The sequence below is a fragment of the Burkholderia theae genome, from assembly GCF_048565265.1.
Taxonomy (GTDB): Bacteria; Pseudomonadota; Gammaproteobacteria; order Burkholderiales; family Burkholderiaceae; genus Burkholderia; species Burkholderia theae.
The window spans coordinates 2615654-2727301 of sequence record NZ_CP183462.1 but is presented as its reverse complement, the minus strand read 5'-3'; the positions used below and the strand labels follow the sequence as shown (position 1 = coordinate 2727301).

The 111648-nt window shown below is 67.5% G+C and carries 115 protein-coding genes (2 of these 115 only partly in view); 47 read left to right on the top strand and 68 right to left on the bottom strand.

The genetic code is table 11. The features are described 5' to 3' along the window. The 4 genes in view from ACN22W_RS29880 to ACN22W_RS29865 are tightly spaced (at most 18 nt apart) and all read right to left on the bottom strand, a layout consistent with a single transcriptional unit that may run on beyond the window. A protein-coding gene (locus tag ACN22W_RS29880; RefSeq protein WP_412023452.1) for an SDR family NAD(P)-dependent oxidoreductase crosses the window boundary here: on the bottom strand, positions 1-264 show its 5' portion. The gene continues 459 nt to the left of window position 1, outside the view; 264 of the gene's 723 nt are visible here — the first part of the coding sequence; its start codon is at positions 262-264; the stop codon falls past the left edge of the window. Continuing rightward, a complete protein-coding gene (locus tag ACN22W_RS29875; protein ID WP_419688206.1) occupies positions 242-1363 on the bottom strand; it encodes a 2,3-butanediol dehydrogenase in 1122 nt (373 codons plus the stop codon). The genes ACN22W_RS29880 and ACN22W_RS29875 overlap by 23 nt, the downstream gene beginning before the upstream one ends. Position 1364: 1 nt before the next feature. Next, entirely contained in the window at positions 1365-2669 is a 1305-nt protein-coding gene (locus ACN22W_RS29870) for an MFS transporter (RefSeq protein WP_419688205.1), read from the bottom strand. Between the two features lie 18 nt (positions 2670-2687). Continuing rightward, positions 2688-3221: a 2,4'-dihydroxyacetophenone dioxygenase family protein gene (locus ACN22W_RS29865; protein WP_129516149.1), complete on the bottom strand. Its 534-nt coding sequence runs from the start codon at positions 3219-3221 to the stop codon at positions 2688-2690. Positions 3222-3397: 176 nt separating this feature from the next. On the opposite strand from ACN22W_RS29865, the gene ACN22W_RS29860 reads away from it, so the two are divergent. After that, positions 3398-4375, top strand: coding sequence for a helix-turn-helix domain-containing protein (locus tag ACN22W_RS29860; RefSeq protein ID WP_419688204.1), 978 nt, complete (start codon positions 3398-3400; stop codon positions 4373-4375). Between the two features lie 90 nt (positions 4376-4465). Here the strand turns inward: ACN22W_RS29860 and ACN22W_RS29855 are convergent, their stop codons facing one another. From ACN22W_RS29855 to ACN22W_RS29835, 5 genes are all read right to left on the bottom strand, one after another. Next, positions 4466-6031, bottom strand: a complete 1566-nt coding sequence (locus tag ACN22W_RS29855; protein ID WP_419688203.1) for a GMC family oxidoreductase — start codon at positions 6029-6031, stop codon at positions 4466-4468. 129 nt (positions 6032-6160) lie between these two features. Continuing rightward, the gene (locus ACN22W_RS29850) at positions 6161-7129 is read right to left on the bottom strand and encodes a helix-turn-helix domain-containing protein (protein ID WP_419688202.1); all 969 of its coding nucleotides are present in this window, start codon (positions 7127-7129) and stop codon (positions 6161-6163) included. Between the two features lie 234 nt (positions 7130-7363). Beyond that, positions 7364-8143, bottom strand: a complete 780-nt coding sequence (locus ACN22W_RS29845; RefSeq protein WP_419688201.1) for a hypothetical protein — start codon at positions 8141-8143, stop codon at positions 7364-7366. 218 nt (positions 8144-8361) lie between these two features. After that, a complete protein-coding gene (locus ACN22W_RS29840) occupies positions 8362-9309 on the bottom strand; it encodes an aldo/keto reductase (RefSeq protein WP_193101959.1) in 948 nt (315 codons plus the stop codon). A gap of 353 nt (positions 9310-9662) precedes the next feature. Then, complete coding sequence (locus ACN22W_RS29835; RefSeq protein ID WP_193101957.1) at positions 9663-10283, bottom strand: LysE/ArgO family amino acid transporter; 621 nt, start codon at positions 10281-10283, stop codon at positions 9663-9665. A 106-nt stretch (positions 10284-10389) separates the two neighbouring features. Here ACN22W_RS29835 and ACN22W_RS29830 point away from each other — a divergent pair, with 106 nt between their 5' ends. Then, positions 10390-11283, top strand: a complete 894-nt coding sequence (locus ACN22W_RS29830) for a LysR family transcriptional regulator ArgP (RefSeq protein WP_048250607.1) — start codon at positions 10390-10392, stop codon at positions 11281-11283. Positions 11284-11343: 60 nt separating this feature from the next. Here ACN22W_RS29830 and fnr read toward each other — a convergent pair whose 3' ends face one another. The 3 genes from fnr to ACN22W_RS29815 form a co-directional block, all read right to left on the bottom strand. Further along, entirely contained in the window at positions 11344-12090 is a 747-nt protein-coding gene (gene fnr / locus ACN22W_RS29825; protein WP_047902056.1) for a fumarate/nitrate reduction transcriptional regulator Fnr, read from the bottom strand. Between the two features lie 103 nt (positions 12091-12193). Beyond that, complete coding sequence (locus ACN22W_RS29820) at positions 12194-12661, bottom strand: universal stress protein (protein WP_412023444.1); 468 nt, start codon at positions 12659-12661, stop codon at positions 12194-12196. A gap of 585 nt (positions 12662-13246) precedes the next feature. Then, complete coding sequence (locus tag ACN22W_RS29815; RefSeq protein ID WP_419688200.1) at positions 13247-13657, bottom strand: DUF3005 domain-containing protein; 411 nt, start codon at positions 13655-13657, stop codon at positions 13247-13249. Positions 13658-13935: 278 nt separating this feature from the next. On the opposite strand from ACN22W_RS29815, the gene ACN22W_RS29810 reads away from it, so the two are divergent. Both ACN22W_RS29810 and epsC read left to right on the top strand, forming a co-directional pair. Continuing rightward, positions 13936-14169 carry a hypothetical protein gene (locus ACN22W_RS29810; RefSeq protein ID WP_048250603.1) on the top strand — a complete coding sequence of 78 codons (234 nt, stop codon included), beginning with the start codon at positions 13936-13938 and terminating at the stop codon, positions 14167-14169. Positions 14170-14321: 152 nt separating this feature from the next. Further along, the gene (gene epsC / locus ACN22W_RS29805; RefSeq protein ID WP_129516158.1) at positions 14322-15242 is read left to right on the top strand and encodes a serine O-acetyltransferase EpsC; all 921 of its coding nucleotides are present in this window, start codon (positions 14322-14324) and stop codon (positions 15240-15242) included. Positions 15243-15286: 44 nt separating this feature from the next. Here epsC and ACN22W_RS29800 read toward each other — a convergent pair whose 3' ends face one another. The 3 genes from ACN22W_RS29800 to ACN22W_RS29790 form a co-directional block, all read right to left on the bottom strand. Next, positions 15287-16090: an SDR family oxidoreductase gene (locus ACN22W_RS29800; RefSeq protein ID WP_419688199.1), complete on the bottom strand. Its 804-nt coding sequence runs from the start codon at positions 16088-16090 to the stop codon at positions 15287-15289. Next, positions 16090-16719 carry a GTP cyclohydrolase I FolE gene (folE, locus tag ACN22W_RS29795; protein ID WP_048250599.1) on the bottom strand — a complete coding sequence of 210 codons (630 nt, stop codon included), beginning with the start codon at positions 16717-16719 and terminating at the stop codon, positions 16090-16092. Before folE ends, ACN22W_RS29800 begins: the two co-directional genes overlap by 1 nt. A 103-nt stretch (positions 16720-16822) precedes the next feature. Continuing rightward, the gene (locus ACN22W_RS29790; protein ID WP_419688198.1) at positions 16823-17749 is read right to left on the bottom strand and encodes a LysR family transcriptional regulator; all 927 of its coding nucleotides are present in this window, start codon (positions 17747-17749) and stop codon (positions 16823-16825) included. A gap of 116 nt (positions 17750-17865) precedes the next feature. Between ACN22W_RS29790 and pobA the strand changes: the two genes are divergently transcribed. The 7 genes from pobA (at position 17866) to ACN22W_RS29755 (ending at position 24832) form a co-directional block, all read left to right on the top strand. Beyond that, on the top strand, positions 17866-19098 hold the full coding sequence (gene pobA / locus ACN22W_RS29785) for a 4-hydroxybenzoate 3-monooxygenase (protein WP_419688197.1): 1233 nt from the start codon (positions 17866-17868) through the stop codon (positions 19096-19098). Between the two features lie 143 nt (positions 19099-19241). Next, complete coding sequence (locus tag ACN22W_RS29780) at positions 19242-19961, top strand: 3-oxoacid CoA-transferase subunit A (protein WP_048250596.1); 720 nt, start codon at positions 19242-19244, stop codon at positions 19959-19961. Between the two features lie 12 nt (positions 19962-19973). Next, complete coding sequence (locus tag ACN22W_RS29775; protein ID WP_006482308.1) at positions 19974-20630, top strand: CoA transferase subunit B; 657 nt, start codon at positions 19974-19976, stop codon at positions 20628-20630. An 88-nt stretch (positions 20631-20718) separates the two neighbouring features. Next, positions 20719-22092, top strand: coding sequence for a 3-carboxy-cis,cis-muconate cycloisomerase (locus tag ACN22W_RS29770; protein WP_419688196.1), 1374 nt, complete (start codon positions 20719-20721; stop codon positions 22090-22092). Then, positions 22092-22877: a 3-oxoadipate enol-lactonase gene (pcaD, locus tag ACN22W_RS29765; protein WP_129516164.1), complete on the top strand. Its 786-nt coding sequence runs from the start codon at positions 22092-22094 to the stop codon at positions 22875-22877. Before ACN22W_RS29770 ends, pcaD begins: the two co-directional genes overlap by 1 nt. 10 nt (positions 22878-22887) lie before the next feature. Then, complete coding sequence (gene pcaC / locus ACN22W_RS29760; protein ID WP_419688195.1) at positions 22888-23274, top strand: 4-carboxymuconolactone decarboxylase; 387 nt, start codon at positions 22888-22890, stop codon at positions 23272-23274. 199 nt (positions 23275-23473) lie between these two features. Continuing rightward, the gene (locus ACN22W_RS29755; RefSeq protein WP_129516166.1) at positions 23474-24832 is read left to right on the top strand and encodes an MFS transporter; all 1359 of its coding nucleotides are present in this window, start codon (positions 23474-23476) and stop codon (positions 24830-24832) included. Positions 24833-24889: 57 nt separating this feature from the next. On the opposite strand, the gene ACN22W_RS29750 is transcribed toward ACN22W_RS29755, so the two are convergent. Both ACN22W_RS29750 and ACN22W_RS29745 read right to left on the bottom strand, forming a co-directional pair. Continuing rightward, positions 24890-25138 (bottom strand): hypothetical protein, encoded by a 249-nt coding sequence (locus ACN22W_RS29750; RefSeq protein ID WP_048250588.1) that lies wholly within the window; start codon positions 25136-25138, stop codon positions 24890-24892. A gap of 108 nt (positions 25139-25246) precedes the next feature. Next, positions 25247-25864: a LysE family translocator gene (locus ACN22W_RS29745; RefSeq protein WP_343491103.1), complete on the bottom strand. Its 618-nt coding sequence runs from the start codon at positions 25862-25864 to the stop codon at positions 25247-25249. 251 nt (positions 25865-26115) lie between these two features. Between ACN22W_RS29745 and ACN22W_RS29740 the strand changes: the two genes are divergently transcribed. From ACN22W_RS29740 to ACN22W_RS29720, 5 genes are all read left to right on the top strand, one after another. Next, positions 26116-26427, top strand: coding sequence for a DUF2282 domain-containing protein (locus ACN22W_RS29740; RefSeq protein WP_129516173.1), 312 nt, complete (start codon positions 26116-26118; stop codon positions 26425-26427). A gap of 33 nt (positions 26428-26460) precedes the next feature. Further along, the gene (locus tag ACN22W_RS29735; RefSeq protein WP_419688194.1) at positions 26461-27372 is read left to right on the top strand and encodes a DUF692 domain-containing protein; all 912 of its coding nucleotides are present in this window, start codon (positions 26461-26463) and stop codon (positions 27370-27372) included. After that, positions 27362-28141 carry a putative DNA-binding domain-containing protein gene (locus tag ACN22W_RS29730; RefSeq protein WP_419688193.1) on the top strand — a complete coding sequence of 260 codons (780 nt, stop codon included), beginning with the start codon at positions 27362-27364 and terminating at the stop codon, positions 28139-28141. Before ACN22W_RS29735 ends, ACN22W_RS29730 begins: the two co-directional genes overlap by 11 nt. Positions 28142-28146: 5 nt before the next feature. Further along, positions 28147-28650 carry a DoxX family protein gene (locus ACN22W_RS29725; protein WP_419688192.1) on the top strand — a complete coding sequence of 168 codons (504 nt, stop codon included), beginning with the start codon at positions 28147-28149 and terminating at the stop codon, positions 28648-28650. 88 nt (positions 28651-28738) lie between these two features. Next, positions 28739-29380, top strand: coding sequence for a DUF1109 domain-containing protein (locus tag ACN22W_RS29720; RefSeq protein ID WP_419689855.1), 642 nt, complete (start codon positions 28739-28741; stop codon positions 29378-29380). Positions 29381-29399: 19 nt separating this feature from the next. On the opposite strand, the gene ACN22W_RS29715 is transcribed toward ACN22W_RS29720, so the two are convergent. Both ACN22W_RS29715 and ACN22W_RS29710 read right to left on the bottom strand, forming a co-directional pair. Further along, entirely contained in the window at positions 29400-30041 is a 642-nt protein-coding gene (locus tag ACN22W_RS29715) for a DUF1109 domain-containing protein (protein WP_419688191.1), read from the bottom strand. Beyond that, the gene (locus ACN22W_RS29710) at positions 30038-30562 is read right to left on the bottom strand and encodes a sigma-70 family RNA polymerase sigma factor (protein ID WP_240674527.1); all 525 of its coding nucleotides are present in this window, start codon (positions 30560-30562) and stop codon (positions 30038-30040) included. The genes ACN22W_RS29715 and ACN22W_RS29710 overlap by 4 nt, the downstream gene beginning before the upstream one ends. Positions 30563-31018: 456 nt before the next feature. Here ACN22W_RS29710 and ACN22W_RS29705 point away from each other — a divergent pair, with 456 nt between their 5' ends. From ACN22W_RS29705 to ACN22W_RS29695, 3 genes are all read left to right on the top strand, one after another. Next, positions 31019-31612, top strand: a complete 594-nt coding sequence (locus ACN22W_RS29705) for a TetR/AcrR family transcriptional regulator (protein WP_129516179.1) — start codon at positions 31019-31021, stop codon at positions 31610-31612. Between the two features lie 154 nt (positions 31613-31766). Continuing rightward, positions 31767-32729, top strand: a complete 963-nt coding sequence (locus ACN22W_RS29700; protein ID WP_419688190.1) for a 2OG-Fe dioxygenase family protein — start codon at positions 31767-31769, stop codon at positions 32727-32729. 5 nt (positions 32730-32734) lie between these two features. After that, positions 32735-33970: an MFS transporter gene (locus tag ACN22W_RS29695; protein WP_419688189.1), complete on the top strand. Its 1236-nt coding sequence runs from the start codon at positions 32735-32737 to the stop codon at positions 33968-33970. A 102-nt stretch (positions 33971-34072) separates the two neighbouring features. Here the strand turns inward: ACN22W_RS29695 and ACN22W_RS29690 are convergent, their stop codons facing one another. Next, entirely contained in the window at positions 34073-34696 is a 624-nt protein-coding gene (locus ACN22W_RS29690; protein WP_129517350.1) for a trimeric intracellular cation channel family protein, read from the bottom strand. A 517-nt stretch (positions 34697-35213) separates the two neighbouring features. Between ACN22W_RS29690 and ACN22W_RS29685 the strand changes: the two genes are divergently transcribed. From ACN22W_RS29685 to ACN22W_RS29675, 3 genes are all read left to right on the top strand, one after another. Continuing rightward, entirely contained in the window at positions 35214-35366 is a 153-nt protein-coding gene (locus tag ACN22W_RS29685; protein ID WP_343491096.1) for a hypothetical protein, read from the top strand. Positions 35367-35898: 532 nt separating this feature from the next. Continuing rightward, a complete protein-coding gene (locus ACN22W_RS29680) occupies positions 35899-36084 on the top strand; it encodes a hypothetical protein (protein ID WP_193101924.1) in 186 nt (61 codons plus the stop codon). Beyond that, on the top strand, positions 36085-36351 hold the full coding sequence (locus ACN22W_RS29675) for a DUF1488 domain-containing protein (RefSeq protein ID WP_193101922.1): 267 nt from the start codon (positions 36085-36087) through the stop codon (positions 36349-36351). A 10-nt stretch (positions 36352-36361) separates the two neighbouring features. Here the strand turns inward: ACN22W_RS29675 and ACN22W_RS29670 are convergent, their stop codons facing one another. From ACN22W_RS29670 to ACN22W_RS29630, 9 genes are all read right to left on the bottom strand, one after another. Continuing rightward, positions 36362-36703: a hypothetical protein gene (locus ACN22W_RS29670; protein WP_412023423.1), complete on the bottom strand. Its 342-nt coding sequence runs from the start codon at positions 36701-36703 to the stop codon at positions 36362-36364. 47 nt (positions 36704-36750) lie between these two features. Then, complete coding sequence (locus ACN22W_RS29665) at positions 36751-36957, bottom strand: hypothetical protein (RefSeq protein ID WP_105391362.1); 207 nt, start codon at positions 36955-36957, stop codon at positions 36751-36753. A gap of 9 nt (positions 36958-36966) precedes the next feature. Next, positions 36967-37179 (bottom strand): 30S ribosomal protein S21, encoded by a 213-nt coding sequence (gene rpsU, locus ACN22W_RS29660; RefSeq protein WP_129516188.1) that lies wholly within the window; start codon positions 37177-37179, stop codon positions 36967-36969. A gap of 33 nt (positions 37180-37212) precedes the next feature. Continuing rightward, a complete protein-coding gene (locus ACN22W_RS29655; RefSeq protein WP_129516189.1) occupies positions 37213-37422 on the bottom strand; it encodes a hypothetical protein in 210 nt (69 codons plus the stop codon). 47 nt (positions 37423-37469) lie between these two features. Continuing rightward, complete coding sequence (locus ACN22W_RS29650; RefSeq protein ID WP_412025593.1) at positions 37470-37754, bottom strand: hypothetical protein; 285 nt, start codon at positions 37752-37754, stop codon at positions 37470-37472. A gap of 335 nt (positions 37755-38089) precedes the next feature. Next, the gene (gene infA, locus ACN22W_RS29645) at positions 38090-38356 is read right to left on the bottom strand and encodes a translation initiation factor IF-1 (protein ID WP_343491093.1); all 267 of its coding nucleotides are present in this window, start codon (positions 38354-38356) and stop codon (positions 38090-38092) included. A 135-nt stretch (positions 38357-38491) separates the two neighbouring features. Continuing rightward, a complete protein-coding gene (locus ACN22W_RS29640) occupies positions 38492-38644 on the bottom strand; it encodes a hypothetical protein (RefSeq protein WP_412025570.1) in 153 nt (50 codons plus the stop codon). Between the two features lie 250 nt (positions 38645-38894). Next, positions 38895-39098: a cold-shock protein gene (locus tag ACN22W_RS29635; protein ID WP_129516191.1), complete on the bottom strand. Its 204-nt coding sequence runs from the start codon at positions 39096-39098 to the stop codon at positions 38895-38897. A 341-nt stretch (positions 39099-39439) separates the two neighbouring features. Next, on the bottom strand, positions 39440-39724 hold the full coding sequence (locus tag ACN22W_RS29630; protein ID WP_129516192.1) for a hypothetical protein: 285 nt from the start codon (positions 39722-39724) through the stop codon (positions 39440-39442). A gap of 758 nt (positions 39725-40482) precedes the next feature. Here ACN22W_RS29630 and ACN22W_RS29625 point away from each other — a divergent pair. From ACN22W_RS29625 to ACN22W_RS29610, 4 genes are all read left to right on the top strand, one after another. After that, on the top strand, positions 40483-40698 hold the full coding sequence (locus ACN22W_RS29625) for a hypothetical protein (RefSeq protein ID WP_129516193.1): 216 nt from the start codon (positions 40483-40485) through the stop codon (positions 40696-40698). 213 nt (positions 40699-40911) lie between these two features. Continuing rightward, positions 40912-41184, top strand: a complete 273-nt coding sequence (locus ACN22W_RS29620) for a metal/formaldehyde-sensitive transcriptional repressor (RefSeq protein ID WP_072438025.1) — start codon at positions 40912-40914, stop codon at positions 41182-41184. Between the two features lie 12 nt (positions 41185-41196). Beyond that, positions 41197-42480: a CDF family Co(II)/Ni(II) efflux transporter DmeF gene (dmeF, locus tag ACN22W_RS29615; protein WP_419688188.1), complete on the top strand. Its 1284-nt coding sequence runs from the start codon at positions 41197-41199 to the stop codon at positions 42478-42480. 2 nt (positions 42481-42482) lie between these two features. Next, complete coding sequence (locus ACN22W_RS29610) at positions 42483-42668, top strand: DUF1289 domain-containing protein (RefSeq protein ID WP_412025568.1); 186 nt, start codon at positions 42483-42485, stop codon at positions 42666-42668. Positions 42669-42712: 44 nt separating this feature from the next. Here the strand turns inward: ACN22W_RS29610 and ACN22W_RS29605 are convergent, their stop codons facing one another. From ACN22W_RS29605 to ACN22W_RS29595, 3 genes are read right to left on the bottom strand one after another with little or no spacing between them, the layout of a single operon-like run. Further along, positions 42713-43447 carry a polysaccharide deacetylase family protein gene (locus ACN22W_RS29605; RefSeq protein WP_419688187.1) on the bottom strand — a complete coding sequence of 245 codons (735 nt, stop codon included), beginning with the start codon at positions 43445-43447 and terminating at the stop codon, positions 42713-42715. Positions 43448-43470: 23 nt separating this feature from the next. Beyond that, the gene (locus ACN22W_RS29600) at positions 43471-43977 is read right to left on the bottom strand and encodes a hypothetical protein (protein WP_343491090.1); all 507 of its coding nucleotides are present in this window, start codon (positions 43975-43977) and stop codon (positions 43471-43473) included. 59 nt (positions 43978-44036) lie between these two features. Further along, the gene (locus tag ACN22W_RS29595; RefSeq protein ID WP_419688186.1) at positions 44037-45182 is read right to left on the bottom strand and encodes a glycosyltransferase; all 1146 of its coding nucleotides are present in this window, start codon (positions 45180-45182) and stop codon (positions 44037-44039) included. A gap of 551 nt (positions 45183-45733) precedes the next feature. Here ACN22W_RS29595 and ACN22W_RS29590 point away from each other — a divergent pair. The 4 genes from ACN22W_RS29590 to ACN22W_RS29575 all read left to right on the top strand — a co-directional run bounded on the left by ACN22W_RS29590 (position 45734) and on the right by ACN22W_RS29575 (position 50597). Then, positions 45734-47035, top strand: coding sequence for a dicarboxylate/amino acid:cation symporter (locus ACN22W_RS29590; RefSeq protein WP_193101901.1), 1302 nt, complete (start codon positions 45734-45736; stop codon positions 47033-47035). A 40-nt stretch (positions 47036-47075) separates the two neighbouring features. Next, a complete protein-coding gene (locus ACN22W_RS29585; RefSeq protein ID WP_419688185.1) occupies positions 47076-47243 on the top strand; it encodes a hypothetical protein in 168 nt (55 codons plus the stop codon). A 270-nt stretch (positions 47244-47513) separates the two neighbouring features. Further along, complete coding sequence (locus ACN22W_RS29580; RefSeq protein ID WP_419688184.1) at positions 47514-49448, top strand: SMP-30/gluconolactonase/LRE family protein; 1935 nt, start codon at positions 47514-47516, stop codon at positions 49446-49448. A gap of 318 nt (positions 49449-49766) precedes the next feature. Further along, the gene (locus ACN22W_RS29575; RefSeq protein ID WP_419688183.1) at positions 49767-50597 is read left to right on the top strand and encodes a peptidyl-prolyl cis-trans isomerase; all 831 of its coding nucleotides are present in this window, start codon (positions 49767-49769) and stop codon (positions 50595-50597) included. Between the two features lie 31 nt (positions 50598-50628). Here ACN22W_RS29575 and ACN22W_RS29570 read toward each other — a convergent pair whose 3' ends face one another. After that, complete coding sequence (locus tag ACN22W_RS29570; protein WP_419688182.1) at positions 50629-51066, bottom strand: GNAT family N-acetyltransferase; 438 nt, start codon at positions 51064-51066, stop codon at positions 50629-50631. A gap of 149 nt (positions 51067-51215) precedes the next feature. Then, positions 51216-52094: a LysR substrate-binding domain-containing protein gene (locus ACN22W_RS29565; protein ID WP_419688181.1), complete on the bottom strand. Its 879-nt coding sequence runs from the start codon at positions 52092-52094 to the stop codon at positions 51216-51218. A gap of 161 nt (positions 52095-52255) precedes the next feature. Between ACN22W_RS29565 and ACN22W_RS29560 the strand changes: the two genes are divergently transcribed. The 3 genes from ACN22W_RS29560 (at position 52256) to ACN22W_RS29550 (ending at position 55022) form a co-directional block, all read left to right on the top strand. Further along, a complete protein-coding gene (locus tag ACN22W_RS29560) occupies positions 52256-52756 on the top strand; it encodes a lipocalin-like domain-containing protein (RefSeq protein ID WP_129516201.1) in 501 nt (166 codons plus the stop codon). A 144-nt stretch (positions 52757-52900) separates the two neighbouring features. After that, complete coding sequence (locus ACN22W_RS29555) at positions 52901-54193, top strand: MASE1 domain-containing protein (RefSeq protein WP_419688180.1); 1293 nt, start codon at positions 52901-52903, stop codon at positions 54191-54193. Positions 54194-54206: 13 nt separating this feature from the next. Further along, positions 54207-55022 (top strand): alpha/beta hydrolase, encoded by an 816-nt coding sequence (locus ACN22W_RS29550; protein ID WP_419688179.1) that lies wholly within the window; start codon positions 54207-54209, stop codon positions 55020-55022. 7 nt (positions 55023-55029) lie between these two features. Here the strand turns inward: ACN22W_RS29550 and ACN22W_RS29545 are convergent, their stop codons facing one another. The 14 genes from ACN22W_RS29545 to ACN22W_RS29480 form a co-directional block, all read right to left on the bottom strand. Next, positions 55030-56052 carry a MerR family transcriptional regulator gene (locus ACN22W_RS29545; protein ID WP_419688178.1) on the bottom strand — a complete coding sequence of 341 codons (1023 nt, stop codon included), beginning with the start codon at positions 56050-56052 and terminating at the stop codon, positions 55030-55032. A gap of 94 nt (positions 56053-56146) precedes the next feature. Beyond that, positions 56147-57613 carry a xylulokinase gene (gene xylB / locus ACN22W_RS29540; protein WP_419688177.1) on the bottom strand — a complete coding sequence of 489 codons (1467 nt, stop codon included), beginning with the start codon at positions 57611-57613 and terminating at the stop codon, positions 56147-56149. Next, positions 57610-58545, bottom strand: a complete 936-nt coding sequence (locus ACN22W_RS29535) for an AraC family transcriptional regulator (protein ID WP_419688176.1) — start codon at positions 58543-58545, stop codon at positions 57610-57612. Before ACN22W_RS29535 ends, xylB begins: the two co-directional genes overlap by 4 nt. A 29-nt stretch (positions 58546-58574) precedes the next feature. Then, a complete protein-coding gene (locus ACN22W_RS29530) occupies positions 58575-59768 on the bottom strand; it encodes an ABC transporter ATP-binding protein (RefSeq protein WP_419688175.1) in 1194 nt (397 codons plus the stop codon). A 292-nt stretch (positions 59769-60060) separates the two neighbouring features. Beyond that, entirely contained in the window at positions 60061-61095 is a 1035-nt protein-coding gene (locus tag ACN22W_RS29525; protein WP_419688174.1) for an NAD(P)-dependent alcohol dehydrogenase, read from the bottom strand. A gap of 10 nt (positions 61096-61105) precedes the next feature. After that, complete coding sequence (locus ACN22W_RS29520; RefSeq protein WP_419688173.1) at positions 61106-61936, bottom strand: carbohydrate ABC transporter permease; 831 nt, start codon at positions 61934-61936, stop codon at positions 61106-61108. Next, positions 61924-62883: a carbohydrate ABC transporter permease gene (locus ACN22W_RS29515; RefSeq protein ID WP_419688172.1), complete on the bottom strand. Its 960-nt coding sequence runs from the start codon at positions 62881-62883 to the stop codon at positions 61924-61926. The genes ACN22W_RS29520 and ACN22W_RS29515 overlap by 13 nt, the downstream gene beginning before the upstream one ends. Continuing rightward, positions 62867-64132 (bottom strand): ABC transporter substrate-binding protein, encoded by a 1266-nt coding sequence (locus ACN22W_RS29510; RefSeq protein ID WP_419689854.1) that lies wholly within the window; start codon positions 64130-64132, stop codon positions 62867-62869. Before ACN22W_RS29510 ends, ACN22W_RS29515 begins: the two co-directional genes overlap by 17 nt. Before the next feature lie 211 nt (positions 64133-64343). Further along, positions 64344-65318: an amidohydrolase family protein gene (locus tag ACN22W_RS29505; RefSeq protein ID WP_419688171.1), complete on the bottom strand. Its 975-nt coding sequence runs from the start codon at positions 65316-65318 to the stop codon at positions 64344-64346. Position 65319: 1 nt separating this feature from the next. Further along, on the bottom strand, positions 65320-66267 hold the full coding sequence (locus ACN22W_RS29500; protein ID WP_419688170.1) for a YncE family protein: 948 nt from the start codon (positions 66265-66267) through the stop codon (positions 65320-65322). Positions 66268-66292: 25 nt separating this feature from the next. Next, positions 66293-67585: an MFS transporter gene (locus tag ACN22W_RS29495; protein WP_048242971.1), complete on the bottom strand. Its 1293-nt coding sequence runs from the start codon at positions 67583-67585 to the stop codon at positions 66293-66295. A gap of 127 nt (positions 67586-67712) precedes the next feature. Then, entirely contained in the window at positions 67713-68630 is a 918-nt protein-coding gene (locus ACN22W_RS29490; RefSeq protein WP_419688169.1) for a dihydrodipicolinate synthase family protein, read from the bottom strand. A gap of 8 nt (positions 68631-68638) precedes the next feature. Next, positions 68639-69811, bottom strand: a complete 1173-nt coding sequence (locus ACN22W_RS29485; protein WP_193101869.1) for an L-rhamnonate dehydratase — start codon at positions 69809-69811, stop codon at positions 68639-68641. Positions 69812-69870: 59 nt separating this feature from the next. Then, positions 69871-70926, bottom strand: a complete 1056-nt coding sequence (locus tag ACN22W_RS29480) for a 4-hydroxythreonine-4-phosphate dehydrogenase PdxA (protein ID WP_419688168.1) — start codon at positions 70924-70926, stop codon at positions 69871-69873. Positions 70927-71041: 115 nt separating this feature from the next. Between ACN22W_RS29480 and ACN22W_RS29475 the strand changes: the two genes are divergently transcribed. Further along, positions 71042-71989 carry a LysR family transcriptional regulator gene (locus ACN22W_RS29475; RefSeq protein WP_419688167.1) on the top strand — a complete coding sequence of 316 codons (948 nt, stop codon included), beginning with the start codon at positions 71042-71044 and terminating at the stop codon, positions 71987-71989. A gap of 96 nt (positions 71990-72085) precedes the next feature. Here ACN22W_RS29475 and ACN22W_RS29470 read toward each other — a convergent pair whose 3' ends face one another. Then, entirely contained in the window at positions 72086-73360 is a 1275-nt protein-coding gene (locus ACN22W_RS29470) for an MFS transporter (protein WP_419688166.1), read from the bottom strand. Positions 73361-73553: 193 nt separating this feature from the next. Between ACN22W_RS29470 and ACN22W_RS29465 the strand changes: the two genes are divergently transcribed. Continuing rightward, on the top strand, positions 73554-74240 hold the full coding sequence (locus ACN22W_RS29465; protein WP_419688165.1) for a hypothetical protein: 687 nt from the start codon (positions 73554-73556) through the stop codon (positions 74238-74240). Between the two features lie 26 nt (positions 74241-74266). Here ACN22W_RS29465 and ACN22W_RS29460 read toward each other — a convergent pair whose 3' ends face one another. The 3 genes from ACN22W_RS29460 to ACN22W_RS29450 all read right to left on the bottom strand — a co-directional run bounded on the left by ACN22W_RS29460 (position 74267) and on the right by ACN22W_RS29450 (position 77163). Beyond that, the gene (locus ACN22W_RS29460; protein WP_419688164.1) at positions 74267-75352 is read right to left on the bottom strand and encodes an ATP-binding protein; all 1086 of its coding nucleotides are present in this window, start codon (positions 75350-75352) and stop codon (positions 74267-74269) included. After that, positions 75349-76086 (bottom strand): response regulator, encoded by a 738-nt coding sequence (locus ACN22W_RS29455; protein WP_129516216.1) that lies wholly within the window; start codon positions 76084-76086, stop codon positions 75349-75351. The genes ACN22W_RS29460 and ACN22W_RS29455 overlap by 4 nt, the downstream gene beginning before the upstream one ends. Positions 76087-76290: 204 nt before the next feature. Then, entirely contained in the window at positions 76291-77163 is an 873-nt protein-coding gene (locus ACN22W_RS29450; protein ID WP_419688163.1) for a LysR family transcriptional regulator, read from the bottom strand. A 194-nt stretch (positions 77164-77357) separates the two neighbouring features. On the opposite strand from ACN22W_RS29450, the gene ACN22W_RS29445 reads away from it, so the two are divergent. The 7 genes from ACN22W_RS29445 (at position 77358) to ACN22W_RS29415 (ending at position 84153) form a co-directional block, all read left to right on the top strand. Further along, positions 77358-78395 (top strand): NAD(P)H-quinone oxidoreductase, encoded by a 1038-nt coding sequence (locus ACN22W_RS29445; RefSeq protein ID WP_129517357.1) that lies wholly within the window; start codon positions 77358-77360, stop codon positions 78393-78395. 151 nt (positions 78396-78546) lie between these two features. Beyond that, positions 78547-79221: a histidine phosphatase family protein gene (locus ACN22W_RS29440; RefSeq protein ID WP_419688162.1), complete on the top strand. Its 675-nt coding sequence runs from the start codon at positions 78547-78549 to the stop codon at positions 79219-79221. A 19-nt stretch (positions 79222-79240) separates the two neighbouring features. Further along, positions 79241-80272, top strand: coding sequence for a phosphotransferase (locus ACN22W_RS29435; RefSeq protein WP_129516219.1), 1032 nt, complete (start codon positions 79241-79243; stop codon positions 80270-80272). 65 nt (positions 80273-80337) lie between these two features. Continuing rightward, complete coding sequence (locus ACN22W_RS29430; RefSeq protein ID WP_412025542.1) at positions 80338-81102, top strand: SDR family oxidoreductase; 765 nt, start codon at positions 80338-80340, stop codon at positions 81100-81102. 7 nt (positions 81103-81109) lie between these two features. Then, positions 81110-81868, top strand: a complete 759-nt coding sequence (locus tag ACN22W_RS29425; RefSeq protein ID WP_419688161.1) for an SDR family NAD(P)-dependent oxidoreductase — start codon at positions 81110-81112, stop codon at positions 81866-81868. A 34-nt stretch (positions 81869-81902) separates the two neighbouring features. Then, positions 81903-83147 carry an acyl-CoA dehydrogenase family protein gene (locus ACN22W_RS29420; protein WP_419688160.1) on the top strand — a complete coding sequence of 415 codons (1245 nt, stop codon included), beginning with the start codon at positions 81903-81905 and terminating at the stop codon, positions 83145-83147. 100 nt (positions 83148-83247) lie between these two features. Further along, positions 83248-84153, top strand: coding sequence for a LysR family transcriptional regulator (locus ACN22W_RS29415; RefSeq protein WP_343491070.1), 906 nt, complete (start codon positions 83248-83250; stop codon positions 84151-84153). Positions 84154-84193: 40 nt separating this feature from the next. Here the strand turns inward: ACN22W_RS29415 and ACN22W_RS29410 are convergent, their stop codons facing one another. The 4 genes from ACN22W_RS29410 to ACN22W_RS29395 all read right to left on the bottom strand — a co-directional run bounded on the left by ACN22W_RS29410 (position 84194) and on the right by ACN22W_RS29395 (position 90707). After that, positions 84194-87226, bottom strand: coding sequence for an FAD-binding and (Fe-S)-binding domain-containing protein (locus ACN22W_RS29410; RefSeq protein ID WP_419688159.1), 3033 nt, complete (start codon positions 87224-87226; stop codon positions 84194-84196). A 33-nt stretch (positions 87227-87259) separates the two neighbouring features. Next, positions 87260-88021, bottom strand: coding sequence for a 2-keto-4-pentenoate hydratase (locus ACN22W_RS29405; protein ID WP_419688158.1), 762 nt, complete (start codon positions 88019-88021; stop codon positions 87260-87262). Positions 88022-88069: 48 nt separating this feature from the next. Then, the gene (locus ACN22W_RS29400; protein WP_419688157.1) at positions 88070-89344 is read right to left on the bottom strand and encodes an MFS transporter; all 1275 of its coding nucleotides are present in this window, start codon (positions 89342-89344) and stop codon (positions 88070-88072) included. Positions 89345-89486: 142 nt separating this feature from the next. Then, entirely contained in the window at positions 89487-90707 is a 1221-nt protein-coding gene (locus ACN22W_RS29395; RefSeq protein WP_419688156.1) for a pyridoxal-phosphate-dependent aminotransferase family protein, read from the bottom strand. Between the two features lie 183 nt (positions 90708-90890). Between ACN22W_RS29395 and ACN22W_RS29390 the strand changes: the two genes are divergently transcribed. Continuing rightward, on the top strand, positions 90891-91595 hold the full coding sequence (locus ACN22W_RS29390) for a GntR family transcriptional regulator (protein ID WP_343491064.1): 705 nt from the start codon (positions 90891-90893) through the stop codon (positions 91593-91595). A gap of 19 nt (positions 91596-91614) precedes the next feature. Here ACN22W_RS29390 and ACN22W_RS29385 read toward each other — a convergent pair whose 3' ends face one another. The 7 genes from ACN22W_RS29385 to ACN22W_RS29355 form a co-directional block, all read right to left on the bottom strand. Further along, on the bottom strand, positions 91615-92685 hold the full coding sequence (locus ACN22W_RS29385; protein WP_419688155.1) for a porin: 1071 nt from the start codon (positions 92683-92685) through the stop codon (positions 91615-91617). An 84-nt stretch (positions 92686-92769) separates the two neighbouring features. Then, positions 92770-93870 (bottom strand): porin, encoded by a 1101-nt coding sequence (locus ACN22W_RS29380; protein ID WP_419688154.1) that lies wholly within the window; start codon positions 93868-93870, stop codon positions 92770-92772. 150 nt (positions 93871-94020) lie between these two features. Next, entirely contained in the window at positions 94021-95655 is a 1635-nt protein-coding gene (locus ACN22W_RS29375; protein WP_419688153.1) for an HAL/PAL/TAL family ammonia-lyase, read from the bottom strand. A 17-nt stretch (positions 95656-95672) separates the two neighbouring features. Next, positions 95673-96995 (bottom strand): MFS transporter, encoded by a 1323-nt coding sequence (locus tag ACN22W_RS29370; protein WP_419688152.1) that lies wholly within the window; start codon positions 96993-96995, stop codon positions 95673-95675. A gap of 30 nt (positions 96996-97025) precedes the next feature. Further along, positions 97026-98666 carry a urocanate hydratase gene (locus ACN22W_RS29365; protein ID WP_048242996.1) on the bottom strand — a complete coding sequence of 547 codons (1641 nt, stop codon included), beginning with the start codon at positions 98664-98666 and terminating at the stop codon, positions 97026-97028. A gap of 15 nt (positions 98667-98681) precedes the next feature. Continuing rightward, positions 98682-99773: a DUF917 domain-containing protein gene (locus tag ACN22W_RS29360; protein WP_412025531.1), complete on the bottom strand. Its 1092-nt coding sequence runs from the start codon at positions 99771-99773 to the stop codon at positions 98682-98684. Positions 99774-99953: 180 nt separating this feature from the next. After that, complete coding sequence (locus tag ACN22W_RS29355; RefSeq protein ID WP_129516232.1) at positions 99954-100844, bottom strand: LysR family transcriptional regulator; 891 nt, start codon at positions 100842-100844, stop codon at positions 99954-99956. A gap of 99 nt (positions 100845-100943) precedes the next feature. Here ACN22W_RS29355 and ACN22W_RS29350 point away from each other — a divergent pair, with 99 nt between their 5' ends. Further along, positions 100944-102329: a dihydroorotase gene (locus ACN22W_RS29350; RefSeq protein WP_343491057.1), complete on the top strand. Its 1386-nt coding sequence runs from the start codon at positions 100944-100946 to the stop codon at positions 102327-102329. Continuing rightward, positions 102326-103597: a Zn-dependent hydrolase gene (locus ACN22W_RS29345; RefSeq protein ID WP_419688151.1), complete on the top strand. Its 1272-nt coding sequence runs from the start codon at positions 102326-102328 to the stop codon at positions 103595-103597. The genes ACN22W_RS29350 and ACN22W_RS29345 overlap by 4 nt, the downstream gene beginning before the upstream one ends. 21 nt (positions 103598-103618) lie before the next feature. Here ACN22W_RS29345 and ACN22W_RS29340 read toward each other — a convergent pair whose 3' ends face one another. The 5 genes from ACN22W_RS29340 to ACN22W_RS29320 all read right to left on the bottom strand — a co-directional run bounded on the left by ACN22W_RS29340 (position 103619) and on the right by ACN22W_RS29320 (position 109934). Next, on the bottom strand, positions 103619-104641 hold the full coding sequence (locus tag ACN22W_RS29340) for an AraC family transcriptional regulator (protein ID WP_419688150.1): 1023 nt from the start codon (positions 104639-104641) through the stop codon (positions 103619-103621). Positions 104642-104735: 94 nt separating this feature from the next. After that, positions 104736-105932 carry a porin gene (locus tag ACN22W_RS29335; RefSeq protein ID WP_419688149.1) on the bottom strand — a complete coding sequence of 399 codons (1197 nt, stop codon included), beginning with the start codon at positions 105930-105932 and terminating at the stop codon, positions 104736-104738. Positions 105933-106066: 134 nt separating this feature from the next. Next, entirely contained in the window at positions 106067-107251 is a 1185-nt protein-coding gene (locus ACN22W_RS29330; RefSeq protein ID WP_419688148.1) for an MFS transporter, read from the bottom strand. Further along, a complete protein-coding gene (locus tag ACN22W_RS29325; protein ID WP_419688147.1) occupies positions 107248-108642 on the bottom strand; it encodes a D-arabinono-1,4-lactone oxidase in 1395 nt (464 codons plus the stop codon). Before ACN22W_RS29325 ends, ACN22W_RS29330 begins: the two co-directional genes overlap by 4 nt. 65 nt (positions 108643-108707) lie before the next feature. Continuing rightward, positions 108708-109934, bottom strand: a complete 1227-nt coding sequence (locus ACN22W_RS29320; protein WP_419688146.1) for an amino acid deaminase/aldolase — start codon at positions 109932-109934, stop codon at positions 108708-108710. Positions 109935-110363: 429 nt separating this feature from the next. On the opposite strand from ACN22W_RS29320, the gene plcR reads away from it, so the two are divergent. Together plcR and ACN22W_RS29310 are read left to right on the top strand one after the other, a co-directional pair. Then, complete coding sequence (plcR, locus tag ACN22W_RS29315; RefSeq protein ID WP_419688145.1) at positions 110364-111077, top strand: phospholipase C accessory protein PlcR; 714 nt, start codon at positions 110364-110366, stop codon at positions 111075-111077. Positions 111078-111143: 66 nt separating this feature from the next. Next, on the top strand, positions 111144-111648 hold the 5' end (the start) of the coding sequence (locus tag ACN22W_RS29310; RefSeq protein ID WP_419688144.1) for a pectin acetylesterase-family hydrolase. 872 nt of this gene lie beyond the right edge of the window; the window shows 505 of its 1377 coding nt (coding positions 1-505); the start codon lies at positions 111144-111146; its stop codon lies off the right edge, out of view.

Below are 111648 nucleotides of genomic sequence, written 5' to 3'. Positions count from 1 at the left end.
CCGGCTGATGCCGACGCCGTTGACCAGCACGTCGAGCCGCGGCAGCGCGGCGATCGTGCGCGTCAGCGCATCGTTGTCGGTGACGTCGAGCTCCACGCACCGGATGCCCGCATGCACCGGCGCATGCGGGCCGCCGGCATCGAGCCCGAGCGCGACGACCGACGCGCCCGCCTGCGCGAACCTCAACGCGGTGCGTGCACCGATGCCCGACGTGCCGCCCGTCACGACGACGGACCGACCCTCAAACGCCCACTGACGACTCATGCTCGACACTCCCGATGGTGTGTGCGCGACGGGCGGGCCGTTGCGCGGGTGAAACGAGGATCTTGATCTGCGTGCGGTCGGCCAGCAGCGCGTCGAAGCCGTCGGCGACGGCATCTTCCAGCGACACGGTGCGCGTGACGATCGACGTCAGATCGAGCGCGCCCGACGCGACGATGCGCAGCAGGTCCTCGTACGCATGCCGGTAGCCGACGCTCGCGGTGAAGGTCAGCTCGTCGTTGACCGCGCGGAACGCGTCGAAGCCCGCATGCGGCATCAGGCCGACCATCACGACGCGGCCGCCCTTGCGCAGCGCCTGCATTGCCGCTTCGAACGTGGCCGGCAGCCCGGCCGCCTCGAAACTCGCGTCGACGCCGAGCCCACCCGTGGCCGTCCGGATCGCGTCCTGCAGCGCGGATGCATCGAGCGCGCGTGCATCGAACGTATGCGTCGCGCCGAAGCGCGTGGCGGCCGCGAGCCGTTCGGGCGATACGTCGACGGCCACGATCGTCGTCGCGCCCTGCAGCTTCGCGAGCAGGATCAGCAGCAGGCCGATCGGCCCGAGCCCGAACACCGCGCAGGTCTCGCCGAGCCGCAGCGCGCCGCGCCGCAGCGCATGCAGCGCGACGGCGGCCGGCTCCATCACCGCGGCCTGTTCGAGACTCACGCCGTCGGGCAGCCGATGCAGCATGTAGGCCGGCACGACCGCGAAGTCGGCCATCCCGCCGTCGCCCATCAGCCCGGCGAATCCCATCGACACGCACAGGTTGTACGACCCGGAGCGGCAGTACGCGCACTGGTGGCAGCGATACTCGGGCTCGACCGCGACGCGATCGCCCGCGCGCAGCGCCGTCACGCCTTCGCCGACCTCGACGACGGTGCCGCAGAACTCATGGCCGAGCGTCAGCGGCGCGGTGCGTTGCGATAGCGGATGCGGTGCGTCGACCGGAATCGCGTGCGGGCCGTCCGCATATTCGTGCAGGTCGCTGCCGCAGATCCCGCAATACGCGACCGCGATGCGCACGTCGCCGGGGCCGACGGGCGGCGTATCGATCTCCACCAGACGGACGTCGCGCGGGCCATGCCATTGAAGGGCTCGCATGTCATCGTCCTCCGAGGTTCTGCGCATCGAGGCGGTTCGCGGCAGCGCCGGCGAGCGCGCGCTTGCGCAGCACGGCGGGCGCGGTCTCGACGAGGCCGAACGACAGCACGCACGCGAGGATCGCGCCGGTGGCCGACGTCCACATCGCGAACTGCAGGCCGTACTTGTCGGCCGCGAAGCCGGCGACGGTCGGCGCGACGAAGCCACCGATCAGCTCGCCCGCGCCCATGATCAGCCCGAGCGCGCTGGCGATCGAGCGGGGCGGCACCGTTTCGGCCGGGATCGTCGCCATGAACAGCGTGAAGCAGCCGAGGCCCGTGTAGGTCGCGAGCACGAGCACGCAGAGCGCCCCCAGCGAATTCGCGTGAATCAACGCGACCGGGCACACGGCGGCGATCAGCGCGAACACGATCATCGTCGGCTTGCGGCCGATGCGGTCGGAGATCGCCGGCACCGCGAAGCCCCAGAACACCCACGCGGCGCCGAGGCAGGTCATCACGACGCCCATGTCGGACGGCGACAGGTGGCGACTCTCGACGAGGAAGACCGGCGCGAACGAGATGATCACGATGAACCACGTGAGGAAGAAGCAGCTGATCAGCACGCAGAGCAGGATGTTGCGTTCCTTCAGCAGCGCCCAGCGGCTGATCGCCGCGCCACCGGCCGCCGGCGTGCCGACGGTGTCGGCCTGCGCATGCCGTGCGCCGCCGGGCGGTGTTTCGCGCACCCAGCGCCAGATGCAGAACGCGATCAGGAAGCCCGGGATGCACGACACGTAGAACGCGTGGCGCCAGCCATACGCGGTCGCGATGCCGATCACGACCGGCGGGCCGATCATCGCGCCGAGCAGGCCGGCGGCCGAGCCTTGCAGCAGGCCCATGTTCAGCCCGCGGCGGCTCGGCGTCGAGCTCTCGACCATCAGCGATTGCGACAGCGGCAGCACGGGGCCTTCGGCGATGCCCATCAGCGCGCGGAACGCGATCAGGCTCGCGAAGCCGCCGACGAGCCCCGACAGCGCCGAGCACACGGAAAAGCCGAGCACGGCCGCGATCAGCAGCGGCTTGCGTGTGCCGCGCGCATCGGACCACGCGCCGGTCGCGGCGCCCGACAGCGCCCATGTGAGCGCGAGCGCGGACGACACCATGCCGAGTTGGGTGTTCGTCAGGTGCAGCTCGGCCGACATGAACGGGAACAGGAACGACAGCGCGAGGCGGTCGAAGAAGACGAAGCCGAACGTCATGAACAGGATCAGCAGCAGCCTGTTCTCGTACGTCCATGCGAGTCTGGGGGAGGGATGGGATGACATGGCGGGCCTCGTCGCGCGTCAGCGGTACAGCTTCTCGATCGCTTGCGCGCCGAGGCCGACCTTCTCGTAATGCGCCTTGCACATCGCGATGTACGAGTGCACGTCGAAATAGCCGTCGGGGTTGCCTGCTTCGTCGAGCCAGATCAGCGGGCCCTTGACGATGAAGAACGCGCGCATCGGCTCCGGATGATCGAACGCGACGAGCGTGTGGCCCTCGCCCGGCGTCTCGTACACGAAATCGCCGCGCGTCGCGGTCCATTCGTGCTCCAGGTAGCCCCATTTGCCGGACAGCGTGTACGCGAACACCTCGTGCGGGTGATAGTGCCGGTTCACGAGCCCGGCTTCCTTCGCCATCAGGATGTCGCACCATTTGTTCTGCGACGGCGAGATCCACAGCGGCCGCGACGAAACCGTTTCGGTGAACGGAACGTAATAACGCTCGTCATCGGTGGCCGCGTTCGGGATATAGGCTTCGGGCAGCGCATCGGGCTTGAACGGATTGGCAATCGGCGGGATGTTTTGCCAGAATTCGGATACGGCTTGGTCGACCACGGTCTGTCTCCTTGTATGTCGGTGTCGTGGGCTCGACTTTAGCCAGCCGGTGCGCGCCGCTCTTGACTGGGCTGGACGAATTGCTTGACCGCGCCGGACATTGCACTGCACCAGAATCCAGACGAACCATCCCCCAATCCGTGCCGCTCGCACGACAGGCGCCCGCAGGAGGCGACGTGACGAATTCGACCGTTTTTTCACGCACGCGAGGCTCGACGGCCGACGTGCCGGCGCGCGACAGGATGGCGTACTGGGATGCGTTCAATGCGGCGACGCTGGTCGGCCTGCGCTGCTCGTCGCTGTCGCCGGCCGGGCTCGAAGTCGAGAAGACCGACATCGCGCTGCCGGGCCTCGGCATCGCCGACATCAGCGGCCGGGATCACGTGATCGAGCGCAGCCCCGCGCTGGTGCGCCAGTTGCCGAAGGAGTCGCTGTTCGCGTGCCAGATCCTGAGCGGGCGGGCGTATTTCATCCAGCGCGACCGCTGCCTGCTCGCGGAAGCCGGCGACGTCGTCGTGTACGACACGCGCGTGCCTTATCTGTTCGGATTCCTGACGCCGATGCGGCAGTTGCTGATCGATATCCCGATCACGACGTTCGACGACCGGCTCGATGCCGAGCTGGCGGCGCTGCCGCTGCGGATCGCACCGAAACCGGGCGCGGGCGCGATGCTCGGCACGACGTTGCGCGCGAGCGTCGAGCGTTTCATGAAGGAGCCGGTCGAGCAGGACGCCGCACGTTTCGCCGAGTACACGCGCACGCTGATCGCGGAACTCATCGACGCGGAAGTGAACGGCGCGGGCGCATCGCGCGCGTCGCTGTCGTACCTGCTGACCGCGAAGCAGTACATCGCGACGCATCTCGGCGATCCGGAGCTCGGGCCGCAGGCCGTCGCCGATGCGGTCGGGTTGTCGCTGCGGCACCTGGGCCGGCTGTTTGCGGCGGAAGGCGAATCGATCACGCAGCACATCTGGTCGGAACGGCTGTCGCACGCGCATCGCGAACTGACGGATGCGCGGCTGCGCAAGACCAGCGTCGGCGAGATCGCGTTTCGCTGGGGATTCTCGAGCCAGGCGCACTTCAGCCGCGCGATTCGCGAGCGCTACGGCGCGTCGCCGATGGCGCTGCGCGATGCGGCGCGCGCGGCCGAGTGATGATCCCGGCAGGTTGAGGTGGCGGCGGCGCGTGTGTCACGCGCCGTTTTCATTTTCGTTCCCGCTTTCGCCGTGACGCCGCGCGTGGCGTCAATCCGCCAGCATGAACTCGGCACAGCGCTCCGCGATCATGATCGTCGGCGCATTCGTGTTGCCCGACACGATGCGCGGCATCACCGACGCATCGCAGATCCGCAATCCGTCGATGCCTTGCACCGCGAGGCGCGGCGTGACGACCGCGTTCCCGTCGTTGCCCATGCGGCAGGTGCCGGCCGGGTGGTAGACGGTTTTCGCGCGGCGTCGCACGTAGTCGGCGAGTGCCGCGTCGGTCAGCGTCTCGGCTTCGCGCACGATGCGCGCGAGCGACGGCGCGCGGATGATCCGCCGGGCGAGCGCGACGCCGCGCACGAGACCGTCGACGTCGGCCGGGTCGGACAGCGCGCCGCTGTCGAACCGGATCGGCGCGGCCGGATCGCTGGAGCGCAGCTGCACGGAGCCGCGCGAACGCGGCCTGAGCAGGCACGGGTTGATCGACAGGCCGTGGCCGGGCAGCGGTTCGCGATCGACGTCGCCGACGAGCGTCGGCAGCACGTGGAACTGGATGTCCGGCCGGCCGCTGCCGGTCGTATCGACGAACGCGCCGGATTCGACGACGTTCGACGTCAGCAGGCCCGTGCGGCACAGCATCCATTGCAGCCCGTGCCGCAGCGCGTTCAGCCCGCGATCCTCGCCCAGCAGGCTGACCGGCGCGTGGCTGCGGCCGTAGATCGACACTTCGAGGTGATCCTGGTAGTTCGTGCCGACGTCGCGGCTGTCGTGCAGCACGTCGATGCCGTGCGCGCGCAGGTGGGCACCGGGGCCGATGCCCGACAGCATTAGCAGTTTCGGCGTGCTCAGCGCGCCGGCCGCGAGCACGACGTCGGCGCGCGCGGCGGCCGAACCCGTCGCGCCGTTCTCCGTGCGCCATTCGACGCCGGTCGCGCGCCGGCCGTCGAACAGGAGGCGCGTCACGCGGCAGCCGGTCAGCACGCGCAGGTTCGGGTGGCCGATCGCTTCGGCGAGATAGGTGGCCGCGGTGCTGCCGCGCTGCCCGTCGAAGATCGTCGTGTGATAGAAGCCGGCGCCTTGCTGCGCGGCGCCGTTGAAGTCGTCGTTGTACGCGATGCCGGTTTCCTGCGCGGCCTTCACGAACGCGAGGCTCAGCGGATGCCGGAAACGCGTGTCGCCCACCTTCAACGGCCCGTCGGTGCCGTGGAACGGCTCGGCGAGCCGCAGGTGCGATTCGGCGCGCTTGAACACCGGCAGCACGTCGTCCCAGCCCCAGCCCGTGCAGCCGAGCGCGGCCCAGTCGTCATAGTCGTCGCGCGTGCCGCGCACGTACAGCATCGCGTTGACCGAACTGCCGCCACCGAGCGTGCGGCCCTGCGGCACGTAGGTCTTGCGCCCCGCCGCGCCGGGCTGCGGTTCGCTCTCGAACGTGACTGTGCGCCGCGTGCCGAGCACCCGGATGAAGGTCGCCGGAATCCGGATGAATAGGCTGTCGTCCTTCGGGCCGTCCTCGAGCAGCAGCACGCGCCTGCCGGCCTTCACCAGCCGATGCGCGACCGTACAGCCGGCCGAACCGCCGCCGACGACGATATGGTCGTACGTCTCCATCCCGCTTCTTCTCCTTGCTGTCGGGCGGCGGAACGAATGCCGCCGCGCAAGAAGCCAGCTTAGCGACCGGTATGCGGCCCCATTTGACCGGGACGGACACCGTGCTTGCCTTGCAGGGACACGGCGGCGCTAACGCGCTTCGGCGGGCGCGCGCGTGTCGCTCGGCGTCTCGCCGAAGCGCGCGCGATAGCTGCGGCTGAAATGCGCGCTGTTGTTGAAGCCCCAGCGGAAGGCGATTTCGCTGACCGTCAGGTGCTTCAGCGACCGGTCGCGCAGGTCGGCGCGGCAGCGTTCGAGCCGCCGCGCGAGGATGTAGCGCGTGAGCGGCATCCCTTCGATCTCGAACACGCGCGCGAGCTGGCGCGGCGACAGGTTGATCGCGTGGCTCACCGATTGGCTGTCGAGGTCGTCGTCGGCGAGATGGCTGTCGATGAAGGCTTTCGCGCGCGACAGCGTGTGGACGGTCGATTTCGTTGGCGACGCGTCGCCGTCGCGCAGCCGCAGCGTCGACTGCACGAGCTCGAGGATCGCGGCGGCGCGCCGCTCGCGCGCGTCGGGTGTCGGCTCCTGCGGCGCGGCGAGCAGCGCATACACCTGCCGCACCGCCCATGACGCGACGCCGTCGCCGCGGTCGATCTTGACGAGGCTGCGGTAGCGCCACGGGCCGACGCGCGCCTCGAACACGTCGCGCGGCACGTCGAGCACGGTCATCGCCATGTCGGCGGGAAAGCCGTGGCCGTACGGCATCGACGTGTCGTACAGGACGAGATCGCCGGGCCCGTGCTGCATGCAGTCGACGTCCTGGAACGTATAGCCTTGTCCCTCGTGCATCAGGCAGATGAACACCGCGTCGCGCTGGTCCGCATGGATGTTGTGCGACGTGCGCACGACCGCGTGCCGGTTCGCGACGATGTCGCATGCGCTGAACAGCCCGAGATCGCGCTTGCGCAGCGTTGCGTCGATGCCTTCCGACGATTTCCCGCTGCATTCGATCCGTACGAGCGTGCGGGCGACATGGTCGACCCAGAAGTCGACGCGCTCGGCGCCGCGTACGGCGCGCGTCGAGACCGTGACGATCCCCGTGCTGGTGTCCGGCATGACGTTCTCCCAATGACCGTCCGAGCCGCGCAGTCTCGGGCACGTCGAATGCCGCGGTCAATCCGTGAAAGACCGGGGCGGGCGTGCAACGCCCTTGCAGCGGGGCGTTGCGGCTGTTCGCGCAATCGATGTCCGTCTCAGTCAACGGAAGCGGCCGTGCGAGTCAAAACACGGAGGTGATTTTCGATTAGATGGCGCGCGTATCGCTACGCGCTGCCGACCGGTGCCGCCGGCCTACTTCGATGAAGACGACGGCAGCCCGAGCGAAACGTCCTGCTCGTAGCCCATCTTGCTGTCGCGGAATTCGACGCTCACGTAGCCGGCGCGCCGCGCGTCGGTGACGTTCGCGTAGATCGACGTCATCACCATGCCCGCATCGCAGTCGAGCGGGATCGTGCGGTCGATGCGGCCCGTCGCGATGTTGACGGCCCGCAGCGATCGCATCGCGATGCCGCACGAGTCGGACAACGTGTAGACGCCGACCAGCATGTGCGCCTTCGTGCGGTACCACATCGGGATATCGACGGCGCCGTCGAGCTGGAGGTGATCGCGATCGTTGTCGTTCATGCGCCCGACTTCATCCAGCGTGATCGGGAGCGTCTTGTGGCCGTCGTCCCAGGTGCCGGTCGCCGTCTTGCCGGCGACGTTCAGCGCGATCGGGCAGGGTTTCGGGTGCGACGGCGACGCAGCCGGTACCACCGGCGCTTCGGCATTCGATGCGGCCGGCGACGCCTCGCACAACGTCATGCGGCCGTCCGGCTCGCGGTGCCCCTGCAGCGGGATCGGCTTGCGATGCGCGTCGTAGTAGTAGCTGCCGTCGATACGCCAGCGGCCCGCGTCGTTGCGGTCGAGTGCGTCGTAGGTCTGCAGCGACACATGGACCGGCGCATTGCCGATCGTGCCGGTGTAGTTCGCGACTTCGTACCAGCCTGCGTACGATGCGGCCGGCACGCACGCGAACAGCGCGGCGAGCGTTGCGGCGAACGGGCGGGCGTAGCGGGGGAGGCGGGTCATCGGCGGTCTTTGTGCGTGGTGTGGGTTCGAGCGCGAAGGAGGCCGGCTCGGCCGTGTCGAGCCGCGCGGCCGCCGGATGCACGCCATTGTAGCCATCCGCCATTGCCGGATTTCCCGCATCCGCGCATGCGGTGACACCGGAACGCACATGACCCAGGCCGATCTCGGCGCCGCCGCATTGCGCGACGCCACGGGCCGGCCTGTCGCCGCCGGGGACTTCAGGTTGCGCTGGCCGCGTCGATCTGGCGGATGTCGTCCTGATCGAGCTGCAAGCGGATCGCTTCGCCGAGCAGGCCGAGCTGCGCGAGCGATGTCGCGCTCGCGATCGGCGCGGTGATCGTCGGCCGCGCGATCTGCCACGCGAGGGCGACCGCGGCCGGCTGCGTGTCGTGCTTCGCCGACACGGCGTCGAGCGCCGCGAGAATGCGCAGGCCGCGTTCGTCGAGATAACCGGCGACGCGATCGCCGCGCACGCTCTTCTTCAGGTCGGCCTCGCTGCGGTATTTGCCCGACAGGAAGCCGCTCGCGAGCGCGTAGTAGTTGACGACGCCGAGCTTCAGGTCGCGCACGACCGGTTCGAGATCGCGTTCGTAGTCGGTGCGGTCGATCAGGTTGTACTCGGGCTGGATGACCTGGTACGCGGGCAGGCCGTCGCGCTGGCTGATGTCGGCGGCTTCGCGCAGGCGTGCGCCGCTGTAGTTCGATGCGCCGATGATGCGTACCTTGCCCGCGTCGATCAGTGCCTGGTACGCGCCGAGCGTTTCTTCGAGCGGGGCCGTGTCGGCGAGATCGCGATGCGAGAAATACAGGTCGATGTAGTCGGTCTGCAGGCGGCGCAGCGAATCGTCGGCGGCCTTCAGGATGTTGTCCTTGGTCAGCCCCGCGCGCGCGGCCAGCAGGCCGACCTTGGTCGCGATCACGACCTGTTCGCGCTTGCCGGAACGCTTGAGCCACTTGCCGATGATCGTTTCCGATTCGCCGCCGCTGTTGCCGGGCGCCCAGGCCGAATAGACGTCGGCCGTGTCGATGAAGTTGATGCCGGTCTCCGCGAGCGCGTCGAGCAGCGAAAACGATGCGTTCTCGTCGACGGTCCAGCCGAAGACGTTGCCGCCGAAGGCGAGCGGCGACACCTGGATGTTCGACGTGCCGAGGGTGCGTAGTGCCATGTTCTGCTCCGATATCGATGAGTGATGGGATCGAACTGCGGGATGGGCCAAAACGATCGCGGCGAGACGGGGGCGCGGTGCGGTTCCGCCGTGGTCGCGGGACACCGGACATTCTCGCCGATCGATCGGATTCGTGCAGGCGGCGCGGCGCCGCGATGGTGGGCGATTTGCGGCGAGTAACGGACGGTTCGTCCGTTACGCGAGCGCGTCGTACGGCCGCGTTGGATCGGGAGCGAATTTTTGTCGGCGGCTTGCGCGACGGGTGGCGAGCGGGAGGGCGGGCTGCCCCGGCGTTGCGCCGGAGCGGACGGGAAGACGGGCGGCAAGCAGCCGCCCGTGCGACGGCGAGCCGGTCAGCGCAACTGCACCGCCGCGAGGAACAGCACCATGCTGCCGATCGCGCCGTCCAGCACGCGCCACGCTACGGCCTTGCGGAACCACGGCGCCAGCAGTCGTGCGCCATAACCCAGCGCAAGGAACCACACGACGCTGACCGTCATCGCGCCGATCGCGAACGCGGACCGCGCGCCTTCCGGCTCGCGTGCGCCGGCCGTGCCGATCAGCAGGAACGTGTCGAGATACACGTGCGGGTTGAGCCACGTGAATGCGAGCGTCATCAGCACGACCGCCATGCCGCGCTGCGGCGGCGGTGCGACCGCGTCGCCGCGCACGTCGAGCGTTTCGTGGCCCGGCTTGAGCGCACGGCGCAGCGCGTTGATGCCGAACCACGCGAGATACGCGAGGCCGACATACAGCACCGCATGAACGAAGGTCGGATAGCGTTCGACGAGCGCGGACGCACCGCCGACGCCCGCGCCGATCAGGAGCATGTCCGACAGCGCGCACAGCAGCACGATCTTGCCGACGTGCGAACGCATGATGCCCTGCCGGAGCACGAACGCGTTCTGCGCGCCGATGGTGACGATGAGCGACGCGCACAGGGCGGCGCCGTGAGAGAAAGCAAGCCAGTTCATGATGACAGCGATAGCAGCAGTAGACGGAATAATCGGGTAGCGCTAGTCTGCGGTCAGCATGAAAATAAGAGAAGCTAAATCACCTAATGCAGATTAAGGAAATCTAATGCTCGACTACGCCCTGCTCGATGCGCTCTCGGCGGTGATCCGGTACGGCTCGTTCGAGCGCGCGGCCAAGGAGCTGAACGTCACGCCGTCGGCCGTGTCGCAGCGCGTGAAACTGCTGGAGGAGCGCGTCGGCAGCGTGCTCGTCAAGCGCGGGCAGCCGTGCGTCGCGACGACGTCCGGTGCGCTGCTGTGCCGGCATACCGAACGCGTGCAATTGCTCGAGGCCGAACTGGGCGGCCGGATGCCGGCGCTGCCGGGCTCGATCACGAGCGCATGGCCGATGTTGCGCGTGGCCGTCAACGACGACAGCGTCGCGACGTGGTTTATCGATGCGGTGGGGCCGTTCTGCACGGAGCGCGAGATGCTGCTCGACCTCGTGATCGACGACCAGGACTACACGGCGGCGCGCATTCGCGACGGCAGCGTACAGGGCGCGGTGACCGCGCAGGCCGAGCCGATTCAGGGCTGCCGCTCGACGCGGCTCGGGCGCATTCGATATCGCGCGGTGTGCTCGCCGGCATTTCACGAGCGCTATTTCGGCAAGGGCGTCACGCGCGACGCGCTGCGCCGCGCGCCGTGCGTGATGTTCAATCCGAAGGACGGCCTGCAGGCGCGCTTCATCCGGCGCGTGACGCGTGCGGACCTCGATCCGCCGCAGCACTGGATACCGCACGTCGCGGGCTACCTGCGCGCATGCGAAACGGGGCTGGGATGGGGAATGTGCCCGGACCGGATGGTCGATCGCCAACTGGCGGCGGGCGAACTGGTCGACATGTCGCCGGGACGAACCACCGACATCGATCTTTACTGGCAGAGCTGGCGCCTGTCGATCGGCTGGCTCGACGATTTCAGCGCGGCGCTCAAGACGCGTGCCGCGCTGTTTCTCGATTGATCGACGGCGCGATACGGGGGACGCGCGCGGCGCGCGGCAAGCGCGCGCCGGGCGACATCATCAGACTTGATGCAGGCCGTCGAAGTCGACGATCTGGACGTGGCGGCCCTGCATTTCGATCAGGCCGCGCTTCTGGAATTTCGACAGCGTGCGGCTGACCGTTTCGAGCGTCATGCCGAGATAGCTGCCGATGTCTTCGCGCGTCATCCGCAGGTTGAATTCCGACGGCGAGTAACCGCGCTTCAGGTAGCGCGACGACACGTCGAGCAGGAAAGCGGCGACACGTTCTTCGGCATTCAGTGAACCGAGCAGCATCGTTTGCGACGTTTCGCGCACGATCTGTTCGCTCATCAGCTTGTGCATGCGCAACTGCATCGAGCCGGCTTCCGAGCACAGCGTCTTGAGCGCGCTGTACGGAATCACGCAGACGGAGCTGTCTTCCAGCGCGACCGCGGTGCGCGGATGCGTGTCGTCGCAGATGCCGTCGAGGCCGAGCGCTTCGCCCGCGAGATGCAGGCCCGTGACCTGTTCGCGGCCGTCATGGCGTGTCGCGACGGTTTTCAGCGAACCCGAGCGCACCGCATACAGATTGTCGAATGCGTCGCCTTCGCGGAACAGCGCTTCGCCGCGCTTGACGGGGCGAGCCGCGCAGATGACCGACTCGAGGCGACTGAGTGCTTCGGGCGCCAGGCCCTGCGGCATGCACAGGTGCCGCATTGCGCACGACGAGCAGTGCGCGGCCTGGCGAGGAGCCCAGCTGCCGGCATGAGGCGTGGCGGCGGGACGTGTAGCGACGGGCGTCAGCATGATCGTTTACTCCGGCGTTGAATCGACGGAATCATTGTCCCACCGCAAATTGCCGCTGTCGGGTGACAAAACGTCGCGACCGCGCGCGCATGCCGAACGCCGTTCAGGCAGGTTGCTCGTCGACGTTGGCGGCCGCCGGAATCAGCAGCACGGGCAGCGTCGCGTGGCGCACGCATTGTTCGGCGATGCTGCCGAGCACGAGACGGCGGAACCCGCGGCGGCCGTGCGTGCCGAGCACCAGCAGATCGGCACCGAATGCCTTCGTGCCTTCGAGGATCAGCGACGACACGTCGTTGAGCGACGTTGCTTCGTTCAGCCGCGTCTCGCCCTTCACGCCCGCTGCCTGCATCAGCTTCGTGAAATCCTTCGCGAGCGCGTCGCCCTGCGCGACGAGCTGATCGCGCAGGATGGACGGATCGTAGCCGGGCACGTTGTAGTAGATCGCGGCGTTTTCGACGACGTAGAACGGTTGCAGCTCGGCGCCGTGTGCTTTCGCGAGCGCCAGCGCGGCATCGAATGCATGGCGGGACGTGTCGCTGCCGTCGACGGCAACCAGAATACGCTTGTACATAGTGTCTCCGAGTGGCGGGTTGAAACGAAGTCGGCCGGATGGCCGATCAGGCTCAGCATTGCTGCGAGGCAGAGTAAACCAATGGCGGGGACTTTGCAGTGCGGTGCCGGTCCTGCCGCGCGGCCGCGATGTTTCCGGTGCTGCGGAAGAGCAGCCATGCACGTGATGCAACCTGCGCTGCGCGACGCGTGTCGCATGGTCGGGTCGCATCCGTGGTCGGTGCAGTCTCCGCGAGGCGCTCGACAATCGAACGCATGACGAACACGGATGAAGACGGCATCGTCGCGTGGAACGAATGCGCGGGCATCGAAATCGCGCATCGCGCGACGCACGCATGCCGGTTCGACACGGCACAACAGCCAGTCTGACGAACCGCACGCATCGTTATTCAACCGCAACCGCGCCGTTTCGACATGACTTCGATCAACGGAGGTGCGTGATCGCGATGCGCGGCATGCATCGATCCGCCGGTGCCGATGCGCGGAATCGTTCGTTCGAGCACCCGTCGCGTGCGCCGATCCTCAACCATCGGCCGTCGACCGACGCCAGTTTGCAAACGAACGATCGATTCAAACGCCGCGCCGGCTACTTCGGCAAGGCCGTCAGCTCGATCACGCGCTCCGGCTTCCGCCCGTGGCCGGGCCAGTACGCGCTGCCGTACATCCGGTGGACGGGACCGAACTGCTGGTCGTCCGCGGGCGACGGCGCGGCGAAGCCTTTCTCGATCACCACGTAGCCCGCGCGCAGCGCGAATGCCGGATGGTTGCCGCCGGGGCGGCTGTCGAAACCGGCGAATCCGTCGCCGGCTTCGGGCACCGCATTGACGAGCGACGCGTTGCTGCCCGTGATCTGGTCGGGCGGGATCGGCCCGCCGCCGGCGAGCAGCCATGCTTCGCGGTTCTTGCCGTCGGTGTCGACCGTGCTGTCGTGGGTGTCGTCGTTGTCGAGCTCGACGCTGTGCGGATGCGCAAGACCTGTTTGACCGGATGGTTCCATCACGGCTCTCCTGGCGGCGAAGCGGTCCGGATCGAAGCAAATCCCGTTCCGGGCATGACGGGAAAAGGCGCGCGGGCGATCGCCGCGGTCGCGCGACGCGCACTGATTTGTCATGATTTATTTCAGCTAGAAGACGCGTTTTCTACAGAGTATGATTCTTTTCCTGCGAAGCGGCGACAGGGGATGCGATCTCGCCGCCTCTGCCCGCGCCGGGGCGCCGCAGCACCCTTAAAGACGGGTAGTGAACAACAAAGCAAGGGACTAGAGGTGGCGGACTCATGCAAGCGACTACTGCCTTCACGCACCGCGGTTATCTGTTGAACTGCGCGCCCGCGCGCGCCAGCGACGGTTCGTTCAAGCCCTACGTCGTGATCTCCCGATCGAGCGACGGCGAGCTGGTTGCGAACCGTTTTTTCCCGATCGAGCTCCAGTTCAACGACGAAGACGCCGCGATCGCGCACGCGCGCGACTGGGCCGTGCGCTGGATCGACGCGAGCAGCATCACGATCTGATGCGGCCAATCGCCCGCGGCGTCGGCCGCCCACGGCACCGGCCGCCGGTCGAGTTCCGGCGTGCCGCTCCCCGACACAAAACGCGGTAATCTTGCGGAACCCGTCACTTTATTAGCGGCCGTGCGATCGAGCGCGGTTGCATGCATTGGCCTATGTCGACATCACCCGCCCGTCAGTGGGGCCTCGAAGAAATCGTCACCGGATTGCGCGAGTCGCGCGAGGAACTCCATCGCACGCGCCATCCGCGCGGTATTCGCGAACTGCCGTCGCGCGACGCGATCTGCAAGATTGTGACCGGCCTGCGCGCGTCGATGTTTCCGACGCATTACGGCGCGCCGGATCTGACCGACGAAAGCGTCGACTATTACGTTGGCCATACGCTCGAAAGCACGCTGCGCGTGCTGTCCGAGCAGATCCGCCGCGCGTTGCCGTTCCTGCCCGAGCATGCGGACACGCCGTTCGCCGAGCTCGACGAACGCGCGTTCGAGATCGCGCGCGAATTCGGCCGCCAGTTGCCGGCCGTTCGCGCGCTGCTCGTCAGCGACATCCAGGCCGCGTACGCGGGCGATCCGGCCGCGCAGCACATCACCGAGATCCTGCTGTGCTACCCCGGCGTGCTGGCGATGATGCACCACCGGCTCGCGCACGCGCTGCACCAGCTTGGTGTGCCGCTGCTCGCACGATTCATCAATGAAATCGCCCACTCGGCCACCGGCATCGACATCCACCCCGGCGCGCAGATCGGCCCGAGCTTCTTCATCGACCACGGCACCGGCGTCGTGATTGGCGAGACGGCAATCATCGGCGAGCGCGTGCGCCTGTACCAGGCCGTCACGCTCGGCGCGAAGAGTTTCCCGGCCGATGGCGAAGGCACGCTGGTCAAGGGCAACGCACGGCACCCGATCGTCGAGGACGACGTGGTGATCTACGCGGGCGCGACGATTCTCGGCCGCGTGACGATCGGGCGCGGCTCGGTGATCGGCGGCAACGTGTGGCTTACGCACAGTGTGCCGGCCGGCACGAGTGTCGCGCAGGGCAAGGTCCGCGAAGGCGGGAGCGCCGAGAAGCCGTAAAGCCGTGGCGTGGTGCACGGCGCACGGCCGCCACGGCGCGTGCGTCAGTGCTTGCCGGCGGGCGAGCGGTGCTTGTACAGCACGTCCTGGTCGACGCGGATCAGGTTCTGCCCCGCATCGACGACGAAATCCACGCCGTTGTACGCGTTGCCCGTCAGCAGCAGGATCGCGCTCGCGACGTCGTCGGGGCCCGCGATGCGCGCGAGCGGCGTCGACGCGCGGCTCGCGTGTTCGAAATCGGCCGGTGTCTGGTCGTCGCTCGGCAGCATCAGCCCCGGGAATACCGCGTTCACGCGCAGCACGGGCGCGGACGACAGCGCGAGCATCTGCGTGAGGTTGCCGAGCGCGGCCTTCGCGACCGTGTAGCTGAAATGGTCGCGGTGGAAGTTTTCCTTGATCTTCTGGTCGACCACATTCACGACGACGCCCTGCGTGCCGGCCGCGCGGGCCCGTTCGTAGAACGCGCGCGTGAGCAGGATCGGCGCGCGGCAGTTGACCGCCCACGCCTGGTCGAACGCCGCGAGGTCGAAGCTCGGGAAGTGATCCTGCCAGAACACCGACGCGTTGTTGACGAGCACGTCGAGGCGCCCGAAGCGCGCATAGACCTGGTCGATCAGCGCGGTGATCTGCACGGCATCCGACAGGTCGGCCTGCAGCGCGATCGACTCGTGCCCGCGTTCGGCGATCGCGCGGGCCGCCGCCTGCGCGGCCTCGGCCGAACGGTCGTAGTGCACCGCGGTGCGATAACCGTGCGCGGCGAAATACTCGGCGAACGCGCGCCCGGCCCGGCGTGCAGCGCCGGTCACGAGCACGACGGGCGCGTGCGCCGTTTGCTTCGTCGACTCCATTACGTATTCGTCAGGTTGACTGAAGAAGGATTGGCGACGATCGACAGGAATTCGCGCCGCGTCGACGGATCGGTGCGGAACGTGCCGAGCATGCGCGACGTGACCATCTCGACGCCCGGCTTGTGTACGCCGCGCGTGGAGATGCATTGGTGCGCGGCTTCGAGGATCACGCCGACGCCCTTCGGTTGCAGCACGTCGAACAGCGTGTCGGCGATCTGCACGGTCATCTTTTCCTGGATCTGCAGGCGCTTCGCGAACGCGTCGACGAGGCGCGCGAGCTTCGAGATGCCGACCACGCGATGGTTCGGCAGATACGCGACGTGCGCGCGGCCGATGATCGGCACCATGTGGTGCTCGCAGTAGCTCTCGAAGCGGATGTCCTTCAGCACGATCATCTCGTCGTAGCCGTCGACTTCGCTGAACGTGCGCGCGAGGATGTCGCGCGGCTCCAGCGCATAACCGGCGAAGAACTGCTCGTACGCGCGAACGACGCGCGCGGGCGTGTCGAGCAGGCCTTCGCGTGCGGGGTCGTCGCCGGCCCAGCGCAACAGCACGCGCACGGCGTCTTCCGCTTCTTCACGGCTCGGTCGGGACGCGGCCGGCTCGGGCCGCGCGGATTTTTTACCCATGTAGTGGCTCCATCGAAGGCCGCCCGGGGCGGCCGATATCCGGCAATTGTTTCATGCTTTCGCGGGTCGTGCGTGCCAGCGCGAACAGGCCAGGCCCTGGCGCTCACTTCGGCCATTCGTCCTGTTCGTCGTTGAACAGCGACGCGACGACGCCGCGCAGCCACGCGGTGCGCGGATCGTTGTGGTACTTGCGATGCCAGTGCTGCTTCAGGTCGAAGCGCGGCAGCGCGAGCGGCGGTTCGACGGGCACGATGAACGCGTGTTCGGCCGCATACGCATAGCCGATCGCATGCGGCACCGTCGCGATCAGGTCGGTGCGGCTCAGGATGAACGGCAGGCTCATGAAGTGCGGCGTCTCGAGCACCGCGCGGCGCTGCATGCGCTGCTTCGCCAGATATTTCTCGAGCACCTCCTGGCTGCGGCCTTCGGCGCGTACCACCGCGTGCCCGCAGGTGAGGAACTGCTCGACCGTAAACGGCGGCGTCTGTTCGAACGGATGGCCGCGCCGCATCAGGCAGACGAACCGGTGCGTGAACAACCGTTGCTGGAAGAAGTTGTTGCCGTCGAGGTCGGGGAAGTAGCCGACCGCGAGATCGATCGAGCCGGCTTCGAGGCCGCGCCCGACTTCGTCGTGCGCGAGCGAGACCGAGCGCAGGTTCGCGTGCGGCGCGCGCGTCGCGAACGCCTGCAGCAGCTTCGGCAGGAACACGATCTCGCCGACGTCCGACAGCGCGATCGAGAACGTATGCGTGCTCGCGGCCGGATCGAAGTCGTGCGGCGCGACGAGGCCGCGCTCGATCTGTGCGAGCGCGTCGCGTGCGGCCGGCAGCAGCGCGAGCGCACGCGGCGTCGGCTCCATCCCGCGCGACGTGCGCACGAACAGTGGGTCGCCGAAATACTCGCGCAGGCGGCCGAGCGCCGTGCTCACGCGCGGCTGGCTCACGCCGAGCAGGTCGCCGGCGCGGCTCACGTTGCGCGTGTCGTCGAGCGCGACGAGGTACGGAATGAGGTTCAGATCGAGCGTGTCCATCACCGGGCCAATATCTCCAAAACGTATACAACATATCTCCTGAATCGCGTTGCCGCATAGTCGGGAAAGCGCTCAAATGTGTTCCATTACTCGAACCAATGTTCAGGAGACGAACAATGCGCACCCAGGTCGCGATCATCGGCGCCGGTCCGTCCGGCCTTCTGCTGTCCCATTTGCTGCGCCCGCAAGGCGTCGATTCCATCCTCGTCGAAGCGCGTTCGCGCGAATACTGCGAGAACCGCATCCGCGCCGGTGTGCTGGAGCAGGGCACGGTCGACACGCTGAACGACGCCGGCCTCGGCGACCGGATGCGCCGCGAAGGGCTCGAGCATCACGGCATCGAGCTGCTGTTCTCGGGCCAGCGCCACCGCATCGACCTGTCCGCGCTCACCGGCGGGCGCGCGATCACCGTCTACAGCCAGCATGAAGTCGTGCGCGACCTGATCGCGGCCGGCGTCGAGCATGGCCACGCGATGCACTTCGAAGTCAGCGACGTCGCGCTGCACGACGTCGAGGGCGAGCACCCGTTCGTCACGTTCAAGCATGCGGACGGCCGCGCGGACCGCATCGACTGCGACTACATCGCCGGTTGCGACGGCTTCCACGGCATCGCGCGCCAGACGATCCCGGCCGAGCGGCTGAACACGTTCGAGCGCGTCTACCCGTTCGCGTGGCTCGGTATCCTCGCCGACGCGGCGCCGTCGCTCGACGAACTCGTCTACGCGCACCACGACAACGGCTTCGCGCTGTTCTCGATGCGCTCGCCGACGGTCACGCGCCTCTATCTGCAGTGCAAGCCCGACGAGGACCTCACCGAATGGTCCGACACGCGGATCTGGGACGAATTGCACACGCGCTTCTCGAACGACACCGGCTGGACGCCGACCGAGGGCCGGATCACGCAGAAAAGCGTGACGCCGATGCGCAGCTTCGTGTCGGAGACGATGCAGCACGGCCGGCTGTTCCTCGCCGGCGACGCCGCGCACATCGTGCCGCCGACCGGCGCGAAGGGGATGAACCTCGCGGTGGCCGACGTCCGCGCGCTGTCCCGCGCGCTCGGCGCGCGCTACCGGACGGGTGACTCGACGCCGCTCGATACGTATTCGGCGACCTGCCTCGAACGCGTGTGGCGCGCCGAGCACTTCTCGTACTTCATGACGAACATGCTGCATTCGTCGCCGGAGGACTCGCCGTTCGTCAATCGCCTGAAGTTTGCCGAGCTGAAATACGTGACGCGCTCGCGGGCCGCCGCGCAGTCGCTCGCCGAAAACTACGTCGGATTGCCGTTCGACGACGCGACGGCCCCCGAGGCAACCCGCCTTGACAACGCGCTGTGCACGACTCTATGATCGGCCCATCGTTCGCTAATCGAATCTAGGTTCGAATAGCGAACAAATACCGGAGTCGAGATCGGCCCCGGCGCGGCACGCGAAACGCGCGTGTCCCCTCGACAGGCCGCGCATCGTGCCGCGGGTTCGTATCAGGAAGAGACATGGTCAACAAGATTTTCGAATCGCTTCAGTCGGCGGTTGCCGACGTCCACGATGGCGCGACAATCATGATCGGCGGCTTCGGCACGGCCGGCATGCCGTCCGAGCTGATCGACGCGCTGATCGAACAGGGCGCGCGCGACCTGACGATCGTCAACAACAACGCGGGCAACGGCGAGACGGGCCTGGCGGCGCTGCTCAAGGCGAAGCAGGTGCGCAAGATCATCTGTTCGTTCCCGCGCCAGAGCGACTCGCAGGTGTTCGACGCGCTGTACCGCGCGGGCGAGATCGAGCTGGAGCTCGTGCCGCAGGGCAACCTCGCGGAGCGCATCCGCGCGGCGGGCGCCGGTATCGGCGGTTTCTTCACGCCGACGGGTTTCGGCACCAAGCTCGCGGAAGGCAAGGAAACGCGCGTGATCGACGGCAAGCAGTACGTGTTCGAGACGCCGATCCACGCCGATTTCGCGCTCGTGAAAGCGTACAAGGGCGATCGCTGGGGCAATCTCGTGTATCGCAAGACCGCGCGCAACTTCGGGCCGATCATGGCCAGCGCCGCGAAGGTCGCGATCGTGCAGGTGTCGGAAGTCGTGCCGCTCGGCGGGCTGAACCCGGAACACATCGTGACGCCGGGCATTTTCGTCCAGCGCATCGTCGAGGTGCCGCAGGCCGCGCATGCGGCCGAGCTGGCCGCCGAACACGCTTCGTCGCACGCCGCGGCTTAAGGAGATATCCAGATGAAACGACTGACCCGCGATGAAATGGCCAAGCGCGTCGCCCAGGACATCCCCGAAGGCGCGTACGTGAACCTCGGCATCGGCGTGCCGACGCTGGTGGCGAACCACCTCGACCCGAGCAAGGAAATCTTCCTGCATAGCGAGAACGGGCTGCTCGGCATGGGCCCCGCGCCCGCGCCCGGCGAGGAAGACGACGAACTGATCAACGCCGGCAAGCAGCACGTGACGCTGCTCACGGGCGGCGCGTATTTCCACCATTCCGATTCGTTCGCGATGATGCGCGGCGGCCACCTCGACTACTGCGTGCTCGGCGCGTTCCAGGTGTCCGCCAACGGCGACCTCGCGAACTGGCATACGGGCGCACCCGATGCGATTCCGGCCGTCGGCGGCGCGATGGATCTCGCGATCGGCGCGAAGCAGGTGTTCGTGATGATGGAGCACCTGACGAAGCAGGGCGAAAGCAAGATCGTCGCGCAGTGCTCGTATCCGGTTACCGGCGTGCAATGCGTGAGCCGCATCTATACGGATCTCGCCGTGCTCGACGTGACGGCCGACGGCCTCGCGGTGAGCGAGATCTTCACCGACCTGTCGTTCGACGAACTGCAGAAGCTGACCGGCGTGCCGCTGATCGACGCAACGCAAAAGGCCGCTGCCTGAACCGGAGGCGTGCCGGCGCGCGCGTTCGTGCGCATCCCGGCACGCTTGGGTAGACAATAGGCGCACGCCGTTTCCCCCATCTGATGCCATGCTCGAAGACAGCGCCCGCCTGACCTCCCTCATCTGCGGCACCGAGCCGCTCAACCGGATCTGGTCGCCTCGCGCGACGATCCAGCGGATGCTCGACGTCGAGGCCGCGCTCGCGCGCGCGCTCGCCGCGCAGCAGGTGATTCCCGCCGCCGCGGTCGCGCCGATCGAGCGCGCATGCGACGCCGGCCGGCTCGACGCCGATGCGCTCGCACACGGCGCGGCGCTCGGCGGCAATCTTGCGATTCCGCTCGTCAAGCAGCTCACCGCGCAAGTGAAGGCCGACGACCCCGAGGCCGCGAAGTTCGTGCACTGGGGCGCGACGAGCCAGGACATCATCGATACCGCTACCGTGCTGCAGCTGCGCGACACGCTCGACGTGCTCGAGCCGATGCTCGACGAAGCGTGCGCATCGCTCGCGGCGCTCGCGCGCACGCATCGCGCGACGCCGATGATCGGCCGTACCTGGCTGCAGCAGGCGCTGCCGATCACGCTCGGCCTGAAATTCGCTCAATGGCTCGATGCGCTGCTGCGCCATCGCGCGCGCTTCGCCGAATTGCGTGCGCGCGTGCTGGTGCTGCAGTTCGGCGGCGCGGCCGGCACGCTCGCGAGCCTGCGCGAGCACGCGCGCGGCGTGACGGCCGCGCTCGCGGCCGACCTGCGGCTCGCGGCGCCGGCCGTGCCATGGCATACGCAGCGCGACCGCATCGCGGAAGCCGCGTCTTGCTTCGGCATGCTGATCGGCACGCTCGGCAAGATCGCGCGCGACGTATCGCTGCAGATGCAGACCGAAGTCGGCGAGCTCGGCGAACCGGCCGCCGCCGGCAAGGGCGGCTCGTCGACGATGCCGCACAAGCGCAACCCGGTCGGCTGCGCGGCCGTGCTGACCGCGGCTATCCGCGCGCCGAACCTCGTCGCGACCGTGTTCGCGGGGATGGTCCAGGAGCACGAGCGGGCGCTCGGCGGCTGGCAGGCCGAATGGGAGGCGCTGCCCGACCTCGCGCGCCTGACGGGCGGCGCGCTCGCGCAGATCGCGCAGATCGTCGCGGGCCTCGACGTCAATACCGAACGCCTTGCCGCGAACCTCGACCTGACGCACGGGCTGATCCTCGGCGAAGCCGTGATGCTCGCGCTCGGCGACCGGATCGGCCGGCTCGATGCGCATCACGTCGTCGAGCACGCGTCGAAGGAAGCCGTGCGCACCGGCGCGACGCTGTTCGACGTGCTCGCCGCCGATGCGACCGTCTCGGCGCACCTGTCGCGCGATGCGCTCGCGCGGCTGCTCGATCCCGCACATTACGTCGGCGAGGCGCAGGCCTATGTCGACGCCGTGCTCGCGCTGCATGCGGGCACGACCCAACCAGGAGAACATTGATGCCTTTCGCCACTGTCAACGGCGTGAAACTGCATTACCGGATCGACCGTGCCGCGCGCGACGACGCGCCGTGGCTCGTCTTCTCGAACTCGCTCGGTGCCGACCTGCAGATGTGGGCGCCGCAGATCCGTCCGCTCACGCAGCACTTCAACATCCTGCGCTACGACACGCGCGGCCACGGCCATTCCGATGCGCCGGCCGGGTCGTACACGATCGAGCAGCTCGCCGGCGACGTGATCGGCCTGCTCGACCACGTCGGCATCGCGCGCGCGCATTTCTGCGGGATCTCGATGGGCGGACTGACCGGCGCCGCGCTGGCCGCGCGCTACCCGTCGCGCATCGTTCGCGCGGTGCTGTCGAACACTGCTGCAAAGATCGGTTCGCCGGAAGTGTGGGCGCCGCGTGCGCAGAAGGCGCGTGCCGAAGGGATGGCCGCGCTCGCCGACGCCGTGCTGCCGCGCTGGTTCACCGACGCGTTCGTCGAACGCGAGCCGCGCATGTTCGACGCGATCCGCGACACCTTCGTGCATACCGACAAGGACGGTTATGCGGCGAACTGCGACGCGCTGAACGCGGCCGACCTGCGCGACGAAGTGAAGGGCATCACGCTGCCGGTGCTCGTCGTGACTGGCGCGAAGGACATGTCGACGCCGCCCGACCAGGGGCGCGCGCTCGCGGCTGCGATTCCCGGTGCGCTTCACATCGAATTCGATGCCGCGCATATTTCGAACATCGAGTGCACCGGCGGCTTCAACCGCGCGCTGCTCGATTTCCTGACCGCGTGAGGCCACTGCGATGGACGACCAGGAACGTTATGAAGCAGGGATGAAGGTGCGTCGCGCGGTGCTCGGCGACGCGCACGTCGACCGTTCGCTCGGGAACCGCACCGAGGTGACCGACGAATTCCAGAACCTGATCACGCGCTATGCATGGGGCGAGATCTGGACGCGCGACGGCCTGCCGCGCCATACGCGCAGCCTGCTGACCATCGCGATGATGGTGGCGCTGAACCGCGGCGAGGAACTGGCGCTGCATCTGCGCGCCGCGCGCAACAACGGCGTGACGCGCGACGAGATCAAGGAAGTGCTGCTGCAGACCGCGATCTATTGCGGCGTGCCGGCCGCGAATTCCGCGTTCCACCTCGCGGACAAGATCTTCAAGGAACAGGACGAGGCCGCATAAGACGGCCGGTCAGGGGCGGCCGGCTGAGGGCGGCCGCAACCGATCGCGTGGCTCGCCGTCGCAGGCGTGCCTTCGGCGATCGAATCGATGAACGCGCTGGCAGAGTATCGGCGCGCAGCGCACCGTATGGCCGGTGGGCGAACAAAGGAAGGGCGCGGCTGCGATGCCGTCTTGCTCATAACTATTCAGGAGACTCGCGATGAATCGCGCACCCGTGGTCGATGTCCAGACCTTCATCAACGAGCAGCCGTTCGGCGGCTTTCAGTGGCTCGTGTTCCTCATGTGTTTCGTGATCGTGCTGCTCGACGGCTTCGATACGGCCGCGATCGGTTTCATCGCGCCGTCGCTGCTCGGCGAATGGAACCTCACCAAGCCCGATCTCGCACCCGTGCTGAGCGCCGCGCTGTTCGGCCTCGCGTGCGGCGCGCTCGTGTCGGGCCCGCTGTCCGACCGGCTCGGGCGTCGTTCGCTGCTGCTCGGCTCGGTGTTCCTGTTCGGCGTCGCGTGTTTCGTGTCCGCCTTCTCGACCACCATCGGGCACCTGACGATCCTGCGTTTCGTCACCGGCGTCGGGCTGGGTGCGGCGATGCCGAACGCGGTCACGATGATGGGCGAGTTCTGCCCGGACAAGCGCCGCGCGACCGTGATCAACCTGATGTTCTGCGGCTTTCCGCTCGGCGCCGCGTTCGGCGGTTTCCTGGCCGCGTGGATGATTCCGCATTTCGGCTGGCGCAGCGTGCTGATGCTCGGCGGCGTGACGCCGCTGCTGCTCGGCGTGCTGCTGCTGCTGAAGATGCCGGAATCGGTGCGCTTCATGGTCGCCAGCGGCCAGGCGGTCGACAAGATCCGCGCGACGCTCGCGCGCATTTCGCGCGACGCGCTGAACGCCGGCTCGTTCGCGATGACCGAAGCCGCACCGCAGACGGGCAGCAAGGGCCTCGGCGTCGTGCTGTCGCGCTCGTACATCGTCGGCTCCGTGATGCTGTGGATCGCTTACTTCATGGGCCTCGTGATCTTCTACGCGTCGATCAACTGGATGCCGATCCTGCTGAAGGATGCCGGCCTGACGCCGAAGAGCGCGACGCTGATCTCGGCGCTGTTCCCGCTCGGCGGCGTGGGCGCCGTGCTGTGCGGCGTGCTGATGGACCGTTTCAACGCGAACCGCGTGATCGCCGTGTGCTACGCGCTGACGGCCGTGAGCGTGTATGCGATCGGGCAGGCGGCCGGCAACGTCGGGCTGCTCGTGCTGGTCGTGTTCGTGGCCGGCGTGCTGATGAACACCGCGCAATCGTCGATGCCGGCGCTTGCCGCTGCGTTCTATCCGACCGAGGGGCGCGGCACCGGTGTCGCGTGGATGCTCGGCGTGGGCCGCTTCGGCGGGATTGCCGGGTCGTTCCTCGTCGCGGAACTGACGCGCCGGCACTTCTCGTTCGCGGGGGTGTTTGCGACGATCGCCGTCGCGGGCCTGCTCGCGTGCGTCGCGCTGCTGATCAAGCAGATGGCGCGGCCGCATGGCGTCGCGCAGCCGGCCGGCAAGATCGAGTCGCTCGGGCATTGAGCGACGTGCGGGCCGGTGCGATGCGCCGGCCCGCGGTGAGCGGCGTCCTTCGCGCCGTTATTCTTCCGCGTCGTGTTCCTTGACGAAGTTGCGCAGATACGCGCGCAGCGCGGCCTCCCGGCCGCGATGATCGGCGAGGTTCGCGGCGCCCATCTCTTCCTCTTCACCGAACAGCGTGGGCGGCGCGCAGTAAGTGCCGACTTCGATGTTGTCGCGCAGCACGCGGATGTCGTGCGTGAGCGGGTGATACTCGGCGACCCAGTGCATCCCCTCGATGTGTTCGCCCGTCCTCAGCAATGGCTTCATCGGCGTTTCTCCCGGAAGCAGCGGCGGAACCGGCGAAGCGGCTGCGCGCGCCCGTACCAAAAGGGTACGCCTGCATCGCGTGAACCTCAACGGGCGCGCTGTGAGCGCTCACTGCGGCAGCAGGTGCACGACGAGCGGATACAGCGATAGGATCAGCAGCACGGCCATCGTCACGTTGAAGATGCGCAACGCGCGGCGGTTCGACAGGAAGCGCCGCAGGCCGAGGCCGAACGCGGCCCAAAGGCAGATGCACGGAAAGCCGATCAGGATGAACACGACGGCCATCCACGCTGCGTTCATCCCGTAGTCGGCGGACAGACGGACGGTTGTCGCGGCGGTCAGCACCATCATCCAGGCTTTCGGATTGACCCACTGGAACGCGGCGGCTTCGATGAACGTCATCGGCCGCGGCTTGGCGCCGTGCGCCTTCACTTCGCCCGATGTGCCGATGCGCCACGCGAGGTACAGCAGGTACGCGACGCTCGCGGCTTCGAGGATCGTGTACAGCACCGGCATGCGCTTGAACGCTTCGCCGAGACCGAAGCCGACGCTGAGCATCAGGATCGCGACGCCAATGCTGATGCCGAACAGGTGCGGCATCGTGCGGCGGAAACCGAAATTCACGCCGGATGCGAGCAGCATCGTGTTATTGGGGCCGGGTGTGATCGACGTGACGAGCGCGAACAGCATGCCGGCGGGCAGCGCGCTCAGGGTGAGGAATTCCATCGCGGATTCTCCATTCGGTTCGAGACTGGGATGGAGATCAGTTTAGCGACGGTTGACGGTACAGTACCGGTACAGTTGGTTTGACGATTGCCGGTACGGGGAGGCTTGGTCAGATCGCCGCCGGCTTCGATGTGGGACTTCGAATCCCAGCAACAAATAATTTTCGCCCGGTGTAACCGATCGCGCGGGTCGCACGAATTAACTTGCGTACCCACGACGGGTACCTTCCAGATCAATCATCGGAGAACACCATGTCGGCAAAACTCTCGCTCAATTCCGCACTGCTCATCGGCGCCGTCGCCAGCCTCGTCGCCTCGGTTGCGCATGCCGCGCCGCTCACGAAAGCCGAGGCCGACGCCGCCGTCGCCGCCCACAAGGAGAAGTGCTTCGGCGTCGCGTTGAAGGGACAGAACGACTGTGCGGCTGGCCCCGGCACGACTTGCCAGGGCACCTCGACCGTCGACTTCCAGGGCAACTCGTGGAAGTTCGTCCAGGGCGGCACGTGCACGAGCATCCAGGTGCCGGGCGGCGGTCACGGTTCGCTCACGGCGATGAAGTCGTAACGCGCATCGACAAGAGGAAATCCGGAGGCGATCATGAAAAGTTTGATCAGTATTGCGAAACATACGAACAGTGATCGCCTCCATTGCACACCGCCGCTTGTTGGCACGAGTTTCAAACCTTGCCACCTTGCGGACATCCTCGGTGACGGACTGCAGGACGGCTTCTTCGAGGTGCACGCGGAGAACTACATGGGTGCGGGCGGGCCGCCGCATCGGGCGCTGAGCGCGCTGCGCGAAACCTATCCGGTCTCCGTGCATGGCGTGTGCCTGTCGATCGGCGGACCATCGCCGCTCGATCCGCATCACCTCGCCCGCTTTCGCGACGTCGTCGCGCGCTACGAACCCGTGCTCGTTTCCGAGCATCTTGCGTGGTCGTCGCACGGCGGCGCCTTCTACAACGACCTGCTGCCGCTGCCCTATACGCAGTCGACGCTCGACCGGGTCTGCGCGCATGTCGACCAGGTTCAGGACGCGATTGCGCGCCCGCTCCTGCTTGAGAATCCGTCGACCTACGTCGGGTTCGCGTCGTCGACGATGAGCGAAACCGAATTCATCGCGGCGGTCGCCCGGCGTACCGGTTGCGGCCTGCTGCTCGACATCAACAACGCCTACGTGTCGGCGACCAATCACGGTTGCTCGGCCGCTGACTATCTCGCGGCCTTTCCGCTCGAACAGGTCGGCGAGATCCATCTGGCCGGGCACAGCGAACAACGCGACGACGAGGACGAACCGCTCCTCATCGACAGCCACGATCGCCCGGTCGCCGGCCCCGTATGGCAGTTGTACGCGAGCGTGATCGCCCGTACCGGCCCGGTGCCGACCCTCGTCGAATGGGACAGCCAGCTTCCCGACTGGTCCGTTCTGCGCGCGCAGGCGCTGGAAGCCCGCCGGATCATGAATGCTCCCGTCGCATCGCCCATGGAGGTAGCCGATCATGCGCTCTGATGCGATCCCTTCCGATTACGCGTGCGCGTTCGCGCCGGGCCTCACGAATCCGTCGATCGGCGCGCCGGACGACGCGATCGCCTACGGGCAAAAGCGCGTCGCCCGCCGCTACGACGTGTACCGCAACAACGTGACGGTTAGCCTGATCGACGCGCTCGCCGCGATTTATCCGTCCGTGCAACGCATCGCCGGTGTCGAGTTCTTCCGCGCGATGGCGCGCTTCCACGTGCGAGAAACGTTGCCCGTCTCACCGCTGCTGTTCGAATACGGCCGCGACTTTCCGGACTTCATCGCCAGGTACGAATACGCCCGCGCGATGCCGTGGCTTGCGGATACCGCCCGTATCGAGCGCGCGTGGCTTGACGCGTATCACGCGGCCGATCTGCCGACGCTCGCCGCTGATGCATTCGCGACGATCGCGCCGGATTCGCTGGCCGCGGTACGTCTCGTTCCGCATCCGGCCACCCGTATCGTGCGCTCGCCGTATCCGGCCGTCGCGATCTTCGCGATGAACCGGGCCGATGGCCCCGTCGTGCCGCTGCGCTCCGGCGAAGCGGAGGACGCGCTCGTCACGCGCCCGACGCACGACGTGATCGTCTCCCGGCTCCCGCCCGGCGGCGCGGCGTTCCTGATCAGCCTGATCGACGGAGCGTCGCTCGGCGACGCGGTCGCGATCGCCCTCGAAGACAATCCCGCCTTCGATCTCGCGGCCGGCTTGCACGGCATGATCGAAGCCGGCGCATTTACCGCCGTCCACTCTGGAGCTTGACTGCCATGTCCGATCTACACACTGTCGAACGCGCGCCGCTGCACGCGCTCGCATCGCTCGTCAGCCGTGCGCGGCACGGCGTTCAGTGGCTTGCCCGCCCCTGGCTTGCGCAACTTGCGCTGAGGCTCGCGCTCGCGGTGCCGTTCTGGAAATCCGGCATCCTCAAATGGGACGGTTTCCTGCGGCTCAACGACACCGCGATCGACTTGTTCACGAGCGAATTCAAGCTGCATCTGCCCGGCGGCCCGTACCCGTTTCCCGCTCCGGCCGTGTTCGCCTTTCTGTCCGGTTGCGGGGAGGTGCTGTTCCCGGTGCTGCTGGTACTCGGCCTCGGTACGCGATTCGCAGCGGCCGGCCTGTTCGTGATGACCTGCATCGTCGAACTGACGGTGCCGGACGGCTGGCCGATTCACCTGACATGGGCCGCGATGGCCCTCGGCATCGCGGCGTGGGGTCCGGGGCGCTTGTCGATCGACTACTTGCTCGGCGACCGCTCGCCGCGCGACTGAGCCGCGCACCGGGGCCGCCGGATTTCCGCGGTGCGGCAACGCGCCGTCGTGCCGCCCCGGAACGCTGGCCGTCCTTTGCCTCTTCATGATGAAAACCCGAGACCTGGTTACCCGGCTGGCAGCCGATCTGAAGCCGGTCGAACCCGGCGCGGTTTCGCAGCAGCTTTACCGCGCGCTCGTTGTCGGCTTCTCCGGCAGCACTGCGCTTCTCGTCGCGTTGTATGGCATCCGCAGCGACATGCCGCAACTGATCCTGACGACGATGTTCTGGGCGCGGCTCGCGTTTCCGCTCGCCGTCGTCTTCTCTGCGACGAGGCTCGCCGAACGCCTCGGTCGCCCCGGCGCGCAACTGTGCCCCGCGGGGCTCGCGATTGCGCTGCCGGTCGCCGCGATGCTGCTCGCCACGGGCGGTGTGCTGATCGCAACCCCGCCCGGCTATCGGTTGCAGCTGGTACTCGGAACGACTTGGCGGACCACGGTCGCGGATGTCGTGCTGCTGTCGTTGCCGCCACTGGCCGCCGCCTTGCATGCGATGAAGCAGCTCGCGCCGACGCGTCTCATGCTCGCCGGCGCGGGCGCCGGTCTCCTTGCCGGCGCACAGGCACTCATCGTCTATTCGCTCTACTGCGCCGAGATGTCGATACCGTTCTGGGGCGTCTGGTACGTGCTGTCGCTCGTGCTGACGGTGGGCCTGGGTGCGGTGCTTGCGCCGGTCTGGCTGCGCTGGTGACGCGCCGGGCGGGCCGCGCCTACCAGCGCAGCCAAACCGGCGCGACGAGTGCGCCGAGCGCAGCGGGCAATGCCATCCCGAGCAGATACCAGACGCTCCAGAATGCCGGGCTCATTTCCGGGCAGTGGAAACAGTAGGCGATCGTTGCGATCGCACTCGCGGCGAGTCCCGCCGCCGCGCCCGCGGTACGCAGCCGCGTCGGCGCCAGCCCCCGGATCGCAACGAACATCGCCACGAACCCGGGCACCGACAGCAGAACGATGTTGAACGGACACACGCGCCACGTCTGACCGAGCACGACCGCGAGCCGGTCGCCTGATCCGGCTGACGCGATCGCAAGGAGGCCCGCGATCCAGACCTCCACGACGCCGACGCCGACGATCGGCCAGCCGGCACCGACGGCCGCGCCGGGGCGGGCGAGCCGCACGGCCGCCACGATCGCACCCGCCGCCACGCAAACCGGAAACGCGAGCTTCGCCCAGAAGAGCGGCGTGCGCATCACGGCCGACAGATCGGGGCGCACGCCGAACGCGATCGTCATCAGCAGCACGGCGCCCACCGCGGCAATGGCGAACGCACCGCCCAGGCGCCGGGCCGGGACACCCCGCTCGACGGGTGTGATACCCGTCGCCAATATGTCGATGAAATCGTCCGTTTTCATATCATTCCCCGCACGCGCGCCGCGAGCGCCTTCAGTCCTCTGTGGATGCTGACCTTGACGACGGATTCGGACGCACCGATCAGTTGCGCCGCCTCGGCAACCGACAAGCCCTGCAGCTTCACATGCAGGATCGATAGCCGCTGTTTGTCCGGCAGATGATCGAGCAGCCGGCCGATGTCGCGATGCGCGTCGGATGCATCGTCGTCGGGTTCGGAAAAGATGTCCGTGTGATCGTCGATCGGATCGTGCAGCGCTTCGCGGCGGGCGCGCGTCCGGAAAAAATCCATCAGCTTGTAGCGCGCGATCGCATGCACCCATGCCGTCAGCGGTTCGTCCGCGCGATACGTATGACGTGCATTATGGACGGCGAGCAGGATCTCTTGCACGAGATCCTCGATGTCCGCATCGAACTGCGGAATTCGCTTGCGGAGAAAGCCGCGCACGTGGCGGGTCAGCTCCGACAGGAACGACCGGTAATCCGACGCATTGCCGGCGAGGCCGCTGACGAACAGGGCTTTCAGGCGGGATTCCACGGGATGCAAGATCGGCCTCCGGATCTATCGCACCGAGCCGTCTCGCCGCGGCCGCGTTACGTCCCGCGCGCCGGGGCCCGCTGCTCGCGCCAGCGCGTCCGGCCGACCCGCGAGCCTGCGATCGACGCCGTTCGGTTCGTCTGCGACCGCTACTCGTCCGTTCCCGATGCCCATGCCGCGGTTCCTTGTTCGATTCGATGTTCTGTCCGGACCGATGGATCGGCCGGAAACCGTACGCGCCTGCCGCGATGAAACCGCACTGCGCGGCGATCTCGATTCCACCACGCCGGGAAACGGCAGATGGCGATCCCCGGCGCCGGGCGGTCCGCCAGCTTGCCACCGTGTCGCGCCAAGCAATTTTAGATCGACCGATCTAGAATATCGCGGTACCCCGCCCATTGCAATGCGGGGCGTTGCGCGCGCCCGGAAAGGAGGAACACGACCATGGCCCGTCCCCGGGAATTCGACGAATCGGCCGCACTCGACGCCGCGGTCTACCGCTTCTGGGTCCACGGCTACGAGGCGACGTCGGTGCGTGATCTCGCACACGACATGGGCATCACGGGCGCGAGCCTCTACAACGCGTTCGGCGACAAGCGCACGTTGTTTCGGCGCGCGCTCTCGCACTATGTCGATCGCAGCTTTGGCGACCGGCAATCGCGGCTCGAGGCAACGTTGCCGCCTCGCGAGATCATCAAGGGCTTCTTCCGCGAGATCATCGACCGTTCCGTTGACGACGAGGACCGGAAAGGGTGTCTCCTGGTCAATTCGGCGCTCGAAATCGCGCCGCACGACCCGGAATTCCAGTCGATGATCACCGGTGTGCTGGACAGGGTGCGGGCGTTCTTCCGGAACCAGATCGCCGCCGGCCAGGCGTCGGGGGACATCCCGTCCGACCGTTCGGCCGATGATCTGGCGAGCCTGCTGCTCGGGGTGCATCTGGGCATCCGCGTGCTCGCGCGTACGCGGCCGGAGCGCGCGCTGCTCGAAGGGCTTGCGCGGCCGGCGCTCGCGCTTCTCGGCGACGGCGCTGACTGACCGCGCGGCAGCGGCACCTTGGCGTTTGGCCGATGCGTCGCGCAGCGACGCGCATGCGAGAGCTATTGGTCTACGATAGCGGCCGAGAAGCGATGCGGCTGGATCGAAAACGACCGACGTGGGGTGACCTGACGCGGCGTGACCGCGACGGCATGTGGGGTATCTCGATCGCATCCGGCGGCGCTCAAGGACATCGTCGGTCTGGAAACTCTATCTGCTGATGCTGACACGGGCACCCGGTCCGCACGAGCGCCTGCAAAACGGCTGCGCGCGGCGGAAGGACGGCAGCATTACTCGATGTTCGGCGTTGTTTCCCGAGCAGAGCGGGCAATTCAAGGGGATCAACGGATTCGATTCCGGCATTGCCGATCCGGCGATCATCGAATGCAAGGTCGCCTGCCCCGCGGACACCATGTCCATCGATACCATCATCGACGATCTGAATCGGCACGACTATTGCCATGCGCCCGGCTTCCACGGCCTGATTTGCCGCGATGGCGACGAGGAAGTCGCGTTCAAGCGCCACTGGGAGCGTCTGTCTGTCGACGAGAACTACAGGAACTACACGCGGCGCGAGCGGCGTTTCCTGCTGTATCGCTTCGTGCCCGGGCAACCGCTGGAGATCGACCGGAACACGAATTTCGAGCCGACCGCGACCTACGACGTGGATTACACGCCGGGTGTCAATCGACTGACCTACGCCGAGGATTCCTTCATCGACAGTGCGATTCTCCGCCAGCGTCTGGAGACGGATATCGCGATCCTTGGAAGCCGGCTGGTCCCGGGGCGCGAGTACACGATCGATGTTCACCTGTTCCGGATCATTGCCGAACACGGCGCGGTCAGCCCGACCACGTCCGGGATTCACCAGGACGGGCTGGAGTGGGTCTTCATGCATTTCATCGACAGTGGCAATATCCGGCCGGTGGTGTCGGAGATCCACGCGTCGAAAGGCTCCACCGTACCGTTGCTCGCGCAACCATTGACGGATTTCCTCGATACCGTGATCCTGAACGACGCCGTGCTCTATCACAGCGCCAACGCCGTTCAGCAGGCGAATCAGGACGAACTCGCGTTCCGGAACATGCTGCTGATTTCCTTTTCTTCAGCGAGATGACTTTCATGAAATCCGAGCTGGTTCTAGAAAAACGCGCTTCATCCTCGTTGACGCAGTTGTACGCGTGGCTGTCGTTCAAGACGATCTCCGATATCAGTTCGACGATGATCAGCATCGTGCTGGCGACGTACGCGCTGGAGGTCACGGGATCCGCCGCGCTGCTGGGCCTGACGATGGCATCGCGCCTGCTCGGCGCGGTCGCGGGAGGCGCGGCGGTGCCGCGTCTGCGCAGGTTCTCCCGCCGCACGCTGATCTTCTCGGCCGAAGCCGGCAGCGCACTGGCGATCGGCGTGCTGGCTGTATCGCCGCGTGACGCCGACACGGTGCTCATCTATTTCGTGCCGTTCTTTATCGGCTTGTTCCAGGGCATGTACCGGGTGTCGATCATGTCCGAGGTACCGGAAATGGTCGGGCAGGAAGGGCGGCATCGCTTCAACGCGATCCTGAGCGCGACCGACGGCGTGTCGGTGGTCGGCGGCAGTCTGATCGCGTCGGTCGTCACGCAATATCTGGCTTACAAGAGCGTGTTCCTGATCGATTCGATCACGTTCGCGATTTCCGCCATCGCGTTTCTGCTGCTGGTGAGCAACATGCCGCGCCAGCAACACGCGGCCGAGGCGACGCAGGCGTCCGCCGCCGGGGCGGCGTCAGGCGCGGCGCGCTATCTGTCGGCTGTCGTGATGCTGGTGATCGGCGCGCGCTTCGTCGAGGCGTTCGGCTCGGGTACGCACAACGTCGGTTTTCCGATCAGGTCGCGGTTGTTCGACGCGAATCATCCCGCGTTTCTGTATGGCTGGTTGATGGCGGTGTGGGGCGTCGGCCGGCTCGTTTCCGCAGCTGTGACGCCGCGTTTGCTGGAGCGCCTCGAACTGCGTCGCCAGCCGCTCGAGCCGTACTTCATCGGGTTGCTGATCCTGACTTTCGCGTGTTTCCTCGGCGTGTTCGAAGTGCAGACGATGGTCGGCATGTTGGGCTTCGTCCTGTTGGCCGGCATTTTCGACGCGGCCACGGAGACGGTCTACTACTCGTTGCTGCAATCGACGCCGACGGCGTCACGTGATCGCGTGATCGGCGTGTCGTACGTCGCGGAACGAGCAGGGCTCGGGCTGGGAATGCTGGCGGTCGGGTTCGTGTTTTCCCGACTGGGAACGGACGTCACGGCGTTGCTGTTCTACTGCGGATCCATCGCACTGGCCGGCCTGGCATTCGTGGGCGTCAAAAGACGCCTGGCGCGGGGGTGAGCGGTTCGGCCGACAGACTGATTCCGTGCGCATGCTCCGACGGGAATCGTCCGGAGCATGATGCACGGTTTGTCGTTGGTTCTCGCTCGCGATATGTCGTCTTTATCCGAGCTGCGCGCGCGGCAGATGCCAGCCATAACGGACGGCGGTGAGCCGCAGCGCAAAGCAGGCGATGCCCGCACCCACCGCCGCAACGACTGGTGGCAAACCTGCCCGGCGGCCAGCGACGACGAGTGCCCCGCCGACGAACGCCGCGCTCGCGTATATGTCGCTGACCAGAACCATCGGCACACGCGCGAGCAAAAGGTCGCGCACGACACCACCGCCGACGCCCGTCACGGTGCCCATCAGCGCCGCGATGAATGGACCGATCCCGTATTCGACCGCTTTCTGCGCGCCGGCGACCGCAAACAACGCGAGCCCGGCCGCGTCGAGCGCGATGAGAATGTGGTCGGGAATGCCGAGGATTTGCGCGTGAAACACGAAGGTGACGAGCCCCATCGTGAACGCCAGCGCGGGATAGCGCCAGTCACGGATCGCACTCGGCGGCGCGGCACCGATCAACAGGTCGCGGACGACGCCGCCACCGAGCGCGACGGTGAACGCGATGACCATCACGCCGAGCAGATCGAGGCCGCCGCGCATTGCGGCGACCGCGCCTTCGATAGCGAACACCGCCGTGCCAGCCAGATCGGCTGCGAGAACGAGCTTCGTCGTAGTTTTCATTGAGCGCAGAACAGAAGAACCCGCGCAAGCGCGCGGACGTTGTAGCGCCACCGGTTTCCGAGTCAGGCTGTTGGCGAGGCACGCTGATGGCTACGAGGCGTTCCCCGATGCCGAACCGGGTCCCGGAATATCGGTGGTGGTCAAACGAATCGTACGTGAATCGAATCCGGAACTCGACGCGACTGAGCCCCTTGAGCTGCGGGTCGAGCCGATCGTGATTGTACGTGTGGCGTGAGCAGGCTTCGGAAGGCGAGACGGGGTGGGCTACGGAGTGATGAGCCACGATGAGGCGCCTGCCGACGGGAAGTCTGCAGAAGCAGGCCAAAGGCAGGCCCTTTTTGTCTGGCGTACTCGGAAATCGACCGGAATCGAAGCGACACTGCCGTCCGCCATCTGACCGCCGGGCCAGAGAAATGCGGATTGATTCTCTGAGGGCCAGAAGCCAGCCCGGACGCTGGTTTCCGTGAGTGCATCACCTACAATGTAAAGATGGTCGCGACCTGGTAAGGAGGCTGCCATGACTCAGTCAATGATTAGCTTTGTGGTTGGCCTGGCGGTCGTATTGGCCATCGCGGTGATGCTGGCGGCACGTTACCTGCGTGACCACAAGGGCGAAGGGATGGCTCAGTGGCTCGATGCACATCACATGGGGTGGATGCACAGGCATTGATGGCGTGATCGACGAAGCGGTTCCGATCGCGCGCTGCAGAGCAGTGACGACAGTTGCGCGCCGCGTCGAACCCGTTGCGGCGCGCACAGTGCTTCATCGGGTCGTGTGGCCGTGAAATACGTCGGCCGGCGGCAGCCATGTCCGGGTTGATGACACGCGTGTGGCGCAAGAGGGATCGCGCCGCTCGTGTCGTTGACGCGAGATAGCGCTTGCGTGGCCGTGATATAGGGCGCATTCTCATGAGGTTCGAGGTGCGCGACCGGTCGTTTTGTTTCGACTCCTTACGCTTCCCCCCAGTCCGCACGGCTGCGCAGAAAGCGCATCCCAACGATCCCGCGCGCGAACGTCGAAGCTGCGAACTTCGCGCGTCAACCCGGCCTCGCCATGAGGCTCGATCCGGTAGTTCAGTGCGCAACAGAGGCCGTTGGCGGCAAGCCCGCGGGTAAGTCGTCCGTGCGCCCTGCAGGGCGCACGACGAAATTCGGTCGCCGCGACGGTCCTGACATTTGAAATTCACTTTTCGGGAACCGGCATGCCCAAGCAAACCGAACGGAAGTCAGCCACGCCCGTCAGGCACAACGATTATGTCGACGCACAAAAGTCTCGTGCGTTGGCCCTGAAGCGCGCGGATATCGAGCGTGCCGAAAAGCGGCGCGAAAATGACGCGCGCATCAACGTCAACGCGAGCAAGTGGCGTTATATCTGCCAGGAGGGTTAGATGGGGAAAAGCGACGCGACACTCAACTTTCCTAATCCCAGTCGCACCTACGACATGTCCAGACACTGCGTGTGCTTCTGGGGTTACGACAATTCTCGCGAGATTACGTTTCTGGTCGACGATACGATGCTGGCGAAGCTGAATTCCGACCTGGATTCCAGCGAGCCCGCGTTGCTGGCGGCGTTCGATCGTAACCGCGACCGGATCCTGGGGCTCGCCAGGGAACTGTACAAGGGCGGTGCCCAGAACCGGTACATGATCTCGTGAGCGTGGTCTCTCAGACCTGCTCGCGAAGGTAGCGGACGCACTTCCTCCGCAGACTCAACCGATCCGCGAGCGGATTTCGCGGCGGGAACGTCAGGTCTTTTTCCACACCAGCGAGCGATTCCGACAATGCGGCGTTGTCGACCGGGCGGACTGACTTCGCTATCTGAAGGGATGCATGGCCTATCCAGACACGATCGCGCCACTCACATTTGGCGCGATGGACGATAAGCCATGCTTGCAGCGATTCGACGAGCTGAAACGGCGACAGCCACTCGCGCGTCTTCCTTTCGGTGGCGAGTTGCAGGACAACGAGAAAACAGAGCAAATCTACGTACTTGGTCGGGACGCGCATAGTCCATCTTCTGGTTGTCGATGCTCGCGAGTGTGCCGGCGTGGGCATCATCCCTGAATGCTGAGCGCCTTTTCGATCGCGGCAATCAGTTTGAACGCATCGTCCCGCCCGATCAGAAAACCGCGGCTGGTGTACTCACATCCGAAGGCGTAGAAGCTCGGCAACAGTGTCACCATGTCTTTCTGCTGATCGAAATCGACTTCGCATTTCGTCAGCGGGAAAAACGGCGGCGCTTCGCCCGGCATGTTGTACACGATGCGCTCCTAGTACATTTTGCGAGGCGGCAACATGCGCTTCGCGCGCAGGCGTTGCCGGGCAACGGCGCTGGCCTTCTTCCGCTTGCGTTCCGTCGTGGGTTTCTCATAGCCGGTGCGACTGCGCAGCTCCCGGATCAGCCCGGTTTTCTCGATGCTGCGCCGGAATCGCCGCAGTGCGACGTCGATCGGTTCGTTGACCTTGAGTGTGACTGTTGTCATGTGGATCCTGTTTGGGAGCGTTGGAACGGAAAATTAGCCGAGTCGTGTCATGACGGCACTCGCGATCTCGTCGGACTCGAACTCCGAATATCCGGCGCCGATCGAAAGCGCGCGTACCGCCACGAACATCTGCAATTCTTGTTGATGGCACTGCGCCGAGTCGGCCGTTCCGGCGGGCAAGTCGGCGTCGGTCCAGGTGACCTCGCGCCGCGTGACCAGACCGAGTAGTTCGTCGATGATCATTTCGTCCTCCAGAATGCCGACACATTGCGGTGCGTTGACGAGTCGCGTCAGAGCCCGTTGGAAAAGAAGCCCTGTTTGTCGTGGTTGTCGTCGATGATGTTCTCTGCATAGAGCACCGAAGCACGACGTGCGTCACCGGCGTTGTCGAACGGCGCGTTGTCGCGCAATCTGAAAGTCTGGCTCTGCGTCAGCGTATCGGTGGTGCCGCGAAGGCAAATCTTGACTGCCGCGTCGAAACCGGCGTCGTAGTTATGCGGACTGCCGTTCGGTGCCGCGATGTGTGGGTAAATCAGTGGATAGATCTCGAATCCACGGTAGACGTGCATGCTCATGGCAAACTCCTGGCGTTCGGCCACGGCGAATTGCATGGGCGAACACATCCGGCCCGAATCGCCGTCGTTGGGCGTGCCGGTGGGGTGAAAGGGACAACGTTGCAGCGCGGAGGCGGGGCGATGCAGCAAGAGGGTAGGTGGAGGGCGAGCGCTCGGAGGGCTGGTGATCGCTCGGATTAACCCATCATACGCGCATCGTTAGTTGGACGCCCGACTTATTCCGGATTGCGCAACACAACGCACGCGGGTGCGGCCCACGGACACACGGTATCGGGGTGTGTCGGGTTGGGCGGCGGCACCGTCGCTTTGCTTGCGCGACGATGCTCGCGATCCAGCTAGCGTCGCACGAATCGCCTTGCCGGCGAAGCGGTCGATGCGTGCTCGTCCTTGTGCCGAAAATTGATGCGGCCCTTGGTGAGATCGTAGACCGACAACTCCAGCCTTACCCGGTCGCCCGCGAGGATCCTGATACGGTGGCGGCGCATGCGCCCGGAGGCGTACGCAGCAACGATCGCGCCGTTTTCCAGTGTCACGCGGAACCTGCTGTCCGGCAGGACTTCGTCGACGACGCCGTCCAGTTCCAATAGCGCTTCCTTTGCCAAGCCAGTTCTCCCATCAAGGCGATTGCCTGCATTCGGAGGCAAGGCCGTTGTGACTACCGGACCATGCTGGCTTCGGCGCATTGCACGACAGCGGTGGCTGTCTGTTCGAAACGCAGCGGTTGGCTCGATTCGCTATTACGGAGCAAGCGGGCGCTTTTTCGGGCGCGATTTCGTGACGGTGGGAGTTTTGGGCGGCACCCAGTTCAATGCCGTGCCGAACTTCGGCAGCGTCACGGCAGGCTTGGCGCGCGGCGGAACCTTGTTACTGCGAGATGGACTGCTGGTCATGCGGGTTCTCCTGCTGCGCCGCTTGCGCGATCGGATGAACGGAGCCCGTTCGATCACGCACGCGCGGCTGGACACGCGCGCTGCGAGGGGTAATGGAGCATCTGCCTGCGCGCAGGCTCGACGCCCCGATGCGATACGGCTGGCCCGGTCGGGCCAGCATCGAGGCGCGTAGCGTCCGCAATAGCGATGCGTATGTTCAGGAAGCGGCAGTTACATGCCGCTCCATGAACAGGGTGACGGCTTTGGGCGCTTAAACGGGGGTGATGTTCGACGCCTGCAGGCCCTTGGGGCCGCTCTTCGTTTCGTAGCTGACCTTCTGGCCTTCGGCGAGGGTCTTGAAGCCATCACCGCGAATCTCGGAGAAGTGCGCGAACAGATCGTCGCCACCAGCGTCCGGCGTGATGAAGCCGAAGCCCTTGCTGTCGTTGAACCACTTGACGGTACCGGTATCCATGTTAGATCTCCTGAAAATGGACGTGCATATGCGCCACGAATGGACGCGGGGGAAAAATAATCAAGGAGGGAGAGGACAACGAATACCGCAGGCCGCGGTCAATGATGGGCAGCAATCGCGCTTCTTGAATACTTCAGCGACCGACAGTACGCCTCGTCAAGAGGTGTGTCAAGCGCTTTCGGCCGAGGGGCAGAACAAGCGACCGTCGTTCGGTCGTCGCCGATCGCGGATCCGATTGAACCGCGCCGCGTTGGGTGGAGCTTCAGCGCTTGAGAGGGTGAGGCCACGCTTGCGAAGGTCAACTGAAATCCGCTGACCTTCATGCTGGCCCCGCGGCAACGTCACAGCGTCGTCAGCAAACGCAATTGATGCTCGGTCTCGGTTCCGGTGATCAACGCAAAGGACCAGGTTTCCCGACGCTCGGTCACGGAAAGGCCTTCGGCGTCTGAGAAGATGTTCCATGCGACGTCATCGACATGCGCGAACTTTCCGCGCGCTCGCGCGAACGCGCGCAGCAGCGGGCTCGCTTCGCGGCGGAGCACCAGCCGGTCTGCATTCAACACATAAGGTGGCCAGCCGTCACGAAGGACGAGGTAGTGGGGAATGGAACTGCGGTCGATGTTCATGGGTGGCGCTGTCTGTTCCCGGGGGACTTACGTTAGCCGGTCCAACTCGTGTCATTGCAGTTCCTCGAGCAGAGTGTTCGACGTGAATGCGGAAGACCGTCGGTGACGTGCTTCTCGTTCATGCGTCGACGCTGCCCGATTCGCACGACGTCGCGCGAATCCACCTGTTGATATCCCCGGCTGGCACAAGCCGGGAAATGTCGAGGGAGGCTGGCTCCACTATACGCGCAGCCGTCGTGATTCGGGCCGCGCCGTCGTGCGACGGCATGCTTTGGCGGCGGGTGCTCGCAGGAAATTTCGCTATGCAAATTTATGGATCGGCGTACCATCGAATCGTTGGATGACCGCTGACCGGTTCCAACGCATCGCTCGGCGTGCACCTCTTGATGCGACCGGGCCTTTCATCGTGTCTGGTGAAAGGCGACTGATCGCGCGGGCACCCGCGAATAGTGTTCGACACTCCTCTCTTGTCCCACCGTCTTGGGAGCGGTTCCGCCGATAGGTCGGAGCAACGGGCTTCCATCTCTACCCAGGGGCAGCATTTCGCTCGCGGGTCCATCCGTGACCATCGCTGCGAAGTCGATGCCGACGCTTTCCCGAGATTCGTATCGCCTTGCGCGCCGTCGCGCCAGGGCGGGGTGGCGAGTGCTGAATCCAGTCAGGAAGCCGGCCACGTGATGGCACGTCTTCAAGTCCGACACGTTCTTATGCTGCTCCCGCGACAGCCCGGTTCGCGGCAACCAAACGGGGAGGAGAACATGCTCTTCAATTCGACACGATTCCGAATCGATCCGACACCACGCAGGGCTGATGGAGAGTTCATCGCGCATGTGAGGATCACCACGACCCTTCTGGATGGAGGTGAGCGAGAAGTCCACGCCAGCGGCGATCTGGCCGGCTTCGATGCGCGTGATGACGCGGTGGCATACGCGAAACAGTGGGCAGAAGGATGGCTGACTGCCCAATTTGGTTGAAGACGACGGGCACTTCGTCCGACGTGTTCGCCACCGGGATCGAACCGCCATGCGCAAGCAGCGTGGCGCTGCGTCATGAGCACGTGCAGCGGCGGTCGGGCACCGGCGGTTCGCCATTCAAGCGCGACCTTTCATCTCGCTGAACATACCCCTACCCCCTATATGGATGATCCTTTCCCGATATACTCCCCCCGGGTATAGGAAAGGATCACCATGAGCCACACCGTCAAGGAAAAGCAGAAGCTGCTGAACCGTGTCCGCCGAATCAAGGGGCAGGTCGAAGCCATCGAACGCGCGCTGGAAGAAGAGCGCGGTTGCAACGAAATTCTCCAGCTCATCACGAGCGGCCGCGGCGCGATGAACGGCCTGCTCGCGGTCGTGCTCGAGGATCACATCCGCAGCCATCTCGTCGATGCCGAAGGGCACGAGGACGAGGGCAGCGCGACCGAGCAGCTGATCGAAGTCGTTCACAGCTACTTCAAATAATCGGGGGCGGGGATGAGCGACTTCAGAAACGACGCCTTCGGCGCAGGGCACGACCACATCTTTCTCGGTGCCGCACACGAACAGAACGAGCGCAGGACCTGGATGGTCATCGGGCTGTGCGCCGCAATGATGGTGGCCGAGATCGTCGGCGGATCGATTTTCGGCTCGCTGGCGCTGATCGCGGACGGGCTGCACATGTCGACGCACGCGGGCGCGATGCTGATCGCCGCGCTCGCGTACACCTACGCGCGCCGCCATGCGAGCGACCCGCGATTCGTGTTCGGCACGGGCAAGCTCGGCGACCTGGCAGGCTTCACGAGCGCCATCGTGCTCGCGATGATCGCGCTGCTGATCGGTTATGAAGCGGTCACGCGTTTGCTCGCGCCCGTTCCGATCCATTTCGGCGAGGCGATTCCGATTGCGGTTGCCGGCCTGCTCGTCAACATCGCGAGCGTCTGGTTGCTGAGCGGCGACCATCACGGGCACAGTCACGGGCATCACGGGAATCACCACGGGCACGGGCATGACGATCATGACCATGGCCACGAGGAGGAGGCGCACAAGGTCTTCGATCAAAGCGGCGCGTTCGCCGTGTCGATCTTCGAAGACGGCGTGCCGCCGGTGTTCCGGATCGCGCCGGCGCTTGCCGGTGCGACGCTCGGCGACGTCACGACGGCATCGATCACGACGATTCGCCCGGACGGCACGCGGCAGGCGTTCGCGCTGAGCATGCGCGGCGCGTGCCTGGAGTCGGTCGAGAACATTCCCGAGCCGCACGAATTCAAGGCCATTGTCCGGTTGAACGGGCGCGAGCACGAGCTGGCGTTCGAGGAGCACGACCATGGCGCGTCCGCGGCGGCGGCGCGCGATCACAACATCCGCTCCACTTACATCCACGTGATTGCCGATGCAGCGGTCTCCGTGCTGACGATCGTCGGGCTGTTGCTCGCACGCGCGTTCGGCTGGCTGTGGATGGACCCGCTGGCCGGCATCATCGGTGCGCTCGTGATCGCGAACTGGTCATACGGATTGATGCGCGACACCGGCGGAATCCTGCTCGACATGCGTTCGGATCGCCGGCTGACGGACAACGTGCGCAGCGCGATCGAAGGCAGTGGCGACACGATCAACGACCTGCACGTCTGGCGTCTCGGGCCGGGTCACATGAGCGCGGTCGTGTCGGTGACGACGGACAACCCGAAACGGGATTCGCGCTTCTATCACGGCCTGCTTCGGCGCTTCAAGGATCTGTCGCACGTGACCGTCGAAGTCGTGCCGACAGCGCGGGGGCAATAAGCATGGCGGTCAAATCGCCTTGCATCGACGTATGCGCGTTCGATGGCAGGACGGGCTACTGCGTGGCGTGCCTGCGCACGCGGGACGAAGCGCGCGGGTGGAAGAAGATGACGGATCATCGCCGTCATCAGGTCGTGAACGACCGGGCCCGCCGGCAGGCGAAACTGGCTCGGGAAACGTCGGACTGATCGATCACGCACGCGCCGCGATTCCGGCCGCGCCATTCCCGACCCTACCCGCGCCCCCGAACCTGCCACCGCGCACATTTGAACAACAACCGCAGCGCACCGACACCGCCCGCCACCGGAATCCGTGGCAGCAGAAACGGATCGTTGGACGCATCGGCGCAACCGCGCCGGGTCGTCGTCGCATTGCCGTAGCCGGCGGCGGCGACCTGGTCGCGGACGCGCGCGTCCTGATTGCCGTACGGATAGCAGAACGATTCGACGCGCTGGCCGCTCAGCACTTCGAGCTGCCGCTTCGATTCGGTCAGTTGAAAGTCCGACACGTAGGTCGGCACGTGCGGCAGCGCGATGTGATCGAGCGTATGCGAGCCGATTTCGTGACCGTGATCGCGCCACGCGAGCATGTCGTCGCACGTCATGAGCGGCGAGCGCGCGGTATCGGCGCCCGCGTCCCAGTCGTTCTCGCCGCCGAACCGGCCGGCGACGAAGTAGCAGGTCGCGGTGAACCCGAGCTCGTCCAACACGGGCATCGCATGCGTGAGCACGTTGACGAAACCGTCGTCGAACGAAATGCCGAACACTTTCCCGCTGCGCTCGCCGCGAAGATACGGCTGCAGTTCGCGCACGCTCAGGCCGCGGTAGCCGAGCCGCCGGAACAGCGTCATCTGGCGGCGGAACGCATCGGGCGCGACGCTCAGGCCGCGCAGCCGATCGGACACCGGCGGAAGCGGGCGTATCTGGTGATACATCAGGATCGGATAGCGGGTGGCGGACAGCAGCATCGGCGGATCGCGGGAGCGGAGGATTACGCGTCCTTGCGGAAAATCCGCAGGGTCTTGAAGTCGCCGACCTCGACGAAATCGGCATGTGCGGCCCATCGCGCGATGATCGGCTCGGCCTTCCGGTAGGCGGACGAGCCCTTGTAGAACAGCAGGTGCCCGTCGCGAGCGGTATGGGCCGCGAACAGGTCGAGCACCTCTTCGTCGGTCATCGCGCCGTAACGGCTGTTCGCCTCGTCGCGGAACTCGCACAGATGGAACAGCGTGACGACGTCGAACGACGGCAGCAGGTACGAGTTGCTCGTATAGATGTCGCCGAAATACGCGAGATAGGTCTTGCTGATCTCCGGTTGCCGCGTGACGAGCTCGACATACGACTTGTATTCCTTCGGCGAGGCCGTCACGCCGAAGACGGTGTTGTTCAGGTGCGGGCGCGCGCATTCGACGCCGACATGGTGATGGCCGCCGGTGCCGAAGTGATAGATACGGATGCCCTTGAGGCGAACGGATTCCAGCCATTCGATGAAATGCACGTCGCACGGACACTCCTGTGTCCGCAAGTCCCAATACTTCTTCCAGATATTCATCGGCATTACAGGGATCTCAAGGGTGTCCCCCAACGATAGGGGTTGTGTCGAATCGATTTCTGATAGACGGACAAGGTCGCATCGACGAATTTGTCGAACGAGAACTCGCGCTTGCCTTTCAGTTGCGCGCTGCGCCCCATCGCGCGGACGCAGCCGGGCTCGCGCACGATCGCGCGCAGGATCTCTTCGATCGCTCTGGGCTCGCGCGGCGGGACGACCCATCCGTCCACGCCCGGTTCGACGTTCTCCGGCAGCCCGCCCACGCGCGTCACGATCGCGGGGCAGCCCAGCGACATCGCTTCGCGGCACGCGTACGACAGGCTCTCGTGGTATGACAGGACGAACGACACGTCGATGATCGAGAACGGCGCCCTGACATCGTCGAGCCGTCCGGTGAACGCGGTGCGCGACGCCATGCCGTGCCGCGCGATCTGCTCGCGCTGCTCGCCGGACGGCTCCGCGCCGACCAGCAGCACGCGAAACCGCTCGCGGTCGCGTTCGGGCAGGCGGCCCAGCGCCGCGATCAGGTCCATCCAGCCTTTTTCCGGCGCGGTGCCGGCGCTGCTGCCCAGCACGATCGCGTCCGCGCCGGACGGCCCGAACAGCGCGATCTTGCGGCGGCGGATCTCGTCGCCCGCCAGTCGCTCCGCGGCCGTTCGGCGCACGCCGTGCTTGACGACCGTGACTTCGCCGTACGGCGACCGGAGGGCGAGCATGCTCGCCACATAGTCGCTGACCGCGATGGTGTGGTCGGTGGCAAGCCGTGCGCGCAGCAGGTTGCCGAAGCTGTCGGCGCGATACGTGTTGTGCTTGGTCAGCACGACCGCGGGCCGGTACCGGCACCCGAGCAGGGCCAGCATCACCTGGCGGTGATCGGCGGACCCGTTGACGTGAATGATGTCGAAGCGCTCGGAGACGATCAGCTGGCGCAGCCGGACAAGCTCCTGGCACAGCCGGTTCCAGCGCGGCTTGAATTCCATGTCGAAGATGGTCACGTCGGGGCTGTCCTTCAACAGCCGCGACAGGCGGCTTCCCTGCGGCGACGCGACGGTCACGCGGTGATGCCGGCTCATCGCGGCGGCGAGATCGCGGACGTAAGTATCCTGACCGCCGCCGTAGTCGCCATGGAAGTTGGTGTACAGAATGTTCATCACGATGCCGATCCTTCCCGTTCATTCATTGCGAGGACTGCCGATGAAGCGAACGACTCGCGTTGTCCGGAGCAATGACTCGACCGCGGTTCCGCGTTTCCGACGCGCGATTGCGCAATGACGTTGGGCATTGCGGCAATCGAAATATTTCGAAATATTACATACCGGTTACGCGCGGGTGTGTCGAGGTGTGAGCATCTTTGTGAGGTTGTGTCGCGATCGTCTTTCTATGTCGTCGCCGGTCGCCGGTCGCCGTCGGCCGGCACGGGCGGCCCGTCGGTCGAGATCGCGGCGCCGGATGGCCGCTCGCGCCGCTCGGCCGGATCGCGACAAAACCCGCCTTTCCGGCGCCGAATGGACGCGGATCAACCGGCGCGGCTTTCAGATTTGAAAGCCCGCGCGCCATTTGCGTTAGAATGCCCCCCCTGTCCGCCCTGGCGACCGCCGGAAGCGGGCCTGTCGCATGCGTTGCGACGTGAGTTCCGATTCGCAGCCGGACGCGAATGATGTTCCCGCCGTTAGAAGCACACGCTTTGTAATTTGGATTACTAATGAAGAAGAGACACAACATCACGAAGTACATCGTCATCGCGATGATTCTTGGTATCGCCGTGGGTTACGCGTGCCACAGCGCGTTTCCCGACCCGAAGATGGCCAAGGAAGTCGCCGGCTACGTGTCGTTGCTGTCCGACGTGTTCCTGCGCCTGATCAAGATGATCATCGCGCCGCTGGTATTCGCGACGCTGACCGTCGGCATCGCGCAGATGGGCGACGGCAGCGCGGTGGGCCGCGTGGGCGTCAAGGCGTTCGGCTGGTTCTTCATCGCGTCGTTCACGTCGTTGCTGCTCGGCCTGCTGACCGCGACGATCCTGCAGCCGGGCAGCCACCTGAGCCTGCCGCTGCCGCCTGCCGATGCGGCGCTCAACCTGAAGACGGGCGCATTCACGCTGAAGGATTTCGTGGTCCACCTGGTACCGAAGTCGATCGCCGAGGCGATGGCGAACAACGAAATCCTGCAGATCGTCGTGTTCTCGATCTTCTTCGGCACCGCGCTGTCCGCGCTCGGCGAATCGGGCAAGCGCCTGACCGGCGTGATCGAGGATCTCGCGCAGGTGATGCTGAAGGTGACGGGCGCGGTGATGTGGTTCGCGCCGGTCGCGGTGTTCGCGGCGCTGGCGTCGACGATCACGACCGAAGGGCTCGGCATCCTGCTCACGTTCGCGAAGTTCATGGCGAGCTTCTATCTGGCGCTGGCGCTGCTGTGGGGCGTGTTGACGCTCGCCGGCGTGACGTTCCTCGGCAAGCGCGCGTTCACGCTGCTCCGGCTGATCCGCGAGCCGTTCCTGCTGTCGTTCGCGACGGCGAGTTCCGAGGCCGCGTACCCGAAGCTGCTGGATGCGCTCGACCGTTTCGGCGTGAACCGCAAGATTTCGAGCTTCGTGCTGCCCATCGGGTATTCGTTCAACCTCGACGGCTCGATGATGTACTGCACGTTCGCGGTGCTGTTCATCGCGCAGGTGTACGGCATCCATCTGCCGCTGGGCACGCAGATCACGATGCTGCTGCTGCTGATGGTGACGTCGAAGGGGATGGCGGGTGTGCCGCGCGCGTCGCTGGTCGTGATCGCGGCGACGCTCAACCAGTTCAACATGCCCGAGGCGGGGTTGCTGCTGATCATGGGTGTCGACATGTTCCTCGACATGGGGCGCTCGGCCACCAACGCGGTCGGCAACTCGATCGCGGCCGCCGTGGTCGCGAAGTGGGAAGGGCAGCTCGACGAGCCGCGCGACGACGATTCGGATGCAGGGCGCGTCACGCAGGTGAAGGTGCCGGAGACCTCGGCATCGGCATGACACGTGGCAACGCGGCGGCGCGTTTGATGCGCCGCGGTAAATGACCCTCGCCGGCCTGGATTCGCAACGGATTCAGGCCGGCGATTTGTTTGATGCAGTGACGCCGCATGGCATGCGGCGGCCTTTTCCGATTCTCCGGAACAGGCGTTCGCGGTTTCAATATGTCGTCGTTGAAAAAGCGGCGATATTCCCGCAGGCGAAAGCCTGATTCTCCCCATTCCCGATCCGGCGCGTGAGTGAACATTCACTGTCGCGCGGTCGCGCTTGCCGTCGGGGTGTGTGGTTATCGCGAGCGGTCCGCAATTTTTTTCGATTTATATAACGCTATTCTCGCGCTGCTCATTATCGAAGGCAGGCCGCACGTAATACCGATTGCGCCGGATGATTCAGCGGAAGAATTTACGCATCGCGAATTTCAAACCATCCGGCCGGCTGCCCCCTCATGTGAATGTTCGCACCGTTCAGGAGCGCATCCGTCATGGTCGCTGGAAAACGTCTACACGCTGTGCTGCTCGCCGCGGCGATTGCCGCGATGGCACCGGCCGCTCAAGCCGGCAACACCACCGACTGGCTCGCGAACACGCACGGCACGCTCGCGGCCCACGTCGGCAACGTCGCGCGTTCGATGTGGGTCGCGCCCGAAGGCGTGATCTACACGGCGTCGATGTGGGACGAAGATGAAGGCGGTGTCGCGATCTACCAGAACGGCAAGAGCGTCGGCTCGATCGGCACGCATTCCGAATTCCAGGGTAGCGCGATCACGGGCAACGCGACGTCGCTGTTCGTCGCGCTGCAACCCGGCAAGACCTACGGCAGCGGCGCGGTCGGGCGGTACAACCGTGCCACCCGGTATCGCGACCGGCTCATCCAGGTCAGCGCGGCGACCAACCAGCCGCGCATCGACGTCGTCACCGGGCTCGCCACGGCCGGCTCGCTGCTCTATGCGAGCGACTTCTACGGCAATCGCGTGCGCGTGTTCACCACCGACGGCGTGTGGCAGCGGGACATCAGCGTGTCGGGCCCGGGCGCGCTCGCGGTGGATGGCGCGGGCAACGTGTGGGTCGCGCAGAAGCGCGCGGGCTCGATCGTCGGCTTCAGCCCGGCCGGCGCGCTGCTGAACACGATCCGGATGCCGGCCGGGTCGCAGCCGTCGGCGCTCTATTTCGATGCGGCGGCCGGACAGCTCCTGGCGGGCGACGAAGGCCCCGACCAGAACATCAAGCGCTATACGGTGTCGGGCCGGCCGGCGCTGGCCGGCACGTTCGGCGTGCGCGGCGGTTATCTCGACACGACGACGGGCATCAAGGGGCAGGTCGGCGCGCAGCGCTTCACGCGCATCGCCGGCATCGGCAAGGACAGCGGCGGCACCCTCTATGTGCTCAACAACCCGTGGGGCGGCAGCTGGGATCTCGGCCGCAACGGCGCCACCGACATTCATGCGTACAGCAGCACCGGGAGCCTGCGCTGGACGCTGCAGTCGCTGAACTTCGAAGGCATCGCCGCGCCGGACCCGGTCACGGACGGCGCGCTGTTTTATGGCGGCACGCACGTGTACGGCGGCAGCGCGGGCGGCACCTTCGTCGCGAACACCGTCGACCCGTTCACGTACCCGTCGGATCCGCGCATCAACATGAGCGACCCGCAGCGCGACGAGCACTTCGGGCTGCTCACGTCCGTCGGCGCGAACCGGATCCTCGTCGCGGCCGGCCAGAACCCGCCGGTCTTCTACTTCTTCCATTTCAACGCGGCGAACGGCTACATCGCGATTCCGGACGGATCGATCCCGGGCCCCGCGTTCAACACGACGCAGCGCGTGACGAGCGGCTTCAGCATCGACAGCAAGGGCGGCGTGTGGGCCGGCCTCGACAAGACCGGCGCGATTACCCACTACCCGCTGACCGGCTTCGACGCGAGCGGCAAACCGTCGTGGGGGCCGGGCGTCGCGACCCGCGTGCCCGCCAGCATCCAGCCGCTGACGCGCATCGTCTACCTCGCGGACAGCGACACGATGGTGCTCGCGCAGGGCGCGCTCGGGAGCAACGACTGGACGTCGATCGGCACGCGCATCGAGGTGTATCACGGCTGGAGCGCGGGCAACACGACGAAGCCGGACCCGGTGATCACGCTGCCGCACAGCGGCGCGAAATCGATCGACGCGGTCGGCAACCATCTGTTCGTCGGTTACTGGTTCAGCAGCAACGGGCCGCTGTGGCCGAACGTCGACGCGTTCAACCTCGCCACCGGCAATCTCGACACGACGCTGGTCAACGCGAGCCCCGCGACCGTGGATACCAGCAGCGCGATCGACGCGATGTACAGCATCCGCGCGTACCGCCGGTCGACCGGCGAGTATGTGGTGATGAAGAACAACGTGAAGGGCAACAGCATCACCGTGTATCGCTGGACGCCCTGATGACGCCACGGCCGCTTCGACCGGCGGCCGCGCCCGCGTAGCCATCGCGATATTCGAAGCACGTCGCGGGATGTCCGCGCGCCGCAAGCGTGCCCCAGCGCGTGACGAACGGTGCGCGCCTCGCCGCCTTGGGCGGCCTTCCCCAACCTCCCGACGCGCAAACGCGGTTCCGTGCACAATGACAGCGGCACCGGCAGACGCTGTCCCTGCCCGTGATGAGGAACCGGAATGATTGAACGGTTGCGCCGGCGCGTTGCAGCGCCGGCGAACCTGCGTGGCAGTTCATGCCGCGTTTTTTGAGCCCGAGGCGACACTACGATGAAGACGAAAACGACACCGAGCCGCCTGTTGCTGATTGCCGCACTGGCCGGCGCGCTGAGCGGTGCTGCTCATGCACAGACGGCGGCAACCGTCGCGACGGTCAACGGCGCGCCGATCACGCAGGCCGACGTCGATGCGATGCTGCGCGCGTCCGGGCAGCCCGACTCGCCGCAGATCCGCGACGCGATCAAGCAGCAACTGATCACGCGTGTGCTGATTCAGCAGGCCGCCGAGAAGGCGAATTACGCAGACAAACCCGAGGTCAAGGCGGCGATGCAGCAGGCGAAGGCGAGTGCCGAGGTGCAACTGTACGTGCGCGACAACCTGAAACCCGAGCCGGTGACCGACGCGCAGGTCAAGGCGCGTTACGACGAACTCGTCGCGGCGCTCGGCAAGAACGAGTACAAGCCACGCCTGATCGTCGTCAAGGATCCGGCGACGGCCGCGACCGTGCTGAGCGAACTGAAATCGGGCAAGTCGTTCGACGGGCTGGCTCGTCAGTACAGCATGGCGCCGAGCCGCGATACCGGCGGCGAGCTGCCGTGGGTGAGTTTCAACACGCCGGCGGCGGAAGGCAAGACGGCCGGACTGCCGCTGTCGATCGCGCAGGCGCTCGAGAAACTGACGGTCGGCGCGGCGACGAAGGATTCGATTCCGGTCGACGGCGTGCGGGCCATCGTGAAGCTGGATGCGAAGCGGCCGACGCAGGTGCCGGGCTTCGAGACCGCCAAGCCGGGGCTTCAGCAGCAGTTGCAGGCGATCGCGGTCGAAAAGGCGAGTGCGCAGATGATCGGCAATTTGCTGAAGGACGCGAAGATCACGCAGTAATCGTCATGCGACGGCGTCGCAACGGCGCGCGTCACGCGCGCCAGATCATGCTCGCGCTCGTTTCCGTTTCCGACGCGACCCGGAAGCCGAGCCGTTCATAGAGCCGCCGCGCCGGGTTGCCGTGCAGCACGCTGAGCGACACGCACGCGTTCTCGCGAGCCGCGTCGCTCAGCAATGCGCGCAGCACGGCCTCGCCGATGCCCCGGCCCTGGCGCGCGGGGAGGATCTGGATCTGATGGACGTGCCATTCGCCGGCGGCGCGCGTCGCCTTCAGCAATCCGATTGCATCGGCACCTTCGCAGACGATCATCGCGTCGTCGAAATTCGCGCGGATGCGCCGGTCGTGCGCTTCATCGTCGGTCGGCGCGCCGGCCCGCTGCAGGTGCTCGGTCATCGTCAGTTGACGGAGCGTCAGCAGGAACGGCAGGTCGGTGGCAGATGCGGTACGCAGGCTGATCGCGTGTGTCATGGTGCGGACTCGTTCATTCGGGACGGGGGGCGGGAAGGGCGTACCCCGCCGCGCATGATTCCCGATTGCGGGAAAGCGGTCAAAGGCCGGCCCACTGAATCCGCGGCGCATGCCTGATCGTCCTGCCCGATGTGCGGGCCGGATGTCGATTACGCGTCGTCAAGATTGGCAGTCAGGTTGTCGATCACGACACGTTTCAGGCTGGCGAGTGCGGAGGGCGCATTGCCGCCGGCCCCATGAAGGCATACCTCGACGGACGGTAACGGCGGGAGACCATCACGCTCGCCAAGCCGTCGCAGCGTCGGCGGCACGCCGACCATCATTCTCGGCGTAATCCCCAGCCCGCCCGCGACGCCGGCCCACAGGCTTTGCAGGCTGCCGGTCGTGTAAGCGACCCGCCACGGGATGCCGGCCTTGTCGAGCGCATCGGTCCCGGCCTTGCGGAACAGGCAGGGTGCCTTGTACAACGCGAGATCGAGCGAGACGCCGGCGCGCTGACGCACGTCGAAACCGGACGGCGCGATCCACGCCATCGGCAGCGTGACGAGGCGTTCGGCGTCGGCGCGATGTCCCCGACCGATCGCGAGAACGAGGTCGAGCTCGCCGCCGTCGAGTTGCTCCAGCAGCGCGCCGTTGCCGTCGACGACGATGTCGACGCGCACGCCCGGATGCGAGCGCTTGAACTGGCCGAGCGCGACCGGCAGCCATGATTCGGCGAAGTCGCCCGGCAAGCCGAATCGCACGGTGCCCTCGATTGCCGAGCCACGGATGGCACTCACCGCCTCGTCGTTCAGTTCGAGGATACGGCGCGCATAGGACAGCATCAGTTCGCCGGCGTCGGTCGGCACGAGACCGCGCCCCTGCCGGCGAAACAGCGGCTGGCCGATCTGTGTTTCGAGCTTGCGCATCTGCTGGCTGACCGCCGACTGCGAGCGGCCGATCCTGTCGGCGGCGCGGTTGAGGCTGCCGAGCCGATCCGCGGCGATCAGCGTGCGCAGCGCATCCATGTCGAGATTCGGGAGCGTCATGATTCGGTTTTTCTTATAAGTCGGTTTCAAATTATCGTATTTATTGCACATTCTCCCCGCTACCATCAAGCGAACCGTTCATTGCGGTTCACGGGGATGCCCGCGTATGCGACTGCGGATTCCCGTGACGGTTCTTCCCTTCTATCTGAAAAGGACTACGAATGAAAATCGGCTCGATATTCCGTCAAGGCTTCCCCGGCATGCTGCTGGCCGCATCGATGGTTCCCGGCGGCGCATCGGCCGCACCGTCGCTCGCGGGGACATGGACCCTGGTCGCGGCGGACGTACAGCACCCCGACGGCACGATCGGCCGCGACTACGGTGCCGATCCGAAAGGCCTTCTGCTGATCGACATGCACGGGAACTACTCGCTGCAGATCTTCAAGTCCGAACGCCTGAAGTTCGCGTCGAACGACAAGACGACCGGCACGCCGGATGAATTCCGTGCAGCCGTGCTCGGATCCAGCACGCATTACGGCACGCTGACCATCGATCCCGCGGAGCACACGCTGGCGTTTCACATCATCAACGCGTCCTATCCGAACTGGGTCGGGCAGACGCAAACGCGCAGCTATCAATTGAAAGACGGCGAACTGAGCTATCGCGTTCCGCCGCGGCCCAACGGCGACATACCGATTTCGGTGTGGCGGCGCGTCGACTGAGACGGGCGGAGACCCGAAGCCCGTCGCAAACGGCCGCGAGCGCGGCCGGCACCGCTCCCGTCGGTATTCCCCCGCCCGCCGCGTCCGCATATCATTCGACATCGCGCACCCGCAGGCCGCAGGCGCGGCACACAGGAATTCTCGATGGACACCAAACGTTCCCGCCCGGCACTCGTCGCCGCGCTGCTCTGGGCCGCGCTGTATCTGGCAACCGGCTACATCTCGCACCAATTCAACGGCCCCGTCCGGCTGACGGGTTATATCTGGCTGCCGGCCGGCGTGACGGTCGGCGCGTTCATGCTGCGGCCGCCGCGCGAATGGCTGACGCTGGCCGGTGCATTTCTCGTCGCGCAGCTCGCGCTGACCGGCATCGAACACGGCAGCCTGGTCAACGCGGTGCTGTTCACGGTCGACGAGGTCGGCGCGGCCGCGCTCGCGGTATGGCTCGTGCAGCGCGTGCGCTTCTCGCTCGAAGGGCTGTATTTCCTGCGCTCGGTGATTCTCGCCGGGTTGATCGCGGGCGTGGTCGGCGCGATCGGCGGCGCGGCGTGGTACACGGTGGTCAAGGGCGCGCCGTTCTTCGACGTGTGGTCCGTGTGGGCCGCGTCCGATTTCGTCGGCGTGCTGCTGGTCACGCCGGTGCTCGCGTCGTGGTCGCGCTTTCGCGCGCACCGTTCGGGCGATCACGAGCGCTTCGACCTGATGCTCGGCGTCGTCGCGTTCGTGCTGCTCGCGATCGTCGCGCTCGTGATCTTCGACGGCGACACGTCGCAGAAATTCGGCACGGGCGCCGGCTTCGCGCTGACGTACATCCCGCTGTTCCTGACCGTCGCGGTGACGCTGCTGCTCGGCGGCCGTGCGGGTTCGTCGTCGGTGCTGGTGCTCGCGTTGATCGTGATCGAGCAGACCGCGCAGGGTGATGGCCCGTTCGCGTCGTTTCACGAACACTACGGCAGCGCGCTGCTCGAGGCGCAGCTTTATCTGGCGGTCGCGTCGCTGCTGGTGCTGACGGTGAGCACGCTGAAAACGACGCGCGAGCGCGTGCACGAGCATGCGGCGGTGCTGCAGAACAACATGGAGCTCGCGCTGGCGAGTGCCGGCCAGATCGCGTACGTGCTCGATCCGGAGTCGGGGCGGATCGAGTGGAGCGGCGACGTCGAGCGCGTGTTCGGCGTCGGCGTCGATGCCGCGCAGATCGCGAGCGTGCCGCTCGTGCTCGAACGCGTGCAGCCGGGCGACCGCGATGCGCTGAACGACTACTGGAATGCGGAAATCGCCGGCGAGGATCGCGCGTCGCTGTCGCTGCGCATCGTGCAGCGCGACGGCGGCACGCAGACGATCACCGATCATGGCGCGCCGCTGCTCGATTCGAACGTCGACGTGACGGTGGTCGCGGGCGTCTGGCAGATCGAGCGCGTGTGGCCGGCGGACGAATGAGCGGGTCCGCATCATGACGGGTCGCACGGGCGTCATGCTGATCCACGGGCTCGGCGGCACGCAATACGATCTCGGTTCGCTGCACAAGGCGATGCGGCGCGCGGGCGGCGAGACGCACATGATCACGCTGCCGGGGCACGGCACGCGCCCCGAGGATCTGGTCGGCGTGCGCGCGGAGGCGTGGCTCGACGCGGTGACCGAGCAGTATCGCGCGCTGGAACGCGAGTACGACACGCTGCATGTGGCGGGCATGTGCATGGGCGCGCTGGTCGCGCTGCTGCTGTGCCACCGCGTGCAGCATGCGCGCGGCCGGCTCGCGTTGCTGGCCACGCCGGTGTTCATCGACGGCTGGTCGACGCCGTGGTACCGGTCGCTGCGGCACCTGCTGTACCGCGTACCGGGTGTGGCCGAACGGATGCGCGTCGAGGAAGGCGATCCGTTCGGCATCAAGAACGCGACGATCCGCGCGATCGTGAAGAAGAAGTTCGAGCGGCAGGACCGTTTCCACTATGCGTGGGTGCCGCTCGCCTGCGTGCGGCAGGTGGACCGGATGCGCGACTGGGCGCTCGACGCCGCGGCCGGCACGCATTGCCGCACGCTGGTGCTGCATGCGCGCGAGGACGAACTGACGAGCCTGCGTTCGGCCGATTTTCTGCTGGAAAAGATGCCCGATGCGCGCGGGATCGTGCTGGAGAACAGCTACCACATGATCTGCGCGGACAACGATCGCGACGACGTCGCGCGGCACGTGCTGGAATTCTTCGGCTTTGATCCGGCGCATGCGGTGAGCCCGGCGATGGCGCGCAGGATGGGGCGGCCGGAATCCTGACGCCGGATTACGCTGCCGCCGGCCGGCGGGCGAGCCGCTCGCGGATCTCCGGCGATGCCAGGCATGTGGCGACGGCTTCGTAACCGGGAGCGCCCGGGTAAGGCGCCACGCGCGACGGCGGGCTGTGATTGGCCGGGCACAGGATGATGGTTTCGTCGGGGCCGACCGCCGACAGATCGAGGATGGCCGACGAGCGTGTCAGCAGGAACAGCGGCCGCATGCCGCCGGCTGCGCGTTCGCGCAGGTGGGCGATCAGTGCCTGTTGCGTGGGCCGGTCGAGATCCTGTTCGATCATGTCGACAACCAGCGCGCGCGGGCCTTCCGCTTCAAGACGGGTGAGCAGCGCGGTCAACGCCGCCGACGGCGTCGCGCCGTTGCCGACCAGCGTGGCCGATGCGCGGTCGACGCGCGACTTCAGTTCCGGATCGGCGCGCAACGCATCGCATGCGGCAGCGCCATCGTCGTCCAGCCGATCGAGACCCACGAACACGGCACCGGGCAGCGCGTCGGCCAGCCGAAGCGCCAGTCGCGTCTTGCCGCTTCCCAGCGAGCCGATGATGTAGTTCAACGGCCGGATATCGCGACACTCGAACCACTCGCCACCCCACGGCCACGGCAGGCTGAACGCGACGCCGGTGCCGGTATCGTCGAGCAGCCGCGTCAGTTCGCCGTCGGCCGGCATCCGGCCGCGCGCCAGGTCCGCGCGGATCGCACGCACCCGGTCGACCTTGCGCACGAGATCCCGGATGCCGTGGTCGAGCGTGGCTTCGTGCGCCGCCAGCGCGTCGTCGAGGCTGCGCGCGTCGCCATCCAGCACGCTCGCGACCTGCGCGAGGCTCAGGCCGAGCGCGCGCAGTGCCGCGATGTCGGCCGCGCGTGCGAGGTCGTCCGGGCCATACGCGCGGTATCCGGCCGGCGTTCGTTCCGGCGTGACGAGGCCGTGCCGTTCATACAGCCGCAGTGCCTTGATCGATACGCCGAGCCGCGCGGCGGCCGCCGATGCGTTCAAACGGGGCGTGGATGTGCGCATCCGTCACCTCTCTCTGCTGTCGATGGGTTGCGCTCAGCATAAAGGCGATCCCAAGGGCCGGGTCAAGCACGATCACGCGCGCATGCGCTACCGCTCAGTCGCCGTACGCAAACTCGTCTCGCAACGCGCGATACAGCCGCCGATACCGCACGAGCCGTCCGGCCAGCAGATCGACCGCGGCGGAATCGGGCGTGACGGTTTCGGTGACGGGCGGCGCGACGCAGACTTCCGCGAGCGTATCGCCGGTCGCGGCGAGGCGCGCGAGACGCGCGGCGCCAAGTGCCGCGCCGACCGCGCCGTCCGCATGGCGCCGCATCGCGAGCCCGGTCGCATTCGCGCACAGCCGTGCCCAGAACGCGCTTTTCGAGCCGCCGCCGATGAACGACACCGCGTCGAGCGTCGTGCCGGCCGCGCGCAGCGCGTCGTAGCCGTCGGCCATCGCGAACGCGACGCCTTCCATCACCGCGTACGCGAGGTCGTACGCATCGTGCTCGTTGGACAGCCCGAAGAACACGCCGCGCGCATGCGCGTCGTTGTGCGGCGTGCGCTCGCCGCCGAGATACGGCAGGAACAGCGGCGCGCGGGCCGGATCGGCGCGTTCGGCGCGCGCGGCCAGCACGCCGGCGGTCGTGCCGTGCGCGCGTGCGAGCCAGTCGAGGCTCGCGGCGGCGGACAGGATCACGCTCATCTGGTGCCAGCGCCCTTCGACGCAGTGGCAGAACGCATGTACGGCTGCGTCCGGGTTCGGCGCGAAGCGGTCGTTGCCGGCGAACAGCACGCCGGACGTGCCGAGCGACAGGAAGCCGCTGCCGGCGCCCGTGACGCCCATGCCGATCGCGGACGCCGCGTTGTCGCCGGCACCGCCGGCGATCGTCACGGGCCCCGCGATGCCCCATTCGCGCCGCAGCGTGTCGCGCAGCTGCGCGGCGGCCGCGTTGCCTTCGACGAGGCGCGGCATCTGCGCGCGCGACAGCTCGGTCGCGGCGAGCATCCGGTCGGACCAGTCGCGGCGCGCGCAGTCGAGCCACAGCGTGCCCGACGCGTCGGACAGGTCGGACACGAACTCGCCGGACAGGCGCCAGATCAGGTAGTCCTTCGGCAGCAGCACCTTGTGCACCGCGCGGAACACGGCGGGCTCGTATTTCGCGAGCCACAGCAGCTTCGGCGCGGTAAAGCCCGGCATCGCCATGTTGCCGGTGATCGCGCGCGATTCCGGCACCAGCGCTTCGAGCTCGACGCATTCGGTGCCGGCGCGCGTGTCGTTCCACAGGATCGCGGGGCGCAGCACCTGGTCCGCACGATCGATCAGCGTCGAGCCATGCATCTGCCCGGACAACGCGATGCCGCGCAGCGCGGCGAAGCCGGCCGGATGCGCGGCGCGCACCGACGCGATCGCGTCGAGCATCGCGTGCCACCACGCCTGCGGGCTTTGTTCGGACCAGTGCGGATGCGGCCGACTGATCGACAGCGTGGCCGAGCCGGTTGCAAGGGGGACCGAACGGGAATCGGTGAGGAGAACCTTGACCTCGGACGTGCCGAGATCGATGCCGAGAAATGTCACGTATGAAGCATCCTGTCTGGAGCGCGCGGCGGCGCGCGCCGCAGGGGCGGCGCGTCGTCGCGGCTGTGCGGTTCGTTGAGCCGGTGCAGCGCGCGGAACCTCGACGGCGGCACCTGCTTCATCGCGAGAAACTGACGGTTGAAGTTCGACAGGTTGTTGAAGCCAACCCGGTAGCAGATGTCGGTCACCGTCAGGTCGGAAAACATCAGCAGCTCGCATGCCTCGTTGATGCGCAGCCGGTTCAGGTAGCGCACGAACGACGAGCCGGTATGACGGCGGAAAAAGCGCGTGAAGGTGCTGACGCTCATGCCGGCGAACGCGGCGACGTCGGTCTCGCGCAGCATGCCGGGCAGGTTCTGCTGCAGGTACGACAGCACCTGGTTGATGGTCGACGACATGTAGTGCTGCGCATCGCTGCGGTAGCCGGGGCCCGCGAGCACGCGTCGTTCGCGGCACGACGACAGCCGGTCGAACAGCGACATCAGGATCTCGACGCGCCGGCAGCCGTGCGCATTCGCGAGTTCGAGCATCAGCGGCGCGACTTCGGTGCCGACCCGGTCGGGAAACTGCACGCCGCGCGCCGCGTCGTCGATCAGGTCGATCACCGGCTGCAGCTCGCTGAACGCGCCGACCATCTTCTCGATTGCGTCGCGCGAGAACTGCAGCACGACGTCGCGCGACGGCACGCGTTCGCCGTCGGCGAGTTCGCTGACCCAGTTGTGCGGCAGGTTCGGCCCGGTGACGATCAGGTTGCCGGGGCCGAAATCGCCGATGTGGTCGCCGACGAACACCTTGCCGTGCGACGCCTGGATCAGATGAATCTCGTACTCGGGATGGAAGTGCCACTTCGCGACCGAATGCGGATAGTCGTGGATCCACGCGCGGAACGATTCGTCGCGGTGGGTGGGAACGATCTCGAGATCCGGGTTCATCGTGTGCTCCGTCGGGGCGTGCCGGCGTGCTACGAACGGGACATCGACCAGCCCGTCGCGGCAGGCGGCGTGGCGCGCGTCGCGGCCGCCGGCGCCGCCGCGTGCGCGATCGGGTTCGCATCCGGCAGCGCGACGTTGCGCTCGGTGCCGGCGTCGAACAGATGCAGGGCTTCTTCGTCGAAGCGGAACGCTACCACGGCGCCCGGCGCCGGTGCCATCGGGGCCGGCACGAGGGCCGCGCACGGCTGGCCGCGCCAGTCCAGCGTGACGAGCGCCTCGGCGCCGAGCAGCTCGACGAGCTCGACGGTGCCGGTCAGCGCGAGCGAACCTGGGGTCGGATCGGTTTCGGCGACGAGCCGCAGGTGGTTCGGGCGGATCGCGGCCTTCACCAGCTGGCCGTCCTGCAGCCGTGCGAAGCGCGGCGACGCGAGTGGCCAGCGTGCGCCGTTGCAGTCGAGCAGCAGGTTCGCGCCGATGCGTTCGACGGTGCCGTCAGCGAAGTTCATCGCGGGCGTGCCGACGAATCCGGCGGCGAACACGGTGTGCGGCTGGCCGTACAGCTCGGCCGGCGTGCCGATCTGCTCGATGTGGCCGCCGCGCATCAGCACGACGCGGTCCGCGAGCGTCATCGCCTCGAGCTGGTCGTGCGTGACGTACAGCGTCGTCGTCTTCAGCCGCCGGTGCAGCCGCTTGATGTCGCCGCGCAACTGCGTGCGCAGCTTGGCGTCGAGATTCGACAGCGGCTCGTCGAACAGGAACACCGCGGGTGTCTTGATCATCGCGCGCGCGATCGCCGCGCGCTGCTGCTGGCCGCCCGACATCGCGCGCGGCCGGCGGTCGAGCAGCGCATCGAGGCTCAGGATGCGCGCGACGTCGCGCACGCGGCGGTCGATCTCGTCGGCCGGCACTTTCAGGCGCCGCAGGCCGAACGCGATGTTGTCGTACACCGTCATGTGCGGGTACAGCGCATAGTTCTGGAACACCATCGCGACATTGCGCTCGCGCGATGGCAGGTCGTTCACGACCATGTCGCCGATCACGAGCTCGCCGCCGCTGATCGCTTCCAGGCCCGCGATCATCCGCAGCATCGTCGACTTGCCGCAGCCGGACGGGCCGAGCAGCACGATGAATTCGCCGTCGGCGATCTCGAGGTCGAGCGGGTGCAGCACGGCGGGGCCGCCGTCGTAGTGTTTCGACAAAGCCTTGCAGGTGATCTGGGCCATGGTTTAGGGCGTGTCCACGCTAATAACGGGCTTGCGCTGGCCCCCAGAAGGGCCGAGCGCGAGGATTGCGACGAAGCGAATACTCGACGTATTCGCGAGGAGCATGACGCGGCGATCGGCCCTTCTGGGGGCCAGCCCCACGCATGAATTTTTCCAAACAGGGGAACGTGCCTTTCCGCCCACATTGCGGCGTCGTGCGTCGCTTGTTTGGCACGGCCAAACGGCGCTCCTTACTCCTTGCACAGTGGGCGGAAAGGCACGTTCGCAAGCCCGTTATCAGCGTGAACACGCCCTAATCCATTTCGATCTGAATCTTGACGTCGCGCGGCTGGCCGCTCGCCGCCTCCTCGAACGCGCGCACGCCTTCGGAAAACGGGAACGTGCGCGAGATGAACGGCTTCACGTCGATCGCGCCGGATGCGATCAGCGCGAGCGCGCGCGGAAAGATGTTCGCGTAGCGGAACACCGATTCGATGCGGCCTTCCTTCGCCTGCAGCGCAACCACGTCGAGCGGTACCGGGTCGACCGGCATGCCGATCAGCACCGCGCAGCCGCCCGGGCACATCAGGTCGACGAGGCCCGCATACGCTTGCGCGCTGCCGCTCGCCTCGAACACGACGTCCGCGCCCCAGCCGCCGGTGACGTCGGTCACCGCGTCGGCGAGCGGCCGCGTGCGCACGTCGACGGTCGTGACCGCCGGGTTGCCGGCGAACAGCGCAAGCTTGTCCGGCACGACGTCGGCGAGGATCACCCGCGCGGCGCCGCCCGCGAGCGCGGCGAGCGCGGTCATCGCGCCGATCGTGCCGGCGCCGATCACGACCGCGATGTCGCCGGGCTTCATCGCGGCCTTCTTCGCGGCCTGCAGGCCGATCGACAGCGGCTCGACGATCGCGCCTTCGGCGAACGACACGTTGTCGGGCAGCCGGTACGTGAACGCGGCCGGATGCACGACGAACGGCGTCAGGCAGCCGTGCACGGGCGGCGTTGCCCAGAAGCGCACGTCAGGGTCGAGGTTGTAGAGGCCGCGCAGCGTCGCGGGCGAATCGAGGCGCGGCACGCCGGGCTCCATGCAGACGCGGTCGCCGACGCGCAGGTGCGTGACGCCGGCGCCGGTTTCGACGACGGTGCCGGACGCCTCGTGGCCGAGCACCATCGGCGCGTCGACGCGGAACGGGCCGATTCCGCCATGCACGTAGTAATGCACGTCGCTGCCGCAGACGCCGACCGTATGGACCTTGATCCGGACGTCGCCGGGGCCGACCTCTTGCGGCAGGTCGATGTCGCGCAGCGCGAGCTCGCGCGTGCGTTCGAGTACGAGCGCTTTCAACACATCCTCCTTATTTTCCCTTGACCATCGAATTGAGCAGGCGGCTCAGCATGCCGACGAACACGAGCGGCGGCAGCGCGAGCAGCACCGTCGACGCGTTGATCACGCCCCACGGCACTTCCTGGCCGAGCGACGTGAACGCGGACGCGACCACCGGCAGCGTCGCGCTGCGCGACGACGTCAGCGCGAGCGCGATCATCAGTTCGTTCCAGACCAGCACGAAGCTGAACACGATGCCGCCGAGCAGCGTGCTCGCGCATACCGGCAGCGCGATATGCCAGAACACCGCGTACGGGCCGTAGCCGTCGAGCGCGGCGGCTTCCTCGATCTCGCGCGGCAGCCGGCGGAACACGGGGATCGACAGCCACGTGATGGTCGACAGCGTGACGAGCAGGTACGTGACGATCATCGACAGCTTCGTGTCGTACAGCCCGAGGTCGACCCAGATCGCGATCAGCGGCAGCGCAACCGCGACCGGCGGCAGGAAGCGCAGCGACAACAGGAAGAACTGGATGTCGCGCTTGCCGCGCACCGGGTAGCGCGCGATCGCATACGCGGCCGGCACGCCGAGCAGCGCGCCGAGCACGACGGCCGCGCCGACGATCGCGATGCTGTTGCCGAGCCCGATCATCACTTCCGGGCTCGACAGCACCTGCTCGTAGTTCGCGAACGTCGGCGTGAAGAAGAAGCGCGGCGTCGGCGTGACGATGTCGAGCAGGTGCTTGAGCGAATTGAGCACGGCCCAGAACAGCGGGAACGCGGCGACGAGCAGGATCGCGCCGGCGATCGCGACGGTGGAAACGGTGGCGGCGGTGCCGCGGCGGGCCATCAGTCGTCCCATTTGTTGACCCTCTTCCAGATGAGCGTGAAGACGAGCGTGGTCGCGACCATCATCAGCACGGCCATGCTCGACGCATACGACACCTTGCCGGCGAGGCCGATGCCCTGCTGGTACGCATACAGGTCGAGCGTCTCGGTCGCGATGCCGGGGCCGCCCTTGGTCATCACGTAGATCAGGTCGAACGAGCGCAGCGACTCGACCATCTTGATGAACACGAGGCTCACGAGCGGCGCCTTCAGCATCGGCAGCGCGATGTACGCGTGCACCTGCCACGTCGTCGCGTAGTCGAGCCGCGCGGCTTCGAGCGGCTCGGGCGGCAGCGTCTCCAGCAGCTTCAGGATCACGACCGCGAAGAACAGCCCCCATTGCCACACGTCGACCAGTGCGACCGCGTACAGCGCGAGATGCGGATCGGCGAGGAACGCGGTGTTCTCGACGCCGAGCGTGCCGAGCAGCCAGCTCAGGATGCCGGTGAGCGGCGCGTACATGAACTTCCAGATGAACGCGGCCGACACACGCGGCAGCAGCACCGGCATGATCAGCACCAGCGACGCGAAGCGGCGCCAGCGGCCGTGCACGCGCTCGAACAGGAACACGGCGAGCGCGATCCCGACGATCACCGCGCCGGCGACCGTGACGATTTCCCACAGCACCGATACCTCGATCGCGTTCAGGAAGCGCCGGTCCGACGCGAGCCGCACGAAGTTGCGCAGGCCGACGTATTCGCTGTCGGGGTAGCGCAGCACGCGGTTGCGCAGCGCGAGATTGATCGCGGCGACCGTCGGGACGAGGCTCAGGACCGCGAGCAGCGCGAGCGTCGGCGCGAGGAACACCCACGGCAGGCTCCTGCGGTCGCGGCGCGCGCGGCCGCGCCGCGCCGAAGGGGTGGAAGGGGCCGGGCGGACGCCGAGCGCGCGTCCGCCGGCACCGTCATTTGCGAGCGCCATGTTCGAGCGCATCCTTCGCGTACTGGGCCGCGTCGTCGAGCGTGCCGCGCGCGTCCGTCTGCGTGCCGGTGAACACCTGTTCGAGCGCGATGCCGAGGTTGTCGCCGATATCCGGCCACTGCGGCGTGCGCCAGATCGTCACCTGCGTGACCGGGTTGGTGTCGTTCAGCCCGGCCTGGATCTGCGGTGCGACGTGCTGCTTGAAGTACGGGCTGCCGATCGTGCTGGCGCGGTTGTAGTCGCTGAACACGCCGTTGCGCAGCCGCGCCTGTTCCTGGTCCTTGCTGGTCGCCCACGCGATGAAGCGGCCGGCGGCCATCCGCGTGCAGTCGTCCTTCGCGCCGACCGCCGAGATCGCGAAGCCGTGGCCGTACGCGGCCGATGGCAGCGGTGCGGGCGGACGCGTGTAGCCGACCTTGCCGGCGACGCTCGACTTGCTCGTATCCTCCATCCAGTCCGCGAACGGCGTCGATTCGATCATGAACGCGACCTTGCCCGAGCGGAAGGCTTCGAGCGCGTTGCTCCAGTCGTAGGTCGCGGCGCCCGGCGGCGCGTACTTGAACAGGTCGCTGTAGAGCTGCGTGGCCTTCACGGCGGCCGGTGAATTGAATGTCGGCTGGCCGCCCTTGTCGGTCCATGCGCCGCCCATCCCGAGCATGAACGGCGACCAGCGCCACACGTTCATCCCCGAGCCGCGCTGGCCGCGCGCGACCCAGCCGTACAGCTTCGGCGGCGCGTTGAGTTTCTTGATCGCGGCGACGAGCTGGTCGAGCGTCTTCGGCACCGGGATGTGCGCGGCGTCGAGGAGGTCGCGCCGGTAGAACAGGAAGTCGCCGCCGCCGATCAGCGGCGCGAAGTACGCAACGCCGTTGTAGCTCGCGACCGCGCGGCGGCCGGGCAGGAAGTCGTCGTAGTCGTATTCCTTCGGGTAGTACTTGAGCAGCGGCACGATCCAGTTGGCCGACGCGAATTCGGCGACGTTCGCCTCGTCGACGTAGTAGATCTGGTACGAGCCGGCGCCGGTCGACGCATCGAGCCGCGATTTCGCGCGGCGGTCGTTTTCGCCGAAGTAGCTGATCTCGACCTTGGTGCCGCTCTTCTTCTCGTAGTCGGCCAGCGATTTCTCCATCACCGACAGGCCGAGACTCTTCTGCGCGAGCACCCGAAGGGTCGGCACCTTGCAGACCTGCGCGGCCGCGACGCCCGGCAGACAGGCGCCGAGCAGCAGGCCGGCTGCGACGATTCGCATCTTGTTCACCCGTGTCTCCTTGATTCTGCTTGTTCGAATGCCGTCGATGACGGCAGGAACAATGGTGTGACGGGGGCGATGCGGACACCACATCAAAAGAAAACGCGAACCGATACTTTTTGCTCAGGATGAGTCGTGCGATGCACAAAATGTGTCGGTCGGGCGGCGCGCGCTGCCCGGCCGAACGGCGCGGAAGGTGCGTAAACGCGGGTTATCCGCGAGCCGGCCGGGACGGCGCGTCGAGCGCAATCCGGTACACGCGGATCGCGTTGTCATGCCAGATCGCGCGGCGTGCCGCGTCGTCGAGGTCCGCCATCGCGCGGGCGAACGTGCGCAGCAGCGCGGGATAGGACACGCGCAAACCGGCCACCGGGAAGTTGCTCGCGAACAGGCAGCGCTCCCAGCCGAAGATCGCGATCGTGTCGCGGATGATCCGCGCGTTGTCCGCGTCGTTCCACACGGCGTCGCGCAAGCCGAGTTCGGAAATCTTCACGGCCACGCGCGGCGATGCCGCAAGCGCTTCCATGCCGCGGCGCCAGCGCGCGAGCCCGGCGTCCGAGCGATCCCACGGCAGCCCGGCGTGTTCGAGCACGACGTCGACATCGGGTGCGTCGGCGAGCAGCGCGGCCGCGTCGCCGAGATGCCAGAACGGCACGCGCAGATCCCAGCACAGGCCGTGCGCGGCGACGCGTTGCAGCGCGGCCGGCCAGCGCGGATCGCGCAGCGTGCCGGGCCCGTCGACGGGCGCATCCGGCGACGATGCGGTGCGCGGCTTGAAGCGCACGCCGCGTACGCGCGGCCACGCGGCCTGTTCGGCGAGCCGCTCATCCGCATCGCCGGCCAGCAGGTCGACCCACGCGACGACTGCCGACGGCAGCCCGTGCGCCGCCGCGACCTCGTGCAGCCAGCGCGTTTCCGCCAGCGCTTCGTCGCGCGCGCGTTCGGCCTCGACGTGCACGCTGGCGACGATCGGCGCGCGTTGCGCCGCGTGCCGGAATTCGTCGACGCCGAAATCGCGGCACAGCGCCGCGTAATCGCCGAACATGAAGCGCGCCGGATCGTATTGCGTCTGCAGCCACGGATAGTGCGCGCCCGCATCGAGCCGCCACAGGTGGTGATGCGCATCGACGAGCGCGTCCGGCAGGCCGTCGGGCGACGATTCGTCGGGCGACGCTCCGTCGTGCATGTCAGCGTGCTCCCGCGAGCACGAACGACGCATCGGGTTCGCGCAGCGTCGCCAGCGCGCCGACGAAGCGCCAGGTATCGAGATCGAGTTCGCGCACGTAGTCGTCCTGGAACGATACGTAGGCGACGCGCCGCGACGGATGGAACGACAGCGCGGTCGGGTTCGCGGGCAGTACGATGCGTTCGATCTCCTCGAGCTGGCGTGCATCGAACACGGAGATCGACCGTTCGCCCGAATTGGTCAGCAGCAGCAGGTCGCGGCCGTCCGGCGCGCTGGTCCGGTAGATGCGGTTCGGATCGCTGCGCGTCTTCACGCGGCGGCCGCAGGTCATCGTCTCCGTGTCGATCTCGACCAGCGTGTCGTCGCCGCGATTCGCGACGAACAGCGTGCGCTCGTCGGCCGACAGCGCATTGCCTTCCGGGCGCGGGCCCGGCATCACCGCGCGCGGCGCGACCGTCGCGTCGCGCGGATGGAACTGCGTGACCGTGTTCGACAGCAGGTGCACGCCGTATGCGCGGCTCGCGTCGCGCGTGAGCGTCACGAGGTGCGTCTTCACGCCGCCGGACGGCACGGCCATGTTCGGCACGGGTTGCCGGGTCGGCTCGTCGAACACGAGCAGCATGTCGTGCGCCTCGCTCATCGCGTACAACCGGCCGTCGCGGTCGCTCGCCATGCCGTGCGGCCGGTAGTACGGCCACAGGTCGAGCATGCGCGTGTGCGTGCGCGCGACGAGGTCGATCTCGGCGATCCGGTGATCGCCTTCATGGCCGCGCGACCATGCGGTCTCGATCCCGAAGATGCCGACGTACGCGTAGCGGTGGTTCACGTCGACAGTGAACTCGTGCGGGTAGTTCGGCAGCACGACGTGCTTGAGCGCGGTTTTCGTGTCGAGGTCGTAGAAACTGAAGGTATGGGCGCATTTCTGCACCAGCAGCAGGATGTCGTTCATGGTGTGTCTCCGTTGTTATCGGGTATCAGTCCTCGCAGCGCTTCGGCAGCGTCAGCGCGAGCAGGCCGGCCACCGCGAGCGTGACCGCGAGGCTCAGCACGCCGGCCGCCGCGCTCACGTGCTGGGTCAGCACGCCGACCGCATACGGGCCGCAGAAGCCGCCGAGATTGCCGAGCGCATTGATCAGGCCGCGCGCGCTGCCGGCCGTCTCGACGCTGCAGAGCTTCGGCGGAATCGCCCAGAACACGCCGGCGGCCGCCTGCAGGAAGAAGCCGCAGCCGATCAGGAACGTGAACGACACGGCCATCGACGCGTGCGTGAGCACCGACAGCGCGAGGCACGCGGCGAAACCGACGAGCGGCAGCAGCACGAACAGGCGGCGCTTGCCGGTTCGGTCAGACAAATACGACGTGACGAACATCCCGATCACCATCGCGACATACGGCAGCATCGCGAGCAGGCCGACCTTGCCCATCCCGCTGTGCGTGAGGTTTTTCAGCAGTGTCGGCAACCACATCGTATAGCCGTAGATGCCGACCTGATAGCAGAAGTTGATGGCGATGAGCAGCCAGATCGTCGGGTTGCGCAGCATCTCGCCGAACGATGCGGCAGCCGGCGTGCCGGCCGCGCGCTTGCGTTCCTGCTCGTCGCGCAGCGCGTCGAGGATGTACGCCTTCTCGCGCGGCGACACCCAGCGCGCGGTCTCCGGGCCGTCGTCGGCGAACAGCAGCCACGCGACCAGGCACAGCAGCGACAGCGCGCCCGCGCTGAAGAACAGATGACGCCAGTCGTACGCGGCGAGGATGAAGCCGGACAGCGGCGCGGTGATCATGCCGGCGAGCGGCACGAACATGATGACCATCGCATTCGCGCGGCCGCGCTCGCGGTCGGGGAACCAGCGGCTGACCATCGTGAGCACGACGGGCAGCATGCCGCCCTCGGCCACCCCGAGCAGGAAGCGCAGCGTCAGCAACTGCCACGTATGCGTGACGAGCCCGGTCAGCACCGACAGCACGGCCCAGCTCACGAGCGACCACGCGATGAATGTCTTGCCGCTGCCGAGCGCCGCGCGCCGGCCGCCGGGAATCTGCAGGAACAGGTAGCCGAAAAAGAAGATGCCGCCGGCGAGGCCGGCCATCGTCGCGTCCATGCCGAGCTCGGCGTTCATCCCGCCGGGCATCGCGAACGCGATGTTCACGCGGTCCATGTAGGAAATGATGCAGGCGAGCAGCAGCGGCGGAATCACGCGCAGCCAGCGGCGGCGCGGAACGGCGTCGCCGGCTTCGTAGGCCGGGGTGGCCGGGGTCAACAGGGTCATGGTGTCTCCATCCAGTTCGGGTAGTCGGCCGCGGCGGCCTTCGGATGGGCCGCTGTCTCGCCGTGGCGGGCCGGCAGGTGCCGGCCGCCGATGCGCAACGCGTTTGCGTCGCGCGTGCTTTCGATTTCTAGCGTCCCCAGCGCAGCACGAGCGGGTCGAGCCGCCGCGCCGTATCGAGCAGCCCCGCGCGCACCTGCGGATGCAGCTCGGGCCACGGCGCGCGCGGCTGGTCGCACGCGATCACGCCGCCTTCGCGCATCAGCGTCTTCGCGGTCAGGAAGCCCGACTGGCGGTTCTCGTAGTTGATCAGCGGCAGCCAGCGCGCGTACTGCTCGCACGCTTCATCGCGGCGCCCGGCGAAATACGCATCGGTGATCCGGCGAATCCCGTCCGGATAACCGCCGCCCGTCATCGCGCCGGTTGCGCCCGCATCGAGATCGGCGAGCAGCGTGATGCCTTCCTCGCCGTCCCATGGCCCCTCGATCGCGTCGCCGCCGAGCGCGATCAGCTCGCGCAGCTTCGACGCGGCGCCGGCCGTCTCGATCTTGAAGTACGACACGGCATCGATCTCGCGCGCGAGCGTCGCGAGCAACGACGCGGACAGCGCGACGCCGCTCGCGGGCGCGTCCTGGATCATCAGCGGAATGCGGAGCCCGTCGGCCGCTTCGGCGAAGAACGCGCGAACCTGCGCTTCGGGCACGCGGAACGTCGCGCCGTGGTACGGCGGCATCACCATCACCATCGCCGCGCCGAGCGCCTGCGCGTGCCGGTTGCGTTCCGCGCAGATCCGCGCGCTGAAGTGCGACGTCGTGACGATCACCGGCACGCGGCCCGCGACATGCTCGAGCGTGGTGCGCGTGATCAGGTCGCGTTCGTCGTCGCCGAGCGCGAATTGCTCGGAGTAGTTCGCGTGGATGCAGAGGCCCTGCGAACCGGCGTCGATCATGAAGTCGAGGCAGCGGCGCTGGCCGTCGAGATCGAGCGCGCCGTGCGCGTCGAAGATCGTCGGCGCGACCGGAAAGACGCCCTGGTAGCGTGCGTTCATGGCCGGCCTCACTCGACGATGTCGAACTGGTCGAGGAATTCGGTCTTCAGCGTGAGACCGAGGCCCGGCACGTCGTCGCGCAGTTGCACGAAGCCGTTTTCGGCCACCGGCTCGCCGTCGAAGATGTAATAGAACAGCTCGTTGCCGACCTCGACGTCGAACATCGGGAAGTATTCGCTCATCGGCGACGCGAGCGTGCTCATCGTCAGGTGATAGTTGTGCATCTGGCCCGCATGCGGAATCACCGGCACGCTGTACGCTTCGCACAGCGCGTTGATCTTGTGCGCCATCGTGATCCCGCCGACGCGGTTCGTGTCGTACTGCACGACCGACACGGCCTTGCGGTCGAGCAGCTGCTTGAAGCCGTACAGCGAGAATTCGTGCTCGCCGCCGGAGATCGGGATGCGGGTCAGCTGGTTCAGCTCCGCGTAACCGTCGATGTCGTCGGCGATCACCGGCTCCTCGAGCCAGCGCGGCTGGTATTTCTCGAGCTTCGGCAGGATGCGCTTCGCGTATTCGAGGTTCCAGCCCATGTAGCACTCGAGCATCAGGTCGTTGTCGTAGCCGATCACCTCGCGGATCGCCGCGACCGACTTCAGGTTCTCGACCACCCCCTGCTGCCCGTGCGCGGGCCCGTAGCCGAAGCGCATCTTGAACGCGCGGAAGCCTTCCTTCAGATACTGCTGCGCCTCGTCCTGCATCGCCTTCAGGTCGGTGCGGTAGAGCTTCGAGTAGTAGCAGGGGATCTTTTCCTTGGTGCGGCCGCCGAGCAGCTTGAACACCGGCTTGCCGACGCTCTTGCCGAGGATGTCCCAGATCGCGATGTCGACCGCCGAGATCGCGGCCATGCCGACGCCCTTGCGGCCCCACGCGTGGGTGGCGCGATACATCCGCTGGTTCAGGTATTCGTAGTCCCACGGGTCCTGGCCGATCACGAGCGGCGCGAGGTACTGGTCGATGATGACCTTCGCGACGTGCGGCGCGAGCGCGACGTTGCCGAGGCCGACGATGCCGTCGTCGGTCTCGACTTCGACGACCGTCCACGCATGGAAGCGGAACGTGCTCATCGTTTCCTGCGGCGCATACAGCAAATCCATCGCGTTCGAGCAGAAGTTGCCCTGCGGCGGGACGGTCTTTCCTTTCCACTGGAATACGCGAGCGCGCACGGACCGGATTTTCATGGTGGTGTCTCCGAGAATCGATGTTGTCGTGTGTGAAAGGCGGGCGGCCGGCTTGGCCGTCACGCCGAAACTGCGGGGGTGCGGCGCGCGGCGCCCATCCGGCACGCGATCTGCAGCGCCTGCCAGGTGGCGCCGACGTCGGCGGTGCCGCGGCCCGCGATGTCGTACGCGGTGCCGTGCGCGGGCGTCGTGATCGGCACGGGCAGCCCGCCCTGCACGGTCACGCCGCGCGAGAAGCCGAGCAGCTTGATCGCGATCTGCCCCTGGTCGTGGTACATCGTGACGATCGCCTGGTAGTCGCCGGCCAGCGCCTTCAGGAAGATCGTGTCGGCGGGGAACGGGCCGTGGAACGGCGCGTCGGTCGGCCAGTCGCGCGACTGCAGCCGGCGCACCGCGGGCTCGATGATGTCGACTTCCTCGCGGCCGCAGCTGCCGCCGTCGCCGCCGTGCGGGTTGAACGCGGCGATCGCGACCTTCGGCGCGGCGACGCCGTTCGCGAGCAGCGACCGGTAGATCAGTTCGGATGCCTGTTCGATCCGCTCGATGCTCAGGCAGCCCGCCGCATCCTTCAGCGGAATATGCGACGAGATGCGTGCCGTCCACAGTTCGCCGAGCGTGTTGAATTCGCAGAAATAGTCGGTCACGCCGAGCGCTTCGGCGAAGTGGTGCAGTTCGTCGTCGTGGCGGAGCCCGCCGAGCTTCATCGCGTACTTGTTCAGCGGCGCGAAGCAGATCGCGTCGATCTCGCCGGCGAGCGCGGCGTCGAGACACTGGTCGAGCACGACGAGCGTCGAGTGGCCGCCGGGCGCGCCGGCCTGGCCGACCGTGACCTGCGCGGGATCGACCGTCTCGACGTCGACGAACGCGGCGCGCGCGGTCGACGGCCGGCCGCGTGCCGCGGCGAGCGACGCGACGGGTTCGACGTCGACCTGCACGCCGGCGACGCGCTGGCCGGCTTCCCACAGCCAGCGATCGCCGATCAGCACGAGATTCGCGTGAGCCGTCGCGTCGGGCCGCGCGAGCAGTTTCGCGATCAGTTCGGCGCCGATGCCGGCGGGGTCGCCGAGCGTCAGGGCGACGACGGGCAGGGGGGCGGCGGTCGATGGGGTGTGCATGCTGTGTCTCCGGTGGCGGCGCATGGCCGTTCGTGTATGGGGTTGATGCTAGGTAGACGGAATGAGTCGGTAAATTGAAAACTCTTGATGAATCGATAACCTGGAGTAATCAAAGATGGGCTCGATCGACCGACGAGACTCGACCCCGCAGCTGCTGAACCGGCTGCGCATGCGGCAGATCGCGCTGTTGCTTGCCGTCGACGAATGCCTGACGCTGCGCGCGGCGGCCGAGCAGATGGGCCTCACGCAGCCGGCGGCGACGAAAATGCTGGCCGAACTGGAGAGCGCGCTCGGCCAGCGGCTGTTCGATCGCATCGGACGCGGGCTGGTGCTGAATCCGGCCGGCGAGCGCGTGCTCGGCTATTTCCGCGGGATCCGCGGCAGCATGGAGGCGCTGAACCGCGAGCTCGGCGAACTGCAGCTCGGCAGCGCGGGGCGGCTGGCGATCGGCAGCATCATGGCGGCGTCGCCGGGGCGGCTCACCGAGGCGCTGGTGCAGCTGAAGGCGCGTTATCCGCTGCTCGCGATCGATATCGCGGTGGACACGAGCGACCGGCTGATGCCGCAGCTTCGCGAAGGCGTGCTCGAAGTGGTGATCGGGCGCAACGTCGGGGCCGATTGCGACTTCCGCGTGGTCGACGACGAGGCGCTCGCGATCATCGCGGGCCGCGACCATCCGCTCGCGGGCGCCGGGCCGGTCGGGTTCGACGCGCTGCTCGATTACGCGTGGATCCTGCAGCCGGCCGGCAGCCCGGCGCGCGAGGTCGTCGAGCGCGAGTTTCATGCGCGTCACCAGCCGATGCCGCGCGGGCTGGTCGAAACGGGGTCGATCCTGACCACGATGAACCTCGTCGACCGTTCGACGATGCTCGGCGTGATTCCGCTGACGGTCGCGCAGCGCAACGCGGAGCACGGGCTCGTTTCGATCATCGATTACGCGCTCGAACAGAAGCTGCCGTCGTACGGCAGCATCGTGCGGCGCGACCGGCCGCTGAGCATCCCCGCGCAGCAGTTTCTCGCGCTGTTTCACCGCGAGGGTGTCGAGGAGGATGACGCCGCCTGACGGCGCGGTGCGCCGGCCGGGCCGATCAGGCGTCGCGGAACGCGGTGAGGCGTGATGCCGGCACGGGTGGCGCGGATGAAGGCGCGGCGAGCCGAGTCAGTGCGCCGACGGCGCGACGGGGGCCTCGACGAGCGCCGGCATCGCTTCCGACAGCGTGCGGTCCGGGCGAATCCGCAGCGCGGCGACGATGCCGATCAGCAGCATCGCGACCGAGCCGATGAACGGCACCGTCCAGCTGCCGGTGCGGTCGACGAGATAACCGAACAGGATCGGCGACAGGATCCCCGAGATCGCGGAACCGGCATTCATCATCCCGCTCGCGATGCCGGCGTGCGTCGGCGCGATGTCGCTCGGTACGGCCCAGATCGGCCCGATCGTCAGCTCCAGGCACAGGAACGACCCTGACAGGCACAGCGCGACGCCGGCCGTCGAGTGCACGAACGCGAGCGGCAGCAGGCACACGAGTGCGCCGGCGAAGCTCGTGACGATCACGCTCTGGCGAGAGAGTGCGAGGTTGCCGGTCTTCCGGTAGATCCGGTCGCAGAGCCAGCCGCCGAGCGTGTCGCCGACCACACCCGCGAAGAACACGCCGGACGCGAACAGCGCGGTCGATTTCAGGTTCAGGCCCTGGCCGTTCAGGAAGAACGTCGGCAGCCACGTGAAGAACAGCCACGCGGTCCAGCCGTAGCAGAAGTAGACGAAGATCGTCGGCGCCATCCGGCGGAACAGCGGTCCCCACGGCGTCGGGCCGGACGGCGGTGCGGGGCGCGCGGCGCGCGTGCTGCGGCCGTCTTCGTCGCCGAGCGGGTGCTCGCGGAAACCGACGATCCACCAGGCGAGCCACACCAGCGTCACCGCGCCGATCACGAAGAACGCGGCGCGCCACGACAGCCAGGTCATCAAGGCGGCGACGATCGGCGGCGCGACCGCGTTGCCGAGCCGCGAGAACGAATGCGTGAAGCCCTGCACGACGCCGCGCCGCTCGCGCGGGAACCAGTGCGTGATCGCGCGGGACTGGGCGGGCAGCGTCGCGCCTTCGCCGATGCCGAGCAGCAGGCGCGCGGCGAACAGCAGCGTGAGACTGTGCACGAGCCCCGTCGCGAAGGTCGAGACGACCCAGATCAGTCCGCAGCCGATCAGCGTGATGCGGGCGCCGAACCGGTCGGCGATCCAGCCGCCGCCGATCTGGCAGATTGCATACGAATACGCGAACGCGGAGAATGCGACGCCGAGCTCGGTGTTCGACAGGCCGAGCTCGGCCTTGATCGCGCCGGCCGCGGTCGCGAGGTTGACGCGATCGATGTAGAGGATGAACGAAAGCGCGCACAGCAGCCACAACGTGCGGCGCCGTTGACGGTGGTCGTCAGGCATGTGTCTCACTCCGTTCTCGTGTGCGGCGGTGCAATGACACCGCGTTTAGTGGCGGGGCCAGCATCGCGCGGCGGCGGAGACACTGTCTAATGAATCTTTGGGATCAATCGATAACCTGAGGTATTCATTTTCATTTCGGGCGGGCGCGGGCAACGCGGCGCGGGTGACGCAACGGGATTCCACGGGTGGGAAATTGACGGACTTCGAAGAACTTTCGCTCCATCGGGACAGCCGCTTCTGGCAGCTGTCGCTGGTGAAATGGTGGATCCAGGGGCACGGGCGCGACGGTTATTCGTTCCGTCTGCTGCTGGTGCCGCTGGTCGTCGTGTGCGTGCTCGAATTCGTCTGCGTGATGTTCGATGCGCTGTACAGCGGCATCATCGTCAGCGCGGTCGCGACGCTGTTCCTCGGCATCGCCGGGTATTACGGCGCGCAGCGCGAATGGCTGGTGACGTCCGCGACCACGCGTGCGCTGGTGAAGGCACGCATGAAGAAGGCGTCCGAGCGGTTCTCGTCGCTCGGCGTGGGCGCGACCGTGCTGGCGATCTTCGTCGCCGCGACGTCGCTGTCGCTCGTGATGTCGGGCCAGCCGATGCTGGACAGTGTGTCGAAGGACGCGGTGTCGATTTTCATCGCCTTGGTGTTCCTGCCGGTGTACGTGTCCGGCGCGGTGCGCAAGCTGGCGATCGCGCGGATCGAGGAACTCGAGGCGCTGCGCAACGCGACCGTCGGCACGAAACTGAAGTTCGACCGGGCCGGCGCCGTGCGTGCGGTCGTCGTGCGGGGCGCGGCGGGGAAAGGGACAGTGTCCGTGACGCAATACACGGTACTCGGGTTCAGCCCGCCGCTCGAACAGGTCGGGCGCGAGCCGCACGCGTGACGGCTTGATGGCGTGACGGCGGCGGCTCAGGCCGGGAAGCGCTCGTCCTCTCGCGCCGGCACGAGGTGATCGGGCCACTGCACCTCGAACCGTGTTCCGCCGGCGCCCGTCGGCACGCAGACGGCTTCGCCGTGGTGCGCATGCGCGATCGCCGCGACGACGGCGAGCCCGAGGCCGCTGCCGCCGGGCTGCGACTCGTCGACGCGCCTGAACGCCTGGAACACATGCGGCGCGAAATCGGCCGGGATGCCGGGGCCATCGTCCTCGACACGCAGCCGGCACATCCCGTCTTCGATGCGCGTCTGGATCCGGATCGCACCCGGCACCGCGTGGCGGCGCGCATTCTCCAGCAGCGCCAGCAACGCCTGGCGGATACGGACCGGGTCGCAGCACATGGGCCGCGCGTCGAGATCGAGCACCGGATGCTGGCCGGCGGCCTGCAGCGCGTGCGCGAACAGGTCGACCACGGCGCGCACGTCGGCGGCGAGATCGGTGTCGCGGATCTCGATGCTCAGGTGGCCGCTATCGGCGAGGCTGACCACGCGCAGGTCCTCGATCAGCCGCGTCAAGCCTTCGACCTGCGCGAGCAGGCTGCGATACAGCGCTTCGCTGGGCGTGAACACGCCTTCGGCGAGCCCCTGCAGCCGCCCGCGCAGCACCGTGACGGGCGTGCGCAGTTCGTGCGCGATCGCGGCGTTCCAGAACGCCTGTTCGTCGGTCATGCGCTGCAGTTCGCTCGCGAGCGCGTTGAAGTTGTCGGCGAGCAGCGCGGCTTCGTGCAACGAACGGTCGCCGGCGACGGCGCGCGCGCCGAGATCGCCGCGCGCGACGCGGCGGATGCTGTCCGTTACCGAGTTGAGCGGGACGAGGATGCGGCGCGACAGGTGGATCGCGACGAACACCGCGAGCGCGAGGCCGACCAGCGTGGTCGAGATCAGCCACACCCATTCCGGCCCGGTCGGCAGCCACTCGGACTGGTTGAATTCCGTGGGCCAGTACTTGAATGCGAAGTAGTAGAACGTGTAGGCCGTCACGACGATCAGCAGCGTCACGGCAAACACCATCGCGCCCATCGTCAGCGCGATCTGGCGGCTCAGCCCGTCGAGCTTCATTCGCCGCCCCACAGCTTGTAGCCGACCCCGCGTACGCTGACCGGCACGCCCGCGACGCCGAGATCGTCGAGTTTCTTGCGCAGCTTGCTGACGTGGCTGTCGACCGTGCGCTCCAGCGCATCGCCTTCCGGCAAACAGGTGGCCATCAGCTCGCCGCGGCTGAACACGCGGCGCGGCGCGCGCGCGAGCTGCGCGAGCAGCTTGAATTCGGTGAGCGTCAGCGCGAGCGTGTGCCGGGTGCTGCCGACCTCGACCGTCGCTTCGTGGCGTTCGAGATCGATCTCGAACGGCGCGGCGCGCAGCACGCGTTGTTCTTCCTGGCGGGAACCTGCCATCGAGCGGCGCAGCACGGCCTGTGCGCGCGCAACGACTTCGGCGGGGTTGAATGGCTTGACCACGTAGTCGTCGGCGCCGATGCGCAGCCCGGTCAGCTTGTCGATGTCCTGGTCGAGCGCGGTCAGCATGATGACGGGCGTGTCGCCGCGATGGCGGATCTCGGCGAGCACCTTCCAGCCGTCGACGTGCGGCATCTGCACGTCGAGCAGCACGAGGTCGGGCTTGAGCGACAGGTGCAGCTCCAGCGCGCGGCGGCCGTCGGCGGCGTGCACGGTGCGCAGGCCGCTGCGCGCGAAATAGGCGATCAGGATCTCGGCGATCTCGGGTTCGTCCTCGGCGATGAGGACAAGCGCCTGGGCGCCCTGGCCGGCGCCGGAAGAGGAAGAAAGTTCGGGCATGGCCACGCGTTCAGATCCATCGGGGTTCCATCGAGTCGCCATACTACCGCATGGGCCGCGCCATCGAACGCAGACGGATGGCCGCCTGGATCTGCGGGCAGGCGGTACGTGACGGGTTGGCACTCGATCCGTCACAGGTGCGACGCGGCGGCGACGCATGACCGGCGGCGGGCGGCGCTGGCAGGTGCTCGCGCTTGGCCCGGATCATCGTGGCGCGGCAAACGACGCCACGATCTCGTCGATCGCCGCGCGGATGCGCGCGGTGTGGCGCAGGTCGCGGTGCGTGACGAGCCAGACCTCGTAAGGCGCCTGCCTCACACGCTCCGGCCACAGGCGGACGAGCCCGTCGCGCTCGCCCATGTAGACGGGAATCTCGCCGATGCCGAGGCCCGAGCGCACCGCGGCGCGCGCCATCAGGTTCGAGTTCATGCGCGCGACGATGCGCCCGCCGTCGATCGGCTCGCCGGCGAGGGTCGGCTTGCGGCTGGCGTCGATGTAGGGCTGGTAGACGACCAGGTCGTGGCCCGCGAATGCGCGGCCGCGCTCGGGCTCGCCGTACCGGTGCAGATAGTCGTGCGACGCGAACAGGCCCATGTCCCAGTGCGCGAGGCGGCGCGCGACCAGATCGGGGTTGTCGGGCCGCACCGTGCGGATCGCAATGTCGGCTTCGCGCTTCGCGAGATTCAGGATTTGCGACGACGTGTTCAGCGCGAAGGAGACGTCGGGATGCTTCGCATGCAGCCGCGCGATCGACGGCATCACGAACTCGATCGCGAGCGCATCGGTCGTCGTGATCTTCACCTCGCCGGCAAGCCGCCGGTCGACACCCTGCGTCAGCCGGACCAGCGCGTGCGCATGCTGCTCCATCGCCTCGGCGGCACGCAGCGCCAGTTCACCGACCGGCGTGGGCAGATAGCCTTTCGACGAGCGCAGGAACAGCGTCGCGCCGAGCATGTGCTCGAGCGTCGCGAGCCGTCGCCCGACCGTTGCCTGATCGACGCCGAGCGTCTGTGCCGCGCGGCGCAGCGTGCGTTCGCGATGAATCGCGAGGAATACGCGCGCGTCGTCCCAATTCATCGTTTGTCCCGACTGATGCATTTTTGCATTCCCCGATCGGCAATTCGCTGCGTGCCCGCGAGCGGCATCGCCCATAGACTGGCCTCACACACATTGCGATGCGGCGATTCGGGGATGGCCCACGAATCGACAGAGCATCGACGAACGTTGAGGATCATATCGTGAGTGACGATGCCCAAACCCTCCCCGCCGACATGACCGCGATCGAGATCGTGCGTCCCGGCGGCCCCGAAGTGCTCGTACCGGCCACGCGCGCCGTGCCGTCGCCGGGCCCCGGCGAAGTGCTGATCCGGATTCACGCGGCCGGCGTAAACGGCCCCGACGTATTCCAGCGCAAGGGGCTGTACGATCCGCCGCCCGGCGCGTCCGACATTCCCGGCCTCGAGATCGCCGGCGACGTCGTCGCGGTCGGGCGCGACGTCACGCGGTTCGTTGTCGGCGATCGGGTATGCGCGCTGATTCCGGGCGGCGGCTACGCCGAATACGCGGTGGCGAACGAGAGCAACACACTCGCGATTCCCGACGGCCTCGGCATGGCCGAAGCGGCGGCGCTGCCGGAGACCTTCATGACGGTCTGGCTGAACCTGTTCCAGCGCGGTGGGTTCAAAGCTGGCGAAAGCGTGCTGATCCACGGCGGCGCGTCGGGGATCGGCACGACGGCGACGATGCTGGCGAAGGCGTTCGGCGCGTCGACGATCATCACCACCGTCGGCTCGGACGCGCAGCGCGACGCGAGCATGCGGCTCGGCGCGGATCTCGCGATCGACTACCGCAGCGAGGATTTCGTCGAGGAGGTCGCGCGCTTCACGGGCGGCAAGGGCGTCGACGTGATCGTCGACATCATTGCCGGCGACTACGTCGCGCGCAATTTCGCGGCGGCCGCGATCAACGGCCGCATCGTGCAGATCGGCGTGATCAAGGGCCCCGCGAAGGAGCTCGACCTGTTTCCGATGCTGACGAAGCGGCTCACGCACATCGGCTCGACGCTGCGCTCGCGCACCTACGCGGAGAAGGCGCAGATCATTCGCGAACTCGAAGAGGCCGTGTGGCCGCTGATCCGGCAAGGGGCCGTCAAGCCGCAGGTTTACCGGCTGTTCGATTTTCGCGACGCGCGCAGCGCACACGAGCTGATGGATTCGGGCCGCCACATCGGCAAGATCGTACTGGTGACGCCCGCGGCGGAACGATCGTTGCAGGCGGCCGTCGACGGAAGCGCCACGCATTCCGCGTGACCGGCCGGTCACGGCCAGCGCTTGCCATATCCCCGGGCGCAAGCGCCCGGCGAAGGAATTCACAGGGTGAATACCCGAAGATTCAGGAAATAAAGTTTAAAAATGTACACCCGCTGGCTATGCTGAATCCTTCTGATCTGGCGGGCATGCGATGGCTGAACTCTTTCTGGTACGGCACGGGCAGGCGTCGTTCGGCACGGACGACTACGACCGGCTTTCCGCGGCCGGCGAGCAGCAGGGCATCTGGCTCGGCGAATACTTCGCGCGGCAGGGCCTGACGTTCGACCGCGTGATCTGCGGCACGCTGAACCGGCATGCGCAGACGGTCGACGCGATCCTGCGCGGGATGGGCCGCGAAGGCGCGCCGGTCGACCGCCATCCGGGCCTGAACGAATACGACTTCCACGGGCTGTTCGCGGCGGCGGCCGGCGACTATCCGGAAATCGCGCGGCTCGCGGCCGGATCGATGAAGGAGCATTTCCGCGCGCTCCGGCAGGTGCTGCAGCTGTGGTCCGAGGACCAGCTCGGCGACGCGGCGCCCGAGACCTGGGCGCACTTCCAGCAGCGCGTCGCCGACGCGCGCGCCGCGATCCGCCACGGCGGCGGCCAGCGTGTGCTCGCGGTGAGCTCCGGCGGCCCGATCGCGGTCACCGTGCAGCAGGTGCTCGCCGCACCGCCGTCGAGCGCGATCGCGCTGAACCTGCAGATCCGCAACAGCAGTCTTTCGCAGTTTTTCTTCAACGCCGATGCATTCCACCTCGCGTCGTTCAACGGCATCCCGCATCTGGAGGATCCCGAACGACACGCGCTGCGAACCTACGGCTGACCCACGAACGATCGCGACGATGACGAACCCTTCCCAGCAACTCGACGTAGCCCGCCTCACCTCCTATCTGGAAGCGCACGTGCCGGGCTTCGAAGGCCCGGTCGACCTGGAGAAGTTTGCCGGCGGCCAGTCGAATCCGACTTTCCTGCTGCACGCGAAGAGCGGCCGCTACGTGCTGCGCCGCCAGCCGCCGGGCGAACTGCTGAAATCCGCGCATGCGGTCGACCGCGAATTCCGCGTGCTGACCGCGCTGTCGGGCACCGCGGTGCCGGTCGCGCGGCCGTATCACCTCTGCGAAGACCGCGACGTGATCGGCAGCCTGTTCTACGTGATGAGTTTCGAGGATGGCCGGATCTTCTGGGATCCCGCGCTGCCGGAACTGCCGAAGGCCGATCGCGCGGCGTGCTACGACGCGCTGCTGCAGACGATGGCCGCGCTGCACGACGTCGATGTCGACGCGGTGGGCCTGGCCGACTACGGCCGCCCCGGCAACTACTTCGAGCGCCAGATCGGCGTGTGGACGAAGCAGTATCGCGCGGCCGAAACCGAGCGTCTCGACGCGATGGAGACGCTGATCGACTGGCTGCCGAAAGCGTGCCCCGAGGACACGGGTCGGCCGGCGCTGGTGCACGGCGATTTCCGGATCGACAACCTGATGTTCGCGCGCGACGGTTATCGCGTGCAGGCCGTGCTCGACTGGGAACTGTCGACGCTCGGCAATCCGCTCGCCGATCTCGCGTATTTCTGCATGTGCCTGCGGCTGCCGTCCGGCGGGCAGGTGCGCGGGCTCGCGGGCCAGGATCGCGCCGAACTCGGCATTCCGGACGAAGCGGCGATCGTCGCGCGTTATTGCGAACTGCGCGGGATCGAGCCGATCCGCGACTGGCACTTCTATCTCGCGTTCAGTTTCTTCCGGCTCGCGTCGATCGCGCAGGGCGTGAAGGCGCGCGCGCTGCAGGGCAACGCGTCGAGCGAGCAGGCGCTGCGCGTCGGCGCGATGGCCGGGCGGCTGGCCGAACTGGCCGTGAGCGTGATCGACGCGCATCGCTGAACGCGCCGCGATCGTCACGCGGCGACACGACAACGACACACCCATCAATGGAGGAGCGAGACAACATGGCAACGAATCTGTTCGACCTGACCGGCAAGATCGCGCTGGTGACGGGCGCGAGCCGCGGCATCGGCGAGGAAATCGCGAAACTGCTCGCGGAGCAGGGCGCGCACGTGATCGTGTCGAGCCGCAAGCTCGACGACTGCCAGGCCGTGGCCGACGCGATCGTCGCGGCGGGCGGCCGCGCCGAGGCGCTGGCCTGCCACGTCGGCCGGCTGGAAGACATCGCCGCGACGTTCGAGCATATCCGCGGCAAGCACGGGCGGCTCGACATCCTCGTGAACAACGCGGCCGCGAACCCGTATTTCGGGCACATCCTCGATACGGATCTTGCCGCGTACGAGAAGACCGTCGACGTGAACATCCGCGGCTACTTCTTCATGTCGGTCGAGGCCGGCAAGCTGATGAAGGCGCACGGCGGCGGTGCGATCGTCAACACGGCGTCGGTGAACGCGCTGCAGCCGGGCGACCGGCAGGGCATCTACTCGATCACGAAGGCGGCCGTCGTCAACATGACGAAGGCGTTCGCGAAGGAATGCGGGCCGCTGGGCATCCGCGTGAATGCGCTGCTGCCGGGGCTGACCAAGACAAAGTTCGCCGGCGCGCTGTTCGCCGACAAGGACATCTACGAGAACTGGATGGCGAAGATCCCGCTGCGCCGCCACGCGGAGCCGCGCGAAATGGCCGGCACCGTGCTGTATCTCGTGTCGGATGCGTCGAGCTACACGAACGGCGAATGCATCGTCGTCGACGGCGGCCTGACGATCTGAGCGTGCGATGAAACTCGACAGCTACGCCGGGCAGGCCGTGATGATCACCGGCGCCGCAAGCGGCTTCGGCGCGTTGCTCGCGACCGAACTGGCCGCGATGGGCGCGCGGCTCGCGCTCGGCGATCTGAACGAGGCAGCGCTCGAACGCGTGGCCGCACCGTTGCGCGCGGCCGGCGCCGACGTGATCGCGCAGCGCTGCGACGTGCGCATTGAGGCCGACGTCGCATCGCTGGTGCACGCGGCGGCCGCGCGCTTCGGGCGGCTCGACGTCGGCATCAACAACGCGGGCATCGCACCGCCGATGAAGGCGCTGATCGACACCGACGAAGCCGATCTCGACCTGAGCTTCGCGGTGAACGCGAAGGGCGTGTTCTTCGGGATGAAGCACCAGATCCGCCAGATGCTCGCGCAGCACGAAGGCGTGATCCTGAACGTCGCGTCGATGGCCGGGCTCGGCGGCGCGCCGAAGCTGGCCGCGTACGCGGCGTCGAAGCATGCGGTGGTCGGGCTCACGAAGACGGCCGCGCTCGAATACGCGCGCCACGGCATCCGCGTGAACGCGGTGTGCCCGTTCTACAGCACGACGCCGATGGTCACTGACGGCGATATCAGCGACCGCCAGGACTTTCTCGCGCAGGGCTCGCCGATGAAGCGGCTCGGCCGGCCCGACGAAATCGTCGCGACGATGCTGATGCTGTGCGCGAAGGAAAACACTTATCTGACCGGGCAGGCCGTCGCCGTCGACGGCGGTGTCTCGGCCTTCTGAACGAACGGAACACGAAAATCCCGAGGAGTCGATCATGGACTTTGGCTACACCCCGAAAGTGGAAGAACTGCGCGAGCGCGTGAGGGCGTTCATGGATGCGCACATCGTGCCGCGCATCCGCCAGTGGAACGATGAAGTGCATGCGGGCCAGTATCCCGTGTCGTTCATGGAAGAGCTGAAGGAACGCGCGAAGGCGGAAGGGCTGTGGAACCTGTTCCTGCCGCACCTGAAGGACGACGAGCCCGGCATGGGCCTGACGAACCTCGAATACGCGCCGCTCGCCGAGATCATGGGGCGCGTGAGCTGGGCGTCGGAGGTGTTCAACTGCAACGCGCCGGACACCGGCAACATGGAGCTGCTGCACATGTTCGCGACGCCCGAACAGCGCGAACAGTGGCTGCTGCCGCTGCTGCGCGGCGAGATCCGCTCGGCGTTCGCGATGACGGAGCCCGACGTGGCGTCGTCGGATGCGACGAACATCACGACGCGCATCGAGCGCGTGGGCGACGAGTACGTGATCAACGGCCGCAAGTGGTTCATCACGAACGCCGCGCATCCGAACTGCAAGATCTTCATCGTGATGGGCAAGACCGATCCCGAGGCCGCGTCGCACCAGCAGCAGAGCATGATTCTCGTGCCGCGCGACACACCGGGCGTGACGATCGTGCGCAACATCACGGTGGTCAATCACCACGCGCCGGAAGGGCACTGCGAGATCACGTTCGACAACGTGCGCGTGCCGGCGCGCAACCTGCTCGGCGAGGAAGGCAGCGGTTTCGCGCTCGCGCAGGCCCGCCTCGGGCCGGGCCGCATCCATCACTGCATGCGCTCGATCGGTGCGGCCGAGCTTGCGCTGGAGCTGATGGTCGACCGCGCGCAGTCGCGCGAGGCGTTCGGCAAGCCGCTGAACCGGCACGGCACGATCGGCGAATGGATCGCACGCTCGCGCATCGAGATCGACCAGGCGCGCCTGCTCGTATTGAAGGCCGCGTGGATGATCGACAAGGTCGGCGCGAAGGCCGCGCGCAAGGAAATCTCGATGATCAAGGCGCTGGTGCCGACCGTTTATACGGACGTCTGCGACCGCGCGATGCAGGTGTTCGGCGCGGCGGGGTTGAGCCCCGATACGCCGCTCGCGGATCTGTGGACCTGGGGCCGCGCGCTGCGCTTCGCCGACGGCCCGGACGAGGTGCACCTGCAGGCGATCGCGCGGATGGAGATCAAGGACGGCGTGCCGGGTTCGACGGCGGCCTACCTGACGCCGCCGCCGCGCGGTTGAGCGGCGCGCAGGCATGCGCAACGCATCGGGTGCGGCCCGCGGCGTCGGCATGGACGAACGAACGGCGCGCGCCGTAAGATGCCGGCAAGGAGATCCGGCGATGCGCCTTTCGAAGATTGATCTGAACCTGTTCGTCGTATTCGAGGCGATCTACAACAAGCGCAACCTGACGCGGGCGGCCGAGGTGCTGAACCTCACGCAGCCGGCCGTCAGCAATGCGCTGGCGCGGCTGCGCAAGACGCTGAACGATCCGCTGTTCGTCAGCACGCCGGCCGGGATGATGCCGACGCCGATGGCCGAGAACATCGTCGGCCGCGTGCGCGAGGCGCTGCAGCTGCTCGATTCGAGCGCGCACGAAGGCGACGTGTTCGATCCGGCTTCTTCCGAGCGCGTGTTCCGGCTCAGCATGAGCGACCTGACCGAAGCGCTGCTGCTGCCCGCGCTCGGCGAACTGCTGCAGACGCATGCGCCCGGCATGCACGTGCGCAGCTACACGATGGACCGCCGTGAAGTGGCCACGGCGCTCGCGAACGGCTCGGTCGACATCGCGATCGACGCGCCGCTGATCGGCGATCCGCATCTGCACCAGGCGCTGCTCGTGCGCGACCGTTACGCGTGCATGATCCGCGACGATCACCCGTTCAAGGGCAATACGCTGACCATGGACGACTACCTGTCGATGGGGCATATCCACGTATCGAGCCGCCGCAAGGGCAGCGGGCACGTCGACGCGGAACTGACGCGTCTCGGCTTGCGCCGCAATATCCAGATGCGCGTGCAGCACTACATGGTCGCGCCGCTGATCGCGATGCGCGGCGATCTCGCGCTGACGGCGCCGCTGCGGCTGCTGCAGCGCTATCCGGCGCGCATCCTCGAACTGCCGTTCGAGATGCCGGGCCTCGACTACTTCTGCTACTGGCATCGCAGCGCCGATCAGGACCAGGGCAGCCAATGGTTGCGCGAACAGCTGATGACGCTGATGGGCGGGATGGGCGAGCCGCAGTAACCGAGGCGGGCCGCGCCTGGGTCACGTGTTCGCCGCATCGTCATCGACCACGCAACGCCTGCTCCAGTACTTTCGCCACGTGCACGGCCCGCGTCTGCGCGCCGTCCTGGATCTGATGCCGGCAACTCGTGCCGTCCGCGACGACGATCGTGCCTTCGGCCCGCGCACGCACGGCCGGCAGCAGCGACAGCTCGGCCATCGCCTGCGACGCATCGTAATGCTCGGCTTCATAGCCGAAGCTGCCGGCCATCCCGCAGCACGACGATTCGACCGGCGACACCTTCAACCCCGGAATCCAGCGCAGCACGGTCTGCACCGGCGTGAACGCGCCGAACGCCTTCTGATGGCAGTGGCCGTGCACCAGCGCCTCGGCCGCGTCGATCGCATCGAGCGGCAGCGACAGCCGGCCGGCTGCCTGTTCGCGGACCAGGAATTCCTCGAACAGGAACGCGTGGCGAGCAAGCCGTGCCGCTTCTTCGCCATAACCATACGCAAGAAACTCGTCGCGCATCGACAGCAGGCAGGACGGCTCCAGCCCGACGATCGCGACACCGCGCTCGAGGTAGGGCCGCAGCGTGTCGAGCGTGCGCTTCGCTTCGGCCTTCGCCTCGTCGACGAGGCCGGCCGCGAGGAACGTGCGGCCGCAGCACAGCGGCCGCTCGCCGGCGCGCACGTTGAAGTGCACGGTATAACCGGCCGCTTCGAGCACGGCTTGCGCGGCGCGTGCGTTGTCCGGTTCCTGGTAGTTGCTGAACGTATCGACGAAGAGCAGCACGTCGCGGGTTGTCGAGCCGGCCGACGTTGTACCGGCACCGGTATCCGCATCCCCCAGAAACGGCCGCGCAAACGCAGGCAGCGCACGCTGCGGCGCAAGGCCGATCCAGCGTTTCACCAACGACGCGACGATCGGCACGCCGTTCGCGAACGCGATCGTGCCGCGCATCCGTGCCGCCCACGGCGCATAACGCGGCAGATACGCGACGAGCCGTTCGCGCAGCGTCGTGCCGTGCTTGCGATTCCACGCGTGCCGCGCCTCGATCTTGAAGCGCGCCATGTCGACCCCCGTGGGGCAATCGCGCTTGCAGCCCTTGCATGACACGCACAGGTCGAGCGCGGCCTTCACGTCGTCGCCGGCGAGGCCGTCCGTGCCTAGCTGGCCCGTCACCGCAAGCCGCAGCGTGTTCGCGCGGCCGCGCGTCACATGCTGCTCGTCACGCGTCACGCGGTAGCTCGGGCACATCGTGCCCGCGTCGAACTTGCGGCAGTGGCCGTTGTTGTTGCACATCTCGACGGCCGACGCGAGCCCGTGCGTGATGTCGGCGCCCGTGCCGGGTTCGGTCTCTGCGCCGGTCAGCGGGTTGCGCGTGACGTTCCAGGCCGACCAGTCGAGTGCGGGCCGCAGCGGCAGCGCCGCATAGCCAGGCGCGAAACGGAAATTGTCGCGCGCATCCATGCGCGGCGGATTGACGATCTTGTCGGGGTTGAAGCGGTTGTCGGGATCGAACAGCGTCTTGATCTCCGCGAACGCCGCATTGAGGCGCGGGCCGTACTGCCACGCAACCCATTCGCCGCGGCACAGGCCGTCGCCGTGTTCGCCCGAATACGCGCCCTTGTATTCGCGCACGAGCGCCGCGGCTTCGTCGGCGATCTCGCGCATGCGCGTCGCGCCGTCGCGCCGCATGTCGAGGATCGGCCGCACGTGCAGCGTGCCGACGCTGGCATGCGCGTACCACGTGCCCTCGGTTTCGTGCTTGTGGAACACGTCGGTCAGGCGGCGCGTGTACTCGGCCAGATGTTCGAGCGGCACCGCGCAATCCTCGATGAACGACACCGGCTTGCCGTCGCCCTTCATGCTCATCATGATGTTCAGCCCGGCCTTGCGCACGTCCCACAGCGCCTTCTGCGCGCCGGCATCGGTCATCTTCACGACGCTGTCGGGCAGGCCGAGATCGGCCATCAGTTCGGCGAGCCGGTCGAGCTGCGTCAGCTGCGCATCGTGCGATTCGCCCGCGAACTCGACGAGCAGGATCGCCTGCGGCTGTCCGACCAGCGCCTGTTCGATCACGGGCCGGAACGCCGGGTTCTCCGTCGACAGGTCGATCATCGTGCGATCGACGAGCTCGACGGCCACCGGCTTCAGCTTCACGATGTGCTGCGCGGTATCCATCGCCTGATAGAAGGTCGGGAAGTTCACGACGCCGAGCGCCTTGTGCGCGGGCAGCGGCGCGAGCTTCAGCGTGATCTGCCGGCTGTAGGCCAGCGTGCCTTCCGAGCCGACAAGCAGGTGCGCGAGATTCGCGTGGCCGTCGTCGGTGTACGCGCGCGGGTTCTGGCAGTCGAACAGGTCGAGGTTGTAGCCGGCCACGCGGCGCAGCACCTTCGGCACGCGTTCGACGATCTCGTCGCGCTCGCGCTGCGCGATCCGTTCGACCCCGTGCAGCAGGTCGAGCGTACGGCGGTCGGTGACCGGCTGCGCGAGCGAGCCGAACCGGCATTCGCTGCCGTCGGCGAGGATCGCGTCGATCGCGAGCACGTTGTGCACCATGTTGCCGTACTCGATCGAGCGCGACCCGCACGAGTTGTTGCCGGCCATCCCGCCGATCGTGCATTGCGCGCCGGTCGACACGTCGACCGGGAACCACAGCCCGTGCGGCTTCAGCCATGCGTTCAGGTGATCGAGCACGATGCCGGGCTCGACGGTGACGGTGCGCGCCTGCGCATCGAATTCGACGATCCGGTTCAGCCATTTGCTGTTGTCGACGACGAGCGCCTCGCCGACCGTCTGCCCGCACTGGCTCGTGCCGGCGCCGCGCGCGAGCACGGGGATCTTGCGGTCGCGCGCGATGTCGAGCGCGATCCGCAGGTCGTCCTGGTCGCGCGGCACGACCACGCCGAGCGGCATGATCTGGTAGATCGACGCGTCGGTCGCGTAGCGGCCGCGGCTCGCGCGGTCGGCATGGACGTCGCCGCGCATTTCCGTGCGCAGCCGCTCGAACAGCGGCGACAGCGCGGCGCCTTGCGACGGCACGAGATGGACGGGGCGGACCAGCGAAGGCGAGACGGCGGATTTCATGGCGGCGGTCGGTAGCGAGAGAAGACGAACGGATCAGGCGAGCGTGACGCTGACGGGCGGCAGCCCCGGCATGCGGCCGATGGCCGTGCCCGCGGCCTGCGGGAAATACATGCCCGTGTACGAGCCGGTCGTGACGACGGTGCCGGCCGGCAGCGCGATGCCGCGCCGCGAGGCGTGATTGACGAGCCACGGCAGCAGGCGGCGCGGGTCGCCGGCGGGGTTGGTACCAGGCGTGGCGCTTGCGATGTCCTGCCCGTCGAACGCGAACGCGGGGGCGGGCGCGACGAACGGGAAATCGGCGCGATAACCGGTCATCTCGCCGAGCACGAGCGCGCCGTGGTTCTGCAGGTCGGCGAGTTGCGCGGCGGGCGCGACGTCCGGCCATTCGCGGAAGCGGCTCGCGACGATCTCGATCGCGGCGCCCATCTGCGCGATGCCGTTGAACACTTCGTCGTCGGCATACGCGTCGGCACGCGGCGCGAAGTCGCGGCCGAAGCGGAACGCGATCTCCAGTTCGAGGCCGAGCGGCCGGAACGCGCCGCGCGGCAGCGTGATGCCGCTCGCGTGCCGGCAGTCGTCGGGCAGCGGCGCGCCCTGGATCGGCCCGTCGGGCTGTTTCGCGCCGACCTTCCACGCGCCGATCGCGGCGCTGCGTTCGGCGAGCACTTGCGCCTGCACCGCATACGCGGCGTCGGCGCTGGCGGGAACGAGTTCGGGCGGCAGCGCGGCGAACGCGATGCCGTGTTGCCAGCCGGCGGCGAGCCGGGCGGCGAGGTCATGGGTAGCTTGGGTCATGGTGACGAGTCGAGAAAAAAGCGGGGCGGCGACAGCGCCCCGTGGGCATCAGGCCGGCGAGCGATTGGCGGCGCGCTGTTCGGCGCGCATGTCGGCGAAGCGGCTTTCCGGCTGCATGCGGAACGCGAGCAGCACGCCCACGCCCATCAGCACCATGCTGCCGATGAACGGCAGCTCCCAGCTGCCGAAGCGGTCGATCACGTAGCCGGAGATCACGGGCGACAGGATCGCCGCGAGCGCGGAGCCGGAATTCATCATCCCGCTCGCGGTGCCCGAGTATTCCGGCGCGATGTCCATCGGCACGGCCCACATCGGGCCGATCGTCATCTCGGCGAAGAAGAAGCCGGCCGCGAGGCACGCCATCGACACGTACAGGTGGTGCGTGAACAGCAGCGGCAACAGCGACAGCAGCGTGAACAGCATGCAGATCGACACCATCCAGCTGCGCGCGCGCTTGAGGCTGCCGGTGCGCGCGTAGATGCGGTCGGTGACGAGGCCGCCGAGCGTGTCGCCGATCACGCCCGCGAAGAACACCGCGGACGCGAACACCGCGGACTTCTTCAGGTCGAGGTCGTAGCTGTGCAGGAAGTACTGCGGAATCCAGCTCAGGAACAGCCACAGCGTCCAGCCGTAGCAGAAGTACACGATCGTGACGGGCATCATCCGGCGGAACAGCGGGCCCCACGGCACGGTCGCGGGTTTCTGCTTCGGGGGCGGCAGCGCGTCGAGTTCGGCCTGCGTGATGCGCGGGTGGTCCTTCGGGTGTTCGGTGTAGACGAGCGCCCACACCACGACCCACACGATGCTGATCACGCCGCAGATGTAGAACGACTCGCGCCAGCCGTACACGGCCATCACCGCGACGACGGCGGCCGGCGCGACTGCGTTGCCGACGCGCGAGAACGCGTGCGTGATGCCCTGCGCGAAGCCGCGTTTCTCGCGCGGCACCCAGCGCGACATCGCCGACGTGGCCGCCGGGAACGTCGCGCCTTCGCCGAGCCCGAGCAGCAGGCGCGCGGCGAGCAGCGACGCGAGGCCGCCGGCCATCCCGGTGAGCAGCGTCGCGATGGCCCACAGCAGCCCGCACGCGAGCAGCGTGCGGCGCGCGCCGAAGCGGTCGCTGACCCAGCCGCCGATGATCTGGAATACGAGGTACGGATACGCGAACGCGGAGAACACGAGACCGATCTCCGTCTTGTTCAGCCCGAATTCCTTGCCGAACCCGGCGGCGGCCGTGCTCACGTTCACACGATCGAGGTACGTAATGAAGTACATCACGCACAGCATCACCAGCACGATGCCGGTCGCTCGGAACAGCTTCATGTTGTGTCTCCTGGATGTTGTCTGGCTTGCAGCCGCGCCGGTTCTGGGTCCGGCTTCGTGCCGATGCAGCGCGGCCGCGCGTCGTGCGCAGGCCGCAGGGGGTACGGGCGAGAGGCCGGCGGCGTGCCGCCGGGCCATGCGATCAGGCCGCCGCGCGCAGGGCGGGCGTGTGCGTGTTCGACGCGAGGTAGTCCATCGCCGCGACGACCCCGCTCGCGGCGACCGGCACGCCGGCGAGCTTCAGCCCCATCTCGCAGCCGGCGAGCGTCGCCATCAGCGTGAGGTCGTTGCAGTCGCCGAGATGGCCGATCCGGAACATCTTGCCGCGCAGCTTGCCGAGCGCCTGCCCGAGCGACATGTCGAAGCGTTCGTAGATCAGCTTGCGCACGGCGTCCGCGTCGACGCCGTCGGGCATCATCACGCCGGTCAGCACCGGGCTGTAGACGGCCGGGTCCGCGCACTGGATCTCGAGGCCCCAAGCGCGCACCGCGCGGCGCGTCGCTTCCGCGAGCCGCTGGTGGCGCGCGAACACGGCGTCGAGCCCTTCGCCGAGGATCATGTCGAGCGCTTCGGCCAGCCCGTACAGCAGGTTGGTGTTCGGCGTGTACGGCCAGTAGCCGGTCTTGTTCGCCTCGATGATCTCGTGCCAGCCCCAGAACGCGCGCGGCAGATTCGCGTGCTCGCTCGCCGCGAGCGCCTTTGGCGACACCGCGTTGAAGCTGATGCCCGGCGGCAGCATCAGCCCTTTCTGCGAACCCGATACCGTCACGTCGACGCCCCATTCGTCATGGCGGTAGTCGGCGGACGCGAGCCCCGAGATCGTGTCGACCATCAGCAGCGCCGGGTGCCTAGCCGCGTCGATCGCGCGGCGCACCGCGGCGATGTCGGACGTGACGCCGGTCGATGTCTCGTTGTGCACCACGCACACGGCCTTGATGTCGTGCGCGGTGTCGGCGCGCAGGCGTGCTTCGATCATGTCGGGCTGCACGCCGCGGCGCCAGCCCTCGATGCCGGGCAGGCCGAGGAATTCGGGCTTCAGGCCGAGCGCGTCGGCCATCTTCTTCCACAGCGTCGCGAAGTGGCCCGTCTCGAACATCAGCACGGTGTCGCCGGCGCTCAGCGTGTTGGTCAGCGCGGCTTCCCACGCGCCGGTGCCCGACGCCGGATAGATGATCACCGGCTGCGTGGTCTTGAAGATCTTCTTGATGCCGGCGAGCACCTTGAGGCCGAGCGCGCCGAATTCGGGGCCACGGTGGTCGATGGTCGGATAGCTCATCGCCCGCAGGATGCGGTCGGGCACCGGGCTCGGCCCCGGAATCTGCAGGAAGTGGCGGCCGGACGGATGAAAGTCGAGGTGCAGCATGGTCGTTCTGTCTCCTTGGTTGCATTTTGAATTTTGCATGCAAAATACTTTAGCAGAGCGATCGCCGAGAAACCAAGCGCTGATTTCGCCGAAAATGCCGGTGTTTACCCGACATTGGCGGGGTGATATTCGGGTCGGGCGAGTTGCAGTAGAATCGCGTGAAGCAAGAGGGAAGGACTTTGCATGCAAGATTTGAATGATCTGGAGCATGTCGGCGGCGCGCCGGCATTGCCGAAACTGGAGCGGCAGCGGCTGCACGACACGGTGGTCGAGCACCTGCGCAAATTCATCGTGGAAGGCGTGCTCACGCCGGGCATGCGGCTGAACGAGCGCGAGCTGTGCGAGACGCTCGGCATCTCGCGCACGCCGCTGCGCGAGGCGTTCAAGGTGCTGGCGGCCGAGGGGCTGCTGGTGCTGTCGCCGAACCGCGGCGCGAGCGTGTACCGGATGAGCGAATCGGAGATCCGCGAGACGTTCGAGCTGATGTCGGGGCTGGAGGCGTTCTCAGGCGAGCTGGCCTGCGAGCGCATCACGCCGGCCGAGCTCGCGGAGATCAAGGCGCTGCACTACTCGATGCTCGCGTGCCGGATGCAGAACGACCTGCCCGGCTACTACAGCCGCAACCAGGAAATCCACGACCGCATCAACGAGGCCGCGCGCAACTCGGCGCTGCGCGGCACGTACCAGTCGATCAACCGCCGGATCATGTCGATGCGGTTCCGCTCGAACCAGCACGTCGAGAAGTGGGATCGCGCGGTGCACGATCACGAGGAGATGATCAAGGCGCTGGAGGCGCGCGACGGCAAGGCGCTCGCGGCGATCCTGCGGCGCCATCTGCTGGAGAAGCGCGACGCGGTGTTGCTGCTGCACGCCGAAGTCGACGCTTGAGCGCGCACCGCGCGCGAACTCAGAATGCGGTGCGCAGGCCGAGCCCCGCCGAATCGCCATTCCCGACTCCGCTCGCGCGATCGCGCATGAACGCGACGTAGACGTCGGTCCGTTTCGACAGCCGGTAGTCGTAGCCGAGCGCCCAGGTCGTTCTCGACGGGCGGTCGCGCCCGTGGCTTTTCGCGGCCATGACCGACGCGAGCAGCGTACCGAAGCCGAGCGGCACGGCCGCGCCCACCTGGCCGCTATGCGTGCCGAGCCCGCCGCCGTCGATCGTGTCGTGCACGTACTGGTAGAACGCGGTGAACTTCACGAACTTCAGGTCGTAGCCGACACCGGCCAGCACGGCGTCCTGCTGCGTGAAGCCTGCGATCGATGCGGTCAGGTCGCCCGGCGCGCGGTCGTAGCGCGCCTGCTGGTACGCAAGCGTCGCGCTGAATGCGCGTTGCCGGTCGTAGGTGACGCTGCCGCCCCACTGGTTCGCGCCGGTGTGGCCGGGTTCGTTGCCCGTCGCATAGATCAGGCTCGCCTGCAGCGCATGCTCGGCGGGCGTCGTAACCAGCACCGAATTGCTCCAGCCGTTGTCGCCGACGAGGCCTTGCCCCGCGACGCCCTTGTACATCTGGTTCAGCGCCGGCGAAAAACCGAACGACGTCGAGAACGGGTTGAAGCGCACGACGGAGATGTAATACGGCGTCGTGTTGCGTCCCGCGCGCAGCACGCCGTACGGTGTGGAAACGCCGACATACGCGTTGCGACCGAAGAACGTATCGCCGCTGAAGCGGCCGGCGCCGCCGTTCGACGGGCGCATGAACGCTTCGAGCGCGAATTGCAGCGCATAACCGCCACCGAGATCCTCGCGGCCGCCGATCCCCCAGAAGCTCGTCGTGAAGCCGCCCGAATTCATCGCAACCGCGCGCGGCTTGCCGAGACTCTTTTGCGTGCCGACATAGACGTCGGCCAGCCCGTACAGCGAGACGGACGACTGCGCCGCGACGTCGTCGGCGATCGTGCACGCGATCAGCGATGCGCCGATGGTCGACAGGAGGCGTCGCCGGCCGCTGGCATTCCGGATTGAATGAATAGGCATACTGATCGAATCGTGTAGAGGAAGCGATGGCGAACGGAACGGCCGACGGCGGGCGCCACGCCCGGCCGTCAGCCGCCGGGAACGTCAGAACACGTGGCGAATGCCGGCACGCCCGACCGCCTGCTTCTGGTTGCTCGACGGATTGAAACCCGCGATCTGCGCGACCGGTGCATCGCCCGCCGCCTTCTGGAATGCACCCATCACATAGACGCTCGTGCGCTTGGACAGCGCGTATTCGACGCTCAGGTTGAACTGGTGATACTTCGGCTCCGCGTTCGTCGCGTGGTCGCGGCCCGTCGTGTACGTGTAGCCCGCGCCGACCGTCACGGCCGGCGTCGGCGTGACGAGCGTCGACAGCTCGTAGTTCTGGAATGTCGCGTCGTGCCCCGCGCTGCCCTGCTGGAAGTTCGTGTTCGTGAAGTCGGCCAGCAGCTTCAGCCACTGCACGACCTGGTACGACGCGCCGACGCCGAACACCTTCTGCGCACGCGCTGCATCGAGGTAGTTGCCGTAGATCGCGTTCGTGAAGCCCGGATAGTTCTGGTAGCCCTGCGTCGACACGCCCGGGTTGTTGATGCGCAGATAACCGATACCGAGGCCGATCGGCCCCGCCGCGTAGTTCGCACCGACGCTGAACGTCGCGTTGTCGGAGAAGCGCCCCGGCTGCCCGCCGAACGCATAGAGGCCGCCGAACGTGAAGCCCGCGATCGTCGGGCTGCGGTACTTGACCGCGTTCGAGATCGGGAAGCCGTTGTCGGTGTTGTCCATGTCGTTCGGGTGCGCGAAGTAGTAGCCGCCGATGTTGCCGTTCAGCGTGAACGGCTCGACGTAGTCGACGATCGAATCCCACTGGCGGCCGAGCGTGAGCGTGCCGAGCTTCGTGTCGTTCAGGCCGACGTAAGCATTGCGCGAAAACGCGAGCCCGCTGCCGAGGCGGCCGGAGTTGATGTCGAAGCCGCTTTCGAGCCGGAAGATCGCGCTCAGGCCCCCGCCGAGATCCTCGGTGCCGCGCACGCCCCAGCGGCTGCCGGCCGTCACGCCCGATGCGAGCTGCACGAGATGCTTGCCCTGCACGTTCGATACGTAGTCGACGCCATCCTCGACGATGCCGTACAGCGTGACGCTGCTTTGCGCGTGGGCGGTGGCGGCCGCGGCGAGCGGCAGCGCGAACAGGAGTTTTTTCATGGTGGTGTTCCGGTGCGGTGTGGGTGAAAGACGGCGAACGGTGGGTCGATCCGGTTGCATGCGGACGTGCGTCCCCCGCGCCGCGATCGAGTGACGATCGCGGCGGCGGGAAAACGGTGAAACGAAGGGAGTGTGTTGTGCGGCTATCGCTCAGTCGCGATACGCGCGCAGCAGCGTATCGGCGGCCCGGAAGTCGGGCGTCAGCGGGCGGTCGCGCTCGAGGAAAGCGACCTTCGTGCGCAGCGCGCGGTACAGCGGCTGCGTGGCCGGCGCGAGCGTGAACGACGGCTGCTTGCGCTGGCGCAGGTCGATCGCCTGCGCGGCTTCGATGAGTTCGAGGCCGAGCAGCGTGTAGCTCGCGTCGATCTGCTTCTGCACGCGCTGCACGACGTCGGGTGCGTTCGTCGCGATGTCCTCGATGCCGCCGGCCACCGGCAGGTAGTCGAGCGACACGGGCATCGCGAGCGACTTCACCGTCATCGCGAGCGCGGTCGGCGGCTTCTCCATCGCGCCGAACGCATGCACGGTTTCCTCGGTGCCGAGGAAGCGCGAGAGGCCGGTGAGGTGCGGGTCGTTCAGCTTGACGATGCGCTGCGCGGACGCGAGTGCGTTGTGGCCGAGCGCGAGCCCAAGTTGCTCGAACGCGAGCACCCACGGCAGCGGCTCGAAGTTCGCGCTCGGCAGCACCGCGCCGCCGCCGTCGACGTAACCGGCCGCATCCTGCGCGCGGTTCGACTTCGGCGTGACGCCGACCGCGACGCCCGGATTGTCGTCACTCGAATTGAGCTGGACCTGCAGCAACGCGCGCGCTTCGTCGTAGGTGCGATCCTCTTCGCCGAGCAGGTAGACGCCGGAACGGAAGCTGAGCGGATCCTGCAGCGGCCGGTCCGCGTCCTTGTTCCACAGGCTGCTGCCCGCGAGCAGCATGCGCAGCGCCGCGCCGGCGCGCAGCGTGGCCGGGAACGGCCGCAACGCCAGCGTGTCCTCGCGGAACGGCGACACGTTGCCGTTCAGCCCCTGCAGGCTCAGCGCGAACACGAGCTTCGACACCTGCGCGAGGCGCGCCATGTCGGTGAGCGCCAGCGCCGCCATGCCGGCCGAATACGCGTTGGAACTGAGGATCGCGAGTGCGTCCTTGCCGTACGGATGGATCGTCGCGATGCCGGCCGACTTCAGCGCGTCGGCGGCCGCGAGCTTGCGGCCCTGGTAGTACACGTCGCCTTCGCCGAGCATCGCGAGGCCGACGTGGCTCAGGATCGTGATGTCGGCCTCGCCGATCGAGCCGTCCGCCGGCATCGCCGGCGTGACGCCGCGATTGAGGAACTGCGCGTACGCGTCGACGATCGCCGGCTGCACGCCGGCACCGCCGTCGAGCATCGCGTTCAGGCGCGCGGCCATCGCGGCGCGGGCCACGCGCACGCTCATGTCGGGCCCGACGCTGCCCGAATGCGCATGGATCAGCCCGATGTTGAAGCGCGTCGACGCGTCGATGACCTCCTGCGACAGCTTGCCGTGCGCGTCGACCATCTCGCGGTCCTTGTTGAGGCCGACGCCGACCGTCAGCCCGTAGATCTGCTGGCCGGCCGCGGCGGCCTTCAGCAGCACGTCGTGCGCGGCGACGACCCGCTGGCGGGCGGCGGGCGCGATCGACACGGCTTCGCCGTCGGCGATGCGCGCGATCGATTCGGGCGTGACGGACCGGCCGTCGAGTGTGACGTCCGCGAAGGCCGGGACGGCGGCGAAAAGCGCGAGCGCGATCGCGCTCCGCATGAGGAAGCGTTGCATGAAGCAGTTCTCCGATTTCAGGCGTGACGTGACGTGGAAGACAGCGCGGCGATCGACGCGAGCGCGATGACGCTCGCGACCATCACATACCAGGCAGGCGCGAACGGGTTGCCGGACCGTTGCGTGAGCCACGCGAGGATCGCGGGCGCGAAGCCGCCGAAGATCGTCGTGGCGATGTTGTAGGACAGGGACATGCCGGTCGCGCGCACGCGGGTCGGGAACAGCTCCGACAACGCGGCCGGCGCGACGCCCGTGAAGATCGCGACCATCACGCAGAACGCGCTCTGCACCGTGATCAGCGCGGCGAGCGTATGCACGTCGGCGAGCCAGCGCAGCAGCGGATACACCGACACGAGCATCAGCAGCGCGCCGGCCGTGAGCACCTTGCGCCGGCCGAAGCGATCCGACCAGCTGCCCGCGCATACGCAGGTGACGGCCATCAGGCAGTTGCCGACCAGCGACGCGATGAACGCGTCGCGTCCGTCGAAGTGCAGCGCGCGCTGCACGTGCGTCGGCATGTAGATCACCAGCGCATACACGCAGACGGCCCACAGCACCGAGAACCCGGTACCGACCACGAGCGCGCGCGGATAGTCGCGCACGACCTGCAGCAGCGGCGTCTTGCGCTCGGCCGGCGCGCGCGCGGCACGCGCCATCTCCGCGCGGAAATGCGGCGTTTCGTCGAGCGTCTTGCGCAGCCACAGGCCGACCGGCGCGATCGCGAGACCGAGGATGAACGGAATCCGCCAGCCCCAGTCGCCGATCTGTTCGCGCGACAGCGTGAGCGTCACGCCGGTGGCGACCAGCGCGCCGAGGATGTTCGACGCGGCCATGCTGGCCTGCAGCCACGACGCGTAACGACCCTTGCGGTCCGCCGGCGCGTGCTCGATCAGGAACGCCGCCGCGCCGCCGACTTCGCCGCCGGCCGAGAAGCCCTGCAGCAGGCGGCCGCACAGGATCAGCAGCGGCGCGCCGACGCCGATCGCGGTGAACGGCGGCGCGAACGCGATGATGCCCGTGCCGGCCGCCATCACGAGGATGGTCAGCGTGAGCGCGGCCTTGCGGCCCGCACGATCGCCGTACACGCCGATCGCGAGCGCACCGAGCGGCCGCGCGATGAAGCCGATCCCGAACGCCATGAACGCCTCGACCAGCTCGGTGCCCGTGTCGCCGCGATGGAAGAAGTTCTGCGCGATGTACACGGCAAAGAACGCGTAGACGGAAAAGTCGTACCACTCCAGCGCGTTGCCGATCGAGGCCGCGGCGATGGCGCGCCCGGCACGTGTGGCAGGGGGCGACACGGCCGTGGCCGTGTCGAGGGGAACCGCGGTTTGCTTCACTTCGATCTCCTGTCGTCGTGCGGGGCGGCCTTACAGCCGGATATGCGGAATCTGCTTGCGTTCCGCTTCATCGAGCGCTTCTTCGTAGCCGGCGTCCGCATAGCGGATCACGCCGAGCGCGGTGTCGTTGGTCATCGACAGCGTCAGCCGCTCGTTCGCCGCGGCGCTGCCGTCGGCGACCACGGTGATGCCCGCGCTCGTCATGTAGCCGCTGTAACCGCCGCCGCCCGAATGGATCGCGACGAGATCGGCCATCGACGAACAGCTCATCATCGCGTTCAGCAGCGGCCAGTCGGCCACCGCGTCGGAGCCGTCGCGCAGGTTCTCGGTCATGATGTTCGGGTGCGCCATCGCACCGGCGTCGAGGTGGTCGCGCGTGAACGCGACCGGCCCGGCCAGCACGCCGTCGCGCACCATTGCATTGACCGCGAGTGCGAGCCGCGTGCGCTCGCCGTGGCCGAGCCACGCGATCCGCGCGGGCAGGCCTTCGAACGGCACGCATTCGCGCGCGCGCTGGATCCAGTTCGTGACGATCCGGTTGTCCGGGAAGTGCGCGAGCAGGTAGTCGTCGATGACGCGGATGTCGTTCGGGTCGTTCGACAGCGCGATCCAGCGGAACGGGCCGATCGCGCGGCAGAACAGCGGGCGCAGGAACGCCTCGGTGAACACCGGGATCTCGAACGCGCGCGCCACGCCGCCGTCCTTCGCATGCGTGCGGATCAGGTTGCCGTTGTCGAACACGATCGCGCCGCGATCCTTGAAGCCGAGCATCGCCTCGACGTGCCGCACGATCGACGCGCGGCTCGCGTCCATCAGCCGCGTGCGGTCGCTGTCGCGCAGCGCGCGCACTTCGTCGAGCGTGTAGCCGGACGGTACGTAGCCGTACACGAGATCGTGCGCGGCCGTCTGGTCGGTGACGATGTCGGGCACGACGCCGCGCGCGAGGATCGCCGGGAACACGTCGGCCGCGTTGCCGAGCAGGCCGACCGAGATCGGCTCGCGCCGCGCTTGCGCGTCGCGGATCAGCGCAAGCGCCTCGTCGAGATCGCGCGCCTGGCGTTCGAGAAAACCGATCTGCAGCCGCTTGTCGATGCGCGTCTGGTCGATCTCGACGACGAGCGTCGCCGCGTTGGCCATCCGGCCCGCGAGCGGTTGCGCGCCGCCCATCCCGCCGAGGCCGGCCGTCAGGATGAAGCGCCCGCGCAGGTCGTTGTCGAAATGGCGCTCGGCGATTCGCGAGAAGATCTCGTAGGTGCCCTGGATCACGCCCTGCGAGCCGATGTACTGCCAGTCGCCGGCCGTCAGCCCGCCCCAGCAGATCAGGTTGCGCCGTTCCAGTTCGTAGAAGTGCTCGGCTTTCGCCCACTGGCCGATCAGGTTGCAGTTCGCCATCACGACGAGCGGCGCGCTCGCATGCGTGCGCAGCAGCGCGACGGGCTTGCCGGACTGGACGACGAGCGTGTGGTCCTCGTCCATCGTCTTCAGCGTGTGCACGATCGCGTCGTGCGACGGCCAGTCGCGCGCCGCACGGCCGAGCGCCGCGTAGACGATCAATTGTTCGGGGTCCTCGCCAACGGCGAGCACGTTCTCGAGCAGGCGCAGCAGCGCTTCCTGGCGCCAGCCCTTGCAGCGCAGCGTGTTGCCGGACGTGACTTCGAAGGTGCGGGTCATGGTGTCGCCCTCCGTTCAGCGCGCGAGCGCGTAGTTGGCGATCGAGATGCCGAGCGCCGCTTCGACCGGCGGGTAGACCGCCGGATCGAACACCGATGACGACAGCGGAATATGCGCTTTCGCCACCCGCAGCACGTGGATCTCCATCCCTTCCTTCAACTGCCCGGCGCTGACGGGGCGGCCTTCGCTGTCGAGCGTCGTGATCACGTCGGGGTAGGTCGCGATCCGCTCGCCGTGCGCGTCGTCCACCGCCATGTGCTCGTTCATCACATGAATGACCGCGCGCTGCGCGCCGCTGCCGAGATAGACGAGGCCGACGTCGAACGCCTCGCGCGTGTATTCGAGCGTGTTGCGCTCGACCTTGCCGCTCGCGATGATCTCGCCGTGCGTGGCCGCGCAGATCGCGTCGATTACCGCGCTGCCGCCGCGCCGTTCGGCGTCGATGATCGCCTCGCCGAGCGCGAGCGCGCGGCTGATGCCGCCGAGCGCCGCATGCTGGCGCACGTACGACGCGCGAATCGGGTTGCGGCAGCTCGCGATGAAGCCGCCGGCCATGTCGGCCGCCTTGCGCAGCACCGGCGATACTCTCGCGGTCGCGCCGCGCACGACCACTTCCATGTACGCATGCTGCGCGCGGTTGCCGCCGGCTGCCGCCTGGATCATCGGCGCGGTGCTCGACGCGAGGCCGAGCGAGCCCATGTCGCCGGTCGGATGCGCGCGGATGTCGCCCACCGCGTCGACCACCTTGGTGCCGAGCAGCGCGGACGGCAGCCACGCGTTCAGCGTGCTCGACATCCCGTTCTGCCCGATGATGAGCCCCGCGAGCGGCGCACCGAGTGCTTCCTGCACGAGCTGCGCGGCCTTCACGTAATCGGCGCCGAGCATTTGCCAGTCGGTGAGGCCACCCGGCGCGCCGATCGCGGCGGCCGTGGCGATCCACGCGTCGTCCGGCAATTCGTCGATGGCTACCAGTTCGGGGCGGCCGATCGTGACCGCGAGCGTGCCGAGTTCACGGCCGTGGTCGGCCCAGCCGCCGCCGCCGCATGCGAAAACCGAGCCGCCCTTGACGGCGGCTTCGACGTCCTTCGAAGACAGAATGCGTCCCATGTGTCGTTTGTCCTGAGAGGGGAAAAAGGCCGTACGCGCCAGGCGGAAAGCCTTGTGTGGCGGTACTGTCCAAACGATTCTAGGGACGCCGAATATTGAGCGTTATTGCTATTTTATGGAGACTTCATAACGCGATGTTAAGGCTAGGGTAATCCCGTGATGGCGTGTTAACGCCGCAATTCATGCGTCTGCGGAAAGCGCGTGCAGCGTGTCGATGAACTCGTGCGCGAGGCGCGACAGCGGTGCGAGCACGGGGTGCAGCACGCTGACCGGCGCGGCGATGGTCGGCACGATCGGCTTCACGACGATCTGCGGCCACACGGGCCCCGCGACCGTCAGTTCGTCGATCAGCGCGATGCCGGTGCCGGCCTGCGCGAGCGCGCACGCGACGTGCGCCTGCTGCACTTCGATCTTGACCTGCGGCACCAGGCCTTCGTCGCTGAACAGCCGCCGCACCAGTTGCCCGAGCGGAATGTCGCTGCCATAGCCGATCAGCGGCTGGTTCGCGAGATCGCGCACGGCCAGCGTCTTGCGCCGCGCGAACGGGTGCGACGCGGGCACGGCCGCGACCATCCGGTTTTCATAGAGGTGCCGGCTCTCGACGTTCGGGTGCGTGTCCTGCAGGAACGCGATGCCGAGCTCGACCTGCTGCGTGAGCACCGCCTGCAGCAGCACGCTCGGGATCATCGTGTGCAGGATGATGCGCACGTCGGGAAAGCGCTCGTAGAACGCCGCGATCGCGCGCGGCAGCAGCGATTGCCCGAGATTGGGGCTGCACGCGATGCGCAGGTGGCCCATCCGGTTCTCGATCAGGTCTTCGGCGATTTCGTTGACGCGCTGCACGCCCTGGTACACCGCGTTGACTTCGACGAACAGCCGCTGCGCTTCCGGCGTCGGATAGAGCCGCCCCTTGATGCGCTCGAACAGCGCGAGACCGAGCCGCTGCTCCGCATACGAAATGAGCCGGGACACCGCCGGCTGCGACACGTGCAGCAGCTTCGCGGCGCCGCTGATCGAGCCGGTCAGCATGATGGCGCGAAACACTTCGATCTGGCGCAGGTTCAGACGCACAGCCTTAACTCCATGTTATGTGGGGGCGATAAATCGGCATGAGACATTCTGGCAGAGCGCTGCCTAAACTGCTCGTGATCAAAAAAGCAGGAGGCGCAGATGAGCGAATTCGAGCAGGTGGTGCGCGGCCGGTTGGTCGACGCACGCGAGGTGGTCGACGACGGCTGGCTTGCGATCCGGGGTGGGCGGATCGCCGCGCGCGGCGCGGGCGTGCCGCCGGCGGCGCGCGACACGATCGATGCGCGCGGGCAGTGGGTGCTGCCGGGCGTCGTCGACGGGCAGGTGCATGCGGCCAGCCAGGCGAACCAGGAAGGGCTGGGCCATGCGTCGCGCGCGGCCGCCGCGGGCGGCGTGACGGTGATGGTCGACATGCCGTACGACGATCCGGAACCCGTCGCGTCACGCGCGCAGCTCGATCGCAAGATCGCGGAGGCCGAGCGCGATTGCCACGTCGACGTCGCGCTGTACGGCACGCTCAACGCGAAGCACGGCCTCGAAGCGGCGGCTGGGCTGATCGACGGCGGCGTCTGCGCGTTCAAGTTCTCGACGTTCGAGGCAACGCCCGGCCGGTTCCCGCGGGTCGAGGAGGACGTGCTGTACGACGCGTTCCGGCTGATCGCGCCGTCGGGCCTCGCGTGCGGCGTGCACAACCAGATGCAGGACCTGACGCGCAAGAACATCACGCGGATGATCGAGGCCGGCGACACGGGCTGGGACGCGTTCCTGCGCGCGCATCCGCCGCTGATCGAGAACCTCGCGACCGCACTGATCTACGAGATCGGCGCGGAGACCGGCGCCCGTGCGCACGCGGTGCACGTGTCGACGTCGCGCGGCTTCGAGCTGTGCAACATGTTCCGGCAGGCTGGCCATCGCGCGAGCATCGAGACCTGCGTGCAGTACCTGATGCTTGATCACGAAACGCATACGAAACGCTTCGGCGCGAAGACGAAGCACTACCCGCCGATTCGCCCGCGCGCGGAGCAGGACCTGCTGTGGACGCATATCGCGCGCGGCGAGTGCACGTTCGTGTCGTCGGATCACGTGAGCTGGGGGCTCGAACGCAAGGGCGACGCCAACGTGTTCCGTAACGCGTCGGGCGGCCCGGGGCTCGAAACGCTGCTGCCGGCGTTCTGGACCGGCTGCGAGCAGCACGGTGTCGCGCCGACGCGCGTGGCCGAGCTGCTGGCGACGAACCCGGCGCGGCACTTCCTGCTCGACGATCGCAAGGGGTCGCTCGACGTCGGCGCCGACGCGGATTTCGTGATCCTCACGCCCGAGCGCTACGCGTTCGATCCGTCGCACAGCCTGTCGGCCGTGCAGTGGAGCGCGTTCGAGGGCATGGAATTCACGGTGCGCATCGCCGCCACCTACTGTCGCGGCGCGCTCGTGTACGACGGCGCACGCATCGTCAATCCGGCAGGCTCGGGCCGCTTCCTGAAGCCGCACGGCAGCCGGCCGATCGCCACGCAATTGGAGCACGCATGAATCCGACGGTCTTTCCGCCCCTGAACGCCGAACGCCTGAACGCGCGCGTCGAGCAACTCGCGCGCTTCACGCGGCCCGACGTCCCGTGGACGCGTCGCGCGTTCTCGCCGCTGTTCGCCGAGGCGCGCGCGTGGCTCGCCGCGCAGTTCGCCGAAGCCGGGCTCGCGGTATCGATGGACGCGGGCGGCAACCTGATCGGCCGTCGTGAAGGCAGCGGCCGCCGCACCAAGCCGCTTGTCACGGGGTCGCATTGCGACACGGTCGTCGGCGGCGGCCGCTTCGACGGCATCATCGGCGTGCTGGCCGGCATCGAGGTCGCGCATACGCTGAACGAGCAGGGGATCGTGCTCGACCATCCGTTCGAGGTGATCGACTTCCTGTCCGAGGAACCGAGCGACTACGGCATCTCGTGCGTCGGCAGCCGCGCGCTGTCGGGCGTGCTCGATGCCGGCATGCTGCGCGCGACCAACGCCGAAGGCGAAACGCTCGCCGAAGCGTTGCGGCGCATCGGCGGCAACCCGGACGCGCTGCGCGAACCGCTGCGCACGCCGGGCAGCACGGCCGCGTTCGTCGAGCTGCATATCGAGCAGGGGCCCGTGCTGGAAACGCGCGGCTTGCCGATCGGTGTGGTGACCAACATCGTCGGCATCCGGCGCGTGCTGATCACGGTGACCGGGCAGCCCGACCATGCGGGCACCACGCCGATGGATATCCGCCGCGACGCGCTCGTCGGCGCCGCGCACCTGATCGAGGCCGCGCATGCGCGCGCGTCGGCGCTGTCGGGCAATCCGCACTACGTCGTGGCGACGATCGGGCGGATCGCGATGACGCCGAACGTGCCAAACGCGGTGCCGGGCCAGGTCGAGCTGATGCTGGAAGTGCGCAGCGACAGCGACGCGGTGCTCGATGCGTTCCCCGAGGCGCTGCTGGCCGGTGCGGCCGCGCGGCTCGATGCGTTGCGGTTGAGCGCGCACGCGGAGCACGTGAGCCGCGCGCGGCCGACCGACTGCCAGCCGCTCGTGATGGATGCGGTCGAGCAGGCGGCCACGCAGCTCGGTTATCCGAGCATGCGCCTGCCGAGCGGCGCGGGGCACGATGCCGTGTACGTCGCGCCGACGGGGCCGATCGGGATGATCTTCATTCCGTGCCTGGGCGGCCGCAGCCATTGCCCGGAGGAGTGGATCGAGCCGCAGCAGCTGCTCGACGGCACGCGCGTGCTGTACCAGACGCTCGTCGCGCTCGATCGTTCGCTGGCGGGCGCGGCGTAACGGCCGTCGCGTGGGCCGCCGTTACAACGGCGTCCGCTGCCCCTCTCTCGGCCCGTGCCCCGTCCAGCGCTTGAACGCGCGCCGGAAGTTGTGCGCGTCGCTGAACCCGACTTCGTGCGCGACGTCCTCGATCGACAGCCGCGGGTTGCTCAGCAGCGTGAACGCGCGCTTGCGGCGGATCGTGTCGATCACCGTCTGGTACGACACGCCCTGGTCGGCCAGCCGCCGCCGCAGCGTGCGCTCGCTCATGCACAGCTGCGCGGCGATCGCGGCGAGCGACGGCGTATGGCGCAGGTCGCGCCGCATGATCCGTTCGATCGATTCGAGAAACTCGGTGCCCTCGGGTTCGGGCGGCAGCGCGTCCTGCAGGAATTCGAGCACCTGGCGATGCGCGAGCGGATCGTGCGTCGCGATCGCGCGATGGCCGAGCGCCGCGTCGCACGTCAGCAGGTTCTGCTCCTGTTCGAAGCGCACCGGGCACGGAAAAACGCGCGCGTACTGGTCCGCGTAAGCCGGCGGCGGGTAGCTGAGATCGATGACCTTCGGCTGGAACGCGGGGCCGGCGAGCGAGCGCCCGATCTTCATGAAGCTGCCGAACGCTTCCTCGACGAGGAACGCCTCGATGTCCGGTTCGAGGAAGACGTTGGTCGCGCGGATCGACAGCGAGCGCGCGTCCGACACCAGGTCGAAGCGCATCAGCGGCCCCGTGTGGCGCTGCAGTTCGAGGCCGACCGTGATCGCGTCCTTCAGCGTGGGACTCGTCAGCATCGCGTAACCGACCAGCCCGATCGACGCGATCGTCTCGCTGGTGCCGAGTTCGAGGCCGAGCGCCCGCCCCGGCGCCATCTCGAGCGCGCGCCGGATCATCGTGCTCGCCTGACGCAATGAAATCCGGCACGACGGATTCGACAGGTCGGCGACGTCGAAGCCGAGCCCGAGGCACAGCCGCACGGGATCGATGCCCAGTTCCTTGCTTGTCTCCGCGAGGCACCGCAGTAAATGGACCGGCAGATTCGCCGTCGTATAACGGGCGGTATCGTCCATGGATGCTCCGTGTTTTTTTCCACGGATTGTACTCGTCCCGCCCGGCCGGGGTGCCGCCCCGGCCGTTATCGGCCACATGCCATACGACCCCGCTTCAGAAGTAGTGGCGCAGCCCGACCGTCGCGCCGAGCTGCGTGGTGCTGGTGCTCGGCGACTGCCCGTTCACGCCGACGAGCTGCGCGCCGATCAGCCCGCCGCGGTAGATCGCGTAGTCGACTTCCGCGTAGAGCATGCTGCGCTTCGACAGGTTGTAGCCGGCGATCACCTGGAACTGGCGCGCGCGGCCGTCGAAGTCCGACGTATAGCCGGACTGCGTGGTCCACCACGCGTTGACGGCCGCCGTGAACGCCGGCGTGAAGCGGTACGTGAGCCCCGCGAGCGCCATCTTGCGGCGGCGGAACCCGCCGGGCACCGTCGGGTCGACCACCTGCGCGGGCGAGATGATGCCGAGCCCCGCGAGGTCGGTCGGGCTGAACGGGCCGTTCTCGAACGACGTGAAGTCGTTGTCGCGCGCGTTCTCGATATAACCGGCGTTGACGGTTGCGTTGCCGAGCGTCACCGAGCCGCCGCCGCCGTAGACGTCGAACTTCCCGTGCGTGACGTCGTCCCAGCTGCGCATGAACGATGCGCCAACCGTGAACGGCCCCTTGTCCGGCGCATACGCGACGGCCCCGCCGAGCTGGCTGCCAAGCACGCCGCCGCCCGCATGGCCGCCCGGCGCGTACTGCGCGAGCAGGTACAGGCTGCCGAGCTGCGCGCCGTACTGAATCATGTTGCTGGTGCGCGCGGCCGCGAGCATCGTCTGCTCGGGCTTGAACAGGTTGAAGTACGGGTCCTGCGGGCCGGCCCACAGGTTCGAGCCGTAGGTCAGCGACACCATCTCGAACGGCACGTTGTATTGACGGCCGAGCGAGAGCTGGCCGAGCGACGTCGACGTCAGCCCCACGTACGCGACCTGGAAGAAATTCGGCGAGCCGGCCGGCACGATGCTGCCGCTGTTCGGGCCGAAGTGGCTCTCGATGTTGAACTGCGCGGACAGCCCGCCGCCCAGGTCTTCGTTGCCTTTGAGGCCCCAGTAGCTTTCGGTCAGGCCGCCGCCGTCGGCCATCGAGATCTTGCGGCCGGTCGATACCGGCGTGCCGTCGGCGCCGTAGGACACGCCATGCGTTTCGTAGCGGATGCCCGCGTCGATCACGCCGTAGAGCGTCACGTTGCTTTGCGCGTGCGCGCCGGTACCGGCCAGGACCATCATCGCGCAGCATGCCACGCGAACGCTATCGGGACGATTCATTCGGGACTCCGGATGGAACAGGGGGCGGGCGGCATTGCACCGCCGGAACGAATGTAGAAAGCCAAATTTTTACCGGCCAAGGCCGCGGCGGCCAATCTCGTGGTGCGTCGCGGCCAGCGCATGACGCAGTGCGGTCAGGGCGACGCGCGGGCCACGGTGCCGAGCGCCGCGCGGCGCAGCGCGAGCCGCACGAACGGCGCCGCGGCCAGCACGGCCACGCACAGCACGTGCGCGACGTGGGTGCCGCCGAAGCGGTCGAGCAGCGCGCCGGACAGCGCGGTGCCGATGCCGGCCGCGAAGAACGTGACGACGAGCGTGCGCGCGACCAGCGAGCCGTCCGGGTCGACGTCGGACAGCATCCCGGTGAGGAACGGCACGATCACGAAGAACGCGCTGTTCAGCACGAACTGGCTCAGGAAGTACGCATGGCCGCCGCGCGCGCCGAAGAACCATTCGATCGACGCGATCATCGCGAGCTGCGCGGCCCAGATCAGCGCAAGGCGGTGCTTGTGGCTGGCCGGATGCGACGGAATCGCCGCGCCGACGAAGCCGAGCAGCGACGACACCGACAGCAGCACGCCGATCGTCGTCGGCGACAGCCCGGCCCGCTCGCCGACGAAGCCGGCGATTGCCCACTGCGACGCCTGCACGCCGTAGACGAGCGCGGTCACGACCCAGATCGCAATGACCGGCCGCCACGGCAGCGCGTGGCCGCGCGAGCGGGCCTGCGACTGCGCGCTCGCGAACGCGTCGATGCCGCGGATCGCGGGCGCCAGCACGGCGACGACGGCCGCCAGCAGCGCGAACACCCAGCGCCCGAGCCACGCGGCCGGCAGCGCGGAGATCAGCACGAGGATGCCGCCGTTGATGCCGCCCGCGAGCAGGTTGATTTGCCCCCACAGGCGATCGGTCGACGCGCGCTGCGACACGCCGGACGCGACGACCACGAACAGCATCCCTTCGAACAGCCCCGTCATCCCGCGCGCGGCGGCCGCCGACACGAGGCCGGGCGCGATCGCGCTGAGCGCCTGGCCCACGATCGTGCCGGCCACGCCGGCCAGCGTGAACGGCCGTGCGGCGCGCGCGATCCGGTGCGACAGCAGCGCGCAGCTGATCGCGATGCCGAGGATCTCGGCGCTGACGAGCGCGGTCGCGGTGCCTTCGTCGAGCCGGAAGCGCGTCATCACGGCCGCGACGAGGAACGGCGACAGGATCAGGCCGTTGGTGGCCGCCGCGAACGCGAGCGCGAGGCGGACGACGGCGCCGGTCGACGGATCGGGACGCGACTGCGCGGTCACGCGCAGGGTGGCTGTGGTCATGAGGCCTCCTGGTTGGATCGCGGCCGATCTTGCTCGACGTCGGCCGTTTCGGGCATCGGGTGTGTCCCTCGGCCGGTCGGCGCAGCGGCGGCGGTTGCGCGTTGCCGCAGGCCGAACAGCGTGCGCAGGTACGGCGTCAGGAAGCGGCCGTGCGGGTCCATCCGTTCGCGCAGCGCGAGGAAATCGTCCCAGTGCGGGTAGCACGCCGCGAGTTCGGCGGCTTTCAGCGCATGCACCTTGCCCCAGTGGGGCCGCCCACCGTGATTGCGGCAGATCGCCTGCACGCCCGAGAAGTACGTGTCGAACGGCATCCCGCGATACTGGTGCACCGAGATGCGCACGCTGTCGCGCCCGAAGTCGGGGCTCAGCCAGATGTCGTCGCCGCGCACCCAGCGGTATTCGATCGGGAACATCAGCGGGAAGCTGCGGCGCGCGATGAACGCGCGGATTTCCCGCAGCGCATCGGCGCCGCGCTCGGCCGGCACCGACCATTCCATTTCGTTGAAGCGCACGCGACGCACCGTCGACAGCATCGCGTAACTCGCATCCACGTGCCGGCCCGCCGACACGGTCGACGCGCACAGCCGGCTCAGCGCCGGGCACAGCGACGGCACGCGCTTGCCGAGCCCGCACAGCGCGCCGAACACGGTGTTTTCGAGGAACGACTCGGACGCACGACTCGCCCAGTGCACGGCGTCGGCCGGCTCGTCGGTCATGTCCCATGCCTTGGTCAGCACGGTGTCCGTATGCGGGAACCAGTAGAACTCGAACGAGCGGTGCTTCGCGATCAGCGTGTCCGTTTGCGCGAGGCAGTCGTCGAGCCGCATGCCACCGCGCTCGAGGCGCAGCCGGAACGCGGGCACGAGGCGCAGGCCGATCTCGGTCAGCACGCCGAGCGCGCCGAGCCCGATCCGGCCGCCCGCGAACAGCTCGGGATGCGTGTCGGCCGTCGCGCGGATCTCGCTGCCGTCCGCGCACATGAACGTCAGGCTGTCGATCTGCGTCGACAGGTTGCCGAGCGTGATGCCGGTGCCGTGCGTGCCGGTGCTGGTCGCGCCGGCGATCGACTGCACGTTGATGTCGCCGAGGTTCTCCATCGCGAGGCCGTGCGCGGCGAGCGCGGGCCCCAGCGCCCACAGCCGCGTGCCGGCATGCACGCGCGCGACGCGCCGGTCGCGGTCGACGTCGATCACACCCTGCATCGCGTCGAGCGACAGGATCACGTCGTCGGTTTGCACGAGCGGCGAGAACGAATGACCGGCACCGGCCGCGCGCACGGTGGCGCCGGCAGCCGCGGCGTCGCGCAGCACGGCCGCGAGCCCGGCGCGCGACGCAGGCGTCGATACGGTTGCATCAGGACTGCAGACATATCCCGACCAGTTGCGCCACATGGCGTTGTCTCCGTGGTTGTCGTTCGAATGGGTCGAAAGGTTTGAATGACGGGTCGTGCGGCCCGCTAGAAAAAGCTCTTGCCTTCGCCGCGATAGGTGGGCGCCTCGCCGACCACGCGGCCGCCGCGGATCAGCAGCAGCGTGTTGAAGCGCTCGCACAGTTCGCCGGCCTTCGCATGGCGGAACAGGATCGGCTCGCCGATCGCCGGCGCGACGCCGTGCGGCACGCGCACGGGCGTCTGCACCTCGCCCGCGCCCTCGTTGCCGATCAGCGTGCAGCCGGCCGGCAGCCACGGTCGCGGCAGGCGGCTCTTGCCGGCCGGGCCGGATGCGATATAACCGCCACCCGAGCAGGTCACGATGCCCGCCTGCGGCATCCGCACGACCGGCAGCGCGAAGCCGGCGGCCGGTTGCGCATGGAACGCCGCGTAGTGATCGAACAGCGCCGGCGCGTAGAGGCCGGAGCCGGCCGCGAGCTCGGTGACCGATGCGTCGCCGAGCGTGCTCTCGAAGCTGCCGGTGCCGCCGCCGTTCACGAAGCGCAACGTGTGGCCGGCGGCCGCGAGCGCCTGCACGGCCGCGTGGCGGCGCGCGTTGATCTCGCGCGCCGAACGCCGCTTCAGGTAGCGCACCAGCGCGTTGCGCATGCCGCCGCCCGGCTCGGTATCTGCGACGCCGGCGATCTGTCCTTCGTAGCCCATCAGCCCGTCGAGCCGGACGTGTTGCCGCTGGCCGATGCGGTTCGCGAGCGCGAGTGCGCTTGCGGCGTCGCGCACCGGCGAGCGGTACATGCCGAAGTACAGGCCCGGGTATGCCGACGACATGTCGAGATCGATCGCGAGCGGGATCGTCACGCGTTCCTCGTGTGCAATCCGGTCGATTGCATCGACCTGTGCGTTGTCGTCGACCATCAGCGTGATCGAGCGGCCCTGCCTGAGTTGCGCGGCCACCGCGCGCAGGTCGTCGGGCTCGACGGTCGGATACGCGACGACGATGTCGTCGAAGCCGCCGTCCGCGAGCCACGCGGCTTCCGCGGCCGAATAGCACAGCAGCCCTTGCATGAACGGGCCGGCGGCCAGCACCGCGCCGATTACTTCACGCGAGCGCACCGACTTCGTCGCGAGCCGGATCGGCCGGCCGCGTGCACGGCGCTTCAGGTCGGCGAGGTTCGCGTCGAGGCAATCGAGATCGACGAACGCGGCGGGGAGCCGGTGGCCCGCGAGCGCGTTGCGATAGGTGGGATAGTCGTGGACGGCTGCTGCTGCGCGATGCGGGAGGTCTGCACGGCTCATTGAACGGGCTCGGCTGGTTCAGGGGGCGGCGCGCCGACCGTTCGGCGCGTGTCGGAAATCAGCATAGGGCTGGCCAAAATGCCGACCAAGCGCTCAGCGGGTCGTTCGACGGGTCCGATCCGGCCATCCGTATCGGCCACGCGGATGCGCGGCTAGCGTGCGCCGCGCGGCTGGACCGCGGCTTGCTTGGTGTCGCGACGCGCGCGGTACGTGTTGGCCCGACGCGCCGCCGGACGGGCGTGGCGCGCGAGGTTGCGCGTTCGCGTGAGCGGCCACGAAAAGCGTTTCAAACGTTTTTCCAGCTAAGGCCGTTGCACGCGGGTTTAGTGCCTGCGTTCTAGCGCCGCTTTTGACTGCGTGCCGGATTCGACCTAGAACCTACTCGCGGATGCACCGGCGAAGAACGGCATGACGTGACGAGGAGGCGACGTGAAGAAGAACAGGGCACTCTGGCGGCGCACGGGCGCGATCGTGGCGATCGGCGTGGCGGCCGTCGCGATCTGGCGATACGAAGCGGCGACACCGGCCGAGGCTGCGTCATCCGGCACACCGGGCACGACGGCGAGCGTGCAGTCCGTCGCGGCCGATGCATTCGGCACCGGGGCCGCGACACCGGGGCCCGAAGAACGGCGGCTCGACGTCGACGCGCTGCGCCGCAGCCTTGCGAGCCGGCCCGACGCGGACGCCGAAGTGAAGCGCATCGTCGCGTTCGCGCGGTTCCGCGACGAAGTTGCCGCCTACGGCGATCGCCGCAACAGCCTGCCGCAAGCCGAGCGCGCCGCGCTCGCGCACCGGATTCTCGACGAATTGCCCGACCATGTCGCGCGCAACGAGATCGTGCCCGTGCAGGCCGAAGCGCTCAGCGCGGCGCTGCTGACGGATACCGAAGCCGATCCCGCGACACGCGGCGCGGCACTCCGGTCGATGCGCGCGCAATGGGATGCGTATGCGCAGCAGACGGTCGGCCCGTCGCCGGCGCAGGACCCGCGTTATCTCGCGTACGAACAGCAGAGCCGCGATGTCGTCCGGCAGGTTCAGGCGAGCATTCCCGATCCCGACCAGCAACAGACCGTCATCGCGCAGCGCCTGCAGGCGCTGCGTGTCCAGCTGTTCGACGGCGCTTCACCGTCCGGCGCGCACTGAGCGCCGAATCCGCGACACCGGGACCCTGCCCGGCGGCCGCGTCATGTCCATCGACAAGGAGGGGAGATGTCATCAGCACGATGCCTGCTGCGCGCGGCCGTTGCCACGCTGCTCGGTTGCGCGGCACTGAACGGCCACGCGGCCGATACGACGATGCCGGATCCGTCGATTCCCTATTATTCGTGGTACGAAGTGACGTTGCCGGAGAGTAGCGGCGCGTCATGCGGCAACGGCACGCCGATGCGTTTCTACGTCAATCGCGCGCAGTCGGACAACCTGCTGTACATGATGGAGCCCGGCGGCGCGTGCTGGAACTACGGCACCTGCACGCAGACGTCCACCGGTGCCGAGGCCGGCCTCGGCGGCTTCAACCCGGACGGCATCCCGCACAACTACATGAACGGCACCGTGAACGAGAGCCTGCTGTCGTCGTTCCTGTCGCCGCTGCTGACGCGCATGGATCTCGCGCATATCCTCGTCGGCGAACCGAAGGTCGAGACGCAGCAGTGGACACAGGTTTTCGTGCCCTATTGCACCGGAGATATCCACATGGGCAGCGCGGTGCGCAACT

Bases quoted from the DNA above. Each gene is read 5' to 3' on its own strand.
- ACN22W_RS29875 (WP_419688206.1), bottom strand. From the start codon at position 1,363: ATGCGAGCCCTTCAATGGCATGGCCCGCGCGACGTCCGTCTGGTGGAG.
- ACN22W_RS29870 (WP_419688205.1), bottom strand. From the start codon at position 2,669: ATGTCATCCCATCCCTCCCCCAGACTCGCATGGACGTACGAGAACAGG.
- ACN22W_RS29855 (WP_419688203.1), bottom strand. From the start codon at position 6,031: ATGGAGACGTACGACCATATCGTCGTCGGCGGCGGTTCGGCCGGCTGT.
- ACN22W_RS29850 (WP_419688202.1), bottom strand. From the start codon at position 7,129: ATGCCGGACACCAGCACGGGGATCGTCACGGTCTCGACGCGCGCCGTA.
- ACN22W_RS29845 (WP_419688201.1), bottom strand. From the start codon at position 8,143: ATGACCCGCCTCCCCCGCTACGCCCGCCCGTTCGCCGCAACGCTCGCC.
- ACN22W_RS29840 (WP_193101959.1), bottom strand. From the start codon at position 9,309: ATGGCACTACGCACCCTCGGCACGTCGAACATCCAGGTGTCGCCGCTC.
- ACN22W_RS29835 (WP_193101957.1), bottom strand. From the start codon at position 10,283: ATGAACTGGCTTGCTTTCTCTCACGGCGCCGCCCTGTGCGCGTCGCTC.
- ACN22W_RS29830 (WP_048250607.1), top strand. From the start codon at position 10,390: ATGCTCGACTACGCCCTGCTCGATGCGCTCTCGGCGGTGATCCGGTAC.
- fnr (WP_047902056.1), bottom strand. From the start codon at position 12,090: ATGCTGACGCCCGTCGCTACACGTCCCGCCGCCACGCCTCATGCCGGC.
- ACN22W_RS29820 (WP_412023444.1), bottom strand. From the start codon at position 12,661: ATGTACAAGCGTATTCTGGTTGCCGTCGACGGCAGCGACACGTCCCGC.
- ACN22W_RS29815 (WP_419688200.1), bottom strand. From the start codon at position 13,657: ATGGAACCATCCGGTCAAACAGGTCTTGCGCATCCGCACAGCGTCGAG.
- ACN22W_RS29810 (WP_048250603.1), top strand. From the start codon at position 13,936: ATGCAAGCGACTACTGCCTTCACGCACCGCGGTTATCTGTTGAACTGC.
- epsC (WP_129516158.1), top strand. From the start codon at position 14,322: ATGTCGACATCACCCGCCCGTCAGTGGGGCCTCGAAGAAATCGTCACC.
- ACN22W_RS29800 (WP_419688199.1), bottom strand. From the start codon at position 16,090: ATGGAGTCGACGAAGCAAACGGCGCACGCGCCCGTCGTGCTCGTGACC.
- folE (WP_048250599.1), bottom strand. From the start codon at position 16,719: ATGGGTAAAAAATCCGCGCGGCCCGAGCCGGCCGCGTCCCGACCGAGC.
- ACN22W_RS29790 (WP_419688198.1), bottom strand. From the start codon at position 17,749: ATGGACACGCTCGATCTGAACCTCATTCCGTACCTCGTCGCGCTCGAC.
- pobA (WP_419688197.1), top strand. From the start codon at position 17,866: ATGCGCACCCAGGTCGCGATCATCGGCGCCGGTCCGTCCGGCCTTCTG.
- ACN22W_RS29780 (WP_048250596.1), top strand. From the start codon at position 19,242: ATGGTCAACAAGATTTTCGAATCGCTTCAGTCGGCGGTTGCCGACGTC.
- ACN22W_RS29775 (WP_006482308.1), top strand. From the start codon at position 19,974: ATGAAACGACTGACCCGCGATGAAATGGCCAAGCGCGTCGCCCAGGAC.
- ACN22W_RS29770 (WP_419688196.1), top strand. From the start codon at position 20,719: ATGCTCGAAGACAGCGCCCGCCTGACCTCCCTCATCTGCGGCACCGAG.
- pcaD (WP_129516164.1), top strand. From the start codon at position 22,092: ATGCCTTTCGCCACTGTCAACGGCGTGAAACTGCATTACCGGATCGAC.
- pcaC (WP_419688195.1), top strand. From the start codon at position 22,888: ATGGACGACCAGGAACGTTATGAAGCAGGGATGAAGGTGCGTCGCGCG.
- ACN22W_RS29755 (WP_129516166.1), top strand. From the start codon at position 23,474: ATGAATCGCGCACCCGTGGTCGATGTCCAGACCTTCATCAACGAGCAG.
- ACN22W_RS29750 (WP_048250588.1), bottom strand. From the start codon at position 25,138: ATGAAGCCATTGCTGAGGACGGGCGAACACATCGAGGGGATGCACTGG.
- ACN22W_RS29745 (WP_343491103.1), bottom strand. From the start codon at position 25,864: ATGGAATTCCTCACCCTGAGCGCGCTGCCCGCCGGCATGCTGTTCGCG.
- ACN22W_RS29740 (WP_129516173.1), top strand. From the start codon at position 26,116: ATGTCGGCAAAACTCTCGCTCAATTCCGCACTGCTCATCGGCGCCGTC.
- ACN22W_RS29735 (WP_419688194.1), top strand. From the start codon at position 26,461: ATGAAAAGTTTGATCAGTATTGCGAAACATACGAACAGTGATCGCCTC.
- ACN22W_RS29730 (WP_419688193.1), top strand. From the start codon at position 27,362: ATGCGCTCTGATGCGATCCCTTCCGATTACGCGTGCGCGTTCGCGCCG.
- ACN22W_RS29725 (WP_419688192.1), top strand. From the start codon at position 28,147: ATGTCCGATCTACACACTGTCGAACGCGCGCCGCTGCACGCGCTCGCA.
- ACN22W_RS29720 (WP_419689855.1), top strand. From the start codon at position 28,739: ATGAAAACCCGAGACCTGGTTACCCGGCTGGCAGCCGATCTGAAGCCG.
- ACN22W_RS29715 (WP_419688191.1), bottom strand. From the start codon at position 30,041: ATGAAAACGGACGATTTCATCGACATATTGGCGACGGGTATCACACCC.
- ACN22W_RS29705 (WP_129516179.1), top strand. From the start codon at position 31,019: ATGGCCCGTCCCCGGGAATTCGACGAATCGGCCGCACTCGACGCCGCG.
- ACN22W_RS29695 (WP_419688189.1), top strand. From the start codon at position 32,735: ATGAAATCCGAGCTGGTTCTAGAAAAACGCGCTTCATCCTCGTTGACG.
- ACN22W_RS29690 (WP_129517350.1), bottom strand. From the start codon at position 34,696: ATGAAAACTACGACGAAGCTCGTTCTCGCAGCCGATCTGGCTGGCACG.
- ACN22W_RS29685 (WP_343491096.1), top strand. From the start codon at position 35,214: ATGACTCAGTCAATGATTAGCTTTGTGGTTGGCCTGGCGGTCGTATTG.
- ACN22W_RS29680 (WP_193101924.1), top strand. From the start codon at position 35,899: ATGCCCAAGCAAACCGAACGGAAGTCAGCCACGCCCGTCAGGCACAAC.
- ACN22W_RS29675 (WP_193101922.1), top strand. From the start codon at position 36,085: ATGGGGAAAAGCGACGCGACACTCAACTTTCCTAATCCCAGTCGCACC.
- ACN22W_RS29670 (WP_412023423.1), bottom strand. From the start codon at position 36,703: ATGCGCGTCCCGACCAAGTACGTAGATTTGCTCTGTTTTCTCGTTGTC.
- rpsU (WP_129516188.1), bottom strand. From the start codon at position 37,179: ATGACAACAGTCACACTCAAGGTCAACGAACCGATCGACGTCGCACTG.
- ACN22W_RS29655 (WP_129516189.1), bottom strand. From the start codon at position 37,422: ATGATCATCGACGAACTACTCGGTCTGGTCACGCGGCGCGAGGTCACC.
- ACN22W_RS29650 (WP_412025593.1), bottom strand. From the start codon at position 37,754: ATGAGCATGCACGTCTACCGTGGATTCGAGATCTATCCACTGATTTAC.
- ACN22W_RS29640 (WP_412025570.1), bottom strand. From the start codon at position 38,644: ATGACCAGCAGTCCATCTCGCAGTAACAAGGTTCCGCCGCGCGCCAAG.
- ACN22W_RS29635 (WP_129516191.1), bottom strand. From the start codon at position 39,098: ATGGATACCGGTACCGTCAAGTGGTTCAACGACAGCAAGGGCTTCGGC.
- ACN22W_RS29630 (WP_129516192.1), bottom strand. From the start codon at position 39,724: ATGAACATCGACCGCAGTTCCATTCCCCACTACCTCGTCCTTCGTGAC.
- ACN22W_RS29625 (WP_129516193.1), top strand. From the start codon at position 40,483: ATGCTCTTCAATTCGACACGATTCCGAATCGATCCGACACCACGCAGG.
- ACN22W_RS29620 (WP_072438025.1), top strand. From the start codon at position 40,912: ATGAGCCACACCGTCAAGGAAAAGCAGAAGCTGCTGAACCGTGTCCGC.
- dmeF (WP_419688188.1), top strand. From the start codon at position 41,197: ATGAGCGACTTCAGAAACGACGCCTTCGGCGCAGGGCACGACCACATC.
- ACN22W_RS29610 (WP_412025568.1), top strand. From the start codon at position 42,483: ATGGCGGTCAAATCGCCTTGCATCGACGTATGCGCGTTCGATGGCAGG.
- ACN22W_RS29605 (WP_419688187.1), bottom strand. From the start codon at position 43,447: ATGCTGCTGTCCGCCACCCGCTATCCGATCCTGATGTATCACCAGATA.
- ACN22W_RS29595 (WP_419688186.1), bottom strand. From the start codon at position 45,182: ATGAACATTCTGTACACCAACTTCCATGGCGACTACGGCGGCGGTCAG.
- ACN22W_RS29590 (WP_193101901.1), top strand. From the start codon at position 45,734: ATGAAGAAGAGACACAACATCACGAAGTACATCGTCATCGCGATGATT.
- ACN22W_RS29585 (WP_419688185.1), top strand. From the start codon at position 47,076: ATGACCCTCGCCGGCCTGGATTCGCAACGGATTCAGGCCGGCGATTTG.
- ACN22W_RS29580 (WP_419688184.1), top strand. From the start codon at position 47,514: ATGGTCGCTGGAAAACGTCTACACGCTGTGCTGCTCGCCGCGGCGATT.
- ACN22W_RS29575 (WP_419688183.1), top strand. From the start codon at position 49,767: ATGAAGACGAAAACGACACCGAGCCGCCTGTTGCTGATTGCCGCACTG.
- ACN22W_RS29570 (WP_419688182.1), bottom strand. From the start codon at position 51,066: ATGACACACGCGATCAGCCTGCGTACCGCATCTGCCACCGACCTGCCG.
- ACN22W_RS29565 (WP_419688181.1), bottom strand. From the start codon at position 52,094: ATGACGCTCCCGAATCTCGACATGGATGCGCTGCGCACGCTGATCGCC.
- ACN22W_RS29560 (WP_129516201.1), top strand. From the start codon at position 52,256: ATGAAAATCGGCTCGATATTCCGTCAAGGCTTCCCCGGCATGCTGCTG.
- ACN22W_RS29555 (WP_419688180.1), top strand. From the start codon at position 52,901: ATGGACACCAAACGTTCCCGCCCGGCACTCGTCGCCGCGCTGCTCTGG.
- ACN22W_RS29550 (WP_419688179.1), top strand. From the start codon at position 54,207: ATGACGGGTCGCACGGGCGTCATGCTGATCCACGGGCTCGGCGGCACG.
- ACN22W_RS29545 (WP_419688178.1), bottom strand. From the start codon at position 56,052: ATGCGCACATCCACGCCCCGTTTGAACGCATCGGCGGCCGCCGCGCGG.
- ACN22W_RS29535 (WP_419688176.1), bottom strand. From the start codon at position 58,545: ATGAACCCGGATCTCGAGATCGTTCCCACCCACCGCGACGAATCGTTC.
- ACN22W_RS29530 (WP_419688175.1), bottom strand. From the start codon at position 59,768: ATGGCCCAGATCACCTGCAAGGCTTTGTCGAAACACTACGACGGCGGC.
- ACN22W_RS29520 (WP_419688173.1), bottom strand. From the start codon at position 61,936: ATGGGACGACTGATGGCCCGCCGCGGCACCGCCGCCACCGTTTCCACC.
- ACN22W_RS29515 (WP_419688172.1), bottom strand. From the start codon at position 62,883: ATGGCGCTCGCAAATGACGGTGCCGGCGGACGCGCGCTCGGCGTCCGC.
- ACN22W_RS29510 (WP_419689854.1), bottom strand. From the start codon at position 64,132: ATGCGAATCGTCGCAGCCGGCCTGCTGCTCGGCGCCTGTCTGCCGGGC.
- ACN22W_RS29505 (WP_419688171.1), bottom strand. From the start codon at position 65,318: ATGCACGACGGAGCGTCGCCCGACGAATCGTCGCCCGACGGCCTGCCG.
- ACN22W_RS29500 (WP_419688170.1), bottom strand. From the start codon at position 66,267: ATGAACGACATCCTGCTGCTGGTGCAGAAATGCGCCCATACCTTCAGT.
- ACN22W_RS29495 (WP_048242971.1), bottom strand. From the start codon at position 67,585: ATGACCCTGTTGACCCCGGCCACCCCGGCCTACGAAGCCGGCGACGCC.
- ACN22W_RS29490 (WP_419688169.1), bottom strand. From the start codon at position 68,630: ATGAACGCACGCTACCAGGGCGTCTTTCCGGTCGCGCCGACGATCTTC.
- ACN22W_RS29485 (WP_193101869.1), bottom strand. From the start codon at position 69,811: ATGAAAATCCGGTCCGTGCGCGCTCGCGTATTCCAGTGGAAAGGAAAG.
- ACN22W_RS29480 (WP_419688168.1), bottom strand. From the start codon at position 70,926: ATGCACACCCCATCGACCGCCGCCCCCCTGCCCGTCGTCGCCCTGACG.
- ACN22W_RS29475 (WP_419688167.1), top strand. From the start codon at position 71,042: ATGGGCTCGATCGACCGACGAGACTCGACCCCGCAGCTGCTGAACCGG.
- ACN22W_RS29470 (WP_419688166.1), bottom strand. From the start codon at position 73,360: ATGCCTGACGACCACCGTCAACGGCGCCGCACGTTGTGGCTGCTGTGC.
- ACN22W_RS29460 (WP_419688164.1), bottom strand. From the start codon at position 75,352: ATGAAGCTCGACGGGCTGAGCCGCCAGATCGCGCTGACGATGGGCGCG.
- ACN22W_RS29455 (WP_129516216.1), bottom strand. From the start codon at position 76,086: ATGCCCGAACTTTCTTCCTCTTCCGGCGCCGGCCAGGGCGCCCAGGCG.
- ACN22W_RS29450 (WP_419688163.1), bottom strand. From the start codon at position 77,163: ATGAATTGGGACGACGCGCGCGTATTCCTCGCGATTCATCGCGAACGC.
- ACN22W_RS29445 (WP_129517357.1), top strand. From the start codon at position 77,358: ATGACCGCGATCGAGATCGTGCGTCCCGGCGGCCCCGAAGTGCTCGTA.
- ACN22W_RS29440 (WP_419688162.1), top strand. From the start codon at position 78,547: ATGGCTGAACTCTTTCTGGTACGGCACGGGCAGGCGTCGTTCGGCACG.
- ACN22W_RS29435 (WP_129516219.1), top strand. From the start codon at position 79,241: ATGACGAACCCTTCCCAGCAACTCGACGTAGCCCGCCTCACCTCCTAT.
- ACN22W_RS29430 (WP_412025542.1), top strand. From the start codon at position 80,338: ATGGCAACGAATCTGTTCGACCTGACCGGCAAGATCGCGCTGGTGACG.
- ACN22W_RS29425 (WP_419688161.1), top strand. From the start codon at position 81,110: ATGAAACTCGACAGCTACGCCGGGCAGGCCGTGATGATCACCGGCGCC.
- ACN22W_RS29420 (WP_419688160.1), top strand. From the start codon at position 81,903: ATGGACTTTGGCTACACCCCGAAAGTGGAAGAACTGCGCGAGCGCGTG.
- ACN22W_RS29415 (WP_343491070.1), top strand. From the start codon at position 83,248: ATGCGCCTTTCGAAGATTGATCTGAACCTGTTCGTCGTATTCGAGGCG.
- ACN22W_RS29410 (WP_419688159.1), bottom strand. From the start codon at position 87,226: ATGAAATCCGCCGTCTCGCCTTCGCTGGTCCGCCCCGTCCATCTCGTG.
- ACN22W_RS29405 (WP_419688158.1), bottom strand. From the start codon at position 88,021: ATGACCCAAGCTACCCATGACCTCGCCGCCCGGCTCGCCGCCGGCTGG.
- ACN22W_RS29400 (WP_419688157.1), bottom strand. From the start codon at position 89,344: ATGAAGCTGTTCCGAGCGACCGGCATCGTGCTGGTGATGCTGTGCGTG.
- ACN22W_RS29395 (WP_419688156.1), bottom strand. From the start codon at position 90,707: ATGCTGCACCTCGACTTTCATCCGTCCGGCCGCCACTTCCTGCAGATT.
- ACN22W_RS29390 (WP_343491064.1), top strand. From the start codon at position 90,891: ATGCAAGATTTGAATGATCTGGAGCATGTCGGCGGCGCGCCGGCATTG.
- ACN22W_RS29385 (WP_419688155.1), bottom strand. From the start codon at position 92,685: ATGCCTATTCATTCAATCCGGAATGCCAGCGGCCGGCGACGCCTCCTG.
- ACN22W_RS29380 (WP_419688154.1), bottom strand. From the start codon at position 93,870: ATGAAAAAACTCCTGTTCGCGCTGCCGCTCGCCGCGGCCGCCACCGCC.
- ACN22W_RS29375 (WP_419688153.1), bottom strand. From the start codon at position 95,655: ATGCAACGCTTCCTCATGCGGAGCGCGATCGCGCTCGCGCTTTTCGCC.
- ACN22W_RS29365 (WP_048242996.1), bottom strand. From the start codon at position 98,666: ATGACCCGCACCTTCGAAGTCACGTCCGGCAACACGCTGCGCTGCAAG.
- ACN22W_RS29360 (WP_412025531.1), bottom strand. From the start codon at position 99,773: ATGGGACGCATTCTGTCTTCGAAGGACGTCGAAGCCGCCGTCAAGGGC.
- ACN22W_RS29350 (WP_343491057.1), top strand. From the start codon at position 100,944: ATGAGCGAATTCGAGCAGGTGGTGCGCGGCCGGTTGGTCGACGCACGC.
- ACN22W_RS29345 (WP_419688151.1), top strand. From the start codon at position 102,326: ATGAATCCGACGGTCTTTCCGCCCCTGAACGCCGAACGCCTGAACGCG.
- ACN22W_RS29340 (WP_419688150.1), bottom strand. From the start codon at position 104,641: ATGGACGATACCGCCCGTTATACGACGGCGAATCTGCCGGTCCATTTA.
- ACN22W_RS29335 (WP_419688149.1), bottom strand. From the start codon at position 105,932: ATGAATCGTCCCGATAGCGTTCGCGTGGCATGCTGCGCGATGATGGTC.
- ACN22W_RS29330 (WP_419688148.1), bottom strand. From the start codon at position 107,251: ATGACCACAGCCACCCTGCGCGTGACCGCGCAGTCGCGTCCCGATCCG.
- ACN22W_RS29325 (WP_419688147.1), bottom strand. From the start codon at position 108,642: ATGTGGCGCAACTGGTCGGGATATGTCTGCAGTCCTGATGCAACCGTA.
- ACN22W_RS29320 (WP_419688146.1), bottom strand. From the start codon at position 109,934: ATGAGCCGTGCAGACCTCCCGCATCGCGCAGCAGCAGCCGTCCACGAC.